The following is a 111,553-nucleotide window of genomic DNA, read 5'->3' on the forward strand; positions in this document are numbered from 1 at the left end:
TTACTCGCCCGCCTCCGCGAAACTCTCCCGGAAGGCGTGCGCCGGGTAGACGCCCAGGATCTTCATCTCCTTCGAGAAATACTCCAGCTCCTGCAGCGCCCGCTTCAGATGCGGGTCGTCCGGATGGCCCTCGACATCGAGATAGAACATCGTCGCGGAGAAATGCCCATCGACCATGTAGCTCTCGAGCTTGGTCATGTTGATGCCGTTCGTCGCGAAACCGCCGAGCGCCTTGTAGAGCGCGGCCGGGATGTTGCGGACGCGGAAGACCAGCGTCGTCACAGTCTTCGCCGGACCCTGGCGTGCGAATTCCGGATATTTCGACAGGATGACGAAGCGCGTGGTGTTGTGCTTCTCGTCCTCGATATCCTCCATCAGGATCTCGAGCCCATAGACCTCGGCGGCGATGCGCGGCGAGATCGCGGCACGGGTCAGGTCTCCGGCCTCGGCGACCTGCCGGGCGGAGCCCGCCGTATCGGCCGCAACCTCGGCCTTGAGGCCGAGCTTGCGGATCATCTTGCGGCACTGGCCGAGTGCGTGAATGTGACTCTGCACCGTCTTCAGCGTGGCCAGCGTCGCGCCCTTCAGCGCCATCAGATGGAAGCGGATCGGCAGGAAGTGCTCGCCGATGATGTGCAGCCCTGAACGCGGCAGCAGATGGTGGATGTCGGCGACGCGGCCGGCGATCGAATTGTCAATCGGGATCATGCCATAGCGCGCCGTGCCGTCGCTGACCGCCGCCAACGCGTCCTCAAAGGTCGCGCAAGGCAGCAATTCGCAATCGGGGAAGGCCTGCAGGGCCGCCTGCGACGAGAAAGCACCGGGTTCGCCCTGATAGGACACGATGACAGGCATGAAACTCTAGGCTCCGGCGCGGGCTGACAGGATCGCGCGGGCGCGGTCCAAGTCATGGGGGGTATCGACGCCGAGCGGCACGTCGTCAACGACGATGATATCGATGCGCATGCCGTCCTCGATGGCGCGCAATTGCTCCAGCCGCTCGCGCCTCTCCAGCGGCGAGGGCGGCAGCGAGACGAAGCGGTCGAGCGCTTTGCGGCGATAGGTGTAGAGGCCGATGTGGTGATAGAGCGGCCCCTCCCCGCCCGGCGCGGTGACGCGGGTAAAGTAGAGTGCGCGCATGCGCCCGGGCGCGATCTCGCTGCCGATCGCCTTGACGACGCTCGGCTCGGTCTTCTCGTCCTCGCGCGTGATGATCGCGGCGAGCGTCACGATATCCACAGCCGAATCCGAGAGCGGCCCGACCGAGGCTGCGATCACGCGCGGATCGATGGTGGGCAGGTCGCCCTGGACGTTCACGATGACATCGTGCCGCCCCTGGGGATCCAAGATGTCGGCCGCCTCCTTGATCCGGTCCGAGCCCGAGGGATGATCGTCGCGGGTCAGCACGGCGCGGCCGCCTGCCTTCTCGATCACCTCGACGATGCGCGCCTCGTCGGTCGCGACGGCGACCGGGCCGATGCCGGCCTCCATGGCGCGGCGCCAGACATGCACGATCATCGCTTCGCCATGGATATCGGCCAGCGGCTTGCCGGGCAGGCGCGTCGCGGTCATGCGGGCGGGAATCAGGATCAGCGGGTCGGACATCGCGGCAGGCTCGGCTGGGCCGTAGGGGGCACGGCGGGAAGCGTCAAAAGGTCTCAAAGCGGAGGGTGCTTATACGAGTTGCATTGCAGCGCGCAAAGCGGTTAAGCAACGCTCGGGTGTCGGCGCTTTCAGGCCGCGGCCAAAGCGCTGTCTTGCCTCCCACGCTATCGCGTCGGTGGGCCGAGGGTTCGGATACGATGGATATCGAAACCAACAAGATCGCCGGAGCGGTTCTCTCCACTCTGCTCGTGGTGATGGGGCTCAGCATGATCTCCGGGATCGTCTTTACGCCTCACAAGCCGGCAGTGCCCGGTTTCGACCTGCCGAGCGAGGAACCCACCGCGGCTGCCGGCGCAGCAGCGCCCGCAGCCGACGAGCCGATCACGGTGCGTCTCGCCAAGGCCGACCCGGCGAAGGGCGAGAAGGCGGTCGGCGCCTGCAAAGCCTGCCACAATTTCGAGAAGGGCGGCGCCAACAAGGTCGGTCCGCATCTCTACGACGTCTATGCCCGCCCCAAGGGCTCCGTCGAAGGCTTCGGCTACTCGGCCGCAATGAAGGGCCGGGCCAGCGAGAAATGGGAGGCCGAGCAGCTCGACGGCTTCCTGAAGAACCCCAAGGCCTATATGCCCGGCACGATCATGGCCTTCGCCGGCCTGAGCAAGCCCGATACACGCGCCGACGTGATCGCCTATCTCGACACGCTGTCGGATTCGCCCAAGGCGCTGCCGAAATAACCTTAGCGTCATCCAGACGCATCACGGACGATATCGAGCCGGGCCGTCGCGCCCGGCTTTTGCTTGCCGTCATCAAGTTCTTGCCGTCATCGAGTTCTTGCCGACGCCATGCTCTTGCCGTCACCATGACGGCAAATCCCGCAATTGCTGGCGTCCGCGCCCATGCGCGACATAATGCACCGGCGAATCGAAGGGAGACCCGGGACCATGGCGATGCGCATCACCCGCCGGAGGCTGATCGAAGCCGGAGGCGCCCTGGCGGCAAGCGCGAGCCTGCCCGCGCTTGCCCTCGCGCAGGAGCCGGAAATTCACGGCCTCTCGACCTTCGGCGAATTGGCCCTGCCTGCCGATTTTCCCTATTTCGCCTATGTGAACCCCAAAGCGCCCAAGGGCGGCACGCTGACGATCCAGATCAAGCGCGCCGGCGGCAACCAGAGCTTCGACACCTTCAACACGCTCAACACCTTCGTGCTCCAGGGCGACGGCGCGGCCGGCATGGACGCCTGCTTCGACAGCCTGATGGCGGGCTCGGGCGACGAGCCGGGCTCGCTCTACGGCCTGCTCGCCAAAAGCGTGGCGATCTCGCAGGACAAGCTGACTTACCGATTCCGGCTCCGGCCCGAGGCGCGCTTCCATGACGGCTCGCGGGTGACGGCCTCCGACGTCGCTTTCAGCATGAATCTGCTCAAGACCAAGGGGCACCCCTCCTTCCGCCTGATCCTGAACGAACTGGTCTCATCGAAAGCCGAGGGCGCCGACATCGTCGTCGTGCAGCTTTCGCCCAAGCGCAGCCGCGACCTGCATCTCATCGTCGCCGGCCTGCCGGTGTTCTCCGAGAAATACTGGTCGACGCGTAATTTCGAGGCATCGACGCTGGAACCGCCGCTCGGCTCGGGCGCCTATAAGGTCGGCCGCTTCGAGCAGGGGCGCTTCATCGAGTTCGAGCGCGTGCCTGATTACTGGGGCAAGGATCTGCCGGTAAATATCGGCACCAATAATTTCGACCGGGTGCGCTGGGAGTATTTCCGCGACAGGCAGGTCGCCTTCGAGGCCTTCAAGAGCGGCGTCATCACCTTCCAGGAGGAGTTCACCTCGCGGATCTGGGCGACGGGCTATGATTTTCCGTCGATCAAAGAAGGCAAGGTCAAGAAGGAATCCCTGCCCAAGACCGAGCCGATCGGCTCGCAAGGCTGGATCTTCAATCTGCGCCGCGACAAGTTCGCCGATCCGCGCATCCGCGAGGCGCTGGGCCTCTGCTTCGATTTCGACTGGACCAACAAGAACATCATGTTCTCGTCCTTCAGCCGGATGACCTCCTATTTCGAGAATTCCGACTGCAAGGCCATCGGCAAGCCCTCGCCCGAGGAGCTCAAGCTGCTTGAGCCGTTCCGTGGCCAGGTGCCCGACGAGGTCTTCGACGAGCCCTTCCTGCCGCCGGTTTCGGACGGCTCGGGCAGCGACCGCAATCTGCTGCGCCGGGCCGACGAGATGTTGCGCGCCGCCGGCTGCAAGCGCGAGGGCAATGTCCTGAAGCTGCCCAATGGCCAGCCCTTCGAGATCGAATTCCTCGATTCGCAAGCAGCGCTGCAGCCACACACCCAGCCCTTCCAGGCCAATCTCAAGCGGCTCGGCATCAATGCGACCTCGCGCATCGTCGATGCCGCGCAGTACCAGCGGCGTACCCAGGAATTCGATTTCGACATCGTCAGCATGGCGCTTTCGGGCAGTTCGATTCCCAGCGACACGCTGCGCATCGTCTACGGCTCGTCTGCAGCGAAGACGCCGGGCTCGCGCAATCTCGGCGGCGTCGCCAGCCTGGCGATCGACGCGATGATCGAGAAGATCGGGCAGGCCCACAGCTATGCCGAGGTCGTCGTCGCCGCCAAATGCTTGGACCGGCTGCTGCGGGCCGGGCGCTACTGGATCCCGATGTGGTGGAACGCCCATGAGTGGCTGGCCTATTGGGACATGTTCGACAGGCCCCAAACCAAGCCGAAATACTCCTCCGGCGCACCGGGGATCTGGTGGTACGACGCCGAAAAAGCCAAGCGCATCGGGAAAGCCTGAGCATGGCGGCGGTCATGCAGGGCCATGTCACGGGAGTCCCAAACCTGCTCCTGCGCCTCGAAGGCGTCCTGCTCGGCGGGCTCAGCGTCTGGCTCTTTGCCAGCACGGGCGTTTCATGGTGGCTGTTCGCCGGCCTCATCCTGGCGCCTGATCTCGCCATGCTGGGCTATCTCTCCGGCCCGCGGCGAGGTTCGGCGCTCTACAACGCCGCCCATTCCCTGATCGGCCCGGCCCTGCTGGGAATTGCCGCCACGGCTTCGGGGTCCACCATGATGCTGGCTCTGGCCCTGATCTGGGCCGCGCATGTCGAATTCGACCGGGCGCTCGGCTATGGACTGAAATATGCTACGCGTTTCGCTGACACTCATCTCGGCGTTATCGGCTCAGCCAGAAGGACCGAGTGAACCGGCATGCTGAGCTATATCGCGAGACGTATCGCCTTGATGGTGCCGACGCTGTTCGGCATCCTGCTGATCTCATTCATCATCGTGCAATTCGCGCCCGGCGGGCCGGTCGAGCGCGTGATCGCGCAATTGCAGAATCCGGCGGCCGGAAGCGCGTCGGATCGCGTCGGCGGCGGCCAGGGCGGCGATGCCGGCGCACAATTGGGCGGCGACTCGAACTCCGCCTATCGCGGCGCGCAGGGGCTCGACCCAGCTTTCATCAAGGAGCTCGAAAAGCAGTTCGGCTTCGACAAGCCGGCGCATGAGCGCTTCCTCAAGATGCTCGGCGACTACATCCGCTTCGATTTCGGGCGCAGCTATTTCCGCGATGCGCCGGTGCTGCAATTGATCAAGGAGAAGCTGCCGGTCTCGATCTCGCTCGGCCTGTGGATGACGCTGCTGTCCTATGCGATCTCGATCCCGCTCGGCATCCGCAAGGCGGTGAAGGACGGTTCGCGCTTCGACACGTGGACCAGCGCGGTCGTGATCGTGGGTTATGCCATCCCAGGATTCCTCTTTGCGATCCTGCTGATCGTGCTCTTCGCCGGCGGCTCGTTCTGGCAGATCTTTCCGCTACGCGGGCTCCACTCGGAGAACTGGGCGCAGCTCAGCCTGTTCGGCAAGACCATCGATTATCTCTGGCACATCGCCCTGCCCGTGACGGCGATGGCGCTGGGCGCCTTCGCCACCTCGACCCTTCTGACCAAGAACTCCTTCCTCGACGAGATCAGGAAGCAATATGTCCTGACCGCCCGGATGAAGGGGCTCTCCGAGCGCGGTGTGCTCTACGGCCATGTCTTCCGCAATGCCATGCTGATCGTGATCGCCGGCTTTCCCGGCGCCTTCGTGCATGCGCTCTTCGCCGGCTCATTGCTGATCGAGACGATCTTCTCGCTCGACGGCTTGGGGCTCCTGTCCTTCGAGGCGATCGTCAACCGCGACTACCCAGTCGTCTTCGCCAATCTCTACATCTTCTCGCTGATCGGCCTCGTCGTGCACCTCATCACCGACCTGACCTATACCTGGGTCGACCCCCGCATCGATTTCGAGACGCGGGAGGCCTGAGACGATGAGCGACACGCTGATCGACGCGCCGCCGCCAGCCTTGCGCAGCCATGCGCCGCTGGCCCCGCTGGAGGCAAGCCAGGGCTGGCTCAAGCTCTCGCCGATCAACCGGCGCCGACTGAACAACTTCAAGGCCAATAAGCGCGGCTGGTGGTCGCTTTGGATCTTCCTGACGCTGTTCGTACTCTCGCTCTTCGCTGAGTTCATCGCCAACGACCGGCCCTTGATCGTGCGCTACAAGGGCGAATGGCTGTTCCCGGTCGCGGTGAACTACCCTGAGGAAAAGTTCGGCGGCTTCCTGGCCACGACGGACTATCGCGACCCGGTGATCGCTAAGGAGATCACAGCCAACGGCTACGCGGTCTGGCCCCTGATCCGCTACAGCTACCGCACACATAATCTCGATCTGCCTGTGCCTGCGCCGGCGCCGCCGACCTGGCTGCTCAAGGACGAGCAATGCCGCGTCATCGCGCAGCGCAGCGGCGGCACGGGCTGCCGCGACCTCGAATGGAACTGGCTCGGCACTGACGACCAGGGCCGTGACGTCGTCGCGCGGTTGATCTACGGCTTCCGCATCTCGATCCTGTTCGGGTTGATCCTGTCCTCGATTTCCTCCGTGATCGGCATCGCGGCGGGTGCCATCCAGGGTTATTTCGGCGGCTGGACCGATCTGATCTTCCAGCGTGTCATCGAGATCTGGACCTCGATCCCGGCGCTCTATTTGCTGATTATCGTGGCAGCGATCATCACGCCGAGCTTCTTCGTTTTGCTCGGCATCCTCCTGCTGTTCTCATGGGTCGCGCTTGTCGGCGTGGTGCGGGCCGAGTTCCTGCGGGCGCGCAATTTCGAATATGTCCGCGCCGCACGCGCGCTCGGCCTCTCCAATCGCGCCATCATGATCAAGCATCTCCTGCCCAATGCGATGGTCGCGACGCTGACCTTCCTGCCCTTCATCCTGAACGGCTCGATCACCACCTTGACCTCGCTCGACTTCCTCGGCTTTGGCCTGCCGCCCGGCTCGCCCTCGCTCGGCGAATTGCTGGCGCAAGGGAAATCGAACCTGCAGGCGCCATGGCTCGGCCTCTCGGGTTTCGTCGTGATCGCGCTGATGCTGTCGCTGCTGATCTTCATCGGCGAAGCGGTCAGGGATGCGTTCGACCCGAGGAAGACGTTCGCGTGAGGTGTGGTATGATTTGGACTCAAGAGGCCAAGCCATGAACAAGATCGTGCGCGATCACTATCCGGTATCGAAACTCCCTCACGAACTGCGCGAGGCGGTCGGCAATGTTGTGTCTGTGCGGCTGACGCTTGAGCCGGTCGATCAATCATCCAGTAATTGCACTCGCGCCGCTTTGGAGTGTGCGAAGAGCCTGCGTCGGTCTGGTAAAATTCGGGCGGTAACGTCGCAGGAAGCAGTCACAAGGATCCGAGAACTTCGCGACGAGTGGGATTCGTGAGTCCGACCGCGTTGACGTTGGCCTATCTGGATACCAATGCGACTATCCGATTTGTCGAGGGCGAAGGCGATCTCCTCGATGATCTCCTTGCGCGCGTGCAACGAAGTTCCCTTCGCCTTTATACAAGCGAATTTACACTTGCGGAGGTTCTGGTCGCGCCCTTGCGAGACGAGCGCACCGAACTGATCGATATCTACGAAAGCATTTTGTCAGTTGGAGGCGATCTGGAAGTCGTGCCTGTTGATCGCGACGTTTTAAGAGAAAGCGCGCGTGTGCGCGCAACACTCGGCAACAGAGGCCCTGATGCAATCCATATCGCAACGGCGATCCGATGCGAGTGCACGGTCTTTATCTCATCAGACCTGAGACTGCAGCTGCCTGAAGCTATGCGGCGACTGAGTGCGGACGACGTAAGCGATATCGAGGCTTGGATATGACCCTCCTCTCCGTCCAGGATCTCTCCGTCGCCTTCCGCCAGGGCGGGCGCGAGACGCTGGCCGTCGACCGCGTCTCCTTCCAGATCGCCAAGGGCGAGACGCTGGCCATCGTCGGCGAGTCGGGCTCGGGCAAGTCGGTCTCGGCGCTCTCGATCCTGAAGCTGTTGAACTACCCCTCCGCGCATCACCCCTCCGGCAAGGTGATGTTCAACGGCCAGGACCTGATCGCGGCCGATGAGGATGCCATGCGCAAGGTGCGCGGCAACGACATCACCATGGTGTTCCAGGAGCCGATGACCTCGCTCAACCCGCTGCACACGATCCAGCGGCAGATCGGCGAGATCCTCGAGCTGCACAAAGGCCTGCGCGGCGACAAGGCGCGTGCCCGCACGCTCGAGCTCCTGGCGCTGGTCGGCATCCGCGATGCGGAAAGTCGATTGGAGGCCTATCCGCACCAGCTTTCCGGCGGACAGCGCCAGCGCGTGATGATCGCGATGGCGCTCGCCAACGAACCCGAACTGCTGATCGCCGACGAGCCCACGACCGCGCTGGACGTCACGGTGCAGGCGCAGATCCTCAAGCTGCTGAAGGAGCTTCAGGGCCGGCTCGGCATGGCGATGCTGTTCATCACCCATGATCTCGGCATCGTCCGGCGCATCGCCGACAGGGTCTGCGTCATGCTCAAGGGTCAGATCGTCGAGCAGGGACCAGTCGGCGAGATCTTCGGCAATCCCCGGCACGACTACACCAAGCGGCTGCTCGCAGCCGAGCCGAAGGGCCGCCCGGCGCCGGTCGCAGAAGGCGCCGCCACGCTGCTCGAAGCCGGGCCGATGAAGATCTGGTTCCCGATCAAATCCGGCTTCCTGCGCCGCACCACCGGCCATGTGAAGGCGGTCGACGGCATCACGATCAAGGTGCGCGAGGGCGAGACGCTCGGCGTCGTCGGCGAATCCGGCTCCGGCAAGACGACGCTCGGCCTCGCCATCCTGCGCTTGATCTCCTCGGAGGGGCCGATCGTCTTCCTCGGCGACCGTATCGACGGACTCGCCAGCGCCGCCGTCCGGCCGAAACGCCGGGATCTCCAGGTCGTCTTCCAGGATCCTTATGGCTCGCTCTCGCCGCGCATGTCGGTGGCCGAGATCGTGGCCGAGGGCCTGACAGTACAACAAAGCGAGCTGAGCTATGCCCAGCGGCGCGAGATCGTCGCCCGCGCCCTTCACGATGTCGGGCTCGATCCGAGCGCGATGGACCGCTACCCGCATGAATTCTCCGGCGGCCAGCGCCAGCGCATCGCGATTGCGCGCGCCATGGCGCTCGACCCGAAATTCGTCGTGCTGGACGAGCCCACCTCGGCGCTCGACATGTCGGTTCAGGCGCAGATCGTCGAATTGCTGCGCGACCTCCAGGCCAGGCGCAAGCTTGGCTATCTCTTCATCAGCCACGACCTCAAGGTCGTGCGGGCGCTCTCGCACCGGGTCGTGGTGATGCAGAACGGCCGGGTTGTCGAGGAGGGGCCGGCCGAGGAGATCTTCGCCCGACCACGCGAGGCCTATACCCAGGCCCTGCTCGCAGCAGCGCTCAACCTCGAACCTGCCGGCGTCGCCGCCGTGAGGGAATGAGCATGGCCCGCGCCATCCTGATCGTGCTCGATTCCGTCGGCTGTGGCGCGGCGCGGGACGCGCATCTCTACGGCGATACCGGTGCCGATACGCTGGGGCATATCGCGCAAGCCTGTAGCGATGGCAGGGGCGACCGTGCGGGCCTGCGCACGGGGCCGCTCAAATTGCCCAATCTGGTGCGGCTCGGACTTGCCCATGCCTGCGAGGCCTCCACCGGCAGCTCCCTTGCCGGCATCGCCAGACCTGTCGCTCCCGAATGCCAATACGGCTATGGCGTCGAGATCAGCCAAGGCAAGGACACGCCGTCCGGCCATTGGGAGATCGCCGGCTGCCCCGTGCCGTTCCAATGGGGCTATTTCACCGCGCTGGAGAATTCCTTCCCACCCGATCTGGTCGCAGCGATGGTCGAGCAAGGCGCCCTGCCCGGCATCCTTGGCAACAAGCATGCGTCCGGCACCGCGATCATCGATGAGCTCGGCGAGGAGCATGTCCGGACGGGCAGGCCGATCTGCTACACCTCGGTCGACTCCGTGCTCCAGATCGCAGCCCATGAGGAGCTGTTCGGACTGGAGCGGCTTTACGAGCTCTGCCGCAAGACCCGCCTTCTCGTCGACCCGCTGAAGATCGGCCGCGTGATCGCAAGGCCCTTCCTGGGGACGGTAGAGGACGGCTTCAGGCGCACCGGGAACCGCAAGGATTTCGCCATTCCGCCACCTGACGAGACCTTGCTCGACCGGCTGGCGGCTCAGGGGCGCACGATCATCACCGTCGGCAAGATCGGCGACATCTTCGCGCATCGCGCAACCGGCGAAGAGATCAAGCCTTTTGGCAATGCCGCGATGTTCGAGGCCGCGCTGGAGGCGTTGGAGCGCCTGCCCGATGGCGGCTTCTGCTTCGTCAACCTCGTCGATTTCGACAGCGAATACGGCCATCGCCGCGACGTGCCGGGCTATGCCGCCGCGCTGGAAGCCTTCGACGCGGCGCTGCCGCGCCTGGAGGCCAGGCTGAGACCTGGCGATATCGCGATGATCACCGCCGATCATGGCAACGATCCGACCTGGCCGGGCACGGACCATACGCGCGAGCACACACCGATTCTTGCTTTCGGGCCCGAGCTGGCGCCGGGCCCGATCGGCCGGCGCGAAAGTTTCGCCGATATCGCGGCGACGCTGGGAACCTGGCTCGGCATCGGCGCTGTGGGGCCTGGCCGCCCCTGGTAGCGTTCAGGCCGCCGCGACCAGGGTGCAGAACGCCGCGACCTCATGACGGATGCTGTGCGCCTGCGCGGCAAGCGCATCGGCCGCTTCCTGCAATTGCTCCGCCGCATCATGCGTGCGTACCGTCATCAGCTCGAAATTGCCGACGACGCCGACCCCGCGCCTGGCACCCTCGAACGAAAGCTGGACCTGGCGCGCGATCTCCGCGGTCGCCCGATCCTGCTCATGGACCGCGACCGCGATCGCCTCGGCCACTTTCTCGACCTCGCCCATGGCCCCGACGATGTCGCGGATGGCCTTGAGCGAGCGCTGCGAGGCGATCTGCATCGCATGGATCTGGCCTGAGACTTCGTCGGTGGCGCGAGCGGTTTGCGCCGACAATGTCTTCACTTCGCTGGCGACAACCGCGAAGCCGCGCCCCATCTCGCCGGCACGCGCCGCCTCGATCGTGGCGTTCAGCGCCAGCATGCTGGTCTGCGCCGCAATGCCGCGAATGATCTCGACGACGGCGCCGACATTCTCGCTGTTGCGGGCAAGCTCCTCGATTTCATCGCTGGCGCGGCGCGCGAGATCGGCTGCGTTCTTGGAACCATCGAAGGAATGCGAGACGTTTCGGCCGATCTCACCGATCGATTCCGCGAGCTGACCGCTCGCATTGGCGAGCTGATCGATGCCGCGCGTCGTTGCGTCCGCGGCCTCCGAGACCAACGCCATCTGCTGGCGCGCCTGATCCGACGTGCCGGTCAGTTCGCGCGACCCGCCCTGCATGGTCTCGGCCGAGCGATCGAGCACCGCCATGGCCCGCTCCATCTGGGAGCGGAAGTTCTGGACGATCTCGCGCAACGCCTCCGCGCGCCGCCCGAGCTCTTCCGCCTGACGCTTTTCGCGTTCGCCCGCCATCCGCTCGCGCTCGGCAATCTCGTTGGCGCGCTGCAGACTGTTTTCGTTGGTCGCGAACATGCGTCCCAGGATCACGGCAAGAGCCGCCAGGAACACGGTTTCGATGATGACGATCACGGCGTGCATCAGCACGCGCAGGAGGCTGCCACCCTGATAGAACACCGCCGACGGCAGGATGTATTGCAGGGCGAGGTGGTGCAGCGCGGTCAAGGCGGCGCCCATCATGATGGGGCGCCAGTCGCAGAAACCGGCGAGCAAGGCCAGGACCGCGAAATAGTACATATGCGTGTCGGGCTGCCAGGGATGGCCGGCGAAGCTATAGACCAGCATCGAGACCTGGCCGATCAGCACGATCGCGATGACGAGTTGCGTGACGATGGCGACACCGCAGCGCATGTAGAGCAGCAAGGCGCCCGCAGCCAGCAGGAAGGCACAGGACGCCGGCAGCGGGATGTCTCCACCGCGGAACCAGATGCTCAGCGCCAGGATCGGCACGTGCAGGAATGCGAGCCCCAGCAGTACGCGCGCGACGGCGACGCGAATGCCCGTCAAGGTCCAGATCATAGGGATGGTTCCACAGACGCGCCGGAATCGAGACAGCCGGCGAGTCCATCGAGCGCCAGCATAAGCAAGGCACCTCGCGGCCTGGCAGTCTCGGCACCGGCTTCAGCAGCAGCCGCGATCACGATGAAAGACGAAATGCCGCCGCGCAGGACGCGATGCCCGGCAGCAAGGCTTCGCGCCACGGCGTCCTGCTGCGGCATCCATGGTGGGAAGATGATCGCCTGCGGCACGGCCCGGTCGGTCGGGGCCTGAGGCAAGCTGAGCACGGCAGCGAGGCTGACAGCCATGAGAGTCAGCGCCACGACGCAGCCATCCCACAGGGCCGCAACCCGCCCGCTATTGGCGGAGGCTCCGATCAGGCTTCCCGATGTCATGGGACGTAGGTTTCTCCGGGACGCCAAGGTTTCTGCGCGTTTCCGGATGAAGTGGGGCCACTCCCGTAAAGTTTTACTTAAAGATGAAGGCAAAGCCTAACCGCGATGATTTTTAACGCCGCCGTTTACTATTTTTAAGAGGTTGAAGATTACAACTGTAGATAGTATTTAAATACCGGAAGGTGCATCCCATGTGGACCTCAGCAAACCGGTTCCGTCGGAACGAAGCCGGCACGAGCGCGGTCGAATTCGCGATGATCGCGCCTGTACTTCTTCTGATGATCTTCGGCATCATCGGCTACGGCTACGTTCTGGGCATTTACCACGGCATCCAGCAAGTCGCCTCCGAAGCCGCGCGCGCCTCTGTTTCCGGGGTAAATGACACCGAGCGCGACCAGATCGCACGTGCTTTCGTCACGGCGAACGCATCCTCCTACGCTTTCATCGATCCGGCCAAGGTCAGCGTGACGACGGCCCAGGGTGGCGCGCCGCAGCAGACCTTCACGGTCGCGGTCGCCTATGACATGTCCGGCACGCTCTTCCAGAGCCTCGCTTCGCTTGTTTCATTACCACCACCTACGGTTGTACGTCGAGCCGTTATCCAACGCGGCGGCTATTAACCCAGATCTTTGCTCTCGCCCCCGCAGGAGGCCGTGATGAATCGCAGCTTCAAAGCCTTTGCCAAGAACGAGCGCGGTGGCGCAGCCTTGCTCTTCGCTGCCGGGATCTTCGTCCTATTCGGCTTTGGTGCGATGGCGGTCGATGTCGGCAGCTTCTTCTATGAGAAGCGGCGGCAGCAGACCGCCAACGACCTCGCGGCGCTTGCAGCCGCGGCGGATCTGCCGCGCGCCAAGGCTGCCGCGCAGGCCACCGCCGGCAGCAACGGTTACCCGGCCAACACCGTCCTGGCCGTGCAGACCGGCATCTACAACGCCGATGCGACCATACCGGTCAATAACCGCTTCACGCCCAGCACGGGAACGACAGCCAACGCCGTCAAGGTCGAGATGCGCGGCGTCACGCAGATGCTGCTCGGCCGCGTTCTCGCGGCTAGCCCATCAAGCACGACGGCCCAGGCCAATACGACGCTGGCGAGCTTCTCGAGTGGCGATGTGCCGATCGGCAGCAGCGCCATCGCGGTACAGGATGCACAGGCCGCCTTCGCGATCGGCTCGCGGCTGGCGCAGCTGGACGGCGGTCTCCTGAACAGCCTGCTCAGCTCTCTCCTGGGCAGCAGTGTCTCCCTCTCCGTGATGGACTACAACGGGCTGGCGCAAGCGCGGATCGACCTGTTCACATTCTCCAAATACCTGGCCGTGCGCGCGAATCTGTCGGCCGTGACCTATGACGACGTGCTGAAGGCCAATGTGAAACTCGGCGACGTGCTTTACGCCGCTCAGCAGGCCGCGCGCGACAACAGCACCAGCAGCGTGACGGCGAACGACGCGCTCTCGCGGTTGGCTACGACGACGGCCAGCTCGACCCAGCGCGTCGACCTGACCAAGCTCATCTCGTTTGGCCCCTACGGCCAGACAGCACTATCGCTGCCGGGGCCGATCGTGGCTTCGCTTACGGCGCTGGACCTCGTCTCGGCCGTCGCCCAGATCTCCAATGGCACGCGCCAGATCGACACAGGGCTTTCCATCAACATCCCGGGCCTCGCGGCGGTCTCGCTCAAGCTCGCCATCGGCGAGCGGCCAGTGGGCACAAGCCTCGTCAGTGTCGGGCGGGTGGGCGCGACCGTCCACACCGCCCAGACCCGCCTGCTGCTGACGATCAACCTCGTCGGCAGCGGACAAGCCTCGCTGGTAAGCCTGCCGCTCTATATCGAGCTCGCGGCCGCGACAGCGCGTCTCTCCAGCGTGCAATGCAACGCCGGCGACGTCACCACCTCCCGCGTCACGCTCGGCGTGACACCAGCTGTGGTCGACGCCTGGATCGGGCAGGTCTCGCTGGCCGATTTCAACAATTTCAGCACGGCTCCGAACCCACCCGCCGCCGCGGTCCTGAATGTCCTTGGACTCTTCAAGGTGACGCTGCGGGCGCACGCGACCATGACAAACCTGGCCGAGACGCCGGTGAGCTTCACCTATCCGGAGATCCTGCGCGGCGACAAGCGCACGACCTCGACGCAGGATTTCATCGCGACCCTGCTGTCACGCCTCTTCGGCGATCTCGTGATCCGGCTCGACCCGCTGGGACTGGACCTCGGCGGCGTCGGCAACCTCGTCGGCAGCATCGTCACGGCAGCGGCGACCCCGATCGACCAGTTGCTCACCGGGGTGCTCGGAACGCTCGGCATCGGCCTCGGCCAGGCCGATAGCTGGGTCACCGGCGTGCGCTGCGGCGGCTCCCTGCTGGTGCGCTAAGAGCGTTTTCGAGCGAAGTGGCCGCCGGTTCGCGTAAAGAAAACGCGTTAAAGTAAAAAGCTTGAAGCCATTTCCGATCCAATCAGGTCGTAAAAGGCTTCAAAGGCACTCTCAGGCCCTCAACCTGTCCTTGATGCGCCGCATCAGCCCGTCGCGCACCTCGCGATAGGCCTCCAGCACCTGCTCGCGCGAGCCCTGCACGACGGTGGGGTCGATCGTCGGCCAGTATTCGACATCGGCGGCGACCGTACGCGTCAGATCGAGCGCTTTGTGGTGGGCTTCCGGCGAGAGCGAAACGATCAGGTCGAAATTCAACCCCTCCCACTCTTCGAGCTCCTCGACCGATTTCGGCTTGTGCTTGTGTGCGTCGATGCCGATCTCGTCGAGAACCGTGAGCATGAAGCCATCGACCTCGCCCCGCCTGGCTCCGGCCGACTGGACATAGATCGATTTGCCGAAGAAGTGCTTGGCCATAGCCTCGGCCATGGGTGAGCGCACCGCGTTCTGCGCGCACATGAACAGCACACTTTGAACCTTGCGCGGGGCGGCGGGCTCCACCCTCCTCAGCCCTTCCAGTGCAACGCGTAGATCAGGGTGAACAGCCGCCGCGCCGTATCGAAATCGATCTCGACCTTGCTCGCGAGACGGTCCACCAGGATGTGCGCCGCCTCGTCGTGCAGGCCGCGCCGGCCCATATCGATCGACTCGATCTGCGAGGGCGTGGCGGTGCGGATGGCGGCGTAATAGCTCTCGCAGACCAGTGCGTAGTCCTTGATGATGCGGCGCAGCGGCGTCAGCGAGAGATGATGCGCGACGACGGGAACGCCGTCGGCCTGCCGGATGTCGAAGACCAGCCGGCGCTCGACCAGCGCCAGATGCGCCAGATAGGGCCCGCCGTCATGGCTGGGAAGCGCAAAGCGATTGCGCTCGATCAGATCGTAGATCGCGACTGCACGCTCATGCTCCTGATCCGGCGAGCCACGCCCAAGCGAGGCTTCGTCGAGGGTGACGCCGATCAGGCATTTCGTCTCCGACATGCTGTCTCCGATCGAAACGAACGGCGCTAGAGCCGGATGATGTCAGATGGAATCACGCAGTGATCCCATCTGACATCTGAATCCGTCTCTCATCTAAAAGAGAGAGCGGGATCAATGCGAAAAACCAGTGCCCACTTCGCTCGAAAACGCCCTGGGACATATTTCACAGATTCAGTCTGATCGTCACGGAACGACCATGCGCCTGCAAGCCCTCCGCTTCGGCAAGCCGGACGGCGGCCGGCGCAAGCGCGCGCAGCGCCTCAGGCCCGCATTGCAGCAGCGAGGTTCGCTTCATGAAATCGAGAACGCCGAGCCCGGAGGAAAACCGGGCCGAGCGCGCCGTCGGCAGGACATGGTTGGGCCCGCCGACATAGTCGCCAATGGCCTCGGGCGTGTGGCCGCCGATGAAGATCGCGCCTGCATTGCGGATCCTGGCCGCAAGGCGTTCGGGCTCGGACGTCATGATCTCGAGATGCTCGGGCGCGAGGCGATCGACCAGCGGGATCGCCGCCTCAAGATCCGCGACCAGCAGGATCGCGCCGTAATCAGCCCAGCTCTTGCCGGCGATCTCGGCACGCGGCAGCGTCGCAAGCTGCGCCACGACCGCCTTCTCGACCTCGTCGGCCAAACCGGCATCGTCCGTCATCAGGATCGACTGGGCCGAGACGTCGTGCTCGGCCTGGGCCAGCAGGTCGGCGGCGATCCAGTCGGGATTCGCCGAACCGTCAGCGATGACCAGCACCTCGGAAGGACCGGCGATCATGTCGATGCCGACCTGCCCGAAGACGCGCCGCTTGGCTGCGGCGACATAGGCGTTGCCGGGGCCGACGATCTTGGAGACCGGGGCGATCATCGCCGTGCCATAGGCGAGAGCGGCTACGGCCTGCGCGCCACCGATGCGATAGACCTCGTCGACGCCGGCGAGCCGCGCCGCAGCCAGCACCAGCGGGTTGGTTTCGCCGCGCGGGGTCGGCGCAACCATCACCACCCGGTCGACACCGGCGACCTTGGCCGGAACAGCGTTCATCAGCACCGAGGACGGGTAGCTCGCCGTACCGCCCGGCACATAGAGTCCGACCGCCTCGATCGCACTCCAGCGCCAGCCGCTCGCGACCCCGGCCTCGTCCGTGAACCAGGCATCCTGCGGCTTCTGGCGCAGGTGATAAGCCTCGATGCGCGCGCGCGCCGTTTCCAGCGCTGCGAGCTGCTCGGGCGGGCAAGCTTTGACGGCGGCATCGATCTCCGCCTCAGAAACGCGCAGGGCCTGCGGCGTCAGGTCGAGCCCGTCGAAGCGGCTGGTATAGGCGATGAGCGCTGCGTCGCCCCGGGCGCGGACCTCGGCGATGATGTCGGCGACGACGCGGTCGACCTCCTCGGAGACCTCGCGCTTGGCGCCCAGCAGGTTCTGAAAATCCTGCTCGAAGCGTGCATCCCTGTCGTCGAGCCTGATCGGCATCGCAAAACCTTAAGAGCTATGGCGTGGAAGAGGTCAGGCGCCGTTGGGATGGTCGGGCGTCGCGACCGCTTCCCAGACCGGGCCGAGATCCTTCATCTGAGCTTCGATGCATTCGACGTCGAGCCGGATCGCGGCGCCGTCCGAGAAGTGCAAGGTGACGTCGCCAGTCGGGCCGTCGCGCTCATCGAAGGTGATTGCCAGCAGGTTCAGGACCGTGCCCGGGGCGGCTGTGTCGATCCCGGTGCTGCGGGCCGCGGTGACCCGTTCGAAATGCAGAGCGGCGAGACGCCGCCGGCGCTGCCCGGCCTGCGCGCCCGCCCAGTCGAACCGGCGCGCCGCGAGCGCGAAACGCTTTTCGCCCGGAAGATAAGTGATATCCGCCACCTTCAGGACAGCATCCTGGAGATGAGCGGACAGGATCGCGAGATCGTCAGCGTCGAGTGCGATCAGCTTCAGCGGGTCTGCGGCGTCAATCGGCATCGCGATGTTCTGGCGAGGCCGCGCGGCAACGTCAACTGCTGATGCGTTCGACCTCGGCGCCGCAACGCGTCAGCTTCGCCTCGAGCGCCTCGAAACCGCGGTCGAGATGGTAGACCCGGTTGATCGTGGTGTCGCCTTCGGCGGCGAGACCGCCGATGACGAGCGAGACCGAGGCGCGCAGATCCGTCGCCATCACCGGTGCGCCGGTGAGCTTGGCGACGCCCTCGACATAGGCGGCATCACCGTCGAGCCTGATCTTGGCGCCCAGCCGCGCCAACTCCTGCACATGCATGAAGCGGTTCTCGAAGATGGTCTCGCGAATGCGCGAGGTGCCCTTGGCCCGCGTCATCAGCGCCATGAACTGCGCCTGGAGATCGGTCGGGAAGCCCGGAAAAGGGTCCGTGTCGACATCGACGGCGTTCAGCGCCTGGCCGTTGCGGCGCACACGGATACCCTCATTCGTCGAGCTGATATCGACGCCCGCCTGGGTCAGGACGTCGAGCGCCGATTGCAGCAGGTCGGGCCGTGCGCCTTCGAGCAGCACGTCGCCACCCGTCATCGCGACGGCCATGGCATAGGTCCCGGTCTCGATCCGGTCGGGCAGGACTGCGTGATGGGCACCGCCAAGGCGGGCGACACCGGTGACGACGATGCGCGAGGTGCCTGCCCCCTCGATCTTGGCGCCCATCTTGACGAGGCAGGCGGCAAGGTCCGTCACCTCCGGCTCGCGCGCGGCATTCTCGATGACCGTCGTGCCATCGGCCAGTACCGCAGCCATCAGCGCGGTATGGGTGCCGCCGACCGTGACCTTAGGGAAGTTGATCTCGGCGCCCTTCAGGCCCTTGGGCGCCCGCGCCAGGGCGTAGCCGTTCTCGATGGTGATCTGTGCGCCGAGCTTCTCCAGCGCCATCAGCAGCAGGTCGACGGGACGCGTACCGATGGCGCAGCCGCCGGGCAGCGAGACCTTGGCCTCACCCATGCGCGCCAGGATCGGCGCGATGACCCAGAAGCTCGCCCGCATGGTCGAGACCAATTCATAGGGCGCACAGGTATCGGTGATCTGGCGAGCCGTCAGCGAGATGGTCTGGCCGCTTTCGGCCGACTGGCCAATGCGCTTGCCCGCGACCGTGCGATCGACGCCCTGATTGGACAGGATGCGCGACAGCGCCGTGACGTCGGAGAGGCGCGGCACATTGACCAGCGTCAAAGTCTCGTCCGTCAGCAGGCTTGCGATCATCAGCGGCAGAGCGGCGTTTTTCGCACCCGAGATCTGGATATTGCCATTGAGGCGCTGGCCGCCGGTAATGCGGATCTTGTCCATCGTGATGACCTGCTGGCCTGCCGCCGCGAAAAGGCCGGGCGGCGCATGAATATGAAAATCAGGACCGGGAGGTTTCGGCCTGGGCTTGCGATACCGGTTCCTGCGCTTTCGCCTCATCCGTGCGGCGAGCGCGGGCCTGAGCCTTGCGGCGCTTCAGGTTCTCGCGGAGAGCGGCGGCAAGGCGCGCTCTCTTCTCGTCTTCTGCGGATGGTGGGCGGTTCACGGCATCAACTCGGCATCAACGTTTCAACGCTCGGATCACGGCGAATTCGCGGCGCATCGTTAGCCCTGGTTGTGGTTTTGAACAAGCGGGTGAGCGCGCGGCAAGACGTAAGCCAGCAAGACGCGCCCGTTGCCGGCCTTGTCCCATTCCGAGACAGGTCTCGCGTGCCACAGCGGCTCATCCCGGCATTCCCCTCGCTTCGCATCGGCTTCGCGCGGGACGATCCGCCCCCCGGAAAAGAAACGATCCGCCGCGTTCGACAAGCTGCGAGACCGATTGTTCCGCCCTGGAAGGAACCCGCGCCCGAATCTTTCCTTCGCAGAGCGGCGCAGCGCGAGCCCCTCCGGGGAGCACATGATTTGCTCAAGGCGAGGGTGCGATCGGGATCTGTTCCACATCGTTCAAGGGCTTGGTCACGACACCGGGTTCGAGTTGACGACAGGGAATAAAGCTTAACGAAATTAACCATTTCCGCGGGATCCCGTTTACAGTTTCTTAACTTCAACTACCTTGACCGGGCGTTCTTGACGCGCGGCAACCGGGAGGTCAGCGGCATGCTCCAGTCTCTTTCGTCAGTTCCGAAGGCTGGTTTTGCGACGACTCTCGACAGCTGCGACGTCATCGACGCCATCCGGCATCAAGCCGGCTTCCTGCCCGAGGTGCAGATCGACTACGAACCCGACATCCTGACCCTGTGGGTGACGATCCGGCCTGAGCTAAAGCCGGTTTTCACGCTTCAGCTGCTCGACAGCCTGGGCAAGATTCAGCGCGCGATCTTCGCGCTGTGGGGCGCGCCGGACCAATATCACCGCGCTCCGATCCGCTTTCTCGCCTTCCGCGGAACGGGCCCGTTCTTCACGCTCGGCGGCGATCTCGACTTCTATCTCGACTGCCTGGCCAAGAATGATCGCGCGGCGCTGGCCGAATATGCGCGGCTCTCGATCGAGGGCGCTGTCTGGAACGCCAGCGGCCTGAACGGCCTCGTGGTCACGCTCTCGACCATTCACGCCAAGGCGATCGGCGGCGGCATCGATGCACCACGCTCCTGCAACATCATGATCGCCGAGGAGCAGGCCTCGTTCGTCTACCCAGAAATCAAGTTCAACCATTTCCCGATCACGGCGGTCGCGATCCTGTCGCGCCGCATGGGACCGCGCGCCGCCGAGCAGATGCTGCTCTCCGGCGAGGAGCTCAGCGCCCACGATTTCATGGCGGCGGGCGGCCTCGAAGCCGTCGTCCCGACGGGAACGGGCGAGAACTGGATCCGCAAATACGCCGCCGATTCCTTGCCCATGCATGCCGCCAAGACCGCCCTGTTCTCGGCCTTCAACCGCCGCGCCGGCGATCTGAGGGAGGAGCTGGAGCACCTCGGAGAGATCTGGACCAATTGCATGCTGCGGCTGAACCCCAGCGCGATCTCGAAGCTACAACGCATCGCGCAGACGCAGGACCGTATGCTCGCCCGCGTCTACCAGCGCCCACCTGCGGTTGCAGCAAGCGCTTCGAGCGGCCGCTAAGGCCGCATTAAGGCCGTATGCGGCCCCTCCGAATTCGGAGAACACCCACACCAAACATTTACTTCTGCCGCCATAAAGCATTTAAACGGAGCGACTTGTGGCGAGAGATGCGCGATCTCCGCTTGTCGCCGTAAAGGGCGGGAGCGATGGCGGAAGCCCTCAGGCGATCAGCGGATGGCGGCTTGAGCGATCCGGGCAAGGATTTCGATCTGCCCGGCTACCGCCTGCTCGTCAGCTCGCTCTTCTCGTCGCCGGCCTCGATCGTACCCGGCGGGATCGCCGGCATCCTGACGCCCTATCTGTGCTGGCTCTCGAGCGACAAGCACCTGTTCTTGAATCTGACCGTTCTGGTCGCGCTGATCGTCTCGCTGCGGTTGATGACGGTGATCTCCTATCGTCGGAAGGACCATTCCGAGGACGGCCTGCACCAAACGCGGCGCTGGGATCGCGAGTATTTCTTCGGCGCCACCGCCTTCAGCGCCGTCCTCGGCTATAGCTGCTATGCCGCGCTGGCTCTGACCGACGACGCCGCAGCGCATATCACCTCGGTCGCTTCGACGATCGCGCTCGCCTCGGGCTATGTCTCGCGCAATGCCGGGCGGCCGAAATTCGTCGCGGTGCAGATCCTGACCTTCTGCATTCCGATGGCCGTGGGCCTGATCCAGGCCCATAATGTCTACTATCAGTATATCGGCTATTTCGCCTTCCTCTATGTCGCGGCCAATATCGCGATCACCAACTCGCTGCATCGCAACCTGCTCGCGCTGAGCGATGCGACCAAGCAGTCGAAGGCCCTGGCCTCGGCGCTGCATTCGCAGAACCTGACCCTGGATGCCGCCCTCAACACCATGATCCACGGGCTCGCGATGTTCGACCGCGATCTGAAGCTCGCGGTCAGCAACGCGCCCTATCGCGCGCTCTACGGCATTCCCGAAACGCTCGCGCTGCCGGGCACGCCATTGACCGCAATCGCCCGCTTCCTGATCGAACGGCAGATCATCGACGCCGATCAGGTGCGCGACGTCAGGGGCGCGCTCGTGGCGGTGCAGGACATGCAGCAGACGATGAGCCGCGAGCTCCAGACCCGGGGCGGTCGCGTGCTCGTCATCACCATCGCGCCGGCAGCCGAAGGCGGCGTGCTGATGCTGACCGAGGACGCCACCGATCGGAAGGCGACCGAGGCGCGCATCGAGCAGATGGCGCGCTTCGACGAATTGACCGGGCTCGCCAACCGCTTCGAGTTCAACAACCACATCACCGAAGCCTTCGCCCGGCTGGAGCGGACCGGCGAGGCCTTCGCGCTGCTCTATGTCGATCTGGACGGCTTCAAACAGGTCAACGACAATCTCGGCCACGATATCGGCGATCGCGTGCTGAGCGAAACGGCGAACCGGCTGAAGAGCACCATTCGCGGCGGAGACCTGCTCGCCCGCTTCGGCGGCGACGAATTCCTGCTGATCCTGCCTTCGGCCAGCCACGCCGTCGTCACCAATATCGCGCAGCGCATGATCGACGCGATGTCCAAGGTTTTCCACCTCGACACCAAGAGCGTCTACGTCACGGCCAGCGTCGGCATCGCCATGGCGCCCCATGACGGTGCGACGCCCGTGGATCTGCTGCGGCACGCCGACACCGCGCTCTACAAGGCCAAGGGCGCCGGCCGCAACACGCTGACCTTCTTCAATCCGGCAATGGCGGAGGAGATGCTCGACCGGCACGAGATCGAGGTCGATCTGCGCAAGGCCTGCGACGATGGCGCGCTCGAACTCTATTACCAGCCGATCATCGACCTGAAGACGCATGAGATCGTGACGCGCGAGGCGCTGATGCGCTGGCACCACCCGACGCGCGGCATGATCCCGCCCGGCGTGTTCATTCCGATCGCCGAGCAATCCGGCCTGATCGCGGCGATGGGGAACTGGGCGATCCGGCAGGCCTGCAAGGATGCGGCGCAGTGGGGCAACGAGATCGGCGTCTCCGTCAACATCTCGCCGCTGCAGTTCCGCGAACCGCGCCGCATCGTCGAAACGGTGAAGGACGCGCTGATCAGCTCCCATCTCGGCTCGCATCGGCTGACGCTGGAGGTGACGGAATCGCTGCTGATCGAGGACAATAAGAGCACGCTTGCCGTCATCGACGAGCTCAGGGCGCTCGGCGTGCGCTTCGCGCTCGACGATTTCGGCACCGGCTATTCCTCGCTCGCCTATCTCTCGACCTACCCCTTCGCGCAGGTGAAGATCGACCAGAGCTTCACCCGCAACGTCCACACCAACGAGGCCTCGAAGGCGATCATCGAGGCGGTCTGCCAGCTCGCGCGCCGGCTCTCGATGAATGTCGTGGTCGAGGGCATCGAGACCGAGCAGCAGCGCATCGCCGTGCAATTGCTCGGCGCGCAGCGGGCCCAGGGCTATCTCTTCGGCCGGCCCGAGCCGCTCTCGGCCTTCTCCCCCGACAAGGGCCGCAAGATCGCCTGAATGTCCCTCTGACGCTCTTCCGGCTTGTGCGGCCTTGATTCCGGCGGCCTCGCGACGCATCAGCAGTTGCAAGAGCGATTGCAAGACAGGCGGATCGGGAGGAGCGGCGTGAGCACGACCACAGCACCAGCGCCGAGACCTGCGCCGCTGACGCCGGACATCTGCGTGATCGGGGCAGGTGCGGCCGGGCTGTCGCTCGCCACCGCCGCGGCTGCATTCGGCGTACGTGTCGTCCTCGTCGAGCACGGCAGCATGGGCGCGGGCCATCCGAATGCCGGCAGCGTATCGGCCAGGGCGCTCAGTGCCGCAGGCGCGCGGGCGCAGGCCCTCCGGGAGGCCGGGCGCTTCGGTATCTCGGCCGGCGAGCCGCAAGTGAACGTGCAAGTGAACTATGCGCAGGTCCACGACCATGTTCAGCGCGTCGTTGCCGCGATCGCCCCCAATGATTCGGCGGAGCGCCTCGGTGCGCTCGGCGTCCATGTGATCAGGAGCGAGGCACGCTTCATCAGCCGCAGCACGGTCATGGCCGGCGACCAGGCGATCAAAGCGCGACGCTTCGTGATCGCGACCGGCTCGCGGCCGTCCGCGCCGCCGCTTCCCGGGCTCGACGCGGTCCCGTTCCTGACCAGCGAGAGCCTGTTTTCACTGACACGCCGGCCCGAGCGCCTGCTGGTTCTCGGCGCCGGATCGACCGGTGTCGAACTCGCGCAGGCCATGGCTCGGCTCGGCAGCACGGTCAGCATCGTCGAGGCCGGGAGCCTTTTGCTTGATGCCGATCCGGAGGCCGCACTGATCCTGCGCCGCGCGCTGCTGCGCGACGGCATAACGCTGCACGAGCAGGCCAGGGTGCTGCGCGCAGAGACGATCAAGGGCGGCGTCAGGCTGATGCTGGCGGGCCCCGACGGCGAGGCCGACCATAAGCTCGACGGGACGCATCTTCTGGTCGCGACGGGGCGCACGCCCAATATCGAGGCGCTCGACCTCGAACTTGGCGGCATCAACAGCAACACTGGGGGCGTGATCGTCGACAAGGGGCTGCGCACCGGCAACCGTCGCGTCTTCGCGATCGGCGACTGTGCCGGTGGGGCAGCCGGCGGGCCGCACTCCAGCCATGCCGGCCATGAGCAGGCTGGGCTCGTCTTGCGCAACGCCTTGTTCCGCCTCCCGGTCAGGACCAATGCAACGGCGATCCCGCGCGTGACCTATTGCCATCCGGAGCTCGCCAGCGTCGGCCTGACCGAGGCCGAGGCGCGCAAACGCAGCGCTGCGATCACCATCCTGCGCTGGCCTTATGCCGAGAACGACCGTGCCCAGGCCGAGCACGAGACCGATGGTTTCGTGAAGCTCGTCGCAGACCGGCGGGGCCGCGTCCTCGGCGCCACCATCGTCGGCGTCGGCGCCGGCGAGCTGATCGCGCCCTGGTGCATGGCCGTGCGGAAGGGCCTGACGGTCCAGGACATGGCGGGGCTCGCCTTGCCCTATCCGACCTTCTCGGAGGCCTCGAAGCGGGCGGCGATGTCGTTCTACGCGCCGATGGCGGCAAAGCCGGGAATCCGACGGCTCATCGGCTTTCTCAGCCGTTTCGGCTAAGCTCCCATTCAATGCAGCAACCTGATCTCGACGCGACGCAACTCTCGGTCAGCCTGCCGCGCGGCCTGACGCGGCTCGGCCTCTCGGCCAAGCTGCTGCTTTTGACCGTGCTGTTCGTGATGCTGGCGGAAATTCTGATCTATTTGCCGTCGGTCGCGAATTTCCGGCGCAATTGGCTGAACGACCGGCTTGCCGCGGCCCAGGTCGCGGTGCTGGTGCTGGAAGGCGCACCCGACGAACGCCTGCCCGAAGAGAGCGAAGCCCGGTTGCTGATGGGCGTCGGCGCGCGCGCCATCGCCGCCCGCGTCGGCGGGGCACGCCGCCTGCTCAGCCTCGACTCGATGCCGCCGACGGTCGCCCGCAAGGTCGATCTGCGGGATGCGAGCTGGATGACTGCGCTCAAAGAGGCGGTCGAGATTCTGGTAGCCCCGCCGCACGACATGCCGATCCGCGTCATCGGCCAGGCCATGGGCGGGGCGGACTTCGTCGAGATCGTCATCGACGAGGCGCCGCTGCGGCGCGCGATGCTGGTCTTTTCCGGCAACATCCTGCTGATCTCGCTGCTGATCTCCGTCCTGACGGCGGGGCTGGTCTATCTCGCGCTGAACTGGATGATCGTCGGGCCGATCCGCCAGCTCGCTGCCAATGTGATGGAATTCGAGGCCGATCCGGAGAATCCGCACCGGATCATCGAGCCTTCCCAGCGCGCCGACGAGATCGGCGAGGCCGAACGGGCGCTGGCGCGCATGCAGATGACGCTGGCCGGCGAATTGCGCACCAAGAAGCACCTCGCCGAGCTCGGGCTGGCCGTCAGCAAGGTCAACCACGACCTGCGCAACATGCTGGCCTCGGCGCAGCTGATGTCCGACCGGCTGGTCGACACCCGCGACGCCAAGATCCGGCGCTTCGCGCCGCGCCTGATCGCGACGCTCGGCCGGGCGATCGATTTCTGCCAGGCGACATTGGCCTATGGCCGCGCGGCCGAGGCGACGCCGCTGCTGCGCGAGATCGCGCTGCGCCAGCTCGTCGCCGAGCAGGCCGAGATGCTCGGCCTGCCCGAGAACAAGCAGCTCAACTTCGTCAACGAGGTTCCAGCCGGATTGATCGCGCGCTGCGACCCCGACCAGATGGCGCGCGTTCTGCTCAACCTGATGCGGAACTCCGTGCAGGCGCTGGCGCGAGAGGGAGGCGAGAGCGACGACCAGCCCATGTTGACGGTCAAGGCGCAGCAGCTCGACGGGGCGTTGCATCTGCGCGTCACCGATAACGGCCCCGGCGTGCCCCAGCGGGCGAAAGCCAACCTGTTCCAGGCCTTTCGCGGCTCGGTCACGCCAGGCGGAACCGGGCTTGGCCTCGCCATCGCCGCCGAGCTCGTCAGGCTGCATGGCGGCATGATCGAGCTCGAGCCCTCGGAGACGGGCGCGGTGTTCAAGGTGACGCTGCCGGCGCGCCGGCAGAACGGGAATTGAGGTCGCGATCTGCAAGAGGGTTGGCTCGCGCCCCTATCGCGTGAAGCTACCCGCTACGACAAATCCGGCGTCATGGTTCAGACGGCCGATCGAGAGCATGCAGACCTCGTTTATGAGTACTATCTTCGAGCGCGTTCCCTCGATGGCTTCTGAAATATCCTGATCGATAGGCTTCTTGATCGCGGAAAATGCGATTCGCGTCGAAAAACGATCCCATAAGTTCTTCAAGCGATCGACCGGAATGCTCCCCGATATCGAAAACGTCGCAATATCAAATTTCGCGTCATGATCGACGAACATGTAAAGCGCTTTATCCAGGGATCTGCAGTTCAACAGATTGTCCTTGGCATCGCATTGATATTGGCCTGCCGGCATCTCCCGCTCGAAGTACCCTTTGATGTCGGCCTTCAGCGCATCGATTCCGGTGATGCGAATGCCACAAGCGAAGGTCGGCGTCGCAAAGGCGCCAACGAACAGGGCGATCGCCAGCTTCATCCTCATGGTCCTGGCCCTCATTGGCTCGCCCAGATCACCCGCGCCATGAAAGCGATCTCATTCAGGCCCAGCATCCGGTCGGGATGCTCCGGGTTGAGCGAGGCGAGCTCGACGGTCTTGGCGGTCTGACGCCTGAGCTGCTTGGCCAGGACCTCGCCCTCGACCGTCTTGACCACGACGCGGTCGCCACGCCGTACCGTCGCGGTCGGCGAGACGATGATGGTGTCGCCATCGCGATAGAGCGGCAGCATCGAGTCGCCGGCGATCTCCAGCGCATAGGCCTTCTCGTCAGCGACGCCGGGAAAGGCGACCTCCTCCCAGCCGGCGCCGACGGGAAGGCCGTCATCGTCGAAGAAGCCGCCCGATCCCGCCTGGGCGAAGCCGATCAGGGGAATGGTACGCGAAGGCGCCGGCCCCCGCCGCATCACCACGCTCATGAATTCATCGAGCGAGGCGCCGGTCGCGGCCAGGATCTTGGCGATCGATTCGGTCGAGGGCCAGCGTTCGCGGCCATCGGGCCCGAGACGCTTGGAGCGGTTGAAGGTGGTCGCGTCGAGCCCGGCCTTGCGGGCCAGCCCCGAAGCCGTGAAGCCGTAGCGCTGGGCGAGCGCATCGATGGCGCTCCAGATCTGCTCATGGGACAGCATCGCGGAGGCCTCGTTCCTGATGTTTCCCGCTAAGTTGGCGGCCAGAATAGGAAGTACGCCCTATCAGAAAGATTTCAATCCGCTTCTCGCGGAAATGCGGATGAGATTTGCCCAATCCTGCTGCCAGCCGCGAGAGCCGGATGCGAAAAACCGGCTCCCACATTTTCGTATCGTGCTCTATGTCGAGGCCCCTGCGAATCCGGCGAGGCTGTGCGTGCCGCTCATCTACAAGATCTGCCCCGAAGCCTTATGGCGCGAAGCCGAGCTTTCCGGCCGCTTCAATGGCGCGCCGATCGACCTCGCCGATGGCTACATCCATTTCTCGACCGGAGCTCAGGCGCGGGAAACCGCGGCGAAGCACTTCGTCGGCCAGCGCGACCTGCTGCTGATCGCGATCGACACCTCACGCCTCGGCGAAGCCTTGCGCCATGAGCCCTCGCGCGGCGGGGCGCTGTTTCCCCATCTCTACGCCGCGCTCGACCCCAAATCAGTCCGCTGGATCGCGCCGCTTCCGCTCGCAGCCGACGGCACCCATCTCTTTCCGGAGGATGTCGCGTGATCGGCGCCCTGTTCAATCTCGCCCGCCCGCTGATCCACCGGCTCGACGCCGAAACGGCCCATCGCATGACGGTCGCGGCGCTCGCCGTCGCGCCGGCGCTGAGGCCGGCCGCCGACGACCCGGTCCTGGCGACGCAGGCCTTCGGCCTCTCCTTCACCAACCCGGTCGGCCTCGCGGCCGGCTTCGACAAGCATGCCGAAGCGGTGGACGGCGCGCTGGGCCTGGGCTTCGGCTTCGTCGAGGTCGGCGGCGTCACGCCCCTGCCCCAACCGGGCAATCCGCGCCCGCGCGTCTTCCGGTTGACCGAGGACGAGGCGGTGATCAACCGCTACGGCCTTAACAGCGAGGGCATGGAGGCGGTCGCCGCTCGGCTCCAGGCGCGGCGTGGCCGTCGCGGCATCGTCGGCGTCAATCTCGGGGCCAACAAGGATTCCGCCGACCGCTCCGCCGATTATGCCGTGCTCGCGCGGCGGCTGGCACCTGTCGCCGATTTCCTGACGATCAACATCTCCTCGCCCAACACGCCGGGCCTGCGCGACCTGCAGGCCGAATCGGCGCTCGACGACCTGATCGCACGGGCGCTGGCCGCGCGCGACGAGGCGGCGAACGACGCCGGCCGGGCTACGCCGATGCTGCTCAAGATCGCGCCGGATCTGAGCCTGCCCGAGCTCGACGGCATCGTGGCGGTGGCGCGCAAGCGCGGCATCGACGGCATGATCGTCTCGAACACGACGGTGGCGCGCCCAGCGACCCTGCGCAACCTAGCGAAGGCCGAGACCGGCGGCCTCTCGGGCAAGCCGCTCTTCCTGCCTTCGACCAGGCTGCTCGCCGAAACCTTCCTGCGTGTCGAGCGCCAGTTCCCGCTGATCGGCGTCGGCGGAATCGATTCGACCGCGACCGCCTTCGCCAAGATCCGGGCCGGCGCCGATCTCGTGCAGTTCTACTCGGCCCTGGTCTTTCACGGGCCGGCACTGGCCGCGACCATCAAGGCAGGCCTCACGGCCGAGGCCCGCAAGACGGGGGTCGGCAGGCTCAGCGCCCTTGTCGGACGCGATGCCGCCGCGATCGCGCGCGGCGAGACGCTCGGAGGTTAGATTCCAAAGGCTTAGTGCCCGCTTGGAAATTCCAGCCCTCATCCTGAGGAGCTGCGATGCAGCGTCTCGAAGGATGCTCCAGATGGTTGGGGAGCCTCCTGGAGCATCCTTCGAGACGCCATGCCCAAGGGAATGGCTCCTCAGGATGAGGGCTCGCGGAGTTTCCAAACGGTCTCTTAGAGCCTTGCTCCAGCGAAAAACCGGTTCCCGGTTTTTCGCATCCGGTGCTAGCGCCGGGAGGCGAACAGGCGCGAGAGCAGCCAGAGCGGCACCACGATCAGCGCACCGGCGATGACCCATTGCCCGATCTCGCGGACGGCCCCGAAGCCGAGATCCCCAAGCGAGCGGACAAAGCGCGCCACGACCTCGTAAAGCCCGCGTGGCGACAAGCCGAGAAACGCCATCGCCGCACCCACGAGCAGCGAGATGAAGATCAATCGGACCAGGACGCTGAGCACGGAGCCGCCGAGAAAGCCTTCGATATTGCCATTCGCCATTGCGAAAATCCCCCAAACACGAACCGATCAGACCATTGCCCGGTTGAACCGGGGCTGAATGGCGACGCGCCCCGCTGTCACCCCACCTTCATATCGTCGCGGATGCGCCTGCCGTCGCCCAGGCCGTACCGGCGATCTTGGCGGCGGCGATGACGGCCTGCGTGCGGCTGTCGACATTGAGCTTGGTCAGGATCGCGGAGACATGCGCCTTCACGGTCGCTTCGGAGACGCCGAGCTCATAGGCGATCTGCTTGTTGAGCAACCCCTCCGACAGCATCATCAGCACGCGCACCTGCTGCGGCGTCAGCGTCGAGAGCCGGCGCACCATGTCGGCGACCTCGATATCGACCGGCGAAGACAGATCGACGCCCGGCGGCGTCCAGACGCTGCCGGCGAGCACGGCGCGGATCGCCTCGCCCATCTGCTCGACATCGGCCGTCTTCGGCAGGAAACCGAGCGCTCCGAACTCGATGCAGCGGCGGATCACGGTCGGCTCGTCATTGGCCGAGACCACGATGACCGGCACCTCGGGATGGTCGGCGCGCAGGAAGAGCAGGCCCGAGAAGCCCTGCACGCCCGGCATCGTCAGGTCGAGCAGGACGAGATCGGCGTCGGCCCCTTGCGACAAGGCCTCGGTCAATGATTCCAGCGAACCGACCTCGCTGACATCCGCGCCCTCGAGCGCGTGCGAGACAGCCTGCCGCAACGCGCCCCGGAACAGGGGATGGTCGTCCGCGATCACGATCCGCGTCGAAGGCTGCTTCGTCATCGCGCATATCCCTGTTCGTCTGCCGGTCGCGCCATACTGCCCCAGTCGCGACCGCGATCTCAAGCACACCGGCCTGCCGCTATCGCAAGGCCGGCGCGCGATCATGAAGGCTCTGAACCAGATCGGCGCATGTTGCAATGCAATCAGGAGACGGCCTTTCGGCGTAGTTCCTGCCGGGCTCGGCTCATCCCTCCGCCGGCAGGAGCCGTTCCAGCGCCTCGATCCGGTCAGCCTCTCCAGGCGGTTTGTCCCAGCGGATGCGGTTGATGCGGGGAAAACGCATGGCGAGCCCGGATTTATGCCGGGTCGAGCGCTGCAAGCCCTCGAAGGCGACCTCGAAGACGAGGCCGCTTGCGGCGTCATGCCTGACCTCCCGCACAGGGCCGAAGCGGTTCAGCGTGTTCTTGCGCACATAGCGGTCGATCTCGACCAGCTCCTCATCGGTGAAGCCGAAATAGGCCTTGCCGACCGGCACCAGCTCCTGCCCCTCCGGGCTCTCGCGCCAGACGCCGAAGGTGTAGTCGGAATAAAACGAAGAGCGCTTGCCGTGGCCGCGCTGGGCATACATCAGCACGCAATCAACCAGCCGCGCCTCACGCTTCCATTTCCACCAATAGCCCTTGGGCCGGCCGGGCAGATAAGGCGAATCGCTGCGCTTGATCATGCAGCCTTCGACGGCTTCCGCATCAGCCCCCGCCCCGGCAGCAGCAGGGTCGGCGCGGGCGGCGGCAAGGTCGTCCCAGCTCTCGAAAGGAATGACCCGCGAGAGATCGAAGCGCTCGCTGCCGAGCTTGCCGAGGAAAGCCTCCAGCCGGGCGCGACGCTCGATCAGCGGCAGCTCGCGAATATCCTCATCGCCATCGACCAGAAGGTCGTAGACGCGAATATGAGCGGGGAATTCCGCCAGCATCTTCACTGTTACCGTCTTGCGGTTCAGGCGCTGCTGCAAGGTGTTGAAGCTCTGGACCGCGCCATCGCGCATCACCAGCAACTCGCCATCGAGCGCCCCGTCGCGCGTCAGCGCCTCGACAAGGTCGGGAAAGGCGCCGGCAATGTCCTCGCCTGTGCGCGAATAGAGCCGCGTCAGGCGCGAGCCGTCCGGCCTTGTGCCGCTGACGGCCTGGACGCGGATGCCGTCCCATTTCCATTCGGCGCTGAAATCAGCCGGGTCGAGCTTGTCGAAATCGCCGTCCTCGACCGGGTGCGACAGCATGACCGGGCGAAACGGCGCGGGATCGCTCGCCTCTGGTCGCGGCGCCCTGCCCTCCAGCCAGGCGAAGAGCGCGGCATAGGGCGGCTCCAGCCCATGCCAGACCTGCTCGACCTCGTCGGGCGCCACGCCACCGAGGCTGGCGGCGGCCGTCTTGGCCAGGCGCGAGGAGACGCCGATGCGCAGCGCGCCGGTGATGAGCTTGAGCAAGGCCCAGCGCCCGGTCTCGTCGAGCGCGTCGAGCCAGCCCGCTACAAGACGAGGAAGATCGGTCTTGCCGGCATTGCGCAGGCCGGCGACGACATCAGGCAGATGCGGCACATCATTGGCGCCGTGCCTGGCCGGCCACATCAATGCGACCGTCTCCGAGAGATCGCCGACATAGTCATAGGACAGCGCAAACAAAACCGGATCGGCCCGCTCGGCAATCAGCGCGCGAATCAGGCCCGCCTTGGCGTTGCGGAAGACCAGCCCGCCCGTCATCGCCGCGAGCGCCAGGCCGCGATCGGGATCGGGCGTCGTGCGCAGGTAATCGGCGATCAGGGCGAGCTTGGCATTGCGGCGCGGCTCATAGGCCAGGCGGTCGAGCAGCCAGGCGAAGCGGTTCATCGCGTCGCACTCCTGCCACAGTCGGCATGTGTCCACATGTTGCGTTGCATCGTTCAGCCACCATTCATGAAGGAGACCTTACCGACGAAGGCATCTTTGGGGGGATGTTGCCGATGCGCGCCGCGATGCGGTTCCTTGCCTTGAATCTCTTCGCAGCGACGATGTTGGCCGGGGCCACCGCACAGGCGGGGACCTTCTCCTGCCGCGAAACGCCGATCGTGCAGCCTGTCGCCTCTCTCTCGGCCCTCTCCGCGCGGGTCGCGCAGGGTCCTTCGCTGACGATCCTGGCGATCGGCTCCTCCTCGACCGAGGGCATCGGCGCCTCCGCCAAGGACAAGACCTATCCGGCCCGGCTCAGGGCGCTGCTTGGCAAGGCCTGGCCCAACCTCCCGATCGAGATCGTCAATGCCGGCATCGGCGGCGAGACCGCTCCGCAGACGCTCACCCGCCTGAAGACCGCGCTCAGTGCACGCCGTTACGACCTGGTGATCTGGCAGGTCGGCACCAACGACGCCGTCAATGGCGGCGATCTCGGCGCCTTCAAGACCATGGTCGGCGACGGCATCGCCATGGTGAAGCAGGCGGGGGTGAGCCTTGCCATCCTTGATCCGCAATTCTTCCCCGGCGTCCGCGAGCCTGAACGCTATCGCGATTTCGTCACGGCCATCGCCAACACGGCGCGCGGCCAGAACGTGCCGGTGTTCACCCGCTACGACGCCATGCGGGAATGGTATCGCAACGACGCCCAGGCCTTCACGAGCGCGCTGTCCTCCGACGGCTTCCATATGAGCGATGCCGGCTATGACTGCCTCGCCCGCGACATGGCGACCGCGCTCGTCGGCATGACCGCGCCCTCGCGCGCCGTGATGGCGCAGACCCGATAACATCGTTTCAGCCGGCGACGGCATTGTCCGCCTCCCCGGCCGGCTCGGCCTCGCCTTCGTCGCCATAGCCGACCAGGTGCAGCGGCTTGGCCTTGAGGCCAACCGTGCCGCACCAATGCACCAGCGCCTCGGCCTCGCCATGCGTGACCCAGATCTCACCGGCCTGGACCTCGCGGATCGTCGCCTGGAGAGCGTCCCAATCGGCATGGTCAGAAATGATCAAGGGCAGTTCGACGCCCTTCTGCCGAGCGCGCGCCCTGATCCGCATCCAGCCCGAGGCGAAGGCGGTGACGGGATCGGGAAATTTGCGGGCCCAGAGATCCTGGATCGCGCTCGGCGGGCAGATCACGATCTCGCCGCCCAGGCTTTTGCGCTCGGCTGCGATCACCTTGCGGACATCGCCCAGTTGCGCGCCCTCAGACATGTAGAAATCGGTGAGCTTGTCCATCGCGCCATGGACGTAGATCGGGCGCTCGAAACCGGCCTCGCGGATCAGCGCCATGACGCGCTGCGCCTTCCCCAGCGAATAAGCCCCGACGATATGCGTGCGCTCGGGGAAGAGCCGGACCGATTCCAGCAATTTCACCACCTCGAGATGCGCCGGCGGATGCCGGAACACCGGCAGGCCGAAGGTCGCCTCGGTGATGAAGATGTCGCATGGCACCGGCTCGAAACCGGCGCAGGTCGGGTCGCGCTCGCGCTTATAGTCGCCGGAGACGACGATGCGCAGGCCCCTGGCCTCGACCACGATCTGGGCCGAGCCCAGCACATGCCCGGCCGGCACGAAGCGGAAATCGACCGCGCCGATCCGCGTCACCGCACCGGGAACGGCCTCCTGCCGCTCGCCCGCAAACCCCTCGCCATAGCGCAGCGCCATGATGGCGAGCGTCTCGCGCGTCGCCAGCACCGCGTCATGGCCGGCGCGCGCATGATCGGAATGGCCATGCGTGATCAGCGCCCGCGCCACGGGGCGCACGGGATCGATATGAATGTCGGCCAGCGGGCAATAGAGCCCGGCCGGCGTCGGGATCAGCAACTCCGAAGGGCGCAGGTTCTGGGAGCGCTGTCTGGCCAGTGTCATTCTCCTCAGATAGACCGACGCGCATGATCGAAAAGGGTTCCGCCACGCATTCCGCCGGTTCGGGCGATTTGAACCTCGACCGCCGCTATGCCTGGGCGGAGGCCGCGCTCAAGGATGGCGATGCTGCGGCCTGCGTCGAGATCCTCGACCAGACATTGGCGCAAGCCTACCATTTCACCGCCGCCTGGCATCTCTACGGGCTGGCGCAGGAGGCGCTCGGCCGCAATGAGGAGGCCGCCACCGCCTGGCGGCAATGCCTGACGCTCGACCCCAACGACCATTTCGGCGCGCGGCTCGACCTCGCCCGCATCGGCGCGCTGTCGGCCGAGGAGGCGACCTCGGAGAATTTCTCCGGCGTGCTGTTCGACGGCTATGCCGAGCGCTTCGACAGCCATCTGGTCGAGACCCTCCGCTACAACGCTCCTGCCCTTCTGCAGCAGGCGCTCGCCCGCATCTGTCAGGAGACGGGCAAACCCTTCCGCTTCGAGACCGTCTACGATCTCGGCTGCGGCACCGGGCTGATGGGCGAGGCGATCCGGGGGGAGACCGATTTCCTCGCCGGCTGCGATCTCTCGCCGCGCATGATCGAGCGGGCGCGGGCGAAACAGCAGGGCGACGGCACGCCGCTCTACGACAAGCTCGCCGTCGCCGGCCTGACCAGCTTCCTGGTAAGCCGGCCGGACGCCTCGACCGATCTCGTCATCGCGGCGGATGTCTTCGTTTATCTCGGCGAGTTGGGTGCGGTTTTCGCGCAGAGCGCACGCGTGCTGAAACCAGGCGGCCTGCTCGCCTTCACCGTGCAAAGCCATGAGGGTGAGGGCGTGATCGTTGGAGCCGACCGGCGCTTCGCCCATGCGGAACGCTGGCTGCGCGACAGGCTGGCGGAAGCGAAGTTGACGCCGCTGCTGGTTGAGGTCGCGAGCACAAGGCAGGATCGCGGCGTGGCCGTGCCCGGGCTGATCGTGGTGGCACAGAAGTGCTGAACGAGGTCAGTTGAGGGTCAGGAGCGGACCCTGGTAACCGGGCTATTAACGCTAAATCCCGACTACCAATTGGTCTTCCGCGCAAATCATGCCAGCACTTTGATATGCTGGAGAGAACCGAGGGTAAGGCGCGGGTCACCGTAGGAAAGCCGCTTTCGCTCTTACTGTTGTTGTCAGCAGGCGCGATGCTGACGCTAGGCGCCATGGTCCGAAATGCGCGCCGAGAAGGGCGTTGTGCCCTGAACCTGCCTTGGGATCGCGCCACGAGCGAGGCTTGGCTGCAGACATTCTTCCGCAGCGCGTGGAGCGAGGTTCATACCTTGCGCCGTATATCATCCGAATGCACCGCTCAGCTTCACGCCGACTTCGCGGTGTGCGGCCTCATCGTTTTGGCGATTTCCGTTGTGATCGCCGCGCTCATTTGCCTGCTATGCGGAGTTCTAGTCGGAAGAATTCATACCGGCAAAATTAATTCGCTTAGAGGCAGATTTAAATTTTTATTTGGCATCATAGTTATGTATATATTCGTCTTAATCGCATCAAATTCGTCGAGCATAATCGATTTTACAGGAAATAGACTAAAGAGCACAGTTCGATACGATGGATATTATATAAATACATTCAGTTATGCTATGGCCATGGCCGCCATTTTAGGAGCGCTGGTCTTTGCAGTCGTAGGCAGCGGAGCGCTGATCGGCACGGTATGGCGAGAGAGCCTTATCCAACGCCAAGGGAAAGATGACGTTAGGGTCCGCTAAGGGTCGTGGTGGCGGAGCGAAGTTAACTCAGTCTCCGCGCCAGGGTCGCCATTCCCCTGCCCGCTGCCAGACCCTATCTCTGGCAGGCATGCCGGCCGCCCCCTCCCCGCTCCCGCCCGCCTTCTCCGCCTGGTTCGCCAGCCGCGGCTGGAGCGCGCGGCCGCATCAGCTTGCCCTGCTGGAGGAGGCCCGCGCCGGGCGCTCGACCCTGCTCGTCGCGCCGACCGGCGCCGGCAAGACGCTCGCCGGCTTCCTGCCCTCTCTGGTCGAGCTCACCGAGCCTGGCCGCGAGCGCGAGGGTTTGCATACGCTGTACATCTCGCCGCTGAAGGCGCTCGCCGTCGATATCGCCCGCAATCTCGAGATGCCGATCGCGGAGATGGGCCTCCCCATCAAGGTCGAGACCCGCACCGGCGACACTTCGGCTGCCAAGCGCACGCGCCAGATGGAGCGGCCGCCCGACATCCTGCTGACGACGCCCGAGCAATTGGCGCTGCTGGTCTCGCATCGCGACGCAGAGCCTTTCTTCGCCAATTTGCGCCGCATCGTGCTCGACGAGCTGCACGCGCTGGTGACCTCGAAACGCGGCGACCTGCTCTCGCTCGACCTGGCCCGGCTGCGGACGCTCGCACCGCAGGTCAGCGCTGTGGGCCTCTCCGCCACGGTGCGCGAGCCCGCCGATCTGCAGCGCTTCCTCGGGGGGACGCAGACGCCGGCAGGGCTCGTCACCGTCACCGGCGGGGCGAAGGCGCGCATAGGCATCCTGCAGACCGCAAGCCGCCTGCCGCTGGCGGGCCACACCACCGGCCACGCCATGGGCGAGATCTACAAGGCGATCGGCCGGCACAAGCTGACGCTGGTCTTCGTCAACACGCGCATGCAGGCGGAATTCGCCTTCCAGGCGCTGTGGAGCATCAATGACGACAACCTGCCGATCGCGCTGCATCACGGCTCGCTCGATGTCGCGCAGCGCCGTAAGGTCGAGGCGGCGATGGCGGCGGGCAAACTCAAGGCCGTGGTCTGCACTGCGACGCTGGATCTCGGCATCGACTGGGGCGATGTCGATCTCGTCGTCAATATCGGCGCGCCCAAGGGGGCGAGCCGGTTGATGCAGCGCATCGGCCGCTCCAACCACCGCATGGACGAGCCCTCGCAGGCCTTGCTGGTGCCCTCCAATCGCTTCGAGCTGCTGGAGTGCAAGGCCGCGCTCGATGCGGTGGCGGAGGCCGCCCAGGACACGGCCGAGCCGCGCATCGGGGCGCTCGACGTGCTGGCCCAGCATGTGCTCGGCGTCGCCTGCTCGGACGGCTTCGAAGCCGGGGCGCTTTATGAGGAAATCCGCACCGCCTCGCCCTATGCCGGGCTGACGCGGGCGGACTTCGACGCGGTGGTGAATTTCGTCGCGACCGGCGGCTATGCGCTGCGCTCCTATGAGCGCTTCGCCAAGCTGCGGCAGGACAAGACCGGGCTTTGGCGCGCGAGCCATGCCCGCGTGATCCAGCAATACCGCATGAATGTCGGCACCATCGTCGAATCGACCATGCTCAAGGTCCGGCTCGGGCGGGCGCGAGCGGGCAAGCCCGGCCAGCCCTCCCGGATCACCAGCGGCGGCCGGATGCTGGGCGAGATCGAGGAGTATTTCGCGGAGACGATGACGCCGGGCGACACCTTCGTCTTCGCCGGCGAGGTGCTGCGCTTCGAGGGCATCAATGGCAATGAGGCGATCTGCTCGCGCGCCCCGCCCGGCACGGACCCGAAGATCCCCTCCTATAATGGCGGCAAGTTTCCGCTCTCGACCTTTCTGGCCGCCCGGGTCCGCGCCATGCTGGCGAACCCCAAGGAATGGGCCGCGCTGCCCGAGGAGGTCTCGTCCTGGCTGCATGCGCAGCGCTTGAAATCGCGCCTGCCCAAGCCCGGCGAACTCCTGGTCGAGACCTTTCCGCGCGGCGGCAAGTTCTACCTCGTCGCCTATCCCTTCGAGGGGCGGCTGGCCCATCAGACGCTCGGCATGCTGCTGACGCGGCGGCTGGAGCGGGCGCGGATGCGGCCGCTCGGCTTCGTCTGCAATGATTACGGCATCGCGGTCTGGGGGCTCGGCGACATGACGGCCGCGATCGCGCGCGGGCGCTTAAGCCTCGAAGAGCTCTTCGCGCAGGACATGCTCGGCGACGATCTGGAGGCGTGGCTGGCCGAATCGGCCTTGATGAAGCGCACCTTCCGCAGCTGCGCCGTCATTGCGGGCCTGATCGAACGGCGCTTTCCCGGCCAGGAAAAGAGCGGCCGCCAGGTCACGATGTCGACCGACCTGGTCTATGATGTGCTGCGCCGGCACGAGCCCGAGCATGTGCTGCTCAAGGCCGCACGCGCCGACGCCGCCACGGGCTTGCTCGACATCCAGCGGCTTGGTCAGATGCTGACACGAATCAGCGGCCATATCGTGCATCAGCCGCTGGACCATGTTTCGCCGCTCTCAGTCTCCGTCATGCTCGAGATCGGGCGCGAGGCGGTCTATGGCGAAGCAGCCGACGAGATATTGGCGGAAGCCGAAGCGATGCTGATCGAGGAGGCGATGGCGTGACCCAGGTTGCACGATCTTGGGCGGACCAGACGCAAGGATCGGCCGCGGCCTTCATGCTGGGGCGATTGGCACTCGTGCCCGATCTGTCAGGCGCGCTCTGGCTGCCGGATGAGCGCACGCTCGTCGTCGCCGATCTGCATCTGGAGAAGGGCTCGGCCTATGCGGCGCGCGGCGTCTTCCTGCCGCCCTATGATTCGGCTGCGACGCTGGCTGCGCTCGCGGCCGCGATCCTGCGCCATGCGCCTGCCCGCGTGATCGCGCTTGGCGACAGCTTTCACGATATCCACGCCGAAAGCCGCATCGCGCCCGACAACCTCGCGACATTGCGCCAGCTCCAGCAGGGCCGCGACTGGCTCTGGATCAACGGCAATCATGATCGCGAGATCGGCCCCGCCATGGGCGGTGAGACGGCGGCCGGCATCGAGATTGCCGGCGTCGCCCTGCGCCACGAGCCCGAGGCCGGCGAGGCCGGGTTCGAGATCGCCGGCCATCTCCATCCGGCGGCAAAAGTCAGGATGCGCGGGCGCGCCTTGCGGCGGCGCTGCTTCGCCTTGTCGCCGCGCCGCTGCATCATGCCGGCGATGGGCGCCTATGCCGGCGGCCTGAACCTGCGCGACGCCGCCTTCCGGCCGCTTTTCCTGGAGGGCCTGAGCGCCCATCTGCTCGGCGACGGCCGCCTCTTCCGCATTGATGAGCGGTTGCTGCTAGCTGATTGAGCTTCCCGGGTTGCATAGGCCGGGAGCTTGTGGCATCAGGACGCCGCTTCGGAACGACGCCCGCTCTGGCAATCGCTTCTCGCGACTTGCCAGACGCTTCAAGGCCCATCGATCCTGCTGCGGTAGCTCAGTGGTAGAGCACTCCATTGGTAATGGAGAGGTCGAGAGTTCAATCCTCTCTCGCAGCACCAGCCCCAAACTCCTGATTTCACGGAAAAATGTTGCCCGGCAAGGGTTTGGCAACGACCTCGTGGTACACACGGGTGGTACACATGGTACTTCGCATGGCCAATCCTTGGAAACACCCAAAGACCGGCGTCTATTACCTCCGGATGCGCGTCCCCAAGGACGTCCAGGAGTTCGTTGGCGCCACTCTGATCAAGCGTTCGCTTCATACGAAGGACACGAATGAGGCGAAGCGGCTTCACAGCGAGTCGGCTACTGCCCTTCTGCAGCAGTGGAAAATGCTGCGGAAAGGCGTGCAGTCCATCACGGATCGCCAGGCGGCTGCCATGGCAGGTGAGCTCTATAAGAGCGCGCTAGAGGTCGGCCCTTATCGCGATTTTCTACTTAGCATGCGTGCGGCCACACGGCTGATGCAGATCGAAATTGCTCTCGGTGAAATGGACGAGTTTCCAAAGCCTGAGCTGTTCCCACGTGTCGGGACGCGCGAAGAAGCGCTGGAAGGAATCATCGGCCCACTGGTCTCCGACTACCTTCACGGGAAGGGGCTGCAGCTCGACCAACTTTCTCGTGACCGGCTCCTGGTCGCCGTAGGCTACGCTATTCGGCAAGCGGCCTATCAAACGCTGCGCGAATGCGAGGGGAATTGGCGAGCCGATCCTGAAGCCGATCGCTTTCCGGTCCTCGAACTGCCGGCGCTGAAAGATGAAAAAACCGATCCAGAATTGTCCTTAGACGACGCCTGGGCGGAAGTGTCGAAAGGCTACTCATCCGCTACCTGCAAGCGCTTTCGCCCAATCCTTGAAGGTCTGATGACCTCGGCGAATAAATCGGACATGCGGGCTATCGCAGCAACTGACGTTCAGACCTGGATGGGAGCGATCATTGAGAAAGGTGCGGTGTCGCGGCGCAGCTTCTCGCGAAACAACCTGGCCGCGGTGAAGAGCTTTTTTAACAGCCTCAAAGAAGCGAAAGCAGTCACGGAGAACCCTGCTGCCGACGTGCATGTGGTGCTCCGCAAGCTCGACAAGGGCCGCAAGATGCGGGGCTTCCGTGACGATGAAGCCATTAAAATCCTTGAATCTTGCCTGCTCGCCCCTCCCCCCAAACTCCACAAGCACTACGCTGACGCGCGCCGCTGGGTGCCTTGGTTGTGCGCCTATACTGGTGCTCGCGTGAACGAGATCACGCAGGCGCGGGCGTGCGATATTCAGTTCGTGGAAAAGTATTGGTGCATTCTCATCACCCCTGAAGCAGGCACCCAGAAATCCTGCGACGAACGGCTTGTACCGCTTCATCCTCATCTCATCGAGCAAGGCTTTTTGGGTTTCGCGCAAACAAAACAGGGCGAACAGCCCTTGTTTGCAGCGCGAAATGCCAAGGGGAAAACGAGGCCGTCTGAGCTCGTCGGGGCTCATTTGGCGAAATGGGTTCGCAATCTGGGAATCAAGGACATCAAGGTCGCCCCCAACCATGGTTGGCGCCATCGTTTCAAGAGCGAAGCCCGAGAACTAATTTCTGACGCCAGGATAGATGCGATTCAGGGCCACGCACCTGCCACCGAGGGACGGAAGTACGGTGACTTCGCTCCCAAGGTTCTGGGACCTGAAATCGCAAAACTCCCCAAAATCTTGCTGCCTTCACAGCAACTTCAGGCGGCCTGATCTGTTGCCTGCCGATACAGGATACTATCTCTAGTTCAAAGCCAAATAGTGATCGCCCACTTTCTTCACATACTTCTCGCGCAGGACCCGCTCGTAGACCCAAGCGGACAGCGAAACTCGATATCGATGGGCGGGAGCGGATCCTGATTGCCAAGTTGGACGGTTGGGCGGGATTAAGCGGCACCGTAAACTGAATTGAACATTCGTATCGGAGTGAAAGAATTGCCAACTGAATGGGCCGAATCTCGGGCAATCTATGTCGGCACGAGTGCGAATTTGATCAACTATCAGAATGGACGATCACGTCGCTGGCTGTTCAAGATAGGTAGCGCGAAAGACGTTTTGGTTCGGCAGAACGGTGTCAACGGAGAGTTGGATAAGGATAGAGACGCCAAGCTTCTCGGAGACGACAATTGGAAACTCTGGAAGCTGGTCGAATTTCAGGATGCCAAAATTGCAGATGAGCAAGAGCGCTTAATTCACAGGGAATTTCAAGCTCGTTCCCAATGGCTGGAGCCTTTGCCCGCGATTTTTCCAAATAACAAAAATGGGGAAACGGAATGCTATTGGATTACCGACATTCATCTAAAAGAATTCTTCGATGATGCGAAGAATTCTAAGAATGTGATTTTCACGAACGCCGTAGGGAGAGCGCTTGGGTTAATTTATGATATTAGGCGATGGAAATCGGCAGCGGGAGGGATAGAGGATTTTGTATACGATTTGAATTTCAAGCCATCATATGAAATTCGGACCATGCACGAAGTCTTGGATGACGCTGACGACGCACAGCTCAATAATGAGACAGGATGGATCGAAGAGTAAGGGCGCTTGCTTACGAGATCACGGGCGCGGCGTCAGCAACTCGTATTTGAAGCCACGCCTCGGGCCAATTCGATAGGTATGTTAGCCTCCCGCAGAGAATGGATATGGTTCTCTCGTTTCCCAACCTAGATCAGCAGACTCAGCTTGACCCGAGACCCTTTTCTCCTCCGGCTTGAGGGAGAGTCCTGAGTTTCGTTTCTGGCCTTTGGCGGCCTGTTTTTCCAGGCTGGATTTGAGGGCAAACTCGTTGGGCGTCATGTTATCGAGGGCCAAATGGGGTCGATATCCATTGTAATCCTCCTTCCATGAGGTGATGGCACTGCGGGCGCTCGGCGAGCGTCGAGAATAGTCTGTCGTTGAGACGCCCGTTTCTGAAGCGCCCGTTGAAACTTTCGACGAAGGCGTTGTGCGTGGGCTTGCCCGGGGCGATGTAGTGCCATTCGACGCTGCTTTGCTGGAACCATCACAGGATCGCCATCGAAGTGAACTCGGTGTCGTTGTCGGAAACAATCGTATCCGGCCGACCGCGCAGCCGGATGACGGCATCCAGTTCTGGGCTGAACCGGCAAGGTTCCCCGTGTCAAAGTTCGCGGGGCCTGGATTAGCCGTCGGGCGCCAAACCCATCCCGTAGGGTTCAGCAATTTCCCAGAACCAATCGGAATCAAGCTCAGTTTTGCGATTGTGCTCTCGAATTGCGTCAGCGGCTCGATCGAAGATGGCAAAGCAGAGGGCCGCGTCGTCGTGGCGGGCGCTGTAGGCGATGCCGTCGAAATTGCCTGGATGGCCATGGAGCGCCCGCGACCAAGTTTGAGGACATCCATACGGTTTGCCGCCGTGAACGACCTGAGCGGTCGCCCCCACCCGGGCAAGGCCCGGGCCCGCCAGCTGCACCAGGGTGAGCGGACGCTGCAGCTCAAGCGCCACATAGGCCTTTATCGCGAGAAGATCCGTTGGGATAAGAGTTCGCCCGGGCACCCGCAAGAAAGTTTCCGCAAATGCCCCTTGCGGGGCCTGCGCTGCATAGAGGACGCCGTAGTCCTGCGTCGGCGCATTCAGTCGCCCGTCTGGCCCGCGATCGAAGTAAATCGGGTCGTATGCAGCCGTGAAAAAGCGATGAAGCAATTCGCCGGCGGATATGACGAGCTCCACTGGCTTTCGCTCATGGAGATCCGCCGGCGGTTCCGGTGGCGCCTCAATCTGCACTCCAGTCACGAGCCCTGAACGCCGACGCTGCGTGCTGCCGATACGACCGCCTCGACTTCGCCAGCTGCCAGAACGTGAATCGGCTTGCGCCCGCCCAGTCGAGGATCTGGCGTGATCAGGAAGTTGAGCACCGCCCAGGAATTGCGAGTGGGAAGAGCCTCCTGCACATTGCGCAGCCCAGGGACTAGACCTTCGTTCGAAAACTGAGCAGCTGGATATCGGCGTCGGTTGCTGGGCCCAGGGACGGCCAAAAGACTGCCGTCCTCGACCTTCTTCATGACAGCCTGCCTGCTGATCCCATTCAGGAGCGTGCGGACCTGGTCGAGGTCATAAGCACCACCCGCTTCCGCAAGATCTGCAGCGACAATCTCTCTCCCCTTCAACAGCGCACGAGCACGCGCGCCGAGATCGAAGGCCGATCTCTGAGCTTCAAGTTTCTCAGCCTTTGGCTTGGCTGCAGCCGTGGCAAGCCGCCGCTGCTTTCGGATTAGCCGCAGCTGTTCAATTACCTTCGCAGCTTGGGGGCCCTTATCGTAAAAATAGAACTTGAACCGTGAGGGCAATTTTTCGCGCCGAAGCAACTCTTCTGCCTCGGAGGGCTCGATCGAATGCGCAAACGCGGTTTTTCGTGCTGTTGATCGTCCAGCCATATCAGACCTCCTTAGGCGAAAGCCGGCCTAGTGTGAGACCCTGTCGGGCTCAAAATGGGACCCGGAACCTTTAATGTCAACTTGGACAACTATGACAACATACGCGACTCGACCTTGTCCCGATTTATGAACTCGGTGAGGCTGCTTCGGAAGTCCTCGCGGCCAGCCTTGGAGGCCTTTTCGTCCGCTCGCTGGATGCGGGCTTTGGGCTCGATCAAGATGTCTTCGGCCCTCAATTTCTTGACCTCATCGACCTTTGGCACCCAGCCGATCCATCGACGTTGCCCGTCGGGTGGAACGCGGAACCGGCGGGGTTGGAGAGCATCCGCTACGGCTCCGCCTGGGTCGCCGGCATGGGATCGGCGTTGCTGCTGGTGCCCTCGGTGATTGTGCCGGAGGAGCGCAACGCATTGATCAATCCCCTCCATCCTGATGCCGCCAGGGTCAAGGCCCGCAAGGTTCGCAGGTGGCTCTACGCCCCACGACTTGGCCGTGGATCGACGCCTTAGGGGGCAGGATTCTCCATCAGGAAGGCTTCCAGGCGATCGGCCAAAACATTGGCCAGGCCCCTTCGTCGAGCAAATGGGGTATGACATCAGCTTCAACGGGCCATCCACCCAAGCAGCGGCGTCGATACCCAAGATCGCGATCGGCTTCGGCGACGGTCATTTGCGAGAGCTCTACGGCATCGAGGTCTCTCCCGATCGAATAGCCGTCAGGCCTTAACCTTTTTTTAAATCCTCAGCGCCAAAACTGTGCAGCAGAAGATCACGAGCGTTTGGTCAGAACCCGATCGAGGAACCAGGATATGGTTCCAGCGGCAACCAGTTCGCGAGGCCAGCCTGCCCGTGCAGCCCGGTCTAGAATTGACTGCAGCGAAGAATCGAGTGCGACGGCCGCATCCTCTTTCGCGGCGCTGCCCTTCGCCCAAACGTTCGGCTCCGGAGGCTTGATGGCAAGCCTGACCCAGCTGCTCAGAATGAGCCCCATGTGGTCGGGAGGGCCATTGCGTGCCCAGTTCTGAATAGTGCGAAGCGGGACTCCGAGCTCGCGCGCTAGGCTGGACTGCGTGTGGCCCAATTTGCCTACGACGATTTTGAAGGCAGCCCCGTCCATCCATTGACCCTGCGCATGCGCGAGCGGCAACAATCGGCCAGCTTCGTCAGGCCTGCAGGTTCGTCGCTCCGTCACGACAGTGCGAGGCGCTGGTTAACGACTAGTTCCGCGCCGCGATGACTCAATCAACCCCTCCTTAAGGAATACCACCGATTTTTCGTAGGATTGGCGTGCCTGCCGGCAACGCAATCCTTGGTCTTTGCGTACGGAGATTAAAATGGCTGCACGCACCAATGCCCGGCTCGATGCGACCGCTTCGGCCCTCGGCGCTGACATCCCGACACGCTTCAGGTCCTCGAAAGCCTCGGGCTCCTTCTGCTGCTCAAAGCTCGGCTCGTACGAGCTCCTCATCCACATGGAATCCGACCCGCAGATCTGGACCTACAGCGAGTTCGACTTCGCGAGCATCTTGCCGCGTCGGCTCGCCAGCCCGCTTGACGAACTCGCAACTTTCACCGCAGCGCACGCTGCCGGCCGCTACGTCTTGTGTGTGGTTCCCGACGCCGTGCGCCGCGCTCCGGGATTCGCCAAAGCCTGGAAGCAGGCCGACCGAGTGCTAGCTGAGCGGCAGACCTGGCTGCTGCCCCGAAGTTTCGAAGAGCTACGCACCCTGCCGCGTTGGGCCAACGCGCTTCGCGTCGCCCGATCTGCCCAGGAGTCGTTCATCTGCCCCGCAGACCGCTCCCGCTTAGTGGAGCACCTCGCGAAGGCCGGCTCCGCTTCGCTCGGCCATTGCATGCGCCTCTGCTTCGGCAGCGATGACGGCTTCGACGCCGTGCTCAGGCTCGTGTCCACCGGAGCACTCTGGCTCGATCTCGACCTCGATTTGAGTGCCGAGACCACCATCCGGCTTCACCCCGACCAAATCCGCGCGGCCATCGCCAGCCAGCCCCGCTGACTCCCTGGGACCGGCGTCGCTCACAAAAGGAGACCGCAATGCGTTTGTTCGTTTTGAGTGACCTCCACCTCGAATTCGAAGGCTTCGACATTCCCGGCGACCTGGATTTCGACGTCGCGGTGTTCGCCGGCGACGTCTGGAAGCCGGCCACCAACTCCGTCAACTGGCTTTCGCTCCAACGTGGTGGCCCCCTCAGCGCCAAGCCAATCGTCTTCGTCTTAGGCAACCACGAATTCTACGGCGCCGAAGTCAACTCTTCACGCAAGGCCGGACGAGAGCTCGCCGACCGTCTCGGCATCCATCCCCTCGATCCCGGCACCATAGTCATCGACGGCGTCCGCTTCATCGGCGGGACGCTGTGGACCGATTTCGATCTGCTCGGCCGCCCAATCGAGGCACGGCGAGCAGCTCTGCGAGGCATGAACGACTACCGGCGCATCCGGTTCGCCATTGATGCGCAACCAGGAATGCGACGGGCCAGTTAGGACGCTCGCCTCACTCCTGCTCGCTGTCCCTGGGTCCAATTCCAAACCTTCAAAACGATGGAGAGTATTGGTGACCACGCCAAGCGCCAACAACGCCGATTCCAAACGCAGAAACGGTAATCCGGAGAAGAGGGATAAAGTCTCGAAAAGGGTTATCCCAGGCATTGCCGACGATTTCGGCCCCGACAGCATTCATCACGTAAGTCGCACGACTGCGGGCGAGCATAGGCCGCGCAAGCGGTCTACCGCTCCCGAAAGTGCCGATGTGCTGGCGCGCCTCCTCCTACTGGCAACCTTTGCCGCGCCGGTCAGGAACAAGCTCGCGGCGGGGAAGCCGCTCGCTATCGTCTTGACCGTTCCAAGCGAAGAATGGAGCGAGCCAATCGAAAAAGTGGTCGGTGCGATGTGGCCGCTCGCGAGCACGATCATCCGAGAGCCAAGTCTGCGGTTCAAACCTGCGACCAAGAATCATGTCGTCTCGGCCGCACTCGGCGGAGGCAAACCGGTCATCGGCATCAGCTCCGATGCCTCCAATCATCTACCGCCGGCGCTGATCGCGGCAGCCGATTTTCGGCTCGATCTCCACCCTCTTGATACACGCATTCTTCGCGCGGCCATGTCTGAGATTTTGCGAAAGCCCGTGCCACCGCTCAAACGTTTCGTGACAGGCAGCCTGGGTTGGCACGATGCAATTTCGGCGCTGCGGCCAGGGACAACACCAGCGAATGTCTTGGCTCTGTTACGCCGCTCCACGACCGGTACCCGTGGAATAGCGATCGGACATGGACCACGCCTCGAAGAGCTTCCCCTTCGCGGGCCGGCACGGGATTGGGGAACAACCCTGATTTCGGACCTGTCTGACTATCGCCAGGGTCGATTGACGTGGGAGGACATATCTAGTGCAGCGGTGCTCCATGGCCCGCCAGGCACCGGCAAGACCCTGTTTGCTCGTGCGCTCGCCCGCAGCACCGGACTGCCTCTGATAGCAACTTCCCTTGGCGAAATATTCCGAGACACGACCGGTCATCTCGACACGGTGATCAAGGGCATTGCCGAGGCATTTACAGCGGCCAAGGATCAGGCTCCGTCGGTTCTGTTTTTTGATGAACTAGACTCCATTCCGGACCGTCGAACTTTGACCCGCGGAGGACGCGACTGGTGGACGCCGGTTGTCACGTTCATGCTCACGGCAATCGATAGTCGAGCAAAGGGCGTCGTGCTCGTCGGCGCGACCAATCTGCCCGAGCTGCTAGATTCGGCACTGGTTCGAAGCGGCCGTTTCGATCGTCTCATTCCACTGCTACCACCGGGCCCTGAGGAATTTGCCGGCGCGCTTCGCTGGCATCTGAAGGGCCACTTGGCCGACACTGATCTTCTGCCAATTGCGAGGCTTTCGGCTGGCGCCACACCCGCCGACGCAGTTCGGATGGCGCGTGATGCTCTCAGAGTTGCACGGACATGCGGTCGCCCTGTGGCGGTCGCTGACCTGATCGATCAGGTCTCGGGGCCCGACAGCCGGGATCAAGACGCCCTCCTCCGGGCAGCCATTCATGAAGCCGGTCACGTGATTGCGCTGCTGGCCTCCGGGCTAGGCGTGACCTCGGTTTCGATCCTGGCGAACGGCCGCTCGGGCGGGAACACAATCTCCAATCAGCCTACGAACATTCCGATGCTCAAATCCGACATCGATGCTTCCGTCGTCGCCATGCTAGGCGGTCGTGCCGCAGAGGAAATAGTCTTGGGGCAGCCATCCAATGGAGCATCAGCGGATCTGTTGCATGCGACCTCGCTTCTCGCCGCGGCACATACACATTGGGGGCTTGGGACGACGCTCATTTCGATTGCTGCCGACTACAATCTTGCCAGGTGTCTCCTGGACCCTACGAACCGAGCGCAGATCGAGACCGACCTGAATTCCGCGTATGATCAGGCAAAGGCCGCGATCCGGGCACATTCGGCGAGCCTCCAGGACCTCGTCGACGCATTGCTGCGGGACCGATGGCTCGACCGGACACAGATCGAAGAGATCTGGAATCGTCGACTGGCGAAGCAGGCTGCATCGGTGCTGTGATGCAGGAACGTGATCTCATCGTCGACCTCGTCGGGCGGTTGATCAAAACTCGCCGAGCGCTTGGGCCTTCGGCCTTTCTCCGCGCAGTTCTCGCTGCCAGAAAGGCAGTCGGCCGTGTTGTCCTCTCAGAGGCTCACTCTCAGGCGAGGAAACGTGGGCGCCTTGAATCCGCATCCGCCAAAATAATCCCGTTTCCACATCGGCGTCGCGAGGAATGAGTCCCGTTACCCCCCTCGAAGCCGAGACGATGGCGCGCGCTGTCACCAAGGTCCTCGAACTCTGGAAAGTCGACGACGAAGCCGCTTGCCGCATCCTTGCTCTCGGAACCGATGGTTACAGCAGATGGAAGTGCGGGGTGTTCAACCGCATCGACGACGATGCGTCACTGCGTCTGGTGACCTTGATCAGCATCTATACCAGCCTACGGATCATGTTCACGGATCCTAGACGAGGCTGGGCCTGGATGCAGCGCCCCAACGTTACCTTTCAAGGCCAATGCCCCCTCGACGTCCTGGCTCGCGGCGACCTGGGTTCGATGCGTCGCATGCGCGCGTACCTTGAAGCCGAAGCCCGGGGTTAATGGCGGCGCTGGATGGCCTCCGCGGCAAGGCGTTGCCGTTGACGAAATGCGCTGCAACCGTGCGCCAGCACCCCTGGCATTAGCCTCCGCGGGCTCGTTCCATTTTTCGACGCCGCGGCGTTCCGCCAAATTCCATCATTCACATGAGGAGTGAGCCATGCCTGACGCATTGAAGCGCGCGATCCGCGCTTTGGCCGCTTACGCGGTGCATCTTGAAGTTCAGAACGCCGATCAAAGTCGAACATTCCCAGCTCCAGCCGTGCCCGAACCTGCCGCTGAAAGTTTGGTTGCCCAAGGCGATGGAGTGTTCCGCTCGCCCCGAGAACGTGAGGCCTTAGCACATATAATGTCATGTTCTAATTTTCATGCCATATTATATGATTGACTCATCGCACTCGGCGAAATAGGTATCTTTATTCGAAACTGATGAGTTGACGATGTTTAGGAATCCGGCAGCGCAGAATGTGATTGGAGAGGGGGCGCTTGCGACCTCGCCTGCGATCTCGCGCGCTTGCCTCAAATTCCCGAATGCAGCCTTCGAGTTGAGCGGTCGATCCCAGCGATCCCACCACTAGCGCATAGCCTTCCCAGACCATCGCCATTCTTGATTTTGACTGCTTGCACGGCAAAGCCGCGTGGCGAGCGTCGCAGATTCGTAGGTATCACCATGGAAAACTCGAATAGCCCTCGCATTGCTGAGGACCAGGCAGAAGACCTGGTTCCGGAGGCTTACGTCGCCCTGAATCAGAAGAATATCCTCAAGCATGCCAAGACAGCGCTCAAAAAATCGACGAACATAGTGGCGTACATCCGCCGTTCGAAAAGAGAAGATAACGATTCGGTTCCTCGGCAAAAACGCGTCACCGCCGAGTACGTTAATCGGACGTTCAACTGTGAGATCAGCCGATTTTACATTGATGAGCACTTCAGCGGCCAAACGCTACTTCGCCCTGGTCTGATCCAGTTGATGGACGATGCGAAGAAGGGGCTGTTCTCGGTGGTCATCCTTGAAGCAACAGACAGGATCGGTAGAAACCTCCATGTCATTGCCGGCCTATGCCAGTCGCTGAAAACGCTCGGCGTCGAAGTGCATACCCTCGAAGCGAACGGCCCAATCAAGAATATCGATATCGCGATCCGTGGCCTGTTGTCGGCGGACCAGCTCGTGCTGCTGCGCGAGAGAACGATGCAGGGGCGAACCGCCGCTTTCCATGACGGGAAGGCTGTAGGCGGGCCGTGCTACGGGTACAAACTGGTACCCGGCAGGCCAGGAGAGCGCGTCATTGACGAGGAGGTCAGGCCAACGATCGAATGGATGTTTCAGGCCCGCCTCGACGGTCTGAACCTTCGCCAGATCCAGAAGGCCCTCCTCGAAAAAAACATCCCAACACCGGAAGGGCGCAAGATTTGGACCCACGGTCAGATCAAAAACCTGCTCTGCAATCCCCGCTATGCTGGTATCCACCTCTTTCAACAGACTTTGTCGCGGTACGATGGAGAGATCGGGCGAGCAGTCGTCACCCAAAACCACGTTGATGATTGGCTGAAAAGGCGTGTGGCTGAATGGGAGATTGTCAAACGCGAGACTTTTGAAGCTGTCCTGGCAACCTTCGACTATAAAATCAGACGGCGCCCTGCTCGTAATCCCGGATTGCTGAGCGGCAAGGTTAACTGCGGTATCTGCTGTCGACCTATGAAGCTTTTTACCCACTACAACAGAAATCTTGGGCATACCTATCGGTACATGCAGTGCTATGACGCGCATGCATTGGAGAATGAGTGTGTAAAAAACACAGTCCATACGAAAGCAGTAGAAGAGATAGTTCTGATCACCATTCGGTCGATGCTTGATCGCGCGGAATCCGAGGAGGATTTTGTCAAGGAATTCAATGAACAGCGCATTGTTTTGCGCAACGAAGTCGAAGAGGAGCGCAGCCGCCTGAAAAAGAAGCTGGATGACGCCGGCAGAGCTATCGATCGCGCCATGGAAGCCGACCTGATGGGTGTGTACCCGGCAGATCGCGTCGCCAAACTCCGAGAGGGATTGGTCGAAGCATACGAGACCGCACGCGACGCCCTGAATGCCCTTCCCCGTACGATGGATCCAGTTGTAGCCGACGTCGAGCAGCGCGCATCGCTTCTCGACGCCTTTGACCGGCTGGTCGCTTCGCGACTGGCAAATCCCGACAGGACGCAGATGGATCCGAAGGCGCCCGTCGAGGAGCGCGCCATCTCGGCCTTAAATGGCTTGATCAAGGGTGTCAGGGTCTATCCGATCAGCGGGTCGAGTTCGGTCACCCTAGAAACCACGCTTCACTTTGGTGCGCTCTTCAAAGATGGCAGCGGAGAAGCCGTAGACGGGATTGAATGCCTCACAAGCAAATCGATTATCCATCGTGACTTCCAACGGACACTCAAGCCGGATGAACTCATCGAGTGCTACCAAAACCGGGAGGATTTCCCGTCGGATGCCGTTTTTGAGGTGCTACATGGATGCCTTCCCGAACGGCTCGACAGCTATTTTGCCAGACCAGAGAATCTGATCAAACCGAGATACCTGATTGATATTATGGTGTTCTTGGCCGCGAAGAATGGCAATCTTGAATCGATGAAGGGCTTTCTCGGTAGAAGGACACATTCCGCGCTAAGGAAAATCGTCGGCGAACTCGCGATCGACGGCACCTGGAACACGATGTGCGCCGTCCTGAAAAGGGACTTCCCCGAGCTATTCCAAAGAATTTGCACGGGCTGTTTCGACGGGCTGGTCAAGTCGACATTGAAACGCCGACGAGGCTACGAACGCCGGCGATCGCATAGATTGCAGGGGTGATACTACGGCCTCCCATTCCTCGGAATGGGAGGCTTTTTGTTCTTTCACTCTCCGCCAAGCCGTTCATTTGCTCGACTTTTTGATCAAGGACTTGTCCCAGCCTGGAGGCAGTGGCGGGCCGTCAGGCCAGAAAGCTCCCGCCAACGACATCACCGATCCCGTCAGGGTACGGTTGTAGAGCAGTCGATAGAGCGTCTCGGTGCTGACCTGCTCCCGATTGGGATGTTCCAAGTGGATCTCCGGAGCGGTCATAGGATGCCCCGTCCGACCTATGATCTCCAGCGCACTTTCCACTATTTTCCTATTGTACTGCCGGCTTGGATATCGCCGCTCCAATGTCATGGCAGCGGACGGCTGCGATCCGATCGGATTCGGGTCGACGCGCCCTCCAAGCGTTTCCACGAGCGTGACCATGCCGGCTCGACGTCGGCTTAGCTCCGCAATTTGCTGGTCGATTTTCTCAATATCCTGAAGCGCGAAGTCCAGGACCTGGTTTTGATTGATTTCACTCATCGCGAATTATCCATCTAACAAGGAAGACGCCGAGGCGACATTTCATCCGTTTTAAATACCTATTCTGGTGAATTATATGACTCCGAAATCACACGCGCAGACGGAGAGCCTATCATGACTACCACGCACGACGACGCCGCCAACGACTGCCTCCGCAACGGGCCAAAGCCTATGGTGCTGGATGCAGAAGCCATGGGCCGTTTCAGGGCACCTTCGGCCTCGGTGGCCACGTTCCTTGACGCTAACCCACTCGAATCGATGACGACGATTGAGCGGATCATCGACGAGGACCAGTTGGGCATCGAGAAAATCATGCTCACCAGACCTCACTTCGGCTACAAATTGCGGTGCCACAGCCAGAAGATGTACGCGAAGCTGCATCATGTGATTATCTCGACCGATCACGTGAACCATATCGTCGCGAACTTCCTCGACGATGCTCGGGTGCAACGGCGCCTGATTAACGAGCCACGTAGGACAACGAGGGCAATGCTTGCCGCCGTGTCGATAGATTATGGCCTACCAATCATCAGCGGGAGCGGGTTCTTCGTTCGACTAGACGAAGTGATCCGCATCCAGGCGGGGGTTTACGATCCTGGAAAAGGCGAGTGGATCGTAGCGCCGCTGATAAAAAACTGATCGATCGATTGCCGATCTACCCCAAAAGCCGCAGGCACCCGCCTGCGGCTTTTTTGTTGCGGCTAGCCAGCAACCATCTCGTCCAGCAACGCCACCCACTTGGCGGCAGCCGCATCCGACGCCTCGTCACTGACAATCGGAAACGAGATGCCCCCGCCGTCATGCTGGTAATACTGATCGCCATCGCGCGTGGTAACCAGCACCGCGCCCTCCGGAATTGCTCCCAAGTCCATTTTCCACACTCCCAACCGCGTCGACGGACCGTCCCGTCGGCACTTGTTATGCCACCTTTTAACGTATACTATTTTTCCTGTAAAGTATTATTATGTCTGAATCGACTGACTGCGAAAGTGACCCTTCTTGTCCGATTCCGCCCTTCGGACTGGTTCGCTGATCGCGAACAGGCAATCGAGGTATTTCTCATAAATTATTGTTTTTACTCATTATTTTTTCCGACCACAGCAAGAGCGCCGGCATCGACGGCGCTCAAACCTTCAAAAAACGGAGGAAACCGACCTGCGCCCCCCTCCAGATCGCAGCGGACAGCTATCGAGCACCGCTCACGGAGTTTCGACCACTAGTGTATGCATTAATATACATCGTGAGTTATAAACTTAGAATACAGCGACGCTCGCGCAACTATACCAACTCGGAGATCAAGGCCGATCTCAGAACCTCTGGAAGGCACAGTATCTGCCGGCTTTATCCGCGCTTTAACTGCTGCTTGTCATACTCTCCTGAGCTAGGAGAGTTAGCGTGCGTCTTTGGTTGCCATTCGCATACGAGCATCGGTGCAAGCTGCGCCGTCTCGGTGAGCGCGCTTACCAGTTAAGGGGGGAGATACCCGTTGATGTCCCGGAATGCTCGCACGCCGATCTCATGGACCTCAGCAGCGTACTGGGCACGGCCTGGAAGGGGCTGGGTTCATATCAGGGCCGGCTGTTTAGGTGCGCCCATGGATCGGCGCCAATAGCAGCCGTCGATTTTGAAAAGTTGGTTCGAGGGACCGTCGCCTACGATCTGTCACTTGACCGCGTGGCTTGGAATGCCGGAGACTTTCCAATCCTTCCCTACATGCACGAATGGCCATACGATCACCGAAACCCATTGCGATTCAACAGCGCATTGCTCCCTTACGAAGCCATCAGCATGCAGCGGGTCTTGAAGGACGATCGAGATGCCAGGGGGCAGGAGGCCAGCTCATTCTACCGAGATGCGTTTCTGATCGTGGATGGCGAGGTGTGGATGACCGCGCGCGAGCCTGTGTGGCAGATTTTCCCGGGAGTGAACAACGAGCCAGGATCGGTATCGCTGGAGATGCGGCCGGAGTTCAAACCTTGGCTGCAATTCAGCCTTCCTCGCTGGCGAGACGCCAATGAATTCGCGAACGCGGTCGGGGTGAACCTCGGGCCGGACAAGGCGTCCCCGATCGCAGAATGCCTCGATGGCCTCTTTCTGCGATCGGATACGGATGAACTCACAACGGCATTGCGGCAACTAATTGAAGCCAAGATGAAAAATTGGCCTCCACCAGCGTCTGTGGCGTCGATGGATCTTAGGAGCCATACGCTGCTAGCCGACGTATTTGCGATGCTCGACAGCGATCTCGATGAATGGCTCATGGGAAAGGTGCCCGCCTTCGACTACGAAGTCATGCGAAGGCGCAGCCTGTTCGAGCCGGCACCTGTGGACCAGGATCCCAGCCTTTCGGACCTCTCAGTTGAGTTTTGAAGGCGCTGACTGACCTCCACCCAGAGGCCGATCGCGATCCTGCCGCGTGAATAGCTCCGCGTTTTGACGATGCCTTCGGGTCAGAATTTTTTGCTGCAGTTCGAAGTCGACGGGTGACAGCATCCCGTTTCGGACGTGTTTGCGACTAACATCTCGGTGTAATCGCCAACAGAGCCATGCTCGTCGCGCAGCCGCTCGAAAAAACACGCCTGCAAAGGACCATTTCTTCAAATCTGTCTTGATTGTACAAAGGGACGGAATCGCCACTGGTAACGCTATGGCCGCACCCTACACCTCGCCTCCCCGGCCGATCCGGCGCCTGATCGGCTATGCCCGCATCTCGACCGAGGACCAGGCGACCGATGCGCAGGTCGACAAGCTGCGCGCCAGCGGCTGCCAGGTCATCCACCAGGGCACGGCTCCGGCGCCTCACGGGCCCGGCCGGTGCTGGCCAAGCTGATGCGCGAGCTCGGCGCCGGCAACGTCTTTGATGGTCGTGCGCCTCGACCGCCTCGCACGCTCCGTCAGCCACCTCCTCGCCGTGGTCGAGGATCTCGAGGAGCGCAAGGCGCATTTCCGCTCACTGCGCGACCCGATCGACGCCTCGACCCCACAGGGCATGTTCTCGCTGCAGGTGCTCGGCGCGGTCGCCCAGCTCGCGAGCGCGCCCTGATCGCCGAGCGCACCAAGGCCGGCATGCGGGCGGCCTCGGCGGAGCGTCTATGTCGGCGACCCGATCGCCTCCGCCTCGACCTGGCTGCCGATCGTGCGGCGCCCGCGGCCGCAGCATAGCTGGGACGATGTCGTGCGCCTGCTGAACAATCGCGGCCAGAATTAGACGATCGAGAAGTTGCGACGCGCCGTGCATCGGCTGGTGCGGGAGAAGATGGCGGAGACGGAGCTGCTCCAGCGCTCGCCGCGGCGCCCGCCGGAGGACCGGTTGATGACCTTGGTCGCCGGCATCGCCATCGCCGGTAGGTTGGTAAGCGATCCGAGGGGCATAAATCCGTTCTCACGGCGGAAATCCTGCCCGCGGTTACCAGATCAGGTTTGCCCGCCAAGCTTGACGCCCACCACGGATGTTATACCCCGTATCACAACTAGGGTGTTCCAATGAGCAAAGCGGAGCTTTCCGACCCGATCGCGTTGCGGATCCCGGTCGATGTGCTGAACGACATCGAGAAGATCGCGGCAGCCTCCGAGCGCACGCGCTCCTGGGTGATCGTCCGCGCGCTCAATCTCTATCTGGCCGGCGAGGGAGCCGATTGCCTGGCGATCTTGCGTGGACGCGAGGAGGCGGCAGCAGGTGGTGGTCACGATGCTGACGACGTGCTCGCAGAGCTGGAAGGCAACCGCCAGCGACCCTATCATGCGATCGATGCCTCGCCGTAGCCGGTAGCGCCAGCTGGGTGAAGAAGCCCAAAAGGTGATCATTTCCCAGGATCGGGGCCAATGACGCAGCTGCGCCGACGCGTCAGGCAGCCTGATCCGGCGGCCGAGCGACCGCATCACTTGTAGCGATGGCGATATGGCCCTATGTTTAAGGCATATCGCCAGGAGGCCGGCCATGACCACGGTTACCGCACTAGAAGTCGTTGGCGGGCGCGACATCATTGGCGCGCCCATCAATAACAGCCGCGATCTCATTAGCGCAGTTCGGCGAGGTTTCCCGGTCCAGACTGTGGAGTTCGTCATTAGCAGCGGCCGTATGTCCCTCGCCGAAATTGACCTGGCTGTCATTCCACGCAAAACCCTCAGCCACCGGCGCAAGATTGGTACCCTGACATCCGAACAGTCTGACCGCCTGATCCGGGCTGCGCGCGTCCTTGCCGAAGCTGAGGAAACGTTCGGATCTCAGCAGAAGGCGGCCAAGTGGCTGCGCCGACCAACAATCGCTCTCAGTGGTGAAAAGCCGATCGACCTTCTCGACACCTCGGAAGGAGCAGACCAGGTCGAGGCGCTGCTCGGCCGCATCGGCCACGGAATCGCTGCCTGAAATGAAAGTCTGGCGTGTTTGCCGTTTACCGTTTGCCGATTTGAACGGCGAGGGAGCCCGGATATTCGGTGGACGGTGGAACACTCCCGGACGCCCCCTGCTGTATACGGCCGAAAACCCGGCACTCGCGGTTCTTGAGGTCAGGGTGCATCTCGACCTGGAACCTGACCTGATCCCAGACGACTACGTCCTCATGGAAATCGAGTCGGGCTCAGCTGCGATCAATGAGATTTTGGACCCACCTGAAGCTCCTGCAACTGTCGGTGACCGCTGGCTCGCCACTATGGAAACCCCCATCCTTAAGGTTCCATCCTTTGTGGTGCCAAACAGCTTCAACTTGCTGATCAACCCGGCACACCCCGAAGCCGCGAGCATCAGCATCCAAAGCACAAAACCATTTGATTTCGACCGGCGGCTCTGGCTCCCCCTCACAAACACGCCTGCGTGAGGAGAGCTTGCCGATCGGCGAGACAGATTTCAAGAAAGGAAAGGGCGGCACGTCTCACGACAGCCGTCCTTTTTCATGTTGGCTCAGCCGGCCGTCCGAAATGGTCGTGCAGGCAATCAGGATCGAGGGCCGCTAAACGGTGATTGCTCGTTAACTAGAGCTCGCCTTATCTCAAGATCATGGTCAGGAGGCCCCATGACGCGGCTTTGGATCTTCTCGGATTTGCACCAGGAATGGTCTGATCAGCCGTGGGATCCTGCGGCTTACAAGCCGGAGGGTGGTTTCGACATTGCGGTCGTGGCCGGCGACGTCAACACACCGCTGACATCAGCATTGAATTGGCTCTCCAACCGTCTACCCGGGACGCCTGTCGTATATGTCGCCGGGAACCACGATTTCTATTTCGATCGCGGCGAGGATCGCTACACGATCTACGATCAGATCCAGCGCGGACGTGAATTGGCGGTCAAACTTGGAATCCACCTGTTGCTGGACGACACCGTGACGGCCGCGGGCGTCAGGTTTGTCGGCGGGACGTTGTGGACCGACTTTCGCCTTGGCTCTTTCAGCTGGCAGCATGCCGCCTCTGCTGCGAGCGGCACAGAAGGCATGAACGACTACCGGCGCATTCGGACCGGCCCGTCGTCAAAGAAGCGCATCCGGCCTTACGACGTCCGGCAGATGCACATAGCCACCCGGGCATTCATCGAGAACACCCTGGCCGAGCCTTTCGACGGAAAGGCCGTGGTCGTGACGCATCACGCTCCACATCCGTTCAGTCTGAAAGATCCGAATGAGGAGTTGCGATGGTGCTACGCGTCGGATTTGACAGACCTGATCCTCGCTGGAAAGCCTGCCCTGTGGGTTCATGGGCACATTCATCATCACAGCGACTACATGGTTGGAGGCACACGCATCGTCGCCAATCCCCGCGGGCATATCGAAGAGAAGTCGGGCTTCATCAGCAATATGGTCGTCGATGTGTGATCGCCATGCTTCCCGTCGAGATAGGCACGACAGGGCCTATCTCGACGGGAAATTGGGGGTATTGGCTTCCGGGTTAGGCAATGCTGCGGCCGATTTTGTCAGCGAGCCGTAGGGTAGCGGGTACCGGGTATCCGAAACAGGGCTTGCACATACACCTTCCACTCAGCCGGTGAGCGATGGGTCTTCAAACCCTTCTGGCGCAAGCATGCGGCAGTCGCTCCCTTCTTCGGCGTCCTTGTCCGGATGTTCCAAAATTGCTATCATTGATCTCAATGATAGTAATGGAGGCATGCCGATGCCTGGAAACCTGCATGTGCGCAATCTGGACGACGACCTGATCACAAAACTGAAGATACGTGCTGCCCGCCACGGCCGCTCGGCGGAAGCTGAGCATCGAGAGATTCTGCGCCAAGCGCTGGTAAACGAAACAGAGCCTGACTTTGACGGCTTGGCAGCCGACCTGCGAAAACTGACCGCCTCACGTAAGCAGACCCCCTCTGAGGCGCTTCTGCGCGAAGGCCGAGACGAGCGTTGATGGAGACGCTGATTGTCGATGCCAGTATCGCGATAAAGTGGGTTGTTGAGGAAGACGGCACCCAAGCCGCTGTCGATCTACGCTCGCGGTTTCGCTTTGCTGCCCCGGAGCTTCTCATCGCGGAATGCGCGAATATCCTCTGGAAGAAGACACAACGCGGCGAGCTCATGCGCGACGAAGCTGTCCTTGCTGCAAGGCTGCTCGAACGCTCTGGGGTCGCGCTTCTCTCAATGACGGGCTTGCTGGAGCGGGCAACGAGCCTTGCAATCGAGCTTTCGCATCCGGCATACGATTGCGTTTATCTGGCGGCAGCGGCCCAAATGGGGGCGAGATTCGTGACGGCGAATGATCGATTGCTGCGTGTGATTGCCCAGCGCGCATCAAATCAGCTCGCAAGATCGTGTGTTGCCCTAGCAGATATCCAAAATAGCGAGCATTAGGCCGAGGATGCAGAGACAGCCCCACTTAAACTAGCATCTCGAAAATATGCCCTCTTCAGCTGCCTATGGGCCGTCGCGATAGCCGCCTGCGTGGCTATCTGGATAGAGCAACCTCTACGACAAGCCGAGGATCGAAACTCGGGTTTTCCCGCCCTCCCCCGCGCTTCGTATACCCTGCCTGGTTTGACAGGATGCGGGTTCGGCCAACCCAATAATCGTGCGAGCCGTGATCATGACCATGTATCCAGAGTACTGGCTGGTAGCGTTCGATCACGCGCGTCAAATCAGATGCGAACGCAGGCGATAAGCCGTCGCCACGGTACTTCGGCTGAACAGATCCTGGGTGAGGCGCATGATGGGTGACAACAACCGTCGCGCCCTCAAACGGCTCAGCCAGGTGCCGTTCGATAAACTCCAAATCACGTCGATGCAGATCCAAAGCATGTTTCGGCTCTAAACGTACGGGAGCGCCGTCGATCGAGATCGAAATGAGCTCGTGATCATTCATTTGGCGTCTGGCATCCCGCATCGCGCCAACGGGATCGCCCAACAGTTCGTAGTTCGTCCAGAGAGTCGCGCCGATAAATCGGACGTCACCCATTCGGACTTCTCCTGGCGCGAGCATGTGAACGCCGAGTTGAGCGGCCGCAAGCTGACCTTCGCGCAAAGCTGATTCAATCTCGACGCAATAGAATTCATGGTTTCCCGGCACGAAGACCGCTGGCCGCCCCTTTAGCAGCCCCTCGCGTTGCATCTTGATCCATGTAAGCGCGCTCGTAGCCGGGCGGCTGATGTCGCCGGCGAACACTGCCACGTCGAAATCTGGAATATCCGACGGCAGGTCGAACGGCCCGAGCTCCAGATGCAGGTCGGAGATCACCAGCAATCGCACGCGAAACTTCCCAATTGGAACCTAAGGGTCCTCGTTATGCCCGAGAAACACGTATATTCGCCAGTCCCAAAGGTCACGTTGAGGATTACTCGGGATTTATCGTCGACCTCGTCATCGAAACCCCGATTGGTCGCCGAAATACCTCGGCCGGCTCGACTTAGACGTCGCTATGATCGCTGGACCGCGAACTTCAGCTCAATCCACGAACCATTTTCACGCGGCTGTTGTGGGATGCGTGAAGGCCCCTGATGATCTTGTCGAAGCCAAGTCGTGGAGCACGCAATGCATATGTCGCTCATACCAGCTGAGAAGCTCGACCGGATCTACGTTTATGAGGGAACGCCACCTGCACTGCGTGCCTCCGGTCCATATTCTGTCGAAGCCTTTTTCAAGCTAAGCACTCCGCACGAGCTCGCGCTCGATGCGGTTCATTGGCTGATCAAGCGCGAGATCCCACACGAAGTTAAAATTGAGACGCTCGACCGCGAAGTCGGATTTTTCCTGCAGATTTCGTTTCCCGCCGACGAACTCAGAAATACGTTCGTTCAGCAGTACAAAAGCCCTGCTCGTTGAGCAGCGCAACAGCGGTCGAGGACCTGCGGAGCAGGCTCGCGATCACCGGCCAAGCAAGCGGCGTTCAAGCAAAGCCTGCATGTCGCGACGGCCGTCCGCGATGACAAAGATGACGACTTTGTTGCCAATGATGCGGTAGATTAGGCGATACGGATCGAGCAGAATCTGCCGGAATTCCCGAACACCTAACGCCTCAAGCTCCTTGGGAAAGCTGCTCCGTTCCGGATAACGCTCCAGTGTGGAAATCGTCTCAATGAATGCATCGAGCAACGACTCGGCCGCTTCCATTGAACGATGTTCAGCAAGGTAGTCGTGAATGGCTTCGAGATCATCCTCCGCGCCTTGCGTCAGCTCGACCTCAAAGCGGCCCTCCTTCATCGACGATCGGCCGCTTTTCCGCGCAGTCTTTCGACGACGGCGCGAGCTGGCCTTGTCTTGCCTGCATCGACATCCTGATTGCCGATGGCAAGCAGCTTCAACAGCGCGAGCGTCTCTTGCGTCTGTTCAAAGGAGGCAACATCCTGCAGCACCGCCTTAGCCTCGCCATTCTGCGTGATCACCAGAGGCTCTCGCCTTTCGGCGAGGTTGAGGAGGACTTCGGCTGCGTTGGCCTTCAGATAACTGATCGGCTTGACTTGGGCAGAATACCGCAAAGGGACCTCCCGAACTAAATTCAGTCCGAATATAGTTCGCGCGTGAGCGCGGTGCAACTGCATAGGCAGCAGCCCCAATCGAAGCCGACCATCGAGCGAGACGAACACTTCGCATCGGTACCGTCCAAAGTTTGTATATAAATTTTGGACACAAAGCGGAGGCCGGAAGATCGGATCCGCCGCCGAACAGGCTGATGGCGACCACAGGTCCCTGCCCTCCGTCCCGCGGTGCAACGGCGCCCAATCTCTAATGCGTTGCGATCTGTTACCTCCCAACTAGGGCACCCAGGTCGTCTCGGGCGCTTCTTCCGAGCCTGCCGCCACCAGCACGATCCGCTCAGGCGGCTTGCTGTAAAGCGGACTGACCTCCAGCAATCTCGCGAGCTGAGACATGTCAGCGACGCTATCGATCGTCTCCAGCCGCTCGAAGAGGGGCGCGACGTTCTCGCGAGGCAGGGCGCGTTCTGCGCGGACGGAGAATTGCTCCCATGGATCGTCGGCCGATTGCTTGTCGGCTCTCGGCGCGACGGGAATGATCCGAAGAGGATCGGCCCAGCGATCGAGGATTGCAGCGCTGTCGCCAAGGCCAGCCTGCCCGATGATGTCGGGAAAGCCGGCCGCAAGCGACGCGGCCGAGCCACGTTCCGCCAGCAGTGCGGCAAGCAAGCCGTCGCGCGCCATGCGGCCGATGCGCAGCGCTCGTGGCGCTCCGCTGGCGCTCGTGCTGACGTCACCGGCCAGCGAGGCCGCGATAGCGAGCGCCGCCCCGGTCTGCTCGGGTCCAAGCGCCAATAGATGCGACGCGGCCGCGGCCGCCCCAAGGATGCCCAGGCGCGCAGCGTGCTCGGGGTCTAGCCCTGAGGCTTCGGCTGCGCCCGATAGTCGGCTCACCGTCTCGACGCCGACGATATAGGCCGAGATCAAGGCCCGCCCGCCGGCGCCACGCTCCTCCGCAAGCGCCACGAGAAGCGGCACCAGCATCGCCGACAGGGGGTCCACGGCCACCCCCCCGCCGCTATCACGAGTGATCGCACAGGCGGTGGCGTTGACGAAGGTCGCATCGAGCGCGCTGGCGCGCCTGCTCGTACCCATGATCAGCGCCTGGCCCTGCGTCTCCGAAGCGCCCAGCGTGTCGGCGAGAAGACGTGTGACGGGCTCAACCGCACCGGCAAGGGTCACTCCGACCGCCTCCAGGATGCGGATGCGGGCTTGATGCAGCTCCCGCTTCGACAATTGCGCGGCGTTCACCCCCGAGATCAGGACGCCGAGGCGCCCGCTCACGGTCTGCTCGGTGGCAATCATGGTCATTGCAGCCTCACATCGTCGCGGCGTTGCGGCCTGCGATTCGGCCGAAGGTGGCGCCGGAGACGAGCCCCGTGCCGGCAGGATAGTTGTCGTAGAACAGACCGCCGACCATCTCGCCGCAGCAGAACAGCCCGTTGATCGGACGCCAGTCCGTACCAATGATCCGGGCATTCTCGTCGACCTTGAGCCCACCAAAGGTGAAGGTGATGCCGCCGGTCGCGCTATAGGCGACATAGGGCGGCTTATCGAGCTTCACCGCCCAGTTGGTCTTCGGCAAAGCGAGCCCGCTGGTGGCGAGGCCGTCCTTCTTGGTCGGGTCATAGCGGCCGTCGGCCTCGTTGGCGGCAGCGTTGTATTCGGCGACCGTCTTGAGCGCCTGCGCCTTGTCCTCAATGTCGAGCTGCTCGATCAGCCCCTCGATCGTCTCCGAGCTGATCGGCTTGCTGGTCTGGTAGCGTGGCTCCAGCAGATGAACGACCTTCTGGTCGAAGATCTGCCAGGCCTTCGCGCCGGGCTCCGCCAGGATGGCGCGGCCGAACTTGGCATAGGTGAAGAGCGCGCCGTCCTCGCCCTCATCGACGAAGCGCAGCCCTTTTCGATTCAGCATGACGCTGTAGACATAGCTCAGCCTGTTGCTGCGGTCGGTCAGCTCGCGCGGGGCGAAATCGCCCCAATCGGCGCTGATCGGAGTGGCATGGCAACCGCTCCACTGGCCCCAGGGCATGGCGCCGATCGCCATCGCCATGCGCAGCCCGTCGCCCTGATTATGTGGCGTGCCACGCACCTTGGCCGCGCCGACGAGCGGCCCGATATGCTGCGTGCGCATCTGCACATTGGCCTCGAAGCCGCCGCAGCCCAGCACGATCGATTTGGCATGATAGGTCTTGATGCCGTCATCATCGCGAACCTTGACGCCACAGACGCGCCCGGAATCGTCCACTAGCAGCTCCGTCGCGGCGCTGCCGTAGCGGATATCGACGTCCATGCTCTCGGCGGTCCGGAACCAGCTCCGCGACAGGCCGACGCCTTCATGCGCGGCCCGGATCACCAGCCCCCGCGCCCAGACCATCGTGTTGCCCTTGCGCACGGCCGAGAGTGTGACGGCCGGCTCCATCTTGATGCCGCCGGTCTGGTTCATCCAGAAGACAGTATCCTTGGAATTATCGACCAGAAGCCGCGACAGAACCGGGTCCGTGCGCCCGCTCGTCACGCGCATCAGGTCGCCATGATAGTCGCCGCGCGTATAGGGCTGGATGCCGTCGTAGAAATTTTCGAACTGCTCCTCCACATCGGGCACGAGCGGGCCGATCTCGCGCGGATCGTCATAGGCGAAGCGCAATACGCCGCCGCTCCAATGCGTGTTGCCGCCGCGCATCTCGCGCGGCGCTTTCTCGAGCACGAGGACGCGCTCGGCGCCATTCTCTTTTGCCGAGACGGAAGCCGCCAGCGCCGCGTTCCCGGCGCCCACGACGATCACGTCGAACTCTTCCTGCATCGTTTTTCTCCCTTGGCGCATGGTGGGTTTGCCCTCTTGGCCGAGGGCTTCTGGCCAGTTCTGCTCGTTGGATACTCTTGTATACAAAAGAATGCAATAACCTGCCTACACTGATTTCGCTGGTCTCATCTCTTATGAGTTCCGAGTGCCGACCAAGGTTGCCAACGGTGTCCCAGTCAGGGCGCGGCGCAGAGGTCGCAGATGTGCATTCCACGTGGATCGCCGCGCGGAAAGCGGAATGCGTGAAGCGATGGCCGGCGGCCTTGCCGCCTCGCCTCAAAAGTCGAGCAGAGATCGCGATCCGTCCGAGCGGCTAGGCCTGGTCCCGTTCGGCGCCCAGGCCGACGCGTCGCTCGTGCTCGATGATCGCGCGGCGCGCTTCGAGCGCGCCGAGAACATGGGCACGCGCAAGCGCGTCGGCCCGTTCGCCATCATGGGCGGCGATCGCCTGGAAGATTGCCATGTGTTCGCCATGAGCGATCGCCGGCCGGCCTGCCATTGCCAAGGTCGTCGGCCCCAGAAGCGCGATGGAATCCTGCAGGGCGTGAAGGCTGCGTTCGAGAAATCGGTTATGGGCAGCGAGGTGGATCGCTTCGTGAACGGCCCGGTTGTGCCGGTAGAGAACGATCGCCTCGTCGCCAAGCCCAGGCTCTTCGTCGATCAGCCTGCCCAATTGGGCGAGATCGCGGGGGCTGGCGTGACGGGCCGCCATTGCGGCGGCCGTCCCCTCCAAGGCTGCGCGCATCTCGTAGAGTTCCTCGACCGCGTCCATGTCGAGCATCGAGACAACGAGCCCCGTCCTCGGACGCAATTCGAGCAGCCCCTCCAGCTCGAGCCTGGACAAAGCCTGCCGCGTCGGTGTCCGGCTGATGCTGAGGCGCTCGGCGAGTTCGATTTCGCGCATCCGGCGGCCGGGCGCAAAGCGGCCCTCGACGATTTCGCGGCGCAAGGCGGCATAGGCGTAATCAGCCGCCGAAGCGAATTTTTCGCGATCCTGCATTCCTGTCACGTCGCTCATTCGGCGGCAACCGGCCTCTCATTGCGGCCGCGTGTCGCGCCGACACCGTTGCTAGCACGCCGCACACCCGCCCTCCAGATTCCGGTAGCATCCATTCACATGAATGTATACAAGTGCATCCAAAATCACTGGAACGGCTCTCGCATGCCCCAGACACACCTTAGAGCGACTTTCATGCGCGGCGGGACCTCCAAGGCCGTCGTGTTCAACAGGCACGACCTCCCGGCCGACCCGGCAGCCTGGGACCCGATCTTCCTCGCCGTGATGGGTTCGCCAGACCCCAACGGCCGCCAGCTCGACGGCATGGGAGGCGGGCTCTCCTCGGTCTCGAAGATCTGCATCGTCGGGCCATCGACGCGGCCCGATGCCGATATCGACTACACCTTCGCGCAAGTCTCGGTGAAGAGCGCATCTGTCGACTACAGCGGCAATTGCGGCAACATGTCCTCCGCCATGGGGCCGTTCGCCGTCGAGGAAGGGCTTGCAGGCGCGCCGGCGGACGGCGAGGCCGTCGTGCGGATTCATAATACCAACACCGGCAAGGTCATCATCTCGCGCTTCGCCATGCGAGGCGGAGAGGCAGAGACGCAAGGCATTTTCGCGATCGACGGCGTGGGCGGCACCGGAGCCCCGGTCCGGCTCGAATTCGTCGAGCCCGGCGGTACCAAGACTGGCAAGCTGCTGCCGACAGGGCGGCCCCGCGACGTTCTCGATGTGCCAGGGCTTGGACGCGTGGAGGCCTCGCTGATCGATGCCGCCAATCCGTGCGTCTTCGTCGAGGCCGGCACCCTGGGCAAGCAGGGCGGTGAGTTACCCGATGCGCTCGAACAGGACGCCGTCTTTCTCGCTCAGATGGAGGCGATCCGCTGCGCAGCCTCCGTCGCCATGGGAATCGCGCCCGATCTCGCCGCCGCAGCCGCCATTGCCAGCGTGCCGAAGGTCGCAATGATCGCTGCGCCGGCCCGCATGACGACTCTTTCCGGACGGGTTCTGGAAGCCGAGGCGATGTCGCTGGCGATCAGGATGATATCCATCGGGCAGCCCCACCGCGCGGTGCCGATCACGGGCGCGACCTGCCTCGCCATTGCGGTTCGTATCGCCGGCTCTCTCCCGCATGCGCTGGCGCAAGGCCAGGAGGCGCCGATCACCATCGCCCACCCTTCCGGCACGACGGTCGTCGACGCCGCAGTCGAGCATGCCGACGATCCGGCCCGCGCCCATGCTGTCCATGGCGCCGTTTATCGAACAGCGCGCCGGCTCTTCGAGGGCAAGGTGTTCTACAAGACGCCGCAGACGGCGGAGCGCGCAGGTCAACTTGCCGCTGAGTGAAAAAGAACTCCGTGCAGGCGACAGCTTAGGGCCCGGACCCATTAATTGCGGCCGCGGAAACCTGTATGGCCTCGCTGAGCGCGGGAACTGCCTGTAGGACAAGCGAACGGGTCGGTTCGAGAGTGGAATACGAGGCCTCAGAGACCGCCCTAAGTGCAGAAGTTGCACCTAGCCCGTCGCTGAGCTAACTAGGTTCGTATGTCGAACCTAGGCCGTCCCCGTTCCAGTCCGGTTGCTATGGAAGACTGCGGTCTCGTGGCCGCGGCGGAACTGCTTGCGGATCGCTGGAGCTTGCTGATCCTCCGCGAGGCGTTCTATGGGGTCGCCCGCTTCGATGATATCCAGGTTGATCTTGGCGTGCCCAAGGTGACGCTGTCGGACCGGCTGAAGAAACTGGCCGAGGCCGGCCTGTTGGCCGAGGAACCGTACCAGAATGAGGGGCAGCGGACCCGCCGGGCCTATGTGCTGACGCCGGCCGCACGCGCTCTGACCCTGCCCTTCATGGCTCTGATGCAGTGGGGTGACGAGGCGGTCATGCATCGCAGTTCCGCCCTCGCCATGACGTCCTCGACCGGAAGTGCCGTTCGCGTCGGCTTCATCGACGCGGAGGGGCGCGCCGTCGAGCCCAGGGCCGTCACCTTCACTGTAGTCAAGCGAAGGACAGACCGATGAGCCCCCGCCCCGTCACCCAGGACGACTCACTAGAGGACTTCACCGCGCGCAGCGTCACGCTTGAGGGGACGACCAAAACCGTCCATGTCGGGGGCACGGGCCCCGCGGTCATCATCATGCCGGAGATGCCGGGCATCAGCCCGCATGTCGCTCGCTTCGCCCGATGGGTCCGCGATGCCGGGTACACCATCTACATGCCGTCGCTGTTCGGGCGCGACGGTGTGTTGCTGGATGCGCAGGAGGCGGCCGGCGTGTTCAAACGCGCCTGCGTCAGCGCCGAATTCCATGCACTTGCGGGAAAGGGGGCGAGCCCGGTGACGGGTTGGCTGCGCGCGCTCGCCCGCCTAGCTCATGGGGAGTGCGGAGGCCCCGGTGCCGGCGCGATCGGCATGTGCTTCACCGGCAACTTCGCACTGTCGATGATGCTGGAGCCCGCCATGCTGGCCCCGGTCCTATCGCAGCCGTCCCTGCCACTGGACGACCCGACCGGTATCGAAAGCGATGCGGCTGAACTCACCGCCGTCAGGCAACGGCTGGAGCACGACGACCTCACGGTCAAGGCCTACCGGTTCGAAGGTGATTCCTTCTGCCAGGCCAAGCGGTTCGAGGCCTATCGCCGCGCATTGGGCGAGCGCTTCCTGGCGCGTGTACTGCCGGACGACGCTGCGGCCAGCGAGGATCTCCCGCCGTTCCACAGGGCCTTTGTGACGACGCCGCACAGCGTTATGACGGCACACCTGATCGATCAGGCGGGGCAGCCGACCATCGCGGCGCGGGACGAGGTTCTCGCATTCTTCAAGACTAGGCTGCAAACAAGGCAGCGCCGGAAAACATGATGAGGGTTTCCTCGGGGCCGGAATCTGATTCAAGGTCTACGACACCAACGCCGTGCGCCGAAAGATCGAGGCCAAGGAGGCCGCGCCCAATATCCCGCCTAAGGTCAATCGCCGCTGGAAAAGCTGCTTTTCGCCCTACCTGTACCGCAACCGCATTAGCATCGAGCGCATGTTCAACCGGCTGAAGGATTTCCGCCGCATCGCCACCCGCTACGACCGGCTGGCCGTCAGTTTCCTCGCCGCCGTCCAGATCGCCGCCATCGTCAGCTATTGGTATGAGTCCCGGCCCTAGCCTAGACCGCAACCGCCTTGGCGCGGCGTTTGGGCGCTGCTGGGCCGGTCTGCGGAAGATCGCCCTGGATCGAAAGCAAGGCATGCCGCAAATGGCTGCGCATCGCATGTTCGGCTGCGTCGGCGTCACGCGACTTCATCGCCACGATCACCTCGCGATGCTCCCGCAAGGCATCCTGCGCGCGGCCTTTCCGCGAGGACGAGCGATAACGGTAGACGCGGAGCAGGTGATAGAGGTCATCGCACAACATCTGGATCAGCTTGACGTTGCCGCTGCCCTGGATGATGCGGAAGTGAAAGTCGAAATCGCCCGGACGCTGATAATAGCTGTCCCCGGCCTTGAGCGGCCCGGCCTTGGCATGCCCTTCGACCAGCTGGCTCAATTCGTCCAGCTCGGCGTCGGTCATACGCTGCGTCGCGAGCCGGCAGGCCATGCCTTCGAGCGCCTCGCGCACATGCAGCAGGTCGGAGAGATCTCCCGGCTGCAATGCCGCAACGCGTGCACCGATATGGGGAACGCGCTCGACCAGCTTCTTGCCTTCCAGGCGACGAATGGCTTCGCGGACGGGGCCGCGGCTCACACCGAAGGACTTCGCCAGACCGACCTCGTCAAGCCTGGTATGGGGCGGATAATCGCCCTTGATGATGGCCTCCTCGAGCCATTCGAAAGCTCGGTCAGCCAAGGTTCTGCCGTCGAACAAGGGAGGCCCCACAGAATACCTTCCAGCCATGCGTTTCAGCGCGCGAATCGCGAGCCCGCCCCTGATAACGGGCGCCGGCATCCTAGCACGCGGATCATGTCATTTGTCGACAGTCGGATGTAAAAGGCCCATCTGCTTTCGTCGTGGCCGGGAGAGCACATCTTTTGCTAGCCCTGATCGCTTCTTGAAGCGCTCTGGCGCCGTCAAGCAGCAGCCGCCACCACCATTCGTTAGCGTGCACCTGGCGTGTCAGCACATGTGTCAAGCATCGCTGTTAACGGTCTACTGTTGACAATGACGCAATCTCCTGTTTGCGTCAGGGCAAGCAGTCGAGCCGGCGGCAGAGCCGCCATGACGATCCGGAGTGAGCGACAATGCCGTATCTCGCCGCCACCGATTTCAGCCCGGAGCCGGCTGGCCATCGGTTTCGCGAATTGCTGAAGCGCCCCGGCATCCTCCCGATGCCGGGCGCCCATAACGGCATGGCCGCCCTTCAAGCCAGACAGGCCGGCTTCGGCGCGCTCTATCTGTCGGGCGCCGCCATGACCGCCTCGATGGGCCTGCCCGATCTCGGCATCATCACGGTCGACGAAGTCGCCTTCTTCATCCGGCAGCTCGTTCGCGCCGCCGATCTCCCGGTGCTGGTCGACGGCGATACCGGCTATGGCGAAGCCCTCAACGTGATGCACATGGTGCGCGTCTTTGAGGATGCCGGCGCCGCCGCCGTGCAGATCGAAGACCAGCTCCTGCCGAAGAAATGCGGGCACCTCAATGACAAGAAGCTCGCCGACGCTCAGGATTTTGCGGCGAAGGTTGCAGCCGCCGCCCGAGCTCGCCGCCATCTCTACATCATCGCGCGAACCGACGCCGCCGCCAGCGAAGGGATCGAAGGGGCAGTGGCCCGCGCTCGGCTCTACATGCAGGCTGGGGCGGATGCGATCTTTCCCGAAGCCCTGACGACTGCGGAGATGTTCAAGGAGTTCGCCCGCCGCATGCCAGGCGTGCCTCTGCTGGCGAACATGACGGAGTTCGGCCGCACGCCTTTCTTCACCGCCGCCGAATTCGAGGCCATGGGCTACAAGATGGTGATCTGGCCGGTCTCCTCGCTGCGCGTCGCCGCCCATGCCCAGGAGAGGCTCTACGGTGCACTGAAGCGGGATGGCGGAACCCATAACATGCTGGACCGCATGCAGACCCGCGCCGAACTCTACCGCACCATCGCCTATGCCGACTACGAGGCCCTGGATGCGAGCATCGTCCAGACCATCGTTCCCGAAGGCATGCCGCAGATGTCGCCATCGGCGGTTCCGGTGAAATGACGCCCGGCCACGGGCGTCAGGCGGCTGCCCTCACACCCGATGCCTTCGGCCGGTGCGCGAAGCTGTTCGCGGACAGCGACACGGAAGCGACGGCAAGACATCGAACTTACGGCGAGGCGTAATGTCTCATGTTGACAGTTGACGATGTAGTGCGCCTCACTCTATGTAAACTGTCTACAATACAAAGAAAACGATCCAGGGGAGGATGATATGAAGACGTCTGTTTGGGCTCTCGCACTCGCTGCTTCGTCAGGGCTCGCCGCTCCGGCTTTCGCCCAGGCCGAGGACAGTTTCACGATCGGCGTCCATGCCAGCTTTTCCGGCGCCGGCGCGGCCTTTGCGGAAGGCATGCTCGCAGCAACGGAACTTGCCGCGGAAGACGTCAACAAGGACCGCGGTCTCGAGGTCGCAGGCAAGCGCTACAAGGTGCTCGTCAAGCAATATGACGACCGCTACCGCGCCCAGGACGCGGTGACCGCGATGGATCGCCTGATGATCCAGGATGGGGTCCGCTTTGTGATCGGCCCGATGGGCTCGGCCGCCGCGGTCGCGACCAAGGCGCAGACAACCTCCGGCAAGGTCATCACCATGACGCTGGGCTTCACGCCTCGCGCTTTGGGCCCGGACGCGCCCTACGCTTTCCGCCCGGTGATCACGACCGCCGAGTTCTCCGACCCGCAAATCGCCTGGCTGCTCAACAACAACCCGGCCAAGAAGATCGTCTCGCTGCTTCCCAATGACGAGACCGGACAGCAGATAGGAGCGGGCAACACCAGCGCTTATGCCAAGGCTGGCGCCAAGCTTCAGGTGGAATATTTCGAGCGCGAACGCGTCGATTTCGTACCGGTCCTCACCCGTGTGCTGATGCAGGCCGACGGGCTGGAGCTCGGAGGCAACTCGCCGACGACGGCAGGCCTCATCCTGAAGCAGGCGCGGGAGCTGGGCTACAAGGGGCCCGTCTTCATCACCGGAGGCGACGTCGCCGCCGAGCTGGTCAAGGTCGCCGGCAAGCAGGCGGCTGAAGGCACCTACGTGCATCTGCCGATCGACGCTGGACTGCCCGGCACCGCCGCCTATGTCGCCCGTTACAAGGCCAAATACGGCCCGAACATGAACGGTTTCAGCCCCTTCTTCTATTCCGGCCTGCAGATGCTGTTCGCCGCGATGCAGAAGGCAGGAACGGTGGACGACAACACCAAGGTCGCCAAAGAGCTCGAGGCACTGTCCAACTTCCCGACCGCAATCGGCAATGCGAGCTGGACGGGCGAGAAGCGCTACGGCGTCAACCACCAGATCGACCTGCCGTTCTACATCGGCCGGATCAAGGATGGCGCCGCCGACAAGGTCGCGATCTGCAACGTCGAAGCCTGCCGCTAAAGCGGCGACAGCCGGCGGAGGTGGCCCACGCAAGCCGCCTCCCCGACCGCATCCCAAACGGAGTGTCTGCCTCGTGAGCATGACAACCATCCTCGCCCAGACGGTCGTCAATGGACTGATGGTGGGCATGATCTACGTGCTGATGGCCATCGGTTTCACCATGGTCTTCGGCATCATGCGCATCGTGAATTTCGCCCATGGCGAGTTCTACATGGTGGGCGCCTTCCTCTTCGCCATTCTCTACGGCAGCAATGACCTGCCCTTCGCCGTCAGCCTCACGCTTGCTGTTTTGGCCACCGCGCTATTGGGGCTCGTCATGGAGCGGCTGGTCTTCAACCACTTCCGCGGCAACGAGATCAACGGCATGATCGCCTCGGTGGGCATCGCGCTCATCATGCAAAACACAGCGCTGCTGATCTGGGGTTCCTCGCCACGCTCCGTGCCGGCTGTCGTTTCGGGCGTGCTGTCGGTCGGCGACGTGGTCTTCCCCTGGTCGCGCCTCGTCGTCATTTTCGGCGCCATCGTCGCGGTCTTGCTGCTCTATCTGCTGATCTCGCACACCCAGATCGGCCGCGCGATGCGGGCTGTCGCTCAGGATTCCGAGATCGCGCTGGTGCAGGGAATCCGGGTCGACGTCATCTTTCCGCTCGCCTTCGTGCTCGGAGTGGGCCTGGCCGCCCTGGCCGGCGCACTGATGGCGCCCGTCCTCTCTGTGTCGCCCTTCGTCGGCTTGGCACCGACGCTGAAGGCCTTCGTGATCGTCGTCATCGGCGGGCTGGGCAGCGTGCCAGGCGCGGTCGCCGGTGGATTGCTCATCGGTCTTCTCGAAAGCTTCGCGGGCACTTTCATGAGCGCCGCATTGGCGGAGATTCTGCAATTCCTGGTCGTGATCGCGGTCGTGCTGCTGCGTCCCCAGGGGCTGCTCGGCCGCAAGGAGCGCGAAGCGTGATGCCCCGCACCCCATCGAAGCCGTGGCGTCGCGGTGCTGTCGCGATTGCGGTCGCCGCGGCGGTCCTGCTGCCTTGGCTCGCGCCGAACCAGTTCTATCTGCATCTGGGCACGCTGGCCTGCCTCAACCTGATGCTGGTGCTGGGGCTCGCCATCATCGCCCGCGCTGGGCAGCTCTCCATGGGCCATGCGGGCTTTGCCCTTGTCGGCGGCTATGTCTCGGCGCTACTGGCGATGAATGCAGGCTGGCCGCCCTTGCTCGGCATTCTCACAGCGGGCCTCGTGGCGGCCACCTGCGCCGCGCTGCTGGGCTGGATCATTCTGCGCCTGCGCGGGGTTTATTTCGTGCTGGTCGCATTCTCCTTCAGCCAGATCGTCGTGCTGCTTGCCCTCGACATGAGCCATGTGACTGGCGGCGCCAACGGCCTCGTCGGCGTGCCGCCGATTTCGATCTTCGGCCATGTGCTGGCCAGCAAGCCGAACTTTTATCCTTTCGCGCTTGCCTGCGCATTGGCGACGCTCGCCTTCACCTGGCTGCTCTACCGCTCGCCCTTCGGCGACATGATGGCCGCCACGGCGGAGAACCAGCGCCTGACCGAGTCAAGCGGCGTCGACACGCATCTGACCCAGGTCATCGCCTTCACGGTCGGCTCCGGCATAGCGGGCATCGCAGGGGCGCTCTCGACCCATTATCTCCAGTTCATCTCGCCGGATTCCTTCACCTTCTGGGAATCGGTCTCCTATCTGACGATGCTCGTTGTCGGCGGACGCGCCGGCGTGCTTGGCCCCGTGATCGGCGTGCTCGTGCTCACGCCGCTGCCAGAGCTGCTGCGCGCGACGCAAGGCTTCCAGCACATCATCTACGGCGCGGTCCTGGTTCTCTGCCTGATGTTCCTGCCGGATGGCCTCTCCAGCCTCGCTCGCAAGCTGCGCGCACGCGCCGGAAACGCAAAGGCTCCGGCCGCGCTCGCACTGGAGACGCAACCATGACCCTTCTCGACGTCAGCGGCGTGAAGCGCGCCTTCGGCGGCCTTGTCGCCGTCCGCGACGTGTCGTTCACCGTGGCAGAAGGTGACTTCCTCGGTCTCATCGGCCCCAATGGCGCCGGCAAAACCACATTGTTCAACGTCATCTCGGGCGTGCTTGCACCCTCCGCCGGCCATGTGCGCTTTCGCGGTCAGGACATCTCTGGCCTGCCTGCCAACCGCATCGTGCGGCGCGGACTGTCCCGGACCTTCCAGGCGGCGACCATCTATCCCGAAGCTAGCGTGATCGAGAACGCAATACGCGGCGCCTTCTCATCGACGCGCTTTGGCCTGCGCAACAGCCTGTTTCCGGCACGCTGGCGCGCGGAAGCCGAGGAGAAGGCGCTCGCGATCCTCGATCTCTTCGGCCTGTCGCGCCGCGTGGGCCTCAAGGCGCGCGAACTCGCCTATGGCGAACAGCGCAGGCTCGGCGTCGCGATCGCGCTCGCCAGCGATCCCAAGCTGCTGATGCTCGACGAACCGGTCGCCGGCCTGAACCCGGAAGAGGCGAGCGAGCTCGCGGCTGTTTTGCGCAAGGTCAAGGCCGAGCGCGGCGTCACCATGGTGCTGGTAGAGCATCACATGCGGACCGTGATGGGGCTGTGCAACCGCATCGTCGTGCTCGACCACGGCACGCTGATCGCGCAAGGATCACCAGCCGACATCGTGGCGAATCCGCAGGTGATCGAAGCCTATCTCGGCAAGGATGCCGTCCATGCTTGAGGTCCGCGGCATCAGTGTCAATTATGGCGGCGTCACCGCGCTGCGCAATCTGAGCCTGTCGGTCGCGGAGGGGGCGATCGTCTCGCTGATCGGTTCGAACGGCGCCGGCAAGACCACGACCCTGAAAGCGATTATCGGGCTGAAATCCGTCGTGCGCGGCGAGATCCATTTCGACGGCAAGCGCGTCGAGGCGCTCACTGCGCCGCAGCGTGTGGCGCATGGCATCGCCCTGTCGCCGGAAGGCCGCCGCGTCTTCCCGCAGATGAGCGTCGCCGACAACCTTCTGATCGGCGGCTATGTCCGCAATGACAAGGCCGACCGACAAAGGACGCTGGAGCGCATCTACCAGTATTTTCCGCGTCTCGTTGAACGACACGGCCAGATGGCGGGCTCGCTCTCCGGCGGCGAGCAGCAGATGCTCGCGATCGGGCGCGCGCTGATGGCCAAGCCGCGGCTTTTGCTGCTGGACGAACCCTCGCTCGGCCTCGCCCCGATCATCGTCGACGAGATCGCGCGGATCATCACCGAGATCAACCGCGACACCAGGATGTCGATCATCCTGGTCGAACAGAACGCCAAGCTCGCGCTGAACCTGTGCGACCAGGCCTATGTGCTCGAGACCGGCGCGGTGACCTTGAGCGGAAACGGCAAGGACCTCCTCGCCAGCGACTATGTAAGGCGGGCTTATCTGGGCATCTGAGGCTCGGCCGCCGATATCGGGAGATGGATATGACCACCAAGACAACCCTCGGCTTCATCGGCCTCGGCGTGATGGGCGAACCCATGTGCCGCCATCTCGTCCAGAAGACGAGCGCCGACGTCACGGTCCACGACATCAATGCCGCGCCGGTGACGCGCCTCGTCACGCAGGGCGCCCGCGACGGCGGCTCGCTCGCCGAGGTCGCCAAGGCCGACATCGTCTTCATCTCGATGCCGAGCGGCGCGCATCTCCAGCGGATCTGCGAGGGCCCCGACGGCCTCCTCGCCTTCGCTCGCCCCGGCCAGATGATCGTCGATCTTTCCACCAGCCCGCTCAAGCTGACGCGCGAACTGGCTGCCGCTTTCGCGGCCAAGGGCGCGGACTATGCCGATGCGCCCATCGCCCGCACACGCGCTGCTGCCGAGGCCGGCACGCTCGCGATCACCGTCGGCGCGACACCCGAGATCTTCGCACGCGTGGAGCCTCTGTTGCGTTGCTTCGCAGCAGAGGTGACACATTGCGGCGAGGTCGGCTCAGGCCAGGTTGTGAAGATTCTGAACAACATGGTCGTGGTCGGCACGGTGACGGCGCTCTGCGAGGCAGCCGCCATCGCCGAATCCGCCGGCATCGACAGGCAGGCGCTGTTCGAGGCCTTCGCCAAGGGCTCCGCCGACAGCTTTGCCCTGCGCAATCACGGCTTCAAGGCCGTCGCTGCGCGCGAGTTCCCCGAGCGCGTCTTCTCGACGGATTACATGCTCAAGGACGTCTCCTATGCGCTGGAGATGGCCAGGGACGGCGGCATCGACGCAAGAGAGGCTGCGCTGGGCGCGCGCCTCCTCGGTGAAGCCTCGCAGCAGGGGTTCGGCGCAAATTACTGGCCGGTGATCATCAAGGTCATCGAAGGCGCGGCACGGTAGGCCCCTGCCCCGGGCATCATCCGCCGGGCCTACCAAGCGGGTCGGCATCGAGCCGCACGATACCGTCGAGCCCGTTGCGCGCGGCCGGGAACAGCGACAGCACCTGTCGGTCATGGCCCGGGATGATGTGCGACGCGGTTTCGGTCATCGCCTTGATCGTGTCGAAGCCGGCAAGCATCTCGTCCATGTCGGCGAGTACCGGGAATGGCCGCTGTTCCAGGATGTTGGCGTAGAAATGCGACGCGTCCGAGGCCAGCACGACGAAGCCGCGCCGCGTCCGCACCCGCACGACCTGCAGACCGCTAGTATGCCCGCCGACCCAATGCAGCGAGATACCGTCAGCGAAGTCCGATTGGGGTTGGTGGAAGGCGACCCTGCCTTCGAAGTTCATCTTGACCATATGGCTGACGTCTTCGGCGTTGTAGGCCTTGGCCTGCGTCGGCTCGCACATGCAGCGGCCCGTGCAGAAATGCATCTCGCGCTCCTGCACGTGGTAGCGCGCTTGCGGGAACAGCCCGTGATTGCCGGCATGATCCCAGTGCAGATGCGTCAGGATGACGTCCTTCACGCTACCCGGATCGATATCGATCTGCTTCAGGCCTTCGGCGACCGGGCGCGACACGCTCCAGCCACGGACCTGTCCGGATGTCTCGTCGAAGCCGGTATCGACGATGACCGTGCGGTCCGCGCCAACCAGCGCCCAGACGAAGAAATCCATCGGCATCGGCCGGTCGGCGGGATCGCCGCCGATAAAATTCTCGGGCGAGCGGCGCTCATCCTTCCGTGCATAGCGGATCGCATAGATCTCATAGTCGGACATCACCTGAACCTCACTGACGCTCGATGCCGGCTTCGCGGGTGAGATTGGCCCATAGATCGAGATCGTCGGAAACATGCTGAGAAAATGGCTTCGGGCCAAGCCATTGGGCTTCGAAGCCGATTGCGGCGAGACGCTTGCGCATATCGGGCTCGTCGAGGACCTGGTGCAGCGTGTCAGCGAGTTTTGAGACGATCTCGGGAGGCGTACCCTTGGGCGCAAATACCCCTGTCCAGGCAGACAGGTCGAACAGTTGAACGCCCTCTTCCGTCATCGACGGAATCGAGGGGAACAACACGGTGCGGTTCTTCGTCGTCGTCGCAAGAGCGCGCGCCAGCCCAGCCTGCACCTGGGGCAAGGCCGGTGGCATGTCGAGAAACATCATGGAGACGCGACCGGCAATCAGATCGGTAATGCCCTGGGGGCTGTTCCGATAAGGCACCGCGACCAGGTCGACGCCGGCACGCTTCTTCAGCATTTCACCCGAGAGCTGGCCGATGGCGTTGGCATAGGCGAAGGAAAGCGAGCCCGGCTTGTCCCTAGCAAGCGCGACGAGATCGCGGACGGTCTTTGCCGGAACCTCGGGGTTGACGATGAGGAAATAGGGATACAGGCCGAGCTGGGAGATCGGCGCGAAATCAGCTTTCGGATCGTACTGGATCGACTTCAGCATGCTCGGATTTGCGGCATGGGTCGACGACCCACCCGCCATCAAGGTGTAGCCATCCGGCGCGGAACGGGCGGCGGCGGCGGCGCCCACGGCACCATTCGCCCCCACCCGGTTTTCGATGATGATCGGCGTCTTGAGCAGTTCGGAGACCCGCTGGAAGACGATACGCGACACGGCATCCGTGCCGCTGCCGGCGCCGAACGGCACGATCAGCGTGATCCTCTGGGAGGGATAAGTCTCAGCCGCGGCAAGCCAGCAGCTCGAGACGAGAAGGGCGACGCCCAGCAGAAACCGTTTCACGGTTTTATCCTCCCATTATTGTTTACTGTTAACATTCTACGTGCACACCCGCTACCGTCAAGCGCTCAGTGTCCCGTCTGCTGCTGCTCTCAGCGCACGCACAACGACCATTGCTAACTGTTGACAACGCCGAAGGCCTGGAGTCAAACCACTCGGGCGATCGGACGAGGAGCCCGGCAGAGACAGCCCTTCCATCATGGCAACGGGGCCGTTTCGCGAAGGGCGGCAGGCCACCGCCCATGAAGAAACGCGCCTCGTCGGTCCCGTAAGACCACGCGGCGAACGGCGGCTCGAAAGGGCGCCGCTTCTCAGAGAATCGAGGAAACGATGCGCAAGACCTATGATCTTTTCATCGCCAACGAGTCGGTCCGCGCCGCGAACCAGGAATGGTTCCCTGCTATCGACCCCTTCCGGCGAGAACCATGGGCCGAAATCCCCCAGGCGAGCGCCGATCAGGTCGCCGATGCGATCGCCGCCGCGCGCCGAACCTTCGACACCGTTTGGAGCAAGACCTCGGGTCTGGCGCGCGCCACGCTGCTGCACAAACTGGCCGATCTGCTCGTCGAACAGGCCGAGCGCATGGCGGTGATGGAAAGCACCGACAACGGCAAGATCATCCGCGAGACGCATGGCCAGATGCATTTCGCGGCGCGCGCCTACCGTTTCTTTGCTGGCTGCGCCGACAAGATCTTCGGCGATACGATCCCCCTCGATCAGCGCGACGTCTTCGATTTCACCCGGCGCGAGCCGCTCGGCGTGGCTGTCCTGATCACCGCCTGGAACTCGCCGATGGGTTTGCTTGCCAACAAGCTCGCGCCAGCTCTGGCTGCAGGCAATTGCGTCGTGATCAAGCCCTCCGAGCACGCCTCGGTGACGACGCTGGAATTCGCCGAGCTTGTCCGGCAGGCCGGCTTTCCGCCCGGCGTCGTCAACGTCATCACAGGCGACTACCGGACCGGGCAGGCCCTGCTCGCGAGCGGGCGCATCGACCGAGTGAGCTTCACGGGAAGCCCCAATGTCGGACGCCAGATAGCCGCCGAGGCCGGCCGCCTGCTGGTTCCCGTCACGCTTGAGCTGGGCGGAAAATCGCCCAACATCATCTTCGAGGACGCCGATCTCGACAAGGCGACCGTCGGCGCGCTCGCTGGCATCTTCGGCGCCACGGGCCAGACTTGCATCGCCGGATCGCGACTGCTGGTCCAGCGCTCGGTCCATGACCAGATCGCGGCGCGGCTGGTCGAACGCGCGCGCAAGATCAGGCTTGGCAACCCCCTCGACAAGGCGACGGAGATGGGAACCGTGGCGAACGAACCGCAGTTCGCGCGCATCCTGCAATGCATCGACGAGGCGAAGGGCGAAGGTGCGGTGCTCGCGACAGGCGGCAAATCAGCCTCCGGCGAAGACCTCGGCAAAGGCCTCTTCATCGAGCCGACGATCTTCACCGGCGTCGACAACGGCATGGCGATCGCCCAGGAAGAGGTCTTCGGGCCGGTGCTGTCGATCATTCCATTCGATACCGAAGAGGAGGCCGTGGCGATCGGGAACGACACCAGATACGGCTTAGCCTCGGGCGTCTGGACCACGAACCTGTCGCGCGCCATGCGCGTCTCGAGGGCGATCCAGGCGGGCACCGTCTGGGTCAACACCTATCGGGCGTCCAGTGCGATGGCACCGTTCGGTGGCTTCAAGGAATCGGGTTTCGGCAAGGAGCGCGGCGTGATGGCGCTCGACGAATTCCTGCAGACCAAGAATGTGATGATCGATTTCTCGGATGAGGAGCGTGACCCGTTCGCACTCAAGCTCTGAGCAAAGGAGATAACACCGACCGATGCTGAGCGGTCTTGAGCCTGCCCCCGATGTCGGGCCGGCCAGTTGGCCGCTTCCAGGAGGCAGATCGGTCACCACAGCCTGTATGCCGATGGCCAATGTGGAGCCCGATTGGGGGCTTGCCAGTGAGCGTTCAGGCAGCCTAAGCGCGGCTCGTCACAGCCCATCAGTTGCGCTGCTTTCAAAAACCGGCAGCCAGGATACCGGCTGCCGGCAATTTTCAAACCGGATTAGCCGGTAACGGCGGCGCTGAAGCCGGTCTCGCTGCTGAAGGAGAGCGTCGCGGGCTTGTACACAAGCTCGGCCGGCAGCGTTGCGGAGAACGTGCCCGAGCGATCGCCGAAGCTGTAGCTGCCGGACACGGCGCCATTGGCCGAGATGTCGACCGTGGAGGCGAATTGGAACGCGCCGCCGCTGACGAGGTCGAGCATGTCGGCGTTGATTTCGGTGATGCTGTTCATTGTAGTCTCCTATTGGTCGTGGTTGGAGGTGGAGGATTTGCCGGGATGGCTTTCCCCTTCTTATTGTCGCCGACTGCCTATGGCCCTGAGGGGATCCAATACCCAGTCGGTGAAGTGGCGGCGGTCTGTGATGACATCGCCGATGAGGGTCATGCCCGGGGCCAGGGGGCGGTCTTCGCCATAGGCGCTGACGCTGGTGCGCTCGAGACTGACGGTCACGCGGTAGACCGGGTCCTTGAACGCGATCGGAGCCAGGAGCTCGCCTTCGCGATAGGTGGCGCGCGAGACCTGCACGACACGGCCAGGCACAGTGCCGAAGCGCTGATAGGGGAAGGCATCGATCCTGAGCCGGACATCCTGCCCCGGTTGTACCAATCCGGCGGCCCGCGGCGGCACCAGCAGATTGGCCTCCAGATTGCTATCAGCCGGAACCAGGGCCGCCAGGGGCGACTGCGCGACCGCCGTCTGTCCCGGCTGGGCCTGCAGCGCCGCGACCCGCCCCGCCACCGGGGCGACCATGACGTAGGAGCGGTTCACCTCCAGCTGCGCCAGTGCCTGTTCCAGTTCGCTGCGGGTTCCGTGTAGTTGCGCGAGCTTGTCGTCCCGCGCCGCCGGCAGGCTCGCCAGCTGCGACTGGGCGTCGTTGAGGTCGCCCAGTCGGGACTCCTTCTGGCGCTCCAATTCATGGATCACGCCCTGCTGGACGAGCGCCTGCTGCTGGCGGCGCGACAGCTCGAAGCGCGTGCCGTTGCCCTTGACCTCCAGCTGCGAGTAGCGGCTCGCATCGTCGCTCTGCAGCACCTGCAGCTTGCGCTCCGCGATCAGCCGCTGCTCCTGGCGCGCCAGTTCCTCGCCAAGGCCTTGGGTACGGGTGGCGAGCCGCCGGCCTTCTTCCTCATAGCGGGCAATCGCCGCCACGATCTGCGTGTCGATCGCCTGGATCCGGGCCTCGGTCTCCACGCGCAGCTTCTCGCCGACAGGGCCGCTGGCGCCGGCCGTCTCCAGCGACAGCTCGACCAGAGGGTGGCCTTGGGCGACCATATCGCCCTCATGCACCAGCACCTTGGTCACGGTGCCGCCTTTGCTGGCATAGACCTGCGCCAGGCCGCCAGTCGGGGCGATATAGCCCTGCACGGTCTCCTTCTGGGCGTAGGTGCCAGTCACGAGGTAGCCCCCACCGACAAGCACGAAGACGCCGAGGGCAGCCGTCATCACACCATGGCTCACCGGCTGCACGATCATGACCTCGCCCTGAAGCCGGCGGCGGTGCTCGATGGCTTGCGTACGGAACAGGCCCGCGCTCATGGCACCACCTGCAGGGGCTGAGGCTGCACCTCTCGCCCGAGCTCGCGTACCTGGCCGCCTGCCACGGCGAAGACGCGCTCGGCCCCTTCGATCGCGCCAGCGCGGTGGGCGACCATCACCCGGGTTATGCCGAGCGTGCCCAGGGCCTGCATGACGCGGCGCTCCGCGAACACGTCAAGATTGGCGGTTCCCTCGTCCAGGAACAGGATGGAAGGGCGGCGATACAGCGCCCGGGCGAGCAGAACGCGCTGCTGCTGGCCACCCGACAGGGTGGATCCCAGATCGCCCACCAGGGTCATGTAGCCCATGGGCATGCGCAGGATTTCGTCATGGAGGCTGACCAGCCGCGCCACCTCTTCGATGCGGGCGAGGTCCATCTCCGGATCGAAGAAGGCGATATTGTCGGCAATGGTGCCGGCGAAGAGCTGGTCGTCCTGCATCACCACGCCGATGCGTTCGCGATAGATCCGCGTGCCCAGCGTGGCCAAGGGCAGCCCGTCCACGAGCACCTCGCCCTCGCCCGGCGGATAAAGGCCCATAAGCAGCTTCAGCAGCGTGGACTTGCCACCGCCGGAAGGGCCGACGAACACCGCGAACTGCCCCGGCTCGACCGTCAACGACACGTCCTTCAGCACCCAGGCTTCATGTTCGGCATAGCGGAAGGACAGGCCGCGCAGTTCCAGCGCCCCGGCGAGCGCACGGCTCGTCCGGCTCGCGGCCTCCAGGTTCGGCTCGCCGTCCTGATGCACGGCATCCGCCAGGCGCTCCAGATGGAGGCCAGCCATGCGGAACTTGAAGAATTGCTCGACCAGGGACTGGGCCGCGGTGCTGAATTGGCTGCGATAGGCCAGGAAAGCCAGCAGCATGCCCAGCGTCATCTCGCCCCGGATGATGGCCCCGGCGCCAAGATAGAACACCAGCAGCATTTCCGCCCCGGTCAGGAAGGACAGGCCGGCGGTGCCGTTGAGGCCGACCTTCTGAACGCGAACCGTGTTGTTGATGCTATCGGCATAGGCGTTCTGCCAGACGCCATGGCGCTCCAGCTCCCGGCCGAACAGCTTGAAGGCGCGGGCGCCCCGGATGGTTTCCAGGAAGATGCCGTCGACCTTGGCCTGGTACTGGATACCCTCATTGGTCAGGCTCCTCAGCCATGGGAAGGTGCCGAGCCGAACCGCGACGAGAAGCGCCAGCGAGACCAGCACCACGCCCGCAAGGGTGGGAGCGTAGATCAGCATCACCGCCAAGGTGACGATGGCCATGACCCCGTCCAAAGCTGCGGAGACGAGACCACCCGTCAGCAGATCCTGGATCGGCTGAAGCGAGTTGAAGCGCGACAGGATATCGCCGAGGCGCCGTTTCTCGAACCAAGGAATGGGCAGGCGCAGCGCGTGACGCAGCAGGTTGCCGCGCATCTGGAAGGTCAGCAGGGCGCTGAAATGCATCTGCACATAGCCGCGCAGCAAGGTGGTGCTGCTCTGGATCAGCAGCAGCAGCCCGGCGCCAATGACGATGACATTGAGAAGATCAAGGTCGCCCTTGGAGATCGCCTCGTCCACGATCATCTGATTGACCAATGGGGAGAGCAGGCCGAAGAGCTGCAGCAAGACTGAGAGGACCAGGATCTGCAGCAGGCTCGGGATGAAGCCGGCGTTCTTGGACCAGAGATCGGTCAGGCGCACGCGCTCGACTACCTGGCGCTTGCGGAAGCTGGCTGCCGGCGTCAGCTCAAGCGCCACGCCGGTGAAGTGCTTGGCGGCCTCCGCATGGGACAATTGTCGCAATCCGCAGGCGGGGTCGTGAATTTCGATGCGGGCCGAGCTCGCCCGGCTCAGCACGACGTAATGGGACATGTTCCAGTGCAGGATGCAGGGCATCCTCAGCTTTCCGATGTCCTCCATCTCCAGCTTCAGCGGCCGGCTGGTCAGGCCCAACTCGTCGGCAACAGTGATGAGGGTCTTCAACGTCGTGCCCTTCGCCGATACCGCATGACGACGCCGCAGCTCCGAGAGCGTCGCCCGATGACCGTGGTGGCTTGCCACCATCGCCAGGCAAGCGAGCCCGCATTCGGCGGCCTCGGACTGAAGCTGGGGCTCGATTCGCGAGCGGCGATGAAGGGTCGTGAGGAGCGATTGGCTCTCCTGGGGCGGAATCAAGGCCTCTGCGGATTTGAACTTAAACTTAAATCTCTCCGACAAAATCGGACGATTTAGCCAACAACTTGCATCAAAATCCGCAAAAAGCATGTTTTTCCAAATTTTATGAAAAGGATACATGTCGGTTATTTTCGACTCCACTTGGCTTGTATTTTTGATAGCCGGACCGTTTCTTGGCCATCGCCTTCAACAAAACCAACTTGCATCCTGCTTTCCGGGCCAACTGCCGGCTCCGGGAAAATCACCGGCCCCACAAATAAAAACCGCCCAGATGGTTTTTATTTGACCCGTAGGTTTCGCTGCATTTCTGATGCTCTCACCCGCTCACGTCGTCATGCACAGGCAGCGCGGACAGACCAACAAGGCCGCAGGGCCTCGCGGATACGACGCAGGCAAGATCGTAGGCCGCGGCTGCCGAGGTCCTCATGTGCCACGTCGCGCGCAGATCATGAGTTCCAAGACGACTCCGCTTCGTTCGGGAAACTCGACTTTGATGCCGGTCTGGAGGCGGTGAGCGCCCCAAGGGAATTGTGGGCGGCTAGCGAGCTGGAAAAGCACAATGCCGTCAGGCCGACCCTACCGTTGCAAACCTCGCAACGCCTCTTTCACGATCAGCAATCACCGCCTCTATAATAAAACCGTCCATATGGTTTGTTAAATCCGCCTTTGATGCTATTTGTGACGCTGAATGGAAAGGGCTGGACGATCACTTTCGCCATTCGTCAGATTGAGAGGTGCGAGCTTTGCATGATCAGCCTTCCGTCCTCATCGTGGACGACGACGAGGAAATTCGCGACCTCTTGGCCCGCTACCTGGCCGGCGAAAATTTCCGCGTTCATCTCGCGCGAGATCGCAAGGGCCTGTTCTGGACATTGGACATGAAGAAGCCCGACCTGATCGTCCTGGACGTCATGCTGCCAGACGGCTCGGGGCTGGACATCTGCGGCGAGTTGAGAATGAGCGGATCGCAGATCCCAGTCATCTTGCTGACGGCCTTGAAGGAGGATGTCGACCGCATCATCGGACTGGAGATGGGCGCAGACGACTACATGGCAAAGCCGTTCAATCCGCGCGAATTGGTGGCACGCATTCGCTCGCTGTTCCGTCGCCGGTTCCAGCCGGCTGCGGACTTGACCAAGCCGGTGGCAGCTTATCGGTTCATGGGATTGACGCTGGAGCCCACTCTACGTCGCGTCACCAAACGCGATGGCGGCGAACTCGATTTGACCAGAGCTGAGTTCAATCTTCTTCATGCGCTCCTCGTCTATTCCGGCAGGGTGCTCAATAGAGATCTCTTGATAGAATTGACCCAGGATGGGGAGAGCGTCCCTTTCGGACGCTCAATCGACGTCCTGATCAGCCGGCTGCGACAGAAGCTGAGCACCGAAGCGGGAGCGGAACTCATCAAGACGATCCGAACCCGCGGCTACTTCTTCGCAGCCTCGGTCGAGATCGTCGAAAGCTTGGCATGAAGTCGCTACGGATGCGGATCGCAACGCAACCGGTCGGCACGATCACGCTCGCCGCCATCGCATGCTTGTTGCTTGTCTTGCTTGCGATACAAAACATCGCTGCTCAATAGGAGCGCGGCATGCCGAGATCGTGCTGCGCGACATAGTTCAGGATCATCTCCTCCGAGACGGGGGCGACCCGGAACAGCCGCGCATCGCGCCAGAGGCGTTCGGCATGGTATTCCTTGGAATAGCCCATGCCGCCGAGCGTCTGGATGGCCCGATCCGTGGCGAGGCCGGCAGCATGGCCGGCGAGATATTTCGCCATGTTGGCTTCGGAGCCGTAGGGCTGGCCTCGGTCATGGAGCGTCGCCGCCTTGTGATTCATCAGCCTGGCGCATTCGAGCTGGATCTGCGCCTCCGCCAGCGGAAACTGGATGCCCTGATAGGAGCCGATCGGCGCGTTATTGAAGATCTTGCGATCCCGCGCATAGTCGACAGCGAGTTTGATCGCGAGTTCCGCCGTGGCGACGAGGCCGGCGGTCGTGACGATACGTTCGGTATTGAGCACGTCGAGCAGCTCGCGGAAGCCGCCATCGAGCGTGCCGACGAGTTCATGCCCCTCGACGCGGACATCCTCGAAAAAGACCGAGCTGGAGGGCAGCGTGTTGGTGCCGAGCTTCTCGATCGCCTGATGGCTCAGGCCCTCGCGCCCGACATCGATCAGGAAGAGGCTGATTCCGTCGGTCTTGCGGCTGACATCGTCGAGCTTCTTCGTCCGCGCCACCACCAGCATCTTGGTGGCCTGGGGCACGGCGGTGATCCAGATCTTCTGGCCGTTCAGACGCCAGCCATTGCCATCGGCGCGGGCAAACGCCTTCATCGAGAGCGTGTTCGTGCCGGCATCCGGTTCGGTCAGCGCCATAGCGAACATCGCCTTGCCGGCGACAAGCGCGGGCAGCAATTCGCGCTTCATAGCTTCCGTGCCGAATTTGCTGATCGTCACACCACCGAAGATCGGGTTGCACATGAACATCTGGCTCAGGGTCGAGCCACCGCCCGCCGCGCAGAGCGCTTCGATCGCCATGGCAATCTCGGCCATGCCCAGCCCGGCACCGCCATATTCTTCCGGGATCGCGATACCACAGAGCCCAGCATCGCAGATCTCCTGCCAGATGGCGGCTGGAAAGGCCTTCCTGGCGTCGAGGTCGCGCCAGTAGTCGAGCCCGAACTTCGCTCCGATGCGCCGGGCGGTATCAGTCAGCATCACCTGTTCGTCGCTGCGGTCGAAATTCATGTCGGCTTCCTTTCGGTCGCAGGCTGGCGCAGCAGCGGCAACGGGTGTTCGAGCGTGTTGACGATGAGATCGAGGAATTGCGCGGCGCGCACGCCATCGAGCACGCGGTGGTCGCAGGAGAGGACGAGGCCTATCTCGCGCCGGAGCAGCGGCTGGCCATGCAGATCCGGGCGGAAGACGGGCTTGGCCGCTGCGACACCGAGGATCGCCGACTGGCCGGGATTGATGATCGGCACGAGATGGGATGCGCCATACATGCCGACATTGGAGACGCTGATTGCGCCGCCCTCGAAATCACCCGCGGTCAGCTTTCCGTCGCGCGCCCGGCCGATGATCCACGCGCAATCGGCAGCCACAGCATCGAGATGCCCCCTGCCCGCCTCGCGCAGCACCGGCACGACGAGCCCGCGCGGGCTGTCGACCGCAAGCCCGACATCGCTGCCAGCGAGCGTGACGATATCGCCCTCATCCCACAGCGCATTCGCCTGCGGCATGGCGATCAATGCCCGCCCGACAGCCGCCATGATGAAATGGGTGATGCTCAACCGAACCGGCCCACCGGCCGCATTGAGATCCTCGCGTATCGCCAGAAGCTGGGTGATGTCGGCTTCGGCCAGCACATAGAAATGCGGGATGGTCTGCTTGGCTTGCGACAGGCGTCGTGCCACGACCTGCTCGATCGACGTGGCTGGACGACGGCTGGCGGATACAGCAGGTCTTGCCGCGACAGGTCTTGCCACGACAATGCTTGCTGGCTTGGCCGCGAGCGCCGCCTGCACATCCGCAAGCTTAATGCGCCCGCGCGGGCCAGAGCCCGTGACGCCTGCCAGATCGAGCCCATTCTGCTTTGCGATCCGGCGGGCAAGCGGCGTCGAGACGATACGCCCGATCGCGCTCGATGGCACGGCAAACGGTGCTGACGGCGGTATCGGCTTCGCAGCGACAGGCGCAGTTTCGGCCTTTGCAGTCGCGGGGTCGATTTCCGGCGTACCGTCACCCCAGGTCGCCAGAACGGCGCCAACGGGCACGGTTTCGCCCTCCGGAACGAGAATCGCACCGATCCGGCCGGCATGCTCAGCCTCGATTTCGGTCGCGATTTTCTCGGTCTCGATGACGAAGAGAACATCGCCGGTCGCGACCGCATCGCCCGGCCCCACGCGCCAGGAGGCGAGCAGGCCTTCGGTCATGGTCAGACCGAGCTTGGGCATGACGATCGCGGCGGATTCGCTCATGCTCAGGCGCCCCGGAACTGCGCGGTGCGCTTCTGCAGGAAGGCCTGGCAGCCTTCATGCGCATCCTGCGTGTCGAGCACGAGGCCGATCATGGCCTGCTCATGGCGCAAAGCCGAAGGCAGCGGCATGTCGGCGCCGTCGTTCAAGGTGCGCTTGAGCAGCTTCAGAACCAGCGGCGACTTAGTCGCTATCGTCTGCGCGAGCGCCAGCGCCTGGTCGAGCAGTTCGGCATCAGGAGTGATGCGGTTAATCAATCCGAGCTTTTCGGCCTCGGCGGCGTCGATGCGCCCGCCGGTGAACATCAGTTCCTTGGCCTTGCAGAGCGGGATCTGGCGGATCAGCCGCTGCGAGCCGCCCGCGCCCGGGAACAGCCCGAGATTGATCTCGGGCAATCCGAACTTGGCGGAGCTGGCGGCGATGCGGATATCGATGCAGAGCAGCAGCTCCGTGCCGCCGCCCAGCGCCCAACCGTTCACGGCGGCGATCGTCGGCTTGTCGAGCATCTCGATACGACGGAAGACGCTGTGCAGCCGCTCGCCAAGTTCAAGGTAATGCGGCAGGCCCTGACGGCTATCGAGATCGGCGATGTCGCCGCCGGCCACGAAGGCACGCTCGCCGGCCCCGGTGAAGACGAGGACACGCACCTCTTCGTCAGCTGCGGCGCGCGCCACGGTGGCGTCGAGCGCGGCCAGTGTGTCCATGTCGAGCGCATTCAGCGTCGACGGCCGGTTGATCGTGATCAACGCGATGGCATCGCGGCGTTCATAGAGGATGGCGTCCGTCATCGGATGTCCTTTCAGGCGAGCGTGCGGCGCACGGCCGCGATCACGCGCTCGGCGGAGGGCAGATAGGCGGTCTCCAATCCCTTGGAGAACGGCACCGGCATGAAGGGCGCACCGACGCGCACGATCGGCCCGTCGAGTTCGTCGAAACCGATATCGGCCATGCGGGCGACGATCTCGGCGCCAACGCCGAAAGCCTCGACCGCTTCATGCACGACAACAAGGCGATGGGTCTTCGAGAGCGAAGCCAGCACCGCCTGCTCGTCCCAGGGCTGGATGCTGCGAAGATCGATGATTTCAGCTTCGACGCCTGCCTCGGCGAGGTCTTTCGCCGCAGCCAGCGCCGTGTGGACCGCAGCTCCATAGGCGACGATGGTGACGTCGCGGCCGTCGCGCAGGGTCGCCGCCTGGCCGATCGGGATCACCGGCAGCACGTCGGGCACCTCGCCCTTCATCGCATAAAGCGCCTTGTGCTCGACGAAGACGACCGGATCCGGATCGGTAATCGCCGCCCGCAGCAGGCCATAGGCGCTCAACGGGTCGGACGGACAGACGACCTTGAGGCCGGGCACATGCGCAAACCACGCCTCCAGGCATTGCGAGTGCTGCGGGCCTGCGCCCAGGCCGCCGCCATGGGGCGTGCGCAGCACCATAGGCACGGAACTTTGGCCGCCGAACATGAAGCGCGCCTTGGCGGCCTGGTTCACCATCGCGTCCATGACCAGCGTGGTGAAATCCATGAACATGATCTCGACGACCGGCCGCATCCCGCTCAGAGCCGCTCCCACCGCAGCACCTGCGATGGCGGCTTCCGAGATCGGCGTGTCGAGCACACGTTCCGCGCCGAAGCGCTCGCGCAGGCCACGGCTCGCCCCGAATGCTCCGCCGGCTTCCGAGACATCCTCGCCGATCAGGATCACCGACGGATCCTCCGCCATGGCGTCGGTCAGCGCCTGGTTGATCGCCTTGAGATAGCGGATCTCGGCCATCAGAGACCTCCCTGCATGGCCCGAGCGGTCGTATAGACATCAGCCATCGCAGCCTCGAATGGCGGCGGCGGAGCGGCGCGCGCTGCAGCAACCGACGCTTCGATACGGGCCTCGACCTCGGAGGCGATGTCGGCCAGGGCTGCCTCGTCGACGCCCATTCCGCCGAGCTGGCCTGCCGCGACGCGCAGCGGATCACGCGCGCTCAGGGCCGTCAGTTCGTCGGCATCACGGTATTTCTGCGTGTCCCCCTCGAAATGCCCCCGCACCCGCGTCGTCAGGCACTCGAGAACGCGCGGCCCTTCGCTGCGGACCTCCACCACCAGCCGTTCGGCCTGTTCGGCTACGGTGGCGACATCGTTTCCGTCGATCGAGTGGTGCGGAATTTTATAGGCTGCGGCGAGGTCCTTCAGGGCGAAGGAGAGCTGCTTCGAGGTCGGCAGGAACTCGCCCCAGCCATTATTCTCGCAGACGAAGAGCAGCGGCAGCTTCCAGAGCGCCGCCATGTTCAGGCATTCGTGCAGCAGCCCCTCGGCGAGCGCGCCATCGCCAAAGAAGGCGACGGCGATCGCCCCATTCTTCTGCGAGCGATGCGCCAGCGCGCTGCCGAGCGCGATCGAAAGCCCCGCGCCGACGATGCCGTTGGCGCCGAGCATGCCCACCGACATATCCGCCACATGCATCGAGCCGCCTCGCCCCCGGCAGAGGCCGGTGTCGCGCGCCAGCAACTCGGCGAAGAAGCCGTCGAGCGAAAGCCCCTTGGCAATGGCATGGCCATGACCGCGATGCGTCGAGGCGATGGTGTCCTGCGGCGTCAACGCCGCCATCACGCCGACCGAAACAGCCTCCTGCCCAATGCTCAAATGGATGAAGCCAGGCACCTCGCCGTCGGCGAACATCTTGCTCAGCCGCTCCTCGCAACGCCGGATCAGGACCAGCGACCGATAGAGCTCCAGCAGGCTCGCCGGGGCGTTGTGTCCGACGCCGAGTTGAGGGTGGACCTGTTGTTCGCTCATGACGCTCTCAATTCAAGGGGCTGAGCCCTAGCATGATATGACTTATGAGTCATAATTCATTTTTTGTGCCACATGCTGATCCCGACCAACCTGTTCACGCTGCCCGACGGTGCGGTTCGATCGCGGCGAAGAGATCAACAATCTCCCGGACACCGCCATCGGGCAGCGCGTCCACGACGCGCTCTATCCGTTCGAACAGCTCAGGCCTGAGCCGCTGCTCCGCACCGATCCGCGTCAGCAATTCGCGCAAGGTGGCGCGGTCGAAGGCATAATCGGCCGGCGTCATGGTCTGCGCGTGGACATGGCGCGCGCCGCTCACCGTGTCGGCCTCGAGCACCGCGCTCAGCACCGGCACTTCGGGGTCCGTAACCAAGGTGATCTTCGCGACCAGCCCATTCACCGCCGCGTCGTCATAGGTCGTCATCCGCTTCATGCTGGGCACGCCATGGACCAGCGTCGTCGCGATACAGAAGGGAATGCTCATCAGCGTGCCCGAGATCGAGTTGAACGGCCCGACCGCGTCCATGCCGGCATAGCCGGTCTCATAGGGGTTCATCCGAACGCGAACCGCAGCGAGCGCCTCGCCTGCGATGACCCGGCGCAGCGCAAGCGCGCCGGTGACCGGCGTCTGGTTGAAGGCGCAAACGGGGAACGGTTTGAAAGTGACCCGTAGGATCGACCAATCCTTGCCCAATCGCGCAGTAAGATCGGCTGGCGGCTCCACGCTGGCATAGCAGCGGATGAGGCCGGCCCGCCCCTCGAAGGCATGCGGCGCCGAGACCGAGCCTGCAGCGGCCAGCTCGGCCGCCACCAGCCCGTTGCGGGCTATGACACCGACCTGATAGCGCCACTCATCCGTGCCGTCGGCGAAGGACTGCAGCACGCCGCCCGTGAACGACACCGCATTGGCCAGCGCGGCGGCCAGCCGCTCCTCGTCGAGCCCCATCAGCTTGCCCGCTGCCGCAGCGGCCGCGACGCAGCCATAGGTGGCCGAGGAACGGAAACCTGCCGGGGTGGAGTTGATCGCAAATGCGGTCTCAAGCAGCCCGCCGGCCTCATAACCAGCGACCAGCGCCGGAATGAGCCGCGCCAGCGGGTAACCGCGCGCCTCCGTCATGGCGAGCAGCATCGGGATCAGGATCGTGCCAAAATGCGCGGCGCCGCAGCTGTCTTCCTGCGCGCGGCCATGGAACAGGGCGCTGTTGGCGAGGCAGGCTGCACCGATCGTCGAGCGCCGTCCGTCTCCGAACAGGGTCGCGCCGGTCGGCACCTCGCCATCGAGCGCCAGCGCCGCCCGTCGCGCCACCGGTGCATAGGGCGTATCGAAGCCGTTGACCGCCATGCCGAGCGCGTTGACGAGGCAGGAGCGCGCCTTGTCGACAACCTCGAGCGGCAAGGTCTCGGCCCGCAATGACGCGACGAACCGGGCGATTTCCTGGGTCAGCGTTGGCATGACACCCTCCCTGCTGGCTAGAGCGCGAGATAGCGCTGGCGGACGTCGTCATTGGCTTTCAGCTCCGCGATCGTGCCGCGAAAGACGATCTGGCCCTTGTCGATCACGGTCGCATCGCTGGCGAGGCTGAGGCAGAAATGCATGTTCTGCTCGGCGATCAGGATGGTCACGCCGGTCTCCCGCAGCGTGCGGATGAAGGCGCCGATGCGCTGCACGATGATTGGGGCCAGCCCCTCGCTGGGCTCGTCGAGCAGCAGCACGGAAGGGTTGCCCATCAGCATGCGCGCGATTGCCAGCATCTGCTGCTCGCCGCCGGAAAGCCGGCCCGCCAGGCGGTGGCGCAATGGCGTCAGCAGAGGGAAGGCCTCGTAGATCCGTTCGACGCTCCATTCATCCCGACCGTCGGGGCCGGGCTTTTGCGCGATCAGGAGATTGTCCTCGACGCTGTGGTCGGGAAAGACCTGCCGATCCTCTGGCACGAAGCCCAGGCCGATGCGCGCGATATGATAGGGCTTGCGCTTCGTCGTCTCCTGGCCGAGCACCTTGACGAACCCGCGCCTGGGCGGGGCGAGGCCAGCGATCGCCTTCATCGTCGTGCTTTTGCCGGCGCCGTTGCGGCCGAGCAGCGCCATGGTCTGGCCCTGGCTCACCGCCAGATCGACCCCGAACAGAATCTGGCTGGCGCCGTAGAACACGTCGATTCCGGCGGCCTCGATGACATATGGCGCGCTCATGCCGCAGCCTCATGCTCGGTGCCGAGATAGGCCTCGATCACGGCCGGGTTCGTACGGATTTCCTGCGGCGTGCCTTGCGCCAGCACGCGGCCATAGCTCAACACGCGGATCGAGGGCGCGATCTTGAAGACGATGTCCATGTCGTGCTCGATGAAGACGACCGTGATCTTTTGGCGCTCCCAGAGCTCGCGGACCTTCTCGATCACCCGCCAGCGCTCCTCGGGGCCCATGCCGGCGGTCGGCTCGTCAAGCAGCAGCACCTTGGGTTCGAGAACCAGGGCCAACGCGATATCGAGCAGCTTCTGGTCGCCATGGGAGAGATTGGCCGACAGCATCGCGCGCTTGGCCTGCAAGCCCACCATCCCGAGGCAATGCTCCGCATGGCTGCGCGTCGAAGCCAGCGGAAAGCGTGAGCCGAGTTTGGTTGAATGGCGGTGATGAGCCGAGACCGCCGCCAGCAGCGTCTCCTCCACGCTCAGCGACGGGAAAATGCTCGCGACCTGGAAGGCCCGGCCGATGCCGCGCCGGACGATCTGCCCGATGCTCAGGCCCAGGATGGATTGTCCATCGAGCCGGATATCGCCGCTATCGGGCTGGAAGGCGCCCGAGAGCAGATTGAAGAAGGTGCTCTTGCCGGCACCATTGGGGCCGATGATCGCGGTGAGCGAGCCGGTCTCGAAGGTCAGGGTGACGTCGTCGGTCGCCCTGACGCCGCCGAAGGACTTCACCAGATTGACGATCTCAAGCATCGGGACCGTTCCCCGGATCGCGAAAGCCGCCATAGCTGTGCCAGGACTGACCTGCGAGCCAACCGCAGTCCACGGGTACGTCGATGCCCGTCATCGCCGAGGCATCGGGCGAAGCCAGGAAGGCGACGACGCGAGCGATCTCATCGGGTTCGACCAGCCGGCGCAGCGCCGCGCTGCCGATGAGATTGGAAACGTCGCGCTCGCCCTTGTCGATCGCATCCTGCAGCGCCGGCGTCCGGGTGAAGCCGGGCGAGACCGAATTGACGCGGATCTGGGCCGGTCCCCATTCGGAGGCGAGACAGCGCGTGATCGAGATCACGGCCGCTTTGGCCGGCGCATAGGCATGCAGCGGCATCGAGCGCTGCCCGGCGATCGAGGCGATGTTGACGATGCTACCTGAGCGCCGCGCCAGCATAGCCGCGCCGAAGACGATGCAAGCGAGATAGGTGCCGCGCTGGTCGATATGGACGACATGGTCCCATACCGCCATCGGGAGTTCCGTCGGCCGCAGCGGCGGCTGCAATACGCCGGCGCTATTGACCAGGATGCCGACGGGGCCGATCGCCGCCTCGATCCTGGCGGCGGCATCCTTCAGCCCGGCCTCGTCGCCGACATCGCCGAGCGCCGCATGACCACCAACCTCCTCGGCCACGGCCTGGGCGCGGGCAAGATCACGGTCGAGCACAACGATCTTGCAGCCGCGCCTGGCGAGTTCACGGCAGCAGGACGCACCGATGCCGCTGGCGCCGCCGGTCACGACGGCGATGGTGCCGGCAGTCATGTCAAAGCCCTTTCAGCTTTCGGAGCGGCAGAGGCGCTAAGGCGTGTCCTGCGGCTGCCGAGCCAATCCATCACGAAGTCGAGCAGGCCTTTGCGCAGGCCGAGCGCGAAGAGCAGGATCACGATGCCCAGGACGAGCCCGTGATGCTCGGCGGTGCGCGTGACGAAGTCGTTGAGCAGGAGCAGCAGCACGGTCCCGACCATCGGACCCAGAAACGCCGCCGTACCGCCCAGCATGACGATGAAGACGGCCTCGCCCGACATCGTCCAGAAGGCGAACTCGGGATAAGCGCCCGAGACGAACAAGCTCATGATCACGCCGCCCAGGCTCGCGAACATGCCCGCCAACACGAAGGCCGTCAGGCGGGTGCGATAGACGTCGATACCGAGGAAGCCGGCGCGGGTCGCGTTGTCGCGCACCATCCGCAACGTGTAGCCGAAGGGCGAGGATGCGATGTGGCGCATCGCCAGCAGGCCGATGACCAGCAGCGCCGCGCTGAACAGATAAAGCTGCTTCTGGTCAGCCAAATCGATGCCGAGGAAGGGCGGGCGCGGGATGCCGCCGCGCAGCCCCTGGTCGCCCCCCGTCACGGGCACCCAGGCGATGATCAGGCTGTGCGCCAGCATCTGGAAGGCGAGCGTGACGAAGGCGAAATAGATCTCCTTCAGCCGCACGCAGATCGCGCCGACCACGAGCGCGACGAGCGCCGAGACGACAAGCGTCAGCAGGATCGCCAGCGGAATCGGCATTCCCGTCCGCTGCATCGCAATGCCGAAGCTGTAGGCCCCCAGACCGAAGAACAGACCATGCCCGAAGGAGACCATGCCGCCATAACCGACGAGCAGGTTGAGCGAGGTCGCAAACAGGCCGAACGCCGCGCAGCGGATGACGAAGTCGATCAGCGCGCTGCTCGTGGTCAAGAGCGGCAGACAGGCCAGCACGAGGAAACCGGCGAGGCCCAGCAGGCCATCGCGAAAAGCAGGACGCATCATCTCAAGCCGCCTCGCGTCCAAACAGCCCGGTCGGCTTGGCGATGAGCACGACCGCCATGGCGAGATACATCAGCGTCTCCGTGAAGAGCGGGAAGCCGAGCGCGCCGAACGTCCGGATCAGCCCCAACAGGAGCGCTCCCACGAGCGCGCCCAGGATCGAGCCCATGCCGCCGATGACCGTGACGATGAAGGACTCGATCAGGATCGAGAAACCCATGCCCGGCGTCAGTGAGCGGACGGGCGCGGCAAGACCACCCGCCAAGCCCGCCAGCAGACAGCCCAACGCAAACACGCCGGTGAAGAGCAGACCAGTGTTGATGCCCAGCACCGAGACCATGGCCGGGTTGTGAGCGGCAGCCCGGATCGTCTTGCCGAACCGCGTCTTGGCAATGGCAAGCCCGAGGATCAACGCTATCAGGAGGGCCGCCGCGATCAGGAACAGATAGAAGGGTGGCACCACCCCGCCCATGACGAAGAGCGGCGGGACGCGGAAGGCATCGGGCATGCCCATCGATTTGAACTCGGGACCCCAGACGATACGCACGAGGTCGTCCATGATCAAAACCAGCGCGTAGCAAACCAGAAGCTGCATCAGGACGTTGCCGCCATAGATGCGCTGCATGAAGAAGCGCTCGACGATGACCCCGAAGAGGCCGGTCCCCAGTGCGGCGCCGACCAGCGCCAATGCGTAGCTGTCGGTGAGCTGGAACACCGTCATCGCGAGATAGGCGCCGATCATGTAGAAGGCGCCGTGGGTGAAATTGACGATCTTCATCACGCCGAAGATCAGCGTCAGGCCAACGGCGACGAGGAACAGCAGCATTCCGATGATGAAGCCACTCGTCACCTGCGTCACCATGCAGGAGGCCGAGGACAGGCACTCTGTCAGGGCGTTGAGATCCATCATGCGCTCACGGAAAAGAGATCGTGCGGGCCGCGCGATGGCGTGGCCCGTAAGGTCCCGGCGGCAGGGCCCGGGCCCTGCCGCCGGGATCCGTCAAAGGACTCAGGCGAAGCCCTTTTCCTTCTTCCACTCGGCCTCGAGCTCGAAGATGCGCTGCCAGGGCACGCTCTTCATCTCGGGCACGTAAGGTTCCTTGGCGATGGTCGTGCCCCAGCCGACGGCGTAGCCGACGATGGTCTGATCCTCGGCGCGCATCGTCACCGTACCGTCTGCGCCGAAAGGCGAGTCGATCTTCAGGCCGCGCAGCGCCTCGGCAATCTTCTTGCCGTCTGCGGAATTGGCTTTCTTGGCGGCGGCGGCCAGGAAGTTCACGGCAAGACCGTTCTGCCAGGCCCAGTTCGTGGGGTATTCGCCGTATTTCGCCTTGTAGGCATCGCCCCAGGCGGCGTTCTGCGGCGTGGCCGGGAAGGTCTTGATGTAGCGATTGCCGGAATGGATGCCCGTGGGCAGGTTCTTGACCGTGGTCAGCGCCGTATAGTCAGCCATGTTGACGGCATAGAACTGCGTCTGGCTGAACAGGGCATAGATCGCGGCCTGGTCGATGAACGAGGTCAGGTCGCCGCCCCAGAGGCAGGAATACAGCGCTTGCGGCTTGGCCTGCAGCAGCTTGGTGATCGACTCGGTGTAGTCGGGCTGGAAAATCTTCGGCCAGGCTTCGCTGATGATCTCGACCTTCGGAGCGAAGCGCTTGAGGTACATCACGAACTCGGCCGTCGTATCGCGGCCATAGGCATAGTCCGGTGAGCAGGTCGCCCAACGCGTGATGCCCTTGGCGTTGACGATGTCGGCGGCGTAGGTACCGCCTGCAACCGAGTCATGAATGCCTTGCCTGGCACAGCGGAAGGCATTTGGCAGCCTGAGCTTGGGATCAGCCGTGAGCGAGGACGTCTCTGAATTGGTGTGCACGCAAAGAACGCCGAGATCGCGCGCAACCTCGTGCACGGCGAAGGCGCCAGTCGAAGCCTCTGCATCGAGCAAGAGCTCGCAACCGTCGGAATTGACGAGCTCGCGGGCGACACGGGCGGCCTCCTGCGGCTGCCCCTTGGTATCGCGGACCACGAGTTCGATCGGCCGCCCGGCGAGGCCACCAGCCGCATTGAGCTTCTCGACCTCCATCTGCGCCGCATTGCGCGACGAGGTTCCCAGCTGCGCAACGCGGCCCGAAAGGATGGTCGGGAAGCCGATCTTGACCGTCTTGGCCTGCGCGCCGGCAACCCAGGGCATCGAGACGGCCCCAGTCGCCGCAGCGCCTGCTGCGAAGAAATTGCGCCGGCTCATCGAAGAAAACGATCGCTTGGACATGGCTCTTCCCTTGGGTCCCCGCCTGCCCTTTCCGTCTCTGCGCGGTGGGCATGCATTATGTGCCGCAGCCTTTGCCGCTGGCGGTGTTGGCAGCGATAGTCGTGACGATGGATGGTGACGTCAAGCAAAAAATGAATTACGAGTCATAAATCAGAAAAAGACGAGAACGGGCTCCTCGCCGAGCCCGGCGGCAGGGTGGGAATGATCAATCTCTCGAGCTTCATCGGCTTTCACGCCAGCCATACGCCACAGCGCATAGCGATCGTTTTCGGCGGTGAACGCATCAGCTATGCCGTGCTTTTTCAGCGCGTAGTGCACACTGCGGGCTGGCTCGCGTCACGGGGCATCGGGCCGGGCGACGTCGTCGCCGTGTTGATGAAGAACAGCGCCGCCTTCATCGAGATCGCCATCGCTGTGGGACATGTCGGCGCCGTCTTCCTGCCGATCAATTTCCGGCTCTCGGCCGACGAAGTCGGTTACATCGTGGGTGATGCCGGGGCCAAGCTCCTGATCGCGGATGAGGAGCTGGCGACCGCAGCGACGCTCGCGCCCAACCTCGTACTGATCGACGCTGCCGCACAATCCGACAGCACCCGCCTTGGACCTGACGTGACGCCGGCCGCACGGGTCGCGCGCCTACCCAGTGATCTTTTCCGACTGATGTACACCTCGGGCACGACCGATCGCCCTAAGGGCGTGATGCACAGCTACGAGAACTTTTACTGGAAGTGTAGCGATCATGTTCTGGCGCTCGGCCTCACCGCCGAGAACCGCCTGCTGGTCACCGGGCCGCTCTATCATGTCGGTGCCTTTGACCTGCCGGGCATGGCCGTGCTCTGGGTCGGCGGCATGCTGTGCATCCTGCGCGACTTCTCGGCTGACGCCGCGCTCTCCGCGATTGCCCGCGAGCAGCTGGACAGCGCCTGGCTTGCCCCCGTGATGACGAGCGCCATGCTGGCGGCAGCACCTGCCAGCAGCCTCGACCTGACCAGCCTGCGCTGGGTCATCGGAGGTGGCGAGCGCACCCCCGAGGCGCGCATCCGCAGCTTCACGGAAAGCTTCCCGAACGCCCGCTACATCGACGCCTATGGCCTGACCGAAACCTGCAGCGGCGATACGCTGATGGAAGCAGGACGCGAGATCGAGAAGATCGGCTCCGTCGGCCGCGCGCTTGCTCATGTCGAGATCGCGATCCGCGACGAGCATGGCGAGCCGCTGCCAGCAGGGCAGATCGGCGAGATCTGCCTGCGCGGCCCCAAGATCACCAAGGGCTACTGGAACGATCCGGCCAAGACCGAAGCGGCTTTCTATGATGACTGGTTCCGCAGCGGCGATATGGGCTATCTCGACAGCGAAGGCTTCCTGTTCCTAACCGATCGAATGAAGGACATGATCATCTCCGGCGGCGAGAACATCGCCTCCTCCGAAGTCGAACGCGTCATTTTCGAGTTGCCGCAGGTCCGGGAGGTCGCAGTGATTGGCGCCCCCGATGAGCGCTGGGGCGAGAGACCGGTCGCCTTCGTCGTGCTGGAGCCCGGCACCGTGCTTTCACTGGACGCGCTTGCCGCCCATTGCCGCGCGAAGCTCGCTGCCTTCAAGGCTCCCCGCGATCTCGTCCTGCGCGAAAGCTTGCCGCGAAATCCCTCAGGAAAGATCCTGAAACGCCTCTTGCGCGACGAGTTGCGGTCTTAGGCATCGCGGGAGAATGTGGATCACGGTTTCTTCGCAGAAACCATGCTCTAAACTTCGAGAATCAATCCTGCGCCCATCGCTTTCCATTTTCGAGGCCCCTGACACGCAATGGCACGATCCCTTCCAGCAACGGTGGCCAAACGTCTCCCCAAGCTGAGCCGCAGCGAAAAGAACGACGATGTGAAGCGGCGGTTGTTCAGCGCCGCCGCCAAGGTCGTCGGCCGCTACGGCTATGCCGATGCCTCCGTCGCGCGCATCACGGAGATAGCGGGCGTCGCGCAGGGCACCTTCTACAACCATTTCGAGAACCGGCAGGAGCTGCTCGACCAGCTGCTCCCGATCATCGGCCAGGAGATGGTCCACTTCATCCGCGGCAAGATCGACGAAGCGGCGTCCGAAATCGAGAAGGAGGTCGCGCGCTTCCGCGCTTTCTTCGATTTCCTGCAGGAAACGCCGGAGTTCCTGCGCATCCTCAACGAAGCCGAGGTTTTCGCGCCATCGGGCTACCAGCACCATCTCGACAATATTTCGACGGCTTATGTGCGCCTGCTCAAGCGGGCGCGCGGGCCGGGAAAGGTCGGCGACTACAGTGACGAGGAGCTGGAAGTCATCGTCCACATCCTGATGGGTGCGCGCGGCTATCTCAGCCGCCGCTATGCCTATGCCGAAGGCGGCGCAACAGCGATCCCTCAACATGTTGTTACCGCCTATGAGAAGCTCATCCGCAGCGGCCTGATAGGCTAGAGCAGGATGCGAAAAAGTGGACACCGGTTTTTCGCATTGAATATGCTGCCGGCGAGTGACTGGGGTCCACATCGCTCGCTCCAAGAGGGCCTGAACAACCCCTTGGAATCACGAGCGCCCCAGCCACTCAATCCCACTTGTCGGCATTCTCACCCGAAAGCGATGACTGGCCCGACTGATGATACTTGTTCCTGGATACGAAATATCGACTGATCCGAGCCGGCTCGATCACGAGGTAATATATCGGTTCCTGTCCGAGGACTCATACTGGTGCCCCGGCATTCCCCGCTCGGTGGTGGAGACGTCAATTGAGCATTCGCTCTGCTTTGGCGCCTACGAAAGCGAGAGGCAGGTTGGCTTTGCGCGCGTCATCACGGACCGAGCGACGTTCGCCCTGGTCGCAGATGTATTCGTGCTGGAGCTTCATCGTGGCAAGGGGCTGTCGAAGTGGCTCATGCACGAAGTAATGCAACATCCGGACCTTCAAGGCCTTCGCCGGCTGTTGCTGCTCACGTCAGACGCGCATTCGCTCTATAAACAGTTCGGCTTCAGCGAAATCGACAACGCCTGGCGCTTCATGGAAATCCTCAAACCCGACGCGTACAAGCGTACCTAATCGCCGCTGCCTGTACGCCCCGGCGTTCCGGGACGAGCTTTTAGATGAGAGACGGATTCAGGCTTCAGATGGGATCACTTCTTGAGCCCATCTGAAGCCATCCGGCTCTTGGATCGTGGATGAGCTCATGCCCAACTGGCCGTTGGCGCTCAAAATGCGCTGGCCGATGCGAGCCGGCACTGCTCTGCGCAAGTCTCGCTCAATGCTCGATGCTGGCCTGGCCTGCACGCGTTAAGAATGACCTCCTGCCGCAACCCGCCGCCCTCTAGGTTTCTCAGGGAGAGGCTGCCATCGACGCGGGCGATGACCTCTTTCGCGATCGCCAGGCCGAGCCCTGCTCCTGGCAGGTCACGTTTGCGAGATTCCTCGATACGGAAGAAGGGCTCGAACGCGCGTTCGATCAAGTGTGACGGGATACCCGGGCCAGAGTCATCGATGATGACCGTAGCGCTCTCGTCTCGGTTCACTACGGCAACTCTGGCGGCCCAACCATGGGTAGCCGCGTTGATAATGAGATTGCGAAAAGCGCGGGTGAGAGCAAGCGGCGACCCACAGACCGTGGCGGGCTCCAAGGAAACAATCGTAACGGCTAGCCCCGTCGAACCGAGTTCGCGCACGATCTGATCGATCATCAGGTCGAGCCGTATCGCTTCAAACTGCAACGCACCAGATTGCTCTCGAACGAGCATGATCGCGCTGTCGGCGATGTGCTCGAGTTCGTTGATATTGGCGAGCCAACTCGCTCGCTCGGCTTCGTCGAGAAACTCTGCGCGCAGACGCATTCTCGTCAACGGGGTACGCATGTCATGTCCGGCCGCAGCCACGAGCCGCATCCGGCTTGCGATCGTGTCCTGGAGATTGCTGTTCAGGCGATTGAGGGTCCGCGCAGTGGCTCGAACCTCGGCAGGGCCGGTTTCGGGAATGAGGCCAATCTCGCCGTTTGGCTTCACCGCCGAGGCAAATGCCTCCAGCAGCGCCAGAGGACGCGTGATCCGGCGCGAGACGAACAGCGCGATAGCTGTGGTCCCGATCAGGATCAGAAGCCAGCCGCCTGCGATGAGGCGAAGATCATGCGGCGGCACTTCTCCCCGGATCGGCATCACCAGCCACTGGTTTGTGCCGATTTCCAGTGAGGCAATGCGTAGGTTCTGTGCCGTTGCCGCCTTTATGGCGACCTCGCCTGGATTGCCGATTTTCCTGAGGTAGTTGCGCAGGCGCCCCGTCGGTCCGGCAAGCAGCGTACCACCCGGTGGGGCGGATTGGACGATCGACGCTATCCGGTCGGGACTGGCGTTGACCTGGGCGAGATGGCTGACGATATCGAGCTGGCGTGCCAGGTCGGCGAGATAGTCGTCATCGGCGTTGTTCTGTGTCGTGAACAGGACGACACATGACGATACGACAACAACGAGCGTTATCGAGCCGACGAGAAGCGCCGCGATCTGCGCCCGCAACGACATCATGATCAGCCCTCTACGGCTTCGACTGCCGCGGCGAAAAAATAGCCACGGTTTCGAATCGTCTTGATCATCTCAGAGCCGGAATGAGGACTGAGCTTCTGTCGCAGGCGGCTGATCAGAATGTCGATCGAGCGCTCGAAGGGAGCCGCCTCACGCCCCTGCGTCAGCTCCAGCAATTGATCCCTGGTCAGGAGCCGCCCGGCATGTCTAAGGAACGCGAGGAGGAGATTGAACTCGGCGCCAGACAGCTCCAGTTCAGCGCCTTTGCTCATGGTGACACGGCGCAATGCCGGTTCAAGCGTCAACCCTAGAAATTGATAGGCGGCAACGCGCCTCGTCGGGTCGGCAGGCATCGAACGACGGCGAAACAGCGAGCGAATGCGAGCGACCAATTCGCGCGGATTAAACGGCTTTGACATGTAGTCATCCGCGCCGATCTCCAGTCCGATGATCCGGTCGACATCTTCCTTCAACGCCGTCAGCAAGATCACAGGGATTTGGGATCCACGCGTTCTGAGCTCACGGCAGATATCCAGCCCCGAGCCGTCCGGCAACATCACGTCCAGAACGATGAGATCGGGCAGCTTGTTCTCGAGGGCCCAGATCAGACCACCGTGATCTTTCGCGAGATGAACCCGGAAATTCTCGCCCTCAAGGTAGCGGGCCAGGAGGTCGCGAATTTCCTTGTCGTCATCCACGATGAGGATGGAAGGCTGATCATACATGGGCAGAGCCTCCGTGGTATGAGGGCAAGTCGAAAAGCGATTGGCCGGCCTGAGGCATCGGGGGCGAGACACAGGCCGGCCAACGCACCCCGCCGATTGCTCGACAGTGATTGGCAAATCTCAGAGTATTCAATGAAGGCAGAACCTAATCGGGGTTCGGCTGGAACGCTATTTCGATCAAGCTTATGGATAGCCGAGTATAAATCGCGCCTAGAAATGCGTTGTAGAGATGGGAAACCATTGCTTGGCGCTCTTGCTCTCTTGAGCCGGTTCGTGGAATTGGCGATACGCAGGACCATGCCAATGGCATGATCCTCCCGCCCGCCCATGCTATTTGAGCTGACCGATCAGGCTTTCCGCACCATTCCGGACACCGGCCATCGCCGCATCGAGCGGGCCGATGCTGGCCGCGATATCGTAGGGATTGGGGTATTGCTTGGAGATCGAGGCGTAGATCAGTCGATTGGTCTGCGCGTCATAGATATCAACGGCATAGAGGATCGACCCCGTCAGTGAGCCCTCTCCGCCTCGGACGGCCTGGATGCCGTTATAGGCGCCGCCAGCGATATCGAAACGGGACAGAGTACCGATGACAGGCTTGTTGGTCGCAGCGCCCGTGATCGTCAGCTTGACCCTGAAGGCCGTCGGATCGGGAGCTTGTGCGAGCTCGTATCGTGTTCGCAACCTCTGCTCGAACTGGGTCTGCATATAGCTCGCCAGCGCAGCGCGATCATTTTCGGCCATGTCGCCGAATTGATTATCGGGACCACGATAGATTGTAACGGGCTCGACGATGACACGCCTGTACTTCCGCCAATCAATCTGCGTCGTGTAGAGATACGGATAATTCAAGGCGTTGTCCCTGCTGTTGGGACGAAGATAGGACGAAGACGTCAGCCCCGAATAAGCAACAGGATCCGCGCTGCTGACGCAGCCTGCAAGTGCAGCGAAGATACCAAGGCTCATGGCCCGGCCAGCCACAACATAAATACGCATATCATCCATCCTTCTGTAATTATACTATGAGTGTCTTTAATACATGGCAATTCGGCCGTCGCTTCGCAAAAGAATTGCGCAGCAGCGTCGTTAGATGTCTGATTCAGGAATACCTAGACACGATCAGCATCCGGCGCTTCGCCATGAGCAGCCAGCTCAAAACGGGAGCCACTCGCGATCGACCTTCTCGATTGGTTCGGAGGCGCTATCTCTTGGATTGGCCGCCGGAACCGACATGCTCGCGCGCCAAGAGGGGCCACGACGCATGCCGACAGCGCTCAGCACCCACTCCACGGGGTTGGTCGCAGCTCGCTCTACAGTTCACACACATCTGCCCCTCCGCATTCTCAAATCTCACTACCATCAAAGGATTCAAGACGCAAACCGTCTGTACGGTTTTATTATGATTCGCGTTCTCACACAGCCGGGCGCGGGCTCAATGTGCCGGATGAACTGCCATGGACGGTGAGACGGCCTGGATCGCGATCCAGCCAGATGAGCGTGGTTCTGCGTTAGAGTGAAACGTTCAGTTGCCAGACGGCCAACGCGAGTGATCGAGCAGCCGCTCGAAGAGTCGTTGGCGTTCTTCGTCCGAGAGCGGGCAGAGGCCCAGAATCGCCGTAAACACCATTCCCCTGGCGGCCAGCCAGCGCAACGTCGCCAGATCAGGATCGGGAGCGTCGGCCTTGATGATTTCCAGTCTCTTGGCATCCAATTCGCGAAACATCGCCAGGAAACCCGGCTCTTCCGCGATAGCGCCCAGGATGGCAAAGACGGCGGAAGTCGGCTTCGCAAGCACCTCGCGCTGAATGGCGATCTCGGACGACAGGGTGGCTTGTGTTTTTGATGGATCGTAGCTGGCCAGGTAGTTTCGAGAAAACGCGTCGAGACTTTCTACCTGCCGCTCGAGCAAAGCCTTCACAACCGCTTGTTTGGTGCGGAACTGATGCATCACCCCGCCCTTGCTGATGCCGCTCTCACGCGCAATCGCGTCCATTGTCAGCTTGCCGGCGCCATCACGGGCGATGATCGTCAGCGCCGCCTGGATGACGGCGTTGCGTGTGCGCTCGGAACGAGAGGCATTATCCATGATTTTCTCGAGAGTCAGAGGTTGCCAGCAAGAATATGGGACGGATGCGTATTGCACCAATCAGTCACAGCGATCAAACAATCCGATTAGCCGGTTTGCGTTGATTTTTCCTGGTCGCGGACAACCGCGACGCCAACCACCTGCACATTCGCCCAGTACGCTACAATGATCCAAGGCATGGGCATGGGCCTACATCATCGAACTCACCGCCCTCGAATGACAGTTGCGTGGACGCGACCAGAGACACTTGCCCACCGCTCCGTCTCGCCTTCACTGTCAGGCATCGTCCACCATGTCCGACGGCGATCGACCTTGGCCTGTTCCCAAACAGGATAATCGCAGCCAGCTCACCTCCACCCAAAAAGCGCGCGTTCGAAGGCGGCAAGAAGGCCTGGAAACTTAGTGAAACCTGCAGGTCAAATAAAAACCATCCAGACGGGTTTTATTTTGATGGGCGGCAATTTTCTAAGCCGAGTCAGCGCGGAGGGCGGAATGCAAACAGGTTTGGCCAAAGACGGCTTGAGCCCCACGACCATCCACAGGTGCTCGCGTTCGAAAGACAACAAGCGCTCCGTCCGGATTGTGGCATGGCGGCTTTCGTCGCGCAGATTTCGAACCGCCCAACCGACGTGGAATCAGGCTAAATTTGACATGATATCGGCCGCCTGCCCGGTTCGTTCCGCTCCTGCAACATCTGTAAGGGAGCGCCGAGCCGCGACCATTTCCGGTCGGACGGCACGTCTCCTTTTGAAGCTAATAGTCGCGGCTGATTTCTCCCGCTCTGCACTGAGAAGGACGATATCGACCTCGCTCCTGCTGACCTTTCTCGCCGCGTTCGGGGTTGTCGGATACGGCTTGGCAGTTTGGCTCTCGCAGCGCTTCTGAGCCGATACCAGCGCCGCTACTTGCCAAATTTCGCCGCCAGGGCCGACCCGAGCAGGATGGATTTGGCATTGCAATAGAGGCTCACGACGCCCCGATGCCTTGGACCAGAAGGTCCCGCTCTCTTTCCCCATCGAAAACAAATTGCAGCGCCCGATGAACAGCAGGACCGCCTGCCATCGGACCGCTCACTCATCCGCGATCGCGGACCAACCCCGGAGACCAACAAGATGTCATTCTTCCCGCGCGCTTGTCTCGCTTTCGTCGCGCTCAATGGCCTCGCTGCCAGTGCCGCCATTGCAGCAGACCTTCCGAGCAACAACCAGGTGCCGGTCTATACTGCCCGAGCTCCGGCTTTCACCTGGACGGGCTTCTATGTCGGCGCCAATGCCGGCTACGGGGCCAGGGTCGGCAAGGATTATGCGCAATCCGTGCAGCCCGGCTACTTCCCAGGGGCGCCAAGGACATCCGGTACGATCACGTCCGAGCGCACTGGCGACGGCATCATCGGCGGAGCGCAAATCGGCTACAATTACCAAATGGGCAATTGGGTCTTCGGCATCGAAAACGACATTCAATACATGGATCTAGGCAAGAAGAAGAGCGGCTACAGCTTTGCCGGCTCCGGCTCTGTTCCGGCCGGCTTCGACTACAACGGCCCCGAAAAGACGGTGGATTGGTTCGCAACCGGCCGTGGCCGAATTGGCTATGCCTTCGACAATCTCCTCGTCTACGCCACGGCCGGCCTCACCTATAGCAGCCTCAAGAGCGAAAACTGCACGACCGGAAAATGTGACACCAACAAGATCGGCTATGTCGGGGGCGCCGGCGTGGAATATGCCTTCACGCCGAACTGGACGGTCAGGGTCGAGGGCCTTTACGTCAACCTCGGCAAGGCATCGGCTGGCGCGATTGGTACAGACGCTTCAGGCCGCGTCTACACAGGCAGCGCTACCAAGATCGACAACGATATCGCGCTGGTCCGGGCGGGCGTGAACTACAAGTTCTAGAGCGTTTTCGAGCGAAGTGGGTACCGGTCCGCGTGAAGAAAACGCGTTAAAACAAAGAGCTAGAGCTGTTGAACGATCCAATTGGATCGGAAACTGCTCTAGGGCCTCACGTTCCGCCCCTGATCCACCCGCTTGTTTCCTGGCAGCCGTCCCGCACCGATTACCGGGACGGCGAGGCCAGTGGATGTCGCACCGCCATCCCCCGGAATGAAGGAATATGCCAATGAAGGTTTTCGTCATCGCACTAGGCATGACAGCAGCCATTATGATGGATCTCGTCAGACCTGCGGTTGCTCAAGTCGTCATCGACCGGAACCATTCGCAATCAGTCGATTCTGGTGAAGCTGACATGGAAGCCCAGGCGCTTCAGGATTGGAATCGCCGTCACAATGCGCCCAATGGGTGGGGAGAGCGCCGCAACAATTTCGGCCCGCGTGATGTCATTCGTCTCTTGGAGAGACGCGGCTATCGGGTTCGCGACGTCAACGATGTCGGAGAGCGATATCTCGTCAAGGCATCGCGGGATGGCGACGATGTCCTCGTGAGCGTGTCAAGGAGTGGAGAAATCATGGGGGTCGTACACGACCGTTATTGATCAAGCCGACAGGGGGCCCAGGGATAGCGAGCTGCGAAAGCTGTGCCCCAGTCTCGGGCCGAGCTGCATGACCAAACCGTTATAGAGATCCAGCGCCAGGATCGAGACCGTTTTCCCTTGATAGACCGTTGCTTTAGCAGTTCGCCAGTCGGCCCCTTGAGCAGCGGCGGCAATAGATGGGGCTTGCGATCAGGCCTCTGAGACCGTTTGAAAATTGAGCCCTCACCCCGGGGAGGCGCGAAGCGGCGTCTCGAAGGATGAGGGGTCCGGAAAGTCTCAAACAGGAATCTAATAGCCCTTCCAAATTTCTGTGGCCGCCTCGTCGATCAGCGCCGCAACCTCAATAGGTTTCGAGACAAGCGAGGCGTGCCCTGCTTCCAGCGTGACGACCTTCCGCGCGCCGATCCGCGTTGACATCCGTTCCTGGTTCTCAGGCGCAATCATCCGATCGCCACTGGAGATTTGATACCAAGAAGGTTTCTTCTTCCAAGCCGGAGCCGTAATGCTATCTCCGAACGTCGTAGCAAGCGGCGCCTTTTGCGCTATTCCCATCACCAGCGCTTCCTCCGGCGTCAGATCTTGACCGAAGCTCTCATGGAATTTCTCCGGTTTCACCCACAGAAAACCATCGCTATCGGGAACCAGATTGGGCGCGGCCAAAGGTGGATGCTCTTGCGTGATCCCACCCGGGCTTTCGCCAGCTTCGGGCGCAAAAGCAGCAATGTACACCAACCCAACCACGTTGGGTTGATCGCCCGCTTCCGTGATGACGGCGCCGCCATAGGAGTGCCCTACCAGCAGCACCGGTCCTTTTTCTTGCGCTATCATCTTGCGCGTACGCTCGGCATCGTCGTTGAGCGAAGTCAGCGGCAACTCAACCGCCTTGATCGCACTGTACCCCTTTTTGGAAAGCTCAAGGATCACTTTGTTCCAATGAGCAGCGCCTCCCCAGAAGCCATGCACCAGTATGATCAAAGGCTTAGTCATCATCGTTTGTTCCTCCCAAGTAAAAGAAAACCATTTATATATTTGGGTGATTATGTTGCCGACTCTCACGCGCAAAGGCATATTTTATGCGCTTGTCGGCCATACGCTCTCGAAGGAATTCCGACAGATTCGAGAGCCTACAGGCAGAAGGCCCGGTTATCGCGGTCGGTCAGGTGCACGCCCCATCAGGAAGGCATGCCGATAGCACGGCGTGTGAAGACATCGGCAACCTTGGAACCGTCAACACCCCTGACGATCTGGAACCAGTGCGTGAGGATATCGCCCTCCACCTTCTGATCGCGCAGGTCGAGGGTCAGGCGCTCTCCAACCTCTATGTTGCCATGATAGACGATGTCCCGGGCCAGCGTCGCAAGCGCTGGCCGCGCCGCCCCGAAGATCTCCCACTCGGCTCGATCGACAAAAGCCTGGAAAGCGGCGAAATACAGGAAGTCGGCGCCGTTAAAATCCTGCGACGGGCAAGGATGGACCGTAACGCTGCGGAGCGGTCGCGCCGCGTCATTGCGCAACCCGAAATGCTCCACCCATTCGCCACGGATCATCGCGGCCATCTCCGCCACATGCGCAAACGTCCGAGCATCCTCCACAGCAGGAAAGCCGACGATAGCGACGCGCGCGATTGAGCGGTTGCGCCCCGCCTGGCGACGCTTGACGAAGACCGAACAGAGCGACACGCAGCCCATGGGCTGCCCGCGCCGGCTCAGCCGGTGGATGCTGGCGAAGCGTGTGCGGGAGATGCGGGCGATCTCGGAGGAAACAACGAGATTGTCGTGCTCGGCGCAGGATGTGAAGGCAGCATCCCGGATCGAGACCGAGCAGAAGGCCGCGTAGACCCGGTCGCCGGCCTCGTCACGGAAATCTGGAACCTCCAGTCCCACCATGCGGGCGAGCAAGGTCCAGTGCCGGTGGCCGAGCTCCTTCAGCAACCATGTCTCCGACAGGCCACCGCATGCGAGATGCGGCATGCCGAGGCGAAGATGATCTCTGGACGCGAAGATCCGCTGAGTCTCTTGTGTCGCAGGCAGCGGCGAGACGGCGATGTTCATGGCGAGGCGTCCTAGATTCCGGCCTGGAGCTTGGCCGGCACCTGAGCCTCGAACAGCTCCACGATCCGCTCCGCCAGGAAGGCGGCATCCCGCGCCACACTGGAGAAGCGTCCAGAGCCCCAGGTATGGAGCCAGGGCAGGCCCAGGAAATAGACGCCCTCCTGGGAGGTGACGCCGCGCTGGTGCGCGGGATGGCCGCCACCGTTGAAGACGGGCACGTCGAGCCAGCGGAAGTCCGGCTGGAAGCCGATGCACCAAATGATCGCCGCGATGCCGGCCTCGTCGAGGTCGAGCGAGAGCGGGTCCTTCTGTGGCGTCCAGACCGGTCGATAGACCGAGGGCGGCGGCGCCTCGATGCCGTTTTCGGCAATGAATTTGTCGATCGAGGCGTTGATGCCGTTATAGACCCGGTCGGCCTCGTCGAGCGCGGATGTCAGTGTCGGCTTGAAAGTCAGCCGATCGGCCTCGTCCATCGCATTGAGCTGGCCGTAAAGCCTCATGCCCTCCAGCGCGAATTTGCGCAGGTCGATATCGCGGCCGCCGTCGCGGCCGGTGACATAGTGGTTGGTGTTGTCGCGCACGCCCTCGCGAAGCGGGTGCCTGTCGACCGGCATGTCGTAATAGCCCATATCGGCAAGCCAGGTGACAACGTCGCGACCACGATAGAAGCGCGCACAGCGCGGCGCGTTGCCGACCGCGAGATGAACTTTACGGCCGGCCAAGTGCAGATCCTCGGCGATCTGCGCCCCGGATTGACCCGATCCGACCACCAGGACTGCGCCTTCGGGCAGGGATTGCGGGTTGCGATACTGCTCAGAATGAATCTGCTCGATGCTCCCGGGCAGCCGCTCGGCCAGGCGCGGGACGATCGGCAGATGATAGCCGCCTGAGGCGACCACGACCTGGTCGGCCGTATAGGTTCCCTCTGAGGTCGCGACGTCGAATCCGCCATGAGGCCTTGCGGCGACGCGCTGCACGGCGACCCCCTCTCGCAGCGGCGGAGCCACCGTGGCCCGGAAGCTGTCGAGATAGGCGAGGATCTCGCCCTTCTTCATAAAGCCGTCTGGATCAGGCCCGGCATAGGGGTGGCCGGGTAACTGGCATTGCCAGTTGGGCGTGACGAGGCAGAAGTTGTCCCAACGCCGCGTCCGCCAGACATGCATTGCTGTGTGTTTCTCGAAGACGAGGTGATCGATGCAGCGTGTCTTGAGCTCGTAGCTGATTGACAGGCCGGCCTGTCCGCCGCCGATGACGACGACGGGGAGATGTGATCGCGCGTTGGTCATGGGCAGTGTCCCTCGTTCAGTCTTCGAATGCATCGACGGCGACGCTGGCATCAGGAGCGGCGGAAAAACGCTGTGCAGTGGCCTCGATCCGGGCGAGTTGCGCCAGCGCCTGCGAACAGGGGTGGCCGTAGCGGGCCTGGACGCGCTCGCTAGCAATAGTGAGCGCGGTCCGGCTCAATGAGACGAACTGCTGGAGCGGATAGCTGGAGCCGGGCGCGAAATAGTCTTTGATGACCAGAGAGGGCGAGTAGCAGCGCTCGGGCGTGCCGTCCGGCCAGCGAATAAGGAAGCGCATCTCAGGCATAGACGAGCTCCTTCAGGCTTTCGTAGACACCGAGATGGGCTTGGGCCGCGATCGACCAGTCATGGGCGGCAGCGACAACAGCGCCGTTGCGGATGAAGCCCGCGCGCAGAGGCAGGCTCAGTGCCGCAGCCATCGCATTGGCGATCGAAGCGACATTGAAGGGGTCGCACCAGGCCACGTCGTCATCGCCGAGATATTCGGTGAACGGTGCGATCCGCGCGGTCACGACGGGGACGCCGCTCGCCATGGCTTCCAGCACGACAAGACCGAAGCCTTCCTTCACCGAAGGAAAGACGAGGCTGTCGGCAAGCCGGTAGAGCCTTGGCATGTCGTCCTGCGAGACCGGCCCGGTCTGGATCACGGCGCGGGGAGGAAGAGCGAGCTCCGCTAGCGCTTCGGTGAAATCCTGCCGATAGCCGCGATGATCGAGCAGCGAGGCGCCGCCGGCGATGACCAGCTGCGCAGACGGATGCAGGACGAGGATCTGAGCGAAGGCCTGCAGGATGCGTACCGTGTTCTTGCGCGCCTCGACACCGCCGATGGCGAGGAAAACGGGCCCCTCGCCTATGTCATGACGGACCCGCAAGGCAGCTTCGCCGCCATCAGCGGTCGGCGAAAACACGCTTCGATCGACACCATTGCCGACGATCGTCGCCTCGAAGCCGAAAGCGCTGCGCAACTTCTCGCACCATGTCCGGCTCACCGCGAAATGGCGCCCGGCGGCTGCGATCGACCGCTTCTGAAGCATCCGCAGGCGCTCATCCGCGAAATCGTCGATGTGGTGCACGGTGTGGGCGAAATCACCGATCAACCCGCGCTCCTTGAGCGTCGCCAGCGCATTGCCGGAAATGCCGTCCTGGGCATGAAAGACGTCGAAGCGGCGATGGACCGGCCCCTCGAAATACCGCACATAATCGGCGATCCGCTGCTCGACCATCGCCGTCATGCCGCCGTTGGCCGGCG

At 63.1% G+C, this 111,553-nt stretch carries 108 protein-coding genes, 1 tRNA gene and 3 pseudogenes (1 of these 112 cut by a window edge); 58 read left to right on the forward strand and 54 right to left on the reverse strand.

The features are described 5' to 3' along the window. Positions 1-855 (reverse strand): prephenate dehydratase, encoded by an 855-nt coding sequence (locus ACSQ3P_RS09050; RefSeq protein WP_436165270.1) that lies wholly within the window; start codon positions 853-855, stop codon positions 1-3. A 6-nt stretch (positions 856-861) separates the two neighbouring features. After that, complete coding sequence (locus ACSQ3P_RS09055) at positions 862-1,605, reverse strand: 3-deoxy-manno-octulosonate cytidylyltransferase (protein ID WP_311911075.1); 744 nt, start codon at positions 1,603-1,605, stop codon at positions 862-864. A 197-nt stretch (positions 1,606-1,802) separates the two neighbouring features. On the opposite strand from ACSQ3P_RS09055, the gene ACSQ3P_RS09060 reads away from it, so the two are divergent. The 9 genes from ACSQ3P_RS09060 (at position 1,803) to ACSQ3P_RS09100 (ending at position 10,647) form a co-directional block, all read left to right on the forward strand. Then, positions 1,803-2,339, forward strand: coding sequence for a c-type cytochrome (locus tag ACSQ3P_RS09060; RefSeq protein WP_436165271.1), 537 nt, complete (start codon positions 1,803-1,805; stop codon positions 2,337-2,339). A 207-nt stretch (positions 2,340-2,546) separates the two neighbouring features. After that, a complete protein-coding gene (locus ACSQ3P_RS09065; RefSeq protein ID WP_436165272.1) occupies positions 2,547-4,406 on the forward strand; it encodes an extracellular solute-binding protein in 1,860 nt (619 codons plus the stop codon). A 2-nt stretch (positions 4,407-4,408) separates the two neighbouring features. Then, complete coding sequence (locus tag ACSQ3P_RS09070) at positions 4,409-4,810, forward strand: DUF4260 domain-containing protein (protein ID WP_436165273.1); 402 nt, start codon at positions 4,409-4,411, stop codon at positions 4,808-4,810. 6 nt (positions 4,811-4,816) lie between these two features. Beyond that, positions 4,817-5,914, forward strand: coding sequence for a microcin C ABC transporter permease YejB (locus ACSQ3P_RS09075; RefSeq protein ID WP_436165274.1), 1,098 nt, complete (start codon positions 4,817-4,819; stop codon positions 5,912-5,914). 4 nt (positions 5,915-5,918) lie between these two features. Beyond that, on the forward strand, positions 5,919-7,094 hold the full coding sequence (locus ACSQ3P_RS09080) for an ABC transporter permease (RefSeq protein WP_436165275.1): 1,176 nt from the start codon (positions 5,919-5,921) through the stop codon (positions 7,092-7,094). A gap of 34 nt (positions 7,095-7,128) precedes the next feature. Next, positions 7,129-7,371, forward strand: coding sequence for a hypothetical protein (locus tag ACSQ3P_RS09085; protein ID WP_436165276.1), 243 nt, complete (start codon positions 7,129-7,131; stop codon positions 7,369-7,371). Beyond that, complete coding sequence (locus ACSQ3P_RS09090; RefSeq protein WP_436165277.1) at positions 7,368-7,808, forward strand: type II toxin-antitoxin system VapC family toxin; 441 nt, start codon at positions 7,368-7,370, stop codon at positions 7,806-7,808. The genes ACSQ3P_RS09085 and ACSQ3P_RS09090 overlap by 4 nt, the downstream gene beginning before the upstream one ends. After that, entirely contained in the window at positions 7,799-9,427 is a 1,629-nt protein-coding gene (locus ACSQ3P_RS09095) for an ABC transporter ATP-binding protein (RefSeq protein WP_436165278.1), read from the forward strand. The genes ACSQ3P_RS09090 and ACSQ3P_RS09095 overlap by 10 nt, the downstream gene beginning before the upstream one ends. A gap of 2 nt (positions 9,428-9,429) precedes the next feature. Then, a complete protein-coding gene (locus ACSQ3P_RS09100) occupies positions 9,430-10,647 on the forward strand; it encodes a phosphopentomutase (protein ID WP_436165279.1) in 1,218 nt (405 codons plus the stop codon). A gap of 3 nt (positions 10,648-10,650) precedes the next feature. On the opposite strand, the gene ACSQ3P_RS09105 is transcribed toward ACSQ3P_RS09100, so the two are convergent. Both ACSQ3P_RS09105 and ACSQ3P_RS09110 read right to left on the reverse strand, forming a co-directional pair. Then, positions 10,651-12,108, reverse strand: a complete 1,458-nt coding sequence (locus ACSQ3P_RS09105) for a methyl-accepting chemotaxis protein (protein ID WP_436165280.1) — start codon at positions 12,106-12,108, stop codon at positions 10,651-10,653. Further along, positions 12,105-12,482, reverse strand: a complete 378-nt coding sequence (locus tag ACSQ3P_RS09110; RefSeq protein WP_436165281.1) for a hypothetical protein — start codon at positions 12,480-12,482, stop codon at positions 12,105-12,107. The genes ACSQ3P_RS09105 and ACSQ3P_RS09110 overlap by 4 nt, the downstream gene beginning before the upstream one ends. Before the next feature lie 191 nt (positions 12,483-12,673). Between ACSQ3P_RS09110 and ACSQ3P_RS09115 the strand changes: the two genes are divergently transcribed. Continuing rightward, complete coding sequence (locus tag ACSQ3P_RS09115) at positions 12,674-13,102, forward strand: TadE/TadG family type IV pilus assembly protein (RefSeq protein ID WP_310158483.1); 429 nt, start codon at positions 12,674-12,676, stop codon at positions 13,100-13,102. Positions 13,103-13,138: 36 nt separating this feature from the next. Next, a complete protein-coding gene (locus ACSQ3P_RS09120; RefSeq protein WP_436165282.1) occupies positions 13,139-14,851 on the forward strand; it encodes a pilus assembly protein TadG-related protein in 1,713 nt (570 codons plus the stop codon). 111 nt (positions 14,852-14,962) lie between these two features. Here the strand turns inward: ACSQ3P_RS09120 and ACSQ3P_RS09125 are convergent, their stop codons facing one another. The 5 genes from ACSQ3P_RS09125 to murA form a co-directional block, all read right to left on the reverse strand. After that, a complete protein-coding gene (locus ACSQ3P_RS09125; RefSeq protein ID WP_069693962.1) occupies positions 14,963-15,367 on the reverse strand; it encodes a low molecular weight phosphatase family protein in 405 nt (134 codons plus the stop codon). Between the two features lie 47 nt (positions 15,368-15,414). Next, complete coding sequence (locus ACSQ3P_RS09130) at positions 15,415-15,888, reverse strand: UPF0262 family protein (RefSeq protein ID WP_310158485.1); 474 nt, start codon at positions 15,886-15,888, stop codon at positions 15,415-15,417. A gap of 163 nt (positions 15,889-16,051) precedes the next feature. Continuing rightward, positions 16,052-17,344 (reverse strand): histidinol dehydrogenase, encoded by a 1,293-nt coding sequence (gene hisD / locus ACSQ3P_RS09135; protein ID WP_436165283.1) that lies wholly within the window; start codon positions 17,342-17,344, stop codon positions 16,052-16,054. A 33-nt stretch (positions 17,345-17,377) separates the two neighbouring features. Further along, positions 17,378-17,824 carry a DUF2948 family protein gene (locus ACSQ3P_RS09140; RefSeq protein WP_436165284.1) on the reverse strand — a complete coding sequence of 149 codons (447 nt, stop codon included), beginning with the start codon at positions 17,822-17,824 and terminating at the stop codon, positions 17,378-17,380. Positions 17,825-17,855: 31 nt separating this feature from the next. After that, positions 17,856-19,145: a UDP-N-acetylglucosamine 1-carboxyvinyltransferase gene (murA, locus tag ACSQ3P_RS09145; protein ID WP_310158488.1), complete on the reverse strand. Its 1,290-nt coding sequence runs from the start codon at positions 19,143-19,145 to the stop codon at positions 17,856-17,858. 777 nt (positions 19,146-19,922) lie between these two features. Here murA and ACSQ3P_RS09150 point away from each other — a divergent pair. From ACSQ3P_RS09150 to ACSQ3P_RS09165, 4 genes are all read left to right on the forward strand, one after another. Further along, positions 19,923-20,885 (forward strand): enoyl-CoA hydratase-related protein, encoded by a 963-nt coding sequence (locus tag ACSQ3P_RS09150; protein WP_436165285.1) that lies wholly within the window; start codon positions 19,923-19,925, stop codon positions 20,883-20,885. Positions 20,886-21,031: 146 nt separating this feature from the next. Beyond that, positions 21,032-23,359 (forward strand): putative bifunctional diguanylate cyclase/phosphodiesterase, encoded by a 2,328-nt coding sequence (locus ACSQ3P_RS09155; RefSeq protein ID WP_436165286.1) that lies wholly within the window; start codon positions 21,032-21,034, stop codon positions 23,357-23,359. Between the two features lie 108 nt (positions 23,360-23,467). Then, the gene (locus ACSQ3P_RS09160) at positions 23,468-24,949 is read left to right on the forward strand and encodes a dihydrolipoyl dehydrogenase family protein (protein WP_436165287.1); all 1,482 of its coding nucleotides are present in this window, start codon (positions 23,468-23,470) and stop codon (positions 24,947-24,949) included. Between the two features lie 11 nt (positions 24,950-24,960). Continuing rightward, on the forward strand, positions 24,961-26,418 hold the full coding sequence (locus ACSQ3P_RS09165) for a sensor histidine kinase (protein WP_436165288.1): 1,458 nt from the start codon (positions 24,961-24,963) through the stop codon (positions 26,416-26,418). A 33-nt stretch (positions 26,419-26,451) separates the two neighbouring features. Here ACSQ3P_RS09165 and ACSQ3P_RS09170 read toward each other — a convergent pair whose 3' ends face one another. Both ACSQ3P_RS09170 and ACSQ3P_RS09175 read right to left on the reverse strand, forming a co-directional pair. Further along, positions 26,452-26,913, reverse strand: coding sequence for a hypothetical protein (locus ACSQ3P_RS09170; protein WP_436165289.1), 462 nt, complete (start codon positions 26,911-26,913; stop codon positions 26,452-26,454). Between the two features lie 17 nt (positions 26,914-26,930). After that, positions 26,931-27,560, reverse strand: coding sequence for a S24 family peptidase (locus ACSQ3P_RS09175; protein WP_436165290.1), 630 nt, complete (start codon positions 27,558-27,560; stop codon positions 26,931-26,933). A 214-nt stretch (positions 27,561-27,774) separates the two neighbouring features. Here ACSQ3P_RS09175 and ACSQ3P_RS09180 point away from each other — a divergent pair, with 214 nt between their 5' ends. Then, on the forward strand, positions 27,775-28,119 hold the full coding sequence (locus ACSQ3P_RS09180; RefSeq protein ID WP_310158495.1) for a DUF952 domain-containing protein: 345 nt from the start codon (positions 27,775-27,777) through the stop codon (positions 28,117-28,119). Next, positions 28,116-29,213, forward strand: coding sequence for a quinone-dependent dihydroorotate dehydrogenase (locus tag ACSQ3P_RS09185; RefSeq protein ID WP_436165291.1), 1,098 nt, complete (start codon positions 28,116-28,118; stop codon positions 29,211-29,213). The genes ACSQ3P_RS09180 and ACSQ3P_RS09185 overlap by 4 nt, the downstream gene beginning before the upstream one ends. Positions 29,214-29,440: 227 nt before the next feature. Here the strand turns inward: ACSQ3P_RS09185 and ACSQ3P_RS09190 are convergent, their stop codons facing one another. The 3 genes from ACSQ3P_RS09190 to ACSQ3P_RS09200 all read right to left on the reverse strand — a co-directional run bounded on the left by ACSQ3P_RS09190 (position 29,441) and on the right by ACSQ3P_RS09200 (position 32,298). Further along, positions 29,441-29,710, reverse strand: coding sequence for a DUF6460 domain-containing protein (locus ACSQ3P_RS09190; RefSeq protein WP_436165292.1), 270 nt, complete (start codon positions 29,708-29,710; stop codon positions 29,441-29,443). Between the two features lie 88 nt (positions 29,711-29,798). Continuing rightward, positions 29,799-30,479, reverse strand: a complete 681-nt coding sequence (locus ACSQ3P_RS09195; RefSeq protein WP_069692587.1) for a response regulator — start codon at positions 30,477-30,479, stop codon at positions 29,799-29,801. A gap of 184 nt (positions 30,480-30,663) precedes the next feature. Continuing rightward, on the reverse strand, positions 30,664-32,298 hold the full coding sequence (locus ACSQ3P_RS09200; RefSeq protein ID WP_436165293.1) for a cisplatin damage response ATP-dependent DNA ligase: 1,635 nt from the start codon (positions 32,296-32,298) through the stop codon (positions 30,664-30,666). 113 nt (positions 32,299-32,411) lie between these two features. Here ACSQ3P_RS09200 and ACSQ3P_RS09205 point away from each other — a divergent pair, with 113 nt between their 5' ends. Beyond that, complete coding sequence (locus ACSQ3P_RS09205; protein WP_436165294.1) at positions 32,412-33,182, forward strand: SGNH/GDSL hydrolase family protein; 771 nt, start codon at positions 32,412-32,414, stop codon at positions 33,180-33,182. A gap of 7 nt (positions 33,183-33,189) precedes the next feature. Here ACSQ3P_RS09205 and ACSQ3P_RS09210 read toward each other — a convergent pair whose 3' ends face one another. Continuing rightward, positions 33,190-34,263, reverse strand: coding sequence for a ligase-associated DNA damage response exonuclease (locus ACSQ3P_RS09210; protein ID WP_436165295.1), 1,074 nt, complete (start codon positions 34,261-34,263; stop codon positions 33,190-33,192). Positions 34,264-34,286: 23 nt separating this feature from the next. Between ACSQ3P_RS09210 and ACSQ3P_RS09215 the strand changes: the two genes are divergently transcribed. The 6 genes from ACSQ3P_RS09215 (at position 34,287) to ACSQ3P_RS09240 (ending at position 41,970) form a co-directional block, all read left to right on the forward strand. Further along, positions 34,287-35,246, forward strand: a complete 960-nt coding sequence (locus ACSQ3P_RS09215) for a methyltransferase domain-containing protein (protein WP_436165296.1) — start codon at positions 34,287-34,289, stop codon at positions 35,244-35,246. A gap of 846 nt (positions 35,247-36,092) precedes the next feature. After that, positions 36,093-38,582 carry a ligase-associated DNA damage response DEXH box helicase gene (locus ACSQ3P_RS09220; RefSeq protein ID WP_436165297.1) on the forward strand — a complete coding sequence of 830 codons (2,490 nt, stop codon included), beginning with the start codon at positions 36,093-36,095 and terminating at the stop codon, positions 38,580-38,582. Further along, positions 38,579-39,298 carry a ligase-associated DNA damage response endonuclease PdeM gene (gene pdeM, locus ACSQ3P_RS09225; RefSeq protein WP_436165298.1) on the forward strand — a complete coding sequence of 240 codons (720 nt, stop codon included), beginning with the start codon at positions 38,579-38,581 and terminating at the stop codon, positions 39,296-39,298. The genes ACSQ3P_RS09220 and pdeM overlap by 4 nt, the downstream gene beginning before the upstream one ends. Positions 39,299-39,414: 116 nt before the next feature. Continuing rightward, positions 39,415-39,489: transfer RNA gene (locus tag ACSQ3P_RS09230), tRNA-Thr, on the forward strand. A gap of 81 nt (positions 39,490-39,570) precedes the next feature. Next, a complete protein-coding gene (locus tag ACSQ3P_RS09235; protein ID WP_436165299.1) occupies positions 39,571-41,145 on the forward strand; it encodes a DUF6538 domain-containing protein in 1,575 nt (524 codons plus the stop codon). Between the two features lie 195 nt (positions 41,146-41,340). Continuing rightward, a complete protein-coding gene (locus ACSQ3P_RS09240; protein ID WP_436165300.1) occupies positions 41,341-41,970 on the forward strand; it encodes a hypothetical protein in 630 nt (209 codons plus the stop codon). A gap of 81 nt (positions 41,971-42,051) precedes the next feature. Here the strand turns inward: ACSQ3P_RS09240 and ACSQ3P_RS09245 are convergent, their stop codons facing one another. From ACSQ3P_RS09245 to ACSQ3P_RS09260, 4 genes and pseudogenes are all read right to left on the reverse strand, one after another. Further along, a complete protein-coding gene (locus ACSQ3P_RS09245; RefSeq protein WP_436166220.1) occupies positions 42,052-42,285 on the reverse strand; it encodes a hypothetical protein in 234 nt (77 codons plus the stop codon). A 1-nt stretch (position 42,286) separates the two neighbouring features. Then, positions 42,287-42,523: pseudogene (locus ACSQ3P_RS09250) on the reverse strand (integrase core domain-containing protein); the annotation flags it as partial. A 48-nt stretch (positions 42,524-42,571) separates the two neighbouring features. Beyond that, on the reverse strand, positions 42,572-43,120 hold the full coding sequence (locus ACSQ3P_RS09255; RefSeq protein ID WP_436165301.1) for an RES family NAD+ phosphorylase: 549 nt from the start codon (positions 43,118-43,120) through the stop codon (positions 42,572-42,574). A gap of 59 nt (positions 43,121-43,179) precedes the next feature. Continuing rightward, positions 43,180-43,824 carry a hypothetical protein gene (locus ACSQ3P_RS09260; RefSeq protein ID WP_436165302.1) on the reverse strand — a complete coding sequence of 215 codons (645 nt, stop codon included), beginning with the start codon at positions 43,822-43,824 and terminating at the stop codon, positions 43,180-43,182. A gap of 191 nt (positions 43,825-44,015) precedes the next feature. On the opposite strand from ACSQ3P_RS09260, the gene ACSQ3P_RS09265 reads away from it, so the two are divergent. The 6 genes from ACSQ3P_RS09265 to ACSQ3P_RS09290 all read left to right on the forward strand — a co-directional run bounded on the left by ACSQ3P_RS09265 (position 44,016) and on the right by ACSQ3P_RS09290 (position 51,804). Then, positions 44,016-44,333 (forward strand): RES family NAD+ phosphorylase, encoded by a 318-nt coding sequence (locus ACSQ3P_RS09265; RefSeq protein ID WP_436166221.1) that lies wholly within the window; start codon positions 44,016-44,018, stop codon positions 44,331-44,333. 824 nt (positions 44,334-45,157) lie between these two features. Beyond that, positions 45,158-45,838, forward strand: a complete 681-nt coding sequence (locus ACSQ3P_RS09270) for a hypothetical protein (RefSeq protein ID WP_436165303.1) — start codon at positions 45,158-45,160, stop codon at positions 45,836-45,838. Between the two features lie 38 nt (positions 45,839-45,876). Further along, entirely contained in the window at positions 45,877-46,323 is a 447-nt protein-coding gene (locus tag ACSQ3P_RS09275) for a metallophosphoesterase (protein ID WP_436165304.1), read from the forward strand. Between the two features lie 70 nt (positions 46,324-46,393). Continuing rightward, positions 46,394-48,394, forward strand: coding sequence for an AAA family ATPase (locus ACSQ3P_RS09280; RefSeq protein ID WP_436165305.1), 2,001 nt, complete (start codon positions 46,394-46,396; stop codon positions 48,392-48,394). Positions 48,395-48,641: 247 nt separating this feature from the next. Continuing rightward, positions 48,642-48,974 (forward strand): antitoxin Xre/MbcA/ParS toxin-binding domain-containing protein, encoded by a 333-nt coding sequence (locus tag ACSQ3P_RS09285; protein ID WP_436165306.1) that lies wholly within the window; start codon positions 48,642-48,644, stop codon positions 48,972-48,974. A 667-nt stretch (positions 48,975-49,641) separates the two neighbouring features. Next, positions 49,642-51,804: a recombinase family protein gene (locus ACSQ3P_RS09290; protein ID WP_436165307.1), complete on the forward strand. Its 2,163-nt coding sequence runs from the start codon at positions 49,642-49,644 to the stop codon at positions 51,802-51,804. Positions 51,805-51,867: 63 nt separating this feature from the next. Here ACSQ3P_RS09290 and ACSQ3P_RS09295 read toward each other — a convergent pair whose 3' ends face one another. After that, positions 51,868-52,317, reverse strand: coding sequence for a hypothetical protein (locus ACSQ3P_RS09295; protein WP_436165308.1), 450 nt, complete (start codon positions 52,315-52,317; stop codon positions 51,868-51,870). A gap of 114 nt (positions 52,318-52,431) precedes the next feature. Between ACSQ3P_RS09295 and ACSQ3P_RS09300 the strand changes: the two genes are divergently transcribed. Further along, positions 52,432-52,956, forward strand: a complete 525-nt coding sequence (locus ACSQ3P_RS09300) for a hypothetical protein (RefSeq protein ID WP_436165309.1) — start codon at positions 52,432-52,434, stop codon at positions 52,954-52,956. A gap of 62 nt (positions 52,957-53,018) precedes the next feature. On the opposite strand, the gene ACSQ3P_RS09305 is transcribed toward ACSQ3P_RS09300, so the two are convergent. Further along, a complete protein-coding gene (locus ACSQ3P_RS09305) occupies positions 53,019-53,189 on the reverse strand; it encodes a hypothetical protein (RefSeq protein WP_436165310.1) in 171 nt (56 codons plus the stop codon). Between the two features lie 523 nt (positions 53,190-53,712). Between ACSQ3P_RS09305 and ACSQ3P_RS09310 the strand changes: the two genes are divergently transcribed. The 8 genes and pseudogenes from ACSQ3P_RS09310 to ACSQ3P_RS09345 all read left to right on the forward strand — a co-directional run bounded on the left by ACSQ3P_RS09310 (position 53,713) and on the right by ACSQ3P_RS09345 (position 59,093). Then, positions 53,713-54,687: a hypothetical protein gene (locus tag ACSQ3P_RS09310; protein ID WP_436165311.1), complete on the forward strand. Its 975-nt coding sequence runs from the start codon at positions 53,713-53,715 to the stop codon at positions 54,685-54,687. Positions 54,688-54,964: 277 nt separating this feature from the next. Then, positions 54,965-55,660: pseudogene (locus tag ACSQ3P_RS09315) on the forward strand (recombinase family protein); the annotation flags it as partial. A gap of 140 nt (positions 55,661-55,800) precedes the next feature. Next, the gene (locus ACSQ3P_RS09320) at positions 55,801-56,079 is read left to right on the forward strand and encodes a CopG family ribbon-helix-helix protein (protein ID WP_436165312.1); all 279 of its coding nucleotides are present in this window, start codon (positions 55,801-55,803) and stop codon (positions 56,077-56,079) included. Positions 56,080-56,254: 175 nt separating this feature from the next. After that, positions 56,255-56,683 (forward strand): type II RES/Xre toxin-antitoxin system antitoxin, encoded by a 429-nt coding sequence (gene parS / locus ACSQ3P_RS09325; RefSeq protein WP_436165313.1) that lies wholly within the window; start codon positions 56,255-56,257, stop codon positions 56,681-56,683. A 1-nt stretch (position 56,684) separates the two neighbouring features. Next, positions 56,685-57,131: an RES family NAD+ phosphorylase gene (locus ACSQ3P_RS09330; protein ID WP_436165314.1), complete on the forward strand. Its 447-nt coding sequence runs from the start codon at positions 56,685-56,687 to the stop codon at positions 57,129-57,131. A gap of 195 nt (positions 57,132-57,326) precedes the next feature. After that, positions 57,327-58,118, forward strand: a complete 792-nt coding sequence (locus ACSQ3P_RS09335) for a metallophosphoesterase (protein WP_436165315.1) — start codon at positions 57,327-57,329, stop codon at positions 58,116-58,118. 295 nt (positions 58,119-58,413) lie between these two features. Continuing rightward, positions 58,414-58,653 carry a FitA-like ribbon-helix-helix domain-containing protein gene (locus ACSQ3P_RS09340; RefSeq protein ID WP_436165316.1) on the forward strand — a complete coding sequence of 80 codons (240 nt, stop codon included), beginning with the start codon at positions 58,414-58,416 and terminating at the stop codon, positions 58,651-58,653. Further along, complete coding sequence (locus tag ACSQ3P_RS09345) at positions 58,653-59,093, forward strand: type II toxin-antitoxin system VapC family toxin (RefSeq protein ID WP_436165317.1); 441 nt, start codon at positions 58,653-58,655, stop codon at positions 59,091-59,093. The genes ACSQ3P_RS09340 and ACSQ3P_RS09345 overlap by 1 nt, the downstream gene beginning before the upstream one ends. A 94-nt stretch (positions 59,094-59,187) precedes the next feature. Here the strand turns inward: ACSQ3P_RS09345 and ACSQ3P_RS09350 are convergent, their stop codons facing one another. Beyond that, complete coding sequence (locus ACSQ3P_RS09350) at positions 59,188-59,985, reverse strand: metallophosphoesterase (protein WP_436165318.1); 798 nt, start codon at positions 59,983-59,985, stop codon at positions 59,188-59,190. Positions 59,986-60,267: 282 nt separating this feature from the next. On the opposite strand from ACSQ3P_RS09350, the gene ACSQ3P_RS09355 reads away from it, so the two are divergent. Next, positions 60,268-60,558, forward strand: coding sequence for a hypothetical protein (locus tag ACSQ3P_RS09355; protein ID WP_436165319.1), 291 nt, complete (start codon positions 60,268-60,270; stop codon positions 60,556-60,558). A 42-nt stretch (positions 60,559-60,600) separates the two neighbouring features. Here the strand turns inward: ACSQ3P_RS09355 and ACSQ3P_RS09360 are convergent, their stop codons facing one another. From ACSQ3P_RS09360 to ACSQ3P_RS09380, 5 genes are all read right to left on the reverse strand, one after another. Continuing rightward, complete coding sequence (locus tag ACSQ3P_RS09360; protein ID WP_436165320.1) at positions 60,601-60,936, reverse strand: type II toxin-antitoxin system RelE/ParE family toxin; 336 nt, start codon at positions 60,934-60,936, stop codon at positions 60,601-60,603. Continuing rightward, on the reverse strand, positions 60,933-61,211 hold the full coding sequence (locus ACSQ3P_RS09365) for a type II toxin-antitoxin system Phd/YefM family antitoxin (RefSeq protein ID WP_436165321.1): 279 nt from the start codon (positions 61,209-61,211) through the stop codon (positions 60,933-60,935). The genes ACSQ3P_RS09360 and ACSQ3P_RS09365 overlap by 4 nt, the downstream gene beginning before the upstream one ends. A 276-nt stretch (positions 61,212-61,487) precedes the next feature. Beyond that, a complete protein-coding gene (locus ACSQ3P_RS09370) occupies positions 61,488-62,519 on the reverse strand; it encodes an MmgE/PrpD family protein (RefSeq protein WP_436165322.1) in 1,032 nt (343 codons plus the stop codon). A 7-nt stretch (positions 62,520-62,526) separates the two neighbouring features. Beyond that, complete coding sequence (gene tcuA, locus ACSQ3P_RS09375) at positions 62,527-64,011, reverse strand: FAD-dependent tricarballylate dehydrogenase TcuA (protein ID WP_436165323.1); 1,485 nt, start codon at positions 64,009-64,011, stop codon at positions 62,527-62,529. Between the two features lie 313 nt (positions 64,012-64,324). Beyond that, the gene (locus ACSQ3P_RS09380) at positions 64,325-65,029 is read right to left on the reverse strand and encodes a GntR family transcriptional regulator (protein ID WP_436165324.1); all 705 of its coding nucleotides are present in this window, start codon (positions 65,027-65,029) and stop codon (positions 64,325-64,327) included. A gap of 144 nt (positions 65,030-65,173) precedes the next feature. Between ACSQ3P_RS09380 and ACSQ3P_RS09385 the strand changes: the two genes are divergently transcribed. The 4 genes and pseudogenes from ACSQ3P_RS09385 to ACSQ3P_RS09400 all read left to right on the forward strand — a co-directional run. Beyond that, positions 65,174-66,358 carry a 2-methylaconitate cis-trans isomerase PrpF family protein gene (locus ACSQ3P_RS09385; RefSeq protein WP_436165325.1) on the forward strand — a complete coding sequence of 395 codons (1,185 nt, stop codon included), beginning with the start codon at positions 65,174-65,176 and terminating at the stop codon, positions 66,356-66,358. A 255-nt stretch (positions 66,359-66,613) separates the two neighbouring features. Continuing rightward, complete coding sequence (locus ACSQ3P_RS09390; RefSeq protein WP_436165326.1) at positions 66,614-67,030, forward strand: winged helix-turn-helix transcriptional regulator; 417 nt, start codon at positions 66,614-66,616, stop codon at positions 67,028-67,030. Then, complete coding sequence (locus ACSQ3P_RS09395) at positions 67,027-67,866, forward strand: dienelactone hydrolase family protein (RefSeq protein ID WP_436165327.1); 840 nt, start codon at positions 67,027-67,029, stop codon at positions 67,864-67,866. The genes ACSQ3P_RS09390 and ACSQ3P_RS09395 overlap by 4 nt, the downstream gene beginning before the upstream one ends. Before the next feature lie 31 nt (positions 67,867-67,897). Next, positions 67,898-68,158, forward strand: a pseudogene (locus tag ACSQ3P_RS09400) (transposase); the annotation flags it as partial. Between the two features lies 1 nt (position 68,159). Here ACSQ3P_RS09400 and ACSQ3P_RS09405 read toward each other — a convergent pair. Beyond that, a complete protein-coding gene (locus tag ACSQ3P_RS09405; protein WP_436165328.1) occupies positions 68,160-68,840 on the reverse strand; it encodes a GntR family transcriptional regulator in 681 nt (226 codons plus the stop codon). A 392-nt stretch (positions 68,841-69,232) separates the two neighbouring features. On the opposite strand from ACSQ3P_RS09405, the gene prpB reads away from it, so the two are divergent. The 7 genes from prpB to ACSQ3P_RS09440 all read left to right on the forward strand — a co-directional run bounded on the left by prpB (position 69,233) and on the right by ACSQ3P_RS09440 (position 75,867). After that, a complete protein-coding gene (gene prpB, locus ACSQ3P_RS09410) occupies positions 69,233-70,177 on the forward strand; it encodes a methylisocitrate lyase (protein WP_436165329.1) in 945 nt (314 codons plus the stop codon). A 210-nt stretch (positions 70,178-70,387) separates the two neighbouring features. Then, positions 70,388-71,554: an ABC transporter substrate-binding protein gene (locus ACSQ3P_RS09415; protein WP_436165330.1), complete on the forward strand. Its 1,167-nt coding sequence runs from the start codon at positions 70,388-70,390 to the stop codon at positions 71,552-71,554. A gap of 79 nt (positions 71,555-71,633) precedes the next feature. Then, positions 71,634-72,503 carry a branched-chain amino acid ABC transporter permease gene (locus tag ACSQ3P_RS09420; RefSeq protein ID WP_436166222.1) on the forward strand — a complete coding sequence of 290 codons (870 nt, stop codon included), beginning with the start codon at positions 71,634-71,636 and terminating at the stop codon, positions 72,501-72,503. Next, positions 72,503-73,492 carry a branched-chain amino acid ABC transporter permease gene (locus tag ACSQ3P_RS09425; protein WP_436165331.1) on the forward strand — a complete coding sequence of 330 codons (990 nt, stop codon included), beginning with the start codon at positions 72,503-72,505 and terminating at the stop codon, positions 73,490-73,492. The genes ACSQ3P_RS09420 and ACSQ3P_RS09425 overlap by 1 nt, the downstream gene beginning before the upstream one ends. Further along, positions 73,489-74,250: an ABC transporter ATP-binding protein gene (locus ACSQ3P_RS09430; protein WP_436165332.1), complete on the forward strand. Its 762-nt coding sequence runs from the start codon at positions 73,489-73,491 to the stop codon at positions 74,248-74,250. The genes ACSQ3P_RS09425 and ACSQ3P_RS09430 overlap by 4 nt, the downstream gene beginning before the upstream one ends. Beyond that, positions 74,243-74,950, forward strand: a complete 708-nt coding sequence (locus tag ACSQ3P_RS09435; RefSeq protein ID WP_436165333.1) for an ABC transporter ATP-binding protein — start codon at positions 74,243-74,245, stop codon at positions 74,948-74,950. The genes ACSQ3P_RS09430 and ACSQ3P_RS09435 overlap by 8 nt, the downstream gene beginning before the upstream one ends. A 29-nt stretch (positions 74,951-74,979) precedes the next feature. Further along, positions 74,980-75,867 carry an NAD(P)-dependent oxidoreductase gene (locus ACSQ3P_RS09440; protein ID WP_436165334.1) on the forward strand — a complete coding sequence of 296 codons (888 nt, stop codon included), beginning with the start codon at positions 74,980-74,982 and terminating at the stop codon, positions 75,865-75,867. Positions 75,868-75,883: 16 nt separating this feature from the next. Here ACSQ3P_RS09440 and ACSQ3P_RS09445 read toward each other — a convergent pair whose 3' ends face one another. Together ACSQ3P_RS09445 and ACSQ3P_RS09450 are read right to left on the reverse strand one after the other, a co-directional pair. Continuing rightward, complete coding sequence (locus tag ACSQ3P_RS09445; RefSeq protein ID WP_436165335.1) at positions 75,884-76,687, reverse strand: N-acyl homoserine lactonase family protein; 804 nt, start codon at positions 76,685-76,687, stop codon at positions 75,884-75,886. A 10-nt stretch (positions 76,688-76,697) separates the two neighbouring features. Continuing rightward, positions 76,698-77,654: a Bug family tripartite tricarboxylate transporter substrate binding protein gene (locus ACSQ3P_RS09450; protein WP_436165336.1), complete on the reverse strand. Its 957-nt coding sequence runs from the start codon at positions 77,652-77,654 to the stop codon at positions 76,698-76,700. Between the two features lie 327 nt (positions 77,655-77,981). Between ACSQ3P_RS09450 and ACSQ3P_RS09455 the strand changes: the two genes are divergently transcribed. Then, positions 77,982-79,460, forward strand: coding sequence for an aldehyde dehydrogenase (locus ACSQ3P_RS09455; protein ID WP_436165337.1), 1,479 nt, complete (start codon positions 77,982-77,984; stop codon positions 79,458-79,460). A gap of 251 nt (positions 79,461-79,711) precedes the next feature. On the opposite strand, the gene ACSQ3P_RS09460 is transcribed toward ACSQ3P_RS09455, so the two are convergent. Genes ACSQ3P_RS09460 through ACSQ3P_RS09470 form a run of 3 tightly spaced genes read right to left on the reverse strand, consistent with a single transcriptional unit; the run spans position 79,712 to position 83,400 of the window. Then, on the reverse strand, positions 79,712-79,942 hold the full coding sequence (locus tag ACSQ3P_RS09460; RefSeq protein WP_436165338.1) for a flagellar hook protein: 231 nt from the start codon (positions 79,940-79,942) through the stop codon (positions 79,712-79,714). A 60-nt stretch (positions 79,943-80,002) separates the two neighbouring features. Beyond that, on the reverse strand, positions 80,003-81,247 hold the full coding sequence (locus ACSQ3P_RS09465) for an HlyD family secretion protein (protein WP_436165339.1): 1,245 nt from the start codon (positions 81,245-81,247) through the stop codon (positions 80,003-80,005). Further along, positions 81,244-83,400 (reverse strand): peptidase domain-containing ABC transporter, encoded by a 2,157-nt coding sequence (locus tag ACSQ3P_RS09470; protein ID WP_436165340.1) that lies wholly within the window; start codon positions 83,398-83,400, stop codon positions 81,244-81,246. Before ACSQ3P_RS09470 ends, ACSQ3P_RS09465 begins: the two co-directional genes overlap by 4 nt. A 734-nt stretch (positions 83,401-84,134) precedes the next feature. Between ACSQ3P_RS09470 and ACSQ3P_RS09475 the strand changes: the two genes are divergently transcribed. Then, complete coding sequence (locus ACSQ3P_RS09475; protein WP_436165341.1) at positions 84,135-84,872, forward strand: response regulator transcription factor; 738 nt, start codon at positions 84,135-84,137, stop codon at positions 84,870-84,872. Between the two features lie 103 nt (positions 84,873-84,975). On the opposite strand, the gene ACSQ3P_RS09480 is transcribed toward ACSQ3P_RS09475, so the two are convergent. The 12 genes from ACSQ3P_RS09480 to ACSQ3P_RS09535 form a co-directional block, all read right to left on the reverse strand. Continuing rightward, positions 84,976-86,148 carry an acyl-CoA dehydrogenase family protein gene (locus ACSQ3P_RS09480; protein ID WP_436165342.1) on the reverse strand — a complete coding sequence of 391 codons (1,173 nt, stop codon included), beginning with the start codon at positions 86,146-86,148 and terminating at the stop codon, positions 84,976-84,978. Further along, positions 86,145-87,380 carry a dihydrolipoamide acetyltransferase family protein gene (locus ACSQ3P_RS09485; RefSeq protein WP_436165343.1) on the reverse strand — a complete coding sequence of 412 codons (1,236 nt, stop codon included), beginning with the start codon at positions 87,378-87,380 and terminating at the stop codon, positions 86,145-86,147. Before ACSQ3P_RS09485 ends, ACSQ3P_RS09480 begins: the two co-directional genes overlap by 4 nt. 2 nt (positions 87,381-87,382) lie before the next feature. Further along, positions 87,383-88,165, reverse strand: a complete 783-nt coding sequence (locus ACSQ3P_RS09490; protein WP_436165344.1) for an enoyl-CoA hydratase/isomerase family protein — start codon at positions 88,163-88,165, stop codon at positions 87,383-87,385. An 11-nt stretch (positions 88,166-88,176) separates the two neighbouring features. Continuing rightward, complete coding sequence (locus tag ACSQ3P_RS09495) at positions 88,177-89,151, reverse strand: alpha-ketoacid dehydrogenase subunit beta (protein WP_436165345.1); 975 nt, start codon at positions 89,149-89,151, stop codon at positions 88,177-88,179. Next, the gene (locus ACSQ3P_RS09500) at positions 89,151-90,164 is read right to left on the reverse strand and encodes a thiamine pyrophosphate-dependent dehydrogenase E1 component subunit alpha (RefSeq protein WP_436165346.1); all 1,014 of its coding nucleotides are present in this window, start codon (positions 90,162-90,164) and stop codon (positions 89,151-89,153) included. The genes ACSQ3P_RS09495 and ACSQ3P_RS09500 overlap by 1 nt, the downstream gene beginning before the upstream one ends. Before the next feature lie 94 nt (positions 90,165-90,258). Beyond that, positions 90,259-91,617 (reverse strand): MmgE/PrpD family protein, encoded by a 1,359-nt coding sequence (locus tag ACSQ3P_RS09505; RefSeq protein ID WP_436165347.1) that lies wholly within the window; start codon positions 91,615-91,617, stop codon positions 90,259-90,261. 17 nt (positions 91,618-91,634) lie between these two features. Next, positions 91,635-92,351, reverse strand: a complete 717-nt coding sequence (locus tag ACSQ3P_RS09510) for an ABC transporter ATP-binding protein (protein ID WP_436165348.1) — start codon at positions 92,349-92,351, stop codon at positions 91,635-91,637. Continuing rightward, on the reverse strand, positions 92,348-93,100 hold the full coding sequence (locus tag ACSQ3P_RS09515) for an ABC transporter ATP-binding protein (protein WP_436165349.1): 753 nt from the start codon (positions 93,098-93,100) through the stop codon (positions 92,348-92,350). The genes ACSQ3P_RS09510 and ACSQ3P_RS09515 overlap by 4 nt, the downstream gene beginning before the upstream one ends. After that, positions 93,093-93,881, reverse strand: coding sequence for an SDR family NAD(P)-dependent oxidoreductase (locus ACSQ3P_RS09520; RefSeq protein ID WP_436165350.1), 789 nt, complete (start codon positions 93,879-93,881; stop codon positions 93,093-93,095). Before ACSQ3P_RS09520 ends, ACSQ3P_RS09515 begins: the two co-directional genes overlap by 8 nt. Continuing rightward, positions 93,878-94,873, reverse strand: coding sequence for a branched-chain amino acid ABC transporter permease (locus ACSQ3P_RS09525; RefSeq protein WP_436165351.1), 996 nt, complete (start codon positions 94,871-94,873; stop codon positions 93,878-93,880). The genes ACSQ3P_RS09520 and ACSQ3P_RS09525 overlap by 4 nt, the downstream gene beginning before the upstream one ends. A 1-nt stretch (position 94,874) precedes the next feature. Next, positions 94,875-95,777, reverse strand: coding sequence for a branched-chain amino acid ABC transporter permease (locus tag ACSQ3P_RS09530; RefSeq protein ID WP_436165352.1), 903 nt, complete (start codon positions 95,775-95,777; stop codon positions 94,875-94,877). Positions 95,778-95,879: 102 nt separating this feature from the next. Further along, complete coding sequence (locus ACSQ3P_RS09535) at positions 95,880-97,115, reverse strand: ABC transporter substrate-binding protein (protein ID WP_436165353.1); 1,236 nt, start codon at positions 97,113-97,115, stop codon at positions 95,880-95,882. Between the two features lie 225 nt (positions 97,116-97,340). Between ACSQ3P_RS09535 and ACSQ3P_RS09540 the strand changes: the two genes are divergently transcribed. The 3 genes from ACSQ3P_RS09540 (at position 97,341) to ACSQ3P_RS09550 (ending at position 100,191) form a co-directional block, all read left to right on the forward strand. After that, the gene (locus ACSQ3P_RS09540; protein ID WP_436165354.1) at positions 97,341-98,831 is read left to right on the forward strand and encodes an AMP-binding protein; all 1,491 of its coding nucleotides are present in this window, start codon (positions 97,341-97,343) and stop codon (positions 98,829-98,831) included. 132 nt (positions 98,832-98,963) lie between these two features. Beyond that, a complete protein-coding gene (locus tag ACSQ3P_RS09545) occupies positions 98,964-99,575 on the forward strand; it encodes a TetR/AcrR family transcriptional regulator (protein WP_436165355.1) in 612 nt (203 codons plus the stop codon). A 178-nt stretch (positions 99,576-99,753) separates the two neighbouring features. Further along, positions 99,754-100,191 (forward strand): GNAT family N-acetyltransferase, encoded by a 438-nt coding sequence (locus ACSQ3P_RS09550; protein WP_436165356.1) that lies wholly within the window; start codon positions 99,754-99,756, stop codon positions 100,189-100,191. Positions 100,192-100,340: 149 nt separating this feature from the next. On the opposite strand, the gene ACSQ3P_RS09555 is transcribed toward ACSQ3P_RS09550, so the two are convergent. The 4 genes from ACSQ3P_RS09555 to ACSQ3P_RS09570 all read right to left on the reverse strand — a co-directional run bounded on the left by ACSQ3P_RS09555 (position 100,341) and on the right by ACSQ3P_RS09570 (position 104,462). Beyond that, positions 100,341-101,654 (reverse strand): ATP-binding protein, encoded by a 1,314-nt coding sequence (locus ACSQ3P_RS09555; RefSeq protein ID WP_436165357.1) that lies wholly within the window; start codon positions 101,652-101,654, stop codon positions 100,341-100,343. Positions 101,655-101,656: 2 nt separating this feature from the next. Further along, a complete protein-coding gene (locus ACSQ3P_RS09560; RefSeq protein ID WP_436165358.1) occupies positions 101,657-102,376 on the reverse strand; it encodes a response regulator in 720 nt (239 codons plus the stop codon). Positions 102,377-102,706: 330 nt separating this feature from the next. Further along, entirely contained in the window at positions 102,707-103,381 is a 675-nt protein-coding gene (locus ACSQ3P_RS09565; protein ID WP_436165359.1) for a DUF3313 domain-containing protein, read from the reverse strand. A gap of 517 nt (positions 103,382-103,898) precedes the next feature. Then, positions 103,899-104,462, reverse strand: coding sequence for a TetR family transcriptional regulator (locus tag ACSQ3P_RS09570; RefSeq protein WP_436165360.1), 564 nt, complete (start codon positions 104,460-104,462; stop codon positions 103,899-103,901). A 1,112-nt stretch (positions 104,463-105,574) separates the two neighbouring features. Here ACSQ3P_RS09570 and ACSQ3P_RS09575 point away from each other — a divergent pair. Together ACSQ3P_RS09575 and ACSQ3P_RS09580 are read left to right on the forward strand one after the other, a co-directional pair. Next, the gene (locus tag ACSQ3P_RS09575) at positions 105,575-106,354 is read left to right on the forward strand and encodes an outer membrane protein (RefSeq protein WP_436165361.1); all 780 of its coding nucleotides are present in this window, start codon (positions 105,575-105,577) and stop codon (positions 106,352-106,354) included. A gap of 223 nt (positions 106,355-106,577) precedes the next feature. Next, complete coding sequence (locus ACSQ3P_RS09580; protein WP_436165362.1) at positions 106,578-106,949, forward strand: hypothetical protein; 372 nt, start codon at positions 106,578-106,580, stop codon at positions 106,947-106,949. Positions 106,950-107,237: 288 nt separating this feature from the next. Here ACSQ3P_RS09580 and ACSQ3P_RS09585 read toward each other — a convergent pair whose 3' ends face one another. The 5 genes from ACSQ3P_RS09585 to ACSQ3P_RS09605 form a co-directional block, all read right to left on the reverse strand. Then, complete coding sequence (locus ACSQ3P_RS09585; protein ID WP_436165363.1) at positions 107,238-107,939, reverse strand: alpha/beta hydrolase; 702 nt, start codon at positions 107,937-107,939, stop codon at positions 107,238-107,240. A gap of 182 nt (positions 107,940-108,121) precedes the next feature. Next, positions 108,122-109,000, reverse strand: coding sequence for a Pnap_2097 family protein (locus tag ACSQ3P_RS09590; protein WP_436165364.1), 879 nt, complete (start codon positions 108,998-109,000; stop codon positions 108,122-108,124). An 11-nt stretch (positions 109,001-109,011) separates the two neighbouring features. Continuing rightward, on the reverse strand, positions 109,012-110,286 hold the full coding sequence (locus tag ACSQ3P_RS09595) for an MSMEG_0569 family flavin-dependent oxidoreductase (RefSeq protein WP_436165365.1): 1,275 nt from the start codon (positions 110,284-110,286) through the stop codon (positions 109,012-109,014). A gap of 16 nt (positions 110,287-110,302) precedes the next feature. Next, on the reverse strand, positions 110,303-110,590 hold the full coding sequence (locus ACSQ3P_RS09600; protein WP_436165366.1) for an MSMEG_0570 family nitrogen starvation response protein: 288 nt from the start codon (positions 110,588-110,590) through the stop codon (positions 110,303-110,305). Further along, a protein-coding gene (locus ACSQ3P_RS09605) for an MSMEG_0565 family glycosyltransferase (RefSeq protein WP_436165367.1) crosses the window boundary here: on the reverse strand, positions 110,583-111,553 show its 3' portion. It continues 175 nt past the right edge of the window; 971 of the gene's 1,146 nt are visible here — the last part of the coding sequence; its start codon lies beyond the right edge, outside the window — the gene reads right to left on this strand; it ends in the stop codon at positions 110,583-110,585. The genes ACSQ3P_RS09600 and ACSQ3P_RS09605 overlap by 8 nt, the downstream gene beginning before the upstream one ends.

Source organism: Allobosea sp. LjRoot9, assembly GCF_964252745.1.
Lineage (GTDB): Bacteria > Pseudomonadota > Alphaproteobacteria > Rhizobiales > Beijerinckiaceae > Allobosea.

Coding starts and splice junctions, on each gene's coding strand:
- ACSQ3P_RS09050 (WP_436165270.1), bottom strand. CDS start 855: ATGCCTGTCATCGTGTCCTATCAGGGCGAACCCGGTGCTTTCTCGTCG.
- ACSQ3P_RS09055 (WP_311911075.1), bottom strand. CDS start 1,605: ATGTCCGACCCGCTGATCCTGATTCCCGCCCGCATGACCGCGACGCGC.
- ACSQ3P_RS09060 (WP_436165271.1), top strand. CDS start 1,803: ATGGATATCGAAACCAACAAGATCGCCGGAGCGGTTCTCTCCACTCTG.
- ACSQ3P_RS09065 (WP_436165272.1), top strand. CDS start 2,547: ATGGCGATGCGCATCACCCGCCGGAGGCTGATCGAAGCCGGAGGCGCC.
- ACSQ3P_RS09070 (WP_436165273.1), top strand. CDS start 4,409: ATGGCGGCGGTCATGCAGGGCCATGTCACGGGAGTCCCAAACCTGCTC.
- ACSQ3P_RS09075 (WP_436165274.1), top strand. CDS start 4,817: ATGCTGAGCTATATCGCGAGACGTATCGCCTTGATGGTGCCGACGCTG.
- ACSQ3P_RS09080 (WP_436165275.1), top strand. CDS start 5,919: ATGAGCGACACGCTGATCGACGCGCCGCCGCCAGCCTTGCGCAGCCAT.
- ACSQ3P_RS09085 (WP_436165276.1), top strand. CDS start 7,129: ATGAACAAGATCGTGCGCGATCACTATCCGGTATCGAAACTCCCTCAC.
- ACSQ3P_RS09100 (WP_436165279.1), top strand. CDS start 9,430: ATGGCCCGCGCCATCCTGATCGTGCTCGATTCCGTCGGCTGTGGCGCG.
- ACSQ3P_RS09105 (WP_436165280.1), bottom strand. CDS start 12,108: ATGATCTGGACCTTGACGGGCATTCGCGTCGCCGTCGCGCGCGTACTG.
- ACSQ3P_RS09110 (WP_436165281.1), bottom strand. CDS start 12,482: ATGACATCGGGAAGCCTGATCGGAGCCTCCGCCAATAGCGGGCGGGTT.
- ACSQ3P_RS09115 (WP_310158483.1), top strand. CDS start 12,674: ATGTGGACCTCAGCAAACCGGTTCCGTCGGAACGAAGCCGGCACGAGC.
- ACSQ3P_RS09120 (WP_436165282.1), top strand. CDS start 13,139: ATGAATCGCAGCTTCAAAGCCTTTGCCAAGAACGAGCGCGGTGGCGCA.
- ACSQ3P_RS09125 (WP_069693962.1), bottom strand. CDS start 15,367: ATGTGCGCGCAGAACGCGGTGCGCTCACCCATGGCCGAGGCTATGGCC.
- ACSQ3P_RS09130 (WP_310158485.1), bottom strand. CDS start 15,888: ATGTCGGAGACGAAATGCCTGATCGGCGTCACCCTCGACGAAGCCTCG.
- hisD (WP_436165283.1), bottom strand. CDS start 17,344: ATGCCGATCAGGCTCGACGACAGGGATGCACGCTTCGAGCAGGATTTT.
- ACSQ3P_RS09140 (WP_436165284.1), bottom strand. CDS start 17,824: ATGCCGATTGACGCCGCAGACCCGCTGAAGCTGATCGCACTCGACGCT.
- murA (WP_310158488.1), bottom strand. CDS start 19,145: ATGGACAAGATCCGCATTACCGGCGGCCAGCGCCTCAATGGCAATATC.
- ACSQ3P_RS09150 (WP_436165285.1), top strand. CDS start 19,923: ATGCTCCAGTCTCTTTCGTCAGTTCCGAAGGCTGGTTTTGCGACGACT.
- ACSQ3P_RS09155 (WP_436165286.1), top strand. CDS start 21,032: ATGGCGGAAGCCCTCAGGCGATCAGCGGATGGCGGCTTGAGCGATCCG.
- ACSQ3P_RS09165 (WP_436165288.1), top strand. CDS start 24,961: ATGCAGCAACCTGATCTCGACGCGACGCAACTCTCGGTCAGCCTGCCG.
- ACSQ3P_RS09170 (WP_436165289.1), bottom strand. CDS start 26,913: ATGAAGCTGGCGATCGCCCTGTTCGTTGGCGCCTTTGCGACGCCGACC.
- ACSQ3P_RS09175 (WP_436165290.1), bottom strand. CDS start 27,560: ATGCTGTCCCATGAGCAGATCTGGAGCGCCATCGATGCGCTCGCCCAG.
- ACSQ3P_RS09190 (WP_436165292.1), bottom strand. CDS start 29,710: ATGGCGAATGGCAATATCGAAGGCTTTCTCGGCGGCTCCGTGCTCAGC.
- ACSQ3P_RS09195 (WP_069692587.1), bottom strand. CDS start 30,479: ATGACGAAGCAGCCTTCGACGCGGATCGTGATCGCGGACGACCATCCC.
- ACSQ3P_RS09200 (WP_436165293.1), bottom strand. CDS start 32,298: ATGAACCGCTTCGCCTGGCTGCTCGACCGCCTGGCCTATGAGCCGCGC.
- ACSQ3P_RS09205 (WP_436165294.1), top strand. CDS start 32,412: ATGCGCGCCGCGATGCGGTTCCTTGCCTTGAATCTCTTCGCAGCGACG.
- ACSQ3P_RS09210 (WP_436165295.1), bottom strand. CDS start 34,263: ATGACACTGGCCAGACAGCGCTCCCAGAACCTGCGCCCTTCGGAGTTG.
- ACSQ3P_RS09215 (WP_436165296.1), top strand. CDS start 34,287: ATGATCGAAAAGGGTTCCGCCACGCATTCCGCCGGTTCGGGCGATTTG.
- ACSQ3P_RS09220 (WP_436165297.1), top strand. CDS start 36,093: ATGCCGGCCGCCCCCTCCCCGCTCCCGCCCGCCTTCTCCGCCTGGTTC.
- ACSQ3P_RS09235 (WP_436165299.1), top strand. CDS start 39,571: ATGGTACTTCGCATGGCCAATCCTTGGAAACACCCAAAGACCGGCGTC.
- ACSQ3P_RS09260 (WP_436165302.1), bottom strand. CDS start 43,824: ATGGCTGGACGATCAACAGCACGAAAAACCGCGTTTGCGCATTCGATC.
- ACSQ3P_RS09270 (WP_436165303.1), top strand. CDS start 45,158: ATGGCTGCACGCACCAATGCCCGGCTCGATGCGACCGCTTCGGCCCTC.
- ACSQ3P_RS09275 (WP_436165304.1), top strand. CDS start 45,877: ATGCGTTTGTTCGTTTTGAGTGACCTCCACCTCGAATTCGAAGGCTTC.
- ACSQ3P_RS09285 (WP_436165306.1), top strand. CDS start 48,642: ATGGCGCGCGCTGTCACCAAGGTCCTCGAACTCTGGAAAGTCGACGAC.
- ACSQ3P_RS09290 (WP_436165307.1), top strand. CDS start 49,642: ATGGAAAACTCGAATAGCCCTCGCATTGCTGAGGACCAGGCAGAAGAC.
- ACSQ3P_RS09295 (WP_436165308.1), bottom strand. CDS start 52,317: ATGAGTGAAATCAATCAAAACCAGGTCCTGGACTTCGCGCTTCAGGAT.
- ACSQ3P_RS09300 (WP_436165309.1), top strand. CDS start 52,432: ATGACTACCACGCACGACGACGCCGCCAACGACTGCCTCCGCAACGGG.
- ACSQ3P_RS09305 (WP_436165310.1), bottom strand. CDS start 53,189: ATGGACTTGGGAGCAATTCCGGAGGGCGCGGTGCTGGTTACCACGCGC.
- ACSQ3P_RS09320 (WP_436165312.1), top strand. CDS start 55,801: ATGAGCAAAGCGGAGCTTTCCGACCCGATCGCGTTGCGGATCCCGGTC.
- parS (WP_436165313.1), top strand. CDS start 56,255: ATGACCACGGTTACCGCACTAGAAGTCGTTGGCGGGCGCGACATCATT.
- ACSQ3P_RS09330 (WP_436165314.1), top strand. CDS start 56,685: ATGAAAGTCTGGCGTGTTTGCCGTTTACCGTTTGCCGATTTGAACGGC.
- ACSQ3P_RS09335 (WP_436165315.1), top strand. CDS start 57,327: ATGACGCGGCTTTGGATCTTCTCGGATTTGCACCAGGAATGGTCTGAT.
- ACSQ3P_RS09340 (WP_436165316.1), top strand. CDS start 58,414: ATGCCTGGAAACCTGCATGTGCGCAATCTGGACGACGACCTGATCACA.
- ACSQ3P_RS09345 (WP_436165317.1), top strand. CDS start 58,653: ATGGAGACGCTGATTGTCGATGCCAGTATCGCGATAAAGTGGGTTGTT.
- ACSQ3P_RS09355 (WP_436165319.1), top strand. CDS start 60,268: ATGCATATGTCGCTCATACCAGCTGAGAAGCTCGACCGGATCTACGTT.
- ACSQ3P_RS09360 (WP_436165320.1), bottom strand. CDS start 60,936: ATGAAGGAGGGCCGCTTTGAGGTCGAGCTGACGCAAGGCGCGGAGGAT.
- ACSQ3P_RS09370 (WP_436165322.1), bottom strand. CDS start 62,519: ATGACCATGATTGCCACCGAGCAGACCGTGAGCGGGCGCCTCGGCGTC.
- tcuA (WP_436165323.1), bottom strand. CDS start 64,011: ATGCAGGAAGAGTTCGACGTGATCGTCGTGGGCGCCGGGAACGCGGCG.
- ACSQ3P_RS09380 (WP_436165324.1), bottom strand. CDS start 65,029: ATGAGCGACGTGACAGGAATGCAGGATCGCGAAAAATTCGCTTCGGCG.
- ACSQ3P_RS09385 (WP_436165325.1), top strand. CDS start 65,174: ATGCCCCAGACACACCTTAGAGCGACTTTCATGCGCGGCGGGACCTCC.
- ACSQ3P_RS09395 (WP_436165327.1), top strand. CDS start 67,027: ATGAGCCCCCGCCCCGTCACCCAGGACGACTCACTAGAGGACTTCACC.
- prpB (WP_436165329.1), top strand. CDS start 69,233: ATGCCGTATCTCGCCGCCACCGATTTCAGCCCGGAGCCGGCTGGCCAT.
- ACSQ3P_RS09415 (WP_436165330.1), top strand. CDS start 70,388: ATGAAGACGTCTGTTTGGGCTCTCGCACTCGCTGCTTCGTCAGGGCTC.
- ACSQ3P_RS09420 (WP_436166222.1), top strand. CDS start 71,634: ATGACAACCATCCTCGCCCAGACGGTCGTCAATGGACTGATGGTGGGC.
- ACSQ3P_RS09425 (WP_436165331.1), top strand. CDS start 72,503: ATGCCCCGCACCCCATCGAAGCCGTGGCGTCGCGGTGCTGTCGCGATT.
- ACSQ3P_RS09430 (WP_436165332.1), top strand. CDS start 73,489: ATGACCCTTCTCGACGTCAGCGGCGTGAAGCGCGCCTTCGGCGGCCTT.
- ACSQ3P_RS09435 (WP_436165333.1), top strand. CDS start 74,243: ATGCTTGAGGTCCGCGGCATCAGTGTCAATTATGGCGGCGTCACCGCG.
- ACSQ3P_RS09440 (WP_436165334.1), top strand. CDS start 74,980: ATGACCACCAAGACAACCCTCGGCTTCATCGGCCTCGGCGTGATGGGC.
- ACSQ3P_RS09445 (WP_436165335.1), bottom strand. CDS start 76,687: ATGTCCGACTATGAGATCTATGCGATCCGCTATGCACGGAAGGATGAG.
- ACSQ3P_RS09455 (WP_436165337.1), top strand. CDS start 77,982: ATGCGCAAGACCTATGATCTTTTCATCGCCAACGAGTCGGTCCGCGCC.
- ACSQ3P_RS09460 (WP_436165338.1), bottom strand. CDS start 79,942: ATGAACAGCATCACCGAAATCAACGCCGACATGCTCGACCTCGTCAGC.
- ACSQ3P_RS09465 (WP_436165339.1), bottom strand. CDS start 81,247: ATGAGCGCGGGCCTGTTCCGTACGCAAGCCATCGAGCACCGCCGCCGG.
- ACSQ3P_RS09480 (WP_436165342.1), bottom strand. CDS start 86,148: ATGAATTTCGACCGCAGCGACGAACAGGTGATGCTGACTGATACCGCC.
- ACSQ3P_RS09485 (WP_436165343.1), bottom strand. CDS start 87,380: ATGAGCGAATCCGCCGCGATCGTCATGCCCAAGCTCGGTCTGACCATG.
- ACSQ3P_RS09490 (WP_436165344.1), bottom strand. CDS start 88,165: ATGACGGACGCCATCCTCTATGAACGCCGCGATGCCATCGCGTTGATC.
- ACSQ3P_RS09495 (WP_436165345.1), bottom strand. CDS start 89,151: ATGGCCGAGATCCGCTATCTCAAGGCGATCAACCAGGCGCTGACCGAC.
- ACSQ3P_RS09500 (WP_436165346.1), bottom strand. CDS start 90,164: ATGAGCGAACAACAGGTCCACCCTCAACTCGGCGTCGGACACAACGCC.
- ACSQ3P_RS09505 (WP_436165347.1), bottom strand. CDS start 91,617: ATGCCAACGCTGACCCAGGAAATCGCCCGGTTCGTCGCGTCATTGCGG.
- ACSQ3P_RS09510 (WP_436165348.1), bottom strand. CDS start 92,351: ATGAGCGCGCCATATGTCATCGAGGCCGCCGGAATCGACGTGTTCTAC.
- ACSQ3P_RS09515 (WP_436165349.1), bottom strand. CDS start 93,100: ATGCTTGAGATCGTCAATCTGGTGAAGTCCTTCGGCGGCGTCAGGGCG.
- ACSQ3P_RS09520 (WP_436165350.1), bottom strand. CDS start 93,881: ATGACTGCCGGCACCATCGCCGTCGTGACCGGCGGCGCCAGCGGCATC.
- ACSQ3P_RS09525 (WP_436165351.1), bottom strand. CDS start 94,873: ATGATGCGTCCTGCTTTTCGCGATGGCCTGCTGGGCCTCGCCGGTTTC.
- ACSQ3P_RS09530 (WP_436165352.1), bottom strand. CDS start 95,777: ATGGATCTCAACGCCCTGACAGAGTGCCTGTCCTCGGCCTCCTGCATG.
- ACSQ3P_RS09535 (WP_436165353.1), bottom strand. CDS start 97,115: ATGAGCCGGCGCAATTTCTTCGCAGCAGGCGCTGCGGCGACTGGGGCC.
- ACSQ3P_RS09540 (WP_436165354.1), top strand. CDS start 97,341: ATGATCAATCTCTCGAGCTTCATCGGCTTTCACGCCAGCCATACGCCA.
- ACSQ3P_RS09550 (WP_436165356.1), top strand. CDS start 99,754: ATGATACTTGTTCCTGGATACGAAATATCGACTGATCCGAGCCGGCTC.
- ACSQ3P_RS09555 (WP_436165357.1), bottom strand. CDS start 101,654: ATGATGTCGTTGCGGGCGCAGATCGCGGCGCTTCTCGTCGGCTCGATA.
- ACSQ3P_RS09560 (WP_436165358.1), bottom strand. CDS start 102,376: ATGTATGATCAGCCTTCCATCCTCATCGTGGATGACGACAAGGAAATT.
- ACSQ3P_RS09565 (WP_436165359.1), bottom strand. CDS start 103,381: ATGGATGATATGCGTATTTATGTTGTGGCTGGCCGGGCCATGAGCCTT.
- ACSQ3P_RS09570 (WP_436165360.1), bottom strand. CDS start 104,462: ATGGATAATGCCTCTCGTTCCGAGCGCACACGCAACGCCGTCATCCAG.
- ACSQ3P_RS09575 (WP_436165361.1), top strand. CDS start 105,575: ATGTCATTCTTCCCGCGCGCTTGTCTCGCTTTCGTCGCGCTCAATGGC.
- ACSQ3P_RS09580 (WP_436165362.1), top strand. CDS start 106,578: ATGAAGGTTTTCGTCATCGCACTAGGCATGACAGCAGCCATTATGATG.
- ACSQ3P_RS09585 (WP_436165363.1), bottom strand. CDS start 107,939: ATGATGACTAAGCCTTTGATCATACTGGTGCATGGCTTCTGGGGAGGC.
- ACSQ3P_RS09590 (WP_436165364.1), bottom strand. CDS start 109,000: ATGAACATCGCCGTCTCGCCGCTGCCTGCGACACAAGAGACTCAGCGG.
- ACSQ3P_RS09595 (WP_436165365.1), bottom strand. CDS start 110,286: ATGACCAACGCGCGATCACATCTCCCCGTCGTCGTCATCGGCGGCGGA.
- ACSQ3P_RS09600 (WP_436165366.1), bottom strand. CDS start 110,590: ATGCCTGAGATGCGCTTCCTTATTCGCTGGCCGGACGGCACGCCCGAG.